Consider the following 111,161-nt stretch of genomic DNA (forward strand, 5'->3'; position numbering starts at 1 on the left):
GTGCAAACGAGTTTGCTATGATCACTATTCGTGGAGAAGGGCATAAGGGCATTCAGCAGCGCCGGGCGCTAACTGATCATCGAGCACTATTGCAGTGTCGCCGGCTGCGCGAAGTGGGAAAGCTTCGGCTTTTCCCAATCGAGGACGGTCGAAACGCGCTGTCATTTCTGTCAATCGGAGCTAGAGCTTTTCCGGGTTAGATTGAAGCATTCTGCCGGAGCAGGTTTTCGTCAGGGCGAAGGCGATTGGCGACGGGCATACCCCAGGTACGTCCGAGCCGATCGCCTTTGATCCTGGCGGAAGCATGCCCGGCCCGCCGGCCGCACCGCTTCGCCGTGGGCGAAGCGACAAGTGCGTCCGGCGATTCCAAGGTCTTGCAGATTTGCCAGGCAAATCTGCGGGAGGGTTGGCTGAAACGGGCCGGCTGATCGACCGGCCGGCTTGGCCGTAGAACTGGGCTACGACGCGCGCCGGCCGGTCGACCATCCGACTCCGTTTGAGCAACAGAATGCTTCAATCTAACCCGGAAAAGCTCTAGTTCGTTGATTCCAGAAAGCTGTCGCTTATCACAACAGAGCGATGCCAGCTTCGCGCTACCGGCGCTGTTTGTGGCCCGACAGCCCCCGCGGCGAGGCAGGTTTTCCCCTTATGGGGCTTATGCCGCACTTGGCCTTGGCAGCTTGCCACGCGCGTTGGAAGAAACGAATTTCCGTGGCGATGGTTTCGCGGAACGGATCGGTTTGGTTGAAGTAGTCGCGGTCCAGACCGAGCTTTGCACCGTCTGCATCGCCCTCGTAATAGGTGCCGAACAAATGATCCCAGATCGGGAAATAATTGGCGAAATTCTTGTCGTGATGTTCCGGCACTCGGGAGTGATGGATGAAGTGGTCGCGTGGTGACTGGATCACGTATTTGCCAAACCAGCCATGCCACGGAATGGCACTGTGCTTGACCAGACCAATGGCGCCAAAGGTGATGGTCACGAAGGCGAATTCGGCCGTTGGCAGGCCGATAAGCAGCGCCGGAACGACCATAATGGCCATGTTTATGGCCTTCTCCAGCGGATGCTCCCGCGACGAAGTCAGCGCGTTGAACTCTTCGGCTGCGTGGTGAAATTCGTGCAGCCGCCATAGTACGGGCAGCCGGTGCATCAACCGATGCTGCCAATAGCTCAAGAAGTCTGACAGCACTAGGAACAAGAGAACATGTGCCAAGCCAGGCAGCCTCCGGGCAAGGCCCAGGTGGGGGGCATCCTGAGCCGCGTGGGTGATGGCATAGGACAGACCAAATGATGCGAGGGCCGCGAATAACGTAATCATTCCCGTCGCCTGAAGGACGAAATAGACGATGTCGGTGATTGTGGATTTGCTGCGTTCGAAGAAAACCCGACGGAACCCGGAACTGCCGAACCCCACATAGGTGAGCTCCACCGCGAAAACCGTCAGAACCAGGCCGATGGAAATGGCGAAACTGAGCGCCATTGCCTTACCATTCAGATAATAAGTGTTGTAAAAAAAGCTTCCAAGCTTGTGCAGGCAGTATTCGACCAGCACCATGGCACTGCTCCAAACACGAACCCTTACAGCTTGGTCCTGACGATGCGCTTTTGCCACATTGCTCAAAGGACGATCGGGGCGTCCTTTTGATGTATTACCGGCGGTGGAAGTGCAGTGCCGGGAGGCATGCAGGAGGGTCGAGGAGCACTCCGAAAAACTGCTGGAATTACATGGTCGGCCGACAGGCTCATGAAAAGAACTTAGGACGGGAACAATAATAGGCAGCGCTGTCGTAGGACCTTAGGCCGTGGTGAGATTTGTTCCACAGCAGCCTCTCGACACTTCGATGTGCGGCCCAGCGCAACCCATAACTGGCCCCGCCCTACCGAAGGCGGGGTTTTTTGGCATTGGAGTTTTGGCCGAAATGGTCCATTGATCCGGCATCGACTTTCCAGGAGGTTGGATGAGCGACAGCGGCAAGCCGGCGCTGACCAATTCGCCCCAGATGGCGACCACATGGAATGAATTGAGGAAACGGAGCTCCTCGAGATGATTGCTGGGCTGATCATCTGCGCCTCTCTGACGGCGGTCGACTGCGACACCGTGAAATGGGATGGGCAGAACATGAGACTGCTGGGGAAGGAGTTCCGTTCGTCTCCGGCATCGAGAGGCCGGAGATCGGGAGCCATGCCGAATGCATGAAGGAATGGAAGCTGGCCCTGATCGCCAAGGGCAGGTTAAAAGAGCTTTTGGCTGAAAAGGGTCTGAGGGTGGTGTTCAGCGGCTCGGTCGACAAGACGCCATCGCATCGGCCGCTCATCAACATCTACCGTACGAATGGTGAAGAAATCGGCAAGAAGCTGCTTCGGAAGGTTTCGCCAGGACGTGGAGCCCGAAGCAGCGAAATGATTGGTGCGACTGACGTCGGCTGCTGATTTGACGCCCGCCAAAAGGATGAGCCTCGGGAACCTTCATCGCGGCCCTACGTTAGTCCTGAGCGTGCGCTAGGCGCCCTCAACCGCCTTGCCATGCACGCTCACTGGCCCCGCGAGCCGCGCGGGGCTTTTTTTAAACGCGGGGTTCATCAGTTAATCTTGAGCCAATGCCGCAGCCAGGCTACAGCCCCGTCGCTCATCCACACAAGACAAATCCGAATCTGCATCGCCGTCAGTTAGATCACGGAACCGCCACCTCGCCGGAGCGTTTCTTGCTCACATCGGACCCTGCCAGATCCCGCTGGCATTCCCGAACTGGAGGTATTCATGAAAACGCTGATCGTCTCCATGGGCCTGTTGGCTGCGACTGTCTTTTCGGCTTTTGCAGCGGAACCGGCCAAAATGGTCGACACGAAGATGGGTAAGATCCTGGCAAACGCCAAAGGTATGACACTCTATACGTTCGACAAAGACGCCATGGGCAAATCAAACTGCGACGAGGCCTGCTTGAAGAAATGGCCGGCCTTCCACGCCGCCGCCAAGGCCAAGGCCGAAGGCGAATGGTCACTTGTCAAGGCGGCCGACGGCAAGGAGATGTGGGCTTACCAAGGAAAGCCGCTTTACACCTTCGCCGGAGACAAGAAGCCTGGCGATACGACCGGCGATGGCGTCGGCGGAGTTTGGCATGTCGCCAAGTAGTCCGGCGCACTGGAACCTTCAGGGCCGCTCAGCCCAAGCAGGTCCAGATAAGCCTTTTGGATAGATATTCGCCATGCTCTAACGCGGCTACAATCCTCGCGCGAAATGACGGGGATGCGGCATGCGTCAGGAGTATCGCGTTCCGCAGAAGAAATCGGTGCTGTTCAGGGCGCCGGGTTTGGTCATCGGCGCGGTCGCGTTTGGTGCAGCCGGCGGCTGGACCGCAAGCGACATGCTGGCCTCCTGGGGCGCTTCTGGCGGCTCCGGTCTATCGTGCAGGATCAAGGGCAACATCTCCATCGAGACTGGCGAGCGCATCTTCCATGTGCCGGGACAGCGATACGACGAGCAGACGAAGATCAGCCCCACGTATGGAGAACGATGGTTCTGCTCGGAATTTAAGCTTGGGCCGCCGGCTGGCGGAAAGCGAAATCGTAATGAGCGGAGATGGCCTGAATTGGAAAGGCCGCTTGCGTGGCGACCCTGTCGGTCACCTGCCGGCGCTCGGCATTCATGGCCGATATCACTGGTCAATGATGAGATGTGGACGTCGGCGCGTTGACCTGCAGCGAATGACTGCTATCAAACTTCATGATCAGCAGCGTGACCAGCTCCTCGCGCGTCTTATGTCCTTCATTAAATAGGTCGACTGCCGAGCTGCAAAGAAGCTGCATTGATTGTTCCGTCGGCGCGGCGTGATTGTGCCGGAACCAAGTACGAACAGCATCCGAAATCACGTTCACGTCTTCCAGCTGAAGTAAGAGATTGAAGTCCGCCATATCATCCTCCCTAAGCGTCGCAACAGTTCGCTCGGAGCGCGATAAGAAAACCGTAGTGCATCAGCCTTCTAAGACCAACCGTCAGTGCGGTTTCGCACATTTATGCATTCGACCCTAAGTCAAAGTGATAAAGTCGTACTTATTGCAGTAAAGAAAACATCGTTGAGAATAGTTGTGCAGCGCCTAGGTGCGCAAAGCCAAAAAAAACCCCAATCTGCTAATCCCCGCTGAGCTGCGGGGCTTTTTTTGCGTCATGCTTGAACCGCACTACAAAACCACGGCGCCCAATGCCCGACTTAAGTCCGTCTTTTTCTTGGTAAGAGTCGAGCTAGATTTTATTCATCCTTGTCAAGAGGACGCCAGGGAGGTTTAGCAATGTTGCTGTATCCAGTCAGAACCTCCCTGGCGAGACAAATAACGCCTTCTTCAAGTGCTCAATGAGAAGATGAAGCTGCGTTCTACTATGTCCAACACCGTATCGGAACATAGCCAGTCCCTCTTTCGTTGAAGCAACAGGAAAGCACGGGTGTTCCTCCTGTGCGATCCGTGTTGTCAAGACTTGCCCCGTTACGGCGGGGCTTTTTTGTCGGCATCCTACCGAAGCCGCTCTACGCCCGATCATCTCGCCGCTGATTGAGGAAGCGATCGACAAGCTGATCGATCTTGACGAGACTGCCCGAGCCCACTTCCAGGAGAATTCGAAAGAAATCGCCGAGTGATGTTCAGTCGAGCTCATCCTCGGATCGTATCAAGGTGAGGGGTTCTAACACCCGCGGCCTTATGGCGCCGCCCACCTCCCTCCGTGCACTTCGGCTCCGCAAACTTCGTTGTTCGCGGAGCCGCCCCATCGCCGTCGATCCTGCTGAACTACTTCCAAACGAGAGCCTCACGCGACTTCGCCATGCTGACGTAGCGATAGTAGACCGTCGCGGGCACCACCAATTTGGTGCCAGTCGTGCAACACAGGTAGTTGCCGAAAAGAAAGTAATTTAGCTTATCGCATGAAAAACAGGTAACGCCGTGATAGTCCACGACCTGCTTCCCATCCAGAAACATCATGAAGCGTCCGTCGCCTTCCCTGGTCCATCGAACAAGGAGTTCGAAACGGTGCCAAGCGCCCGCCAGTTCGCTGATGGGCGCGACGCGCATGTCAAAAAGGTCAATACAGTCACCGCCGAACTGGGTCATCTGCTTCCCGCTTGGCTTTTCCATACTCCATGAAAGGAATTGGTCGTTGCTATGGGGATTGGTGGTCAGGGCCACGAGTTGGCATTGGTCCTGATCCTTGAATTCGACGAATATCTCGTGACCTCTGACCTGCTTCGAACCAATCGGAAAGTCGGGCACGAAATACATGTCCCAACCATACCATGCCTCCTTGGGTTGCTTGGCCTTGCGTCCCTGCTGAACCGTCGCGCGAGCCGACTGTTGCTCGCAGTCGTCCCGTACGCACGAACCTGGGTTGATCGAAAATTTGAACACCTTGGCCGCGTTGTACTGATCCAGCGGGTCTTTCACCATTGTAAAGCCGCCCGGCTGATTGCGCTCCGTCGTAACTCTAAACGGGTGGGTGAAGCCAGGAAGTTTAAATGTCCTTTCCGCACCGAATGAAAGATTTGCTGAAAGAACTGGCAGAAGTACTGCTACCAGGATTTTGCGGAGGAAGTTCAATATCCCAATATTCTTGAACCCTGAGCTTGACCGATTAGCTCTCGGCGGCATCGCCAGCCTCCCTCATTGTCTCGGCATCGCCTGTTACGCGTTCAATACTGCATAAGGGGGCTGCCGATGTGCTACGGCTCAAGTCGGTGCCAACAGGTTCCCGCCGGTCGGCACATTGGGGTCTGCCCAGCGACGGATGGTGCCGGTGCCCAAATCAGCACCGTAAAGCCAGCCGTCCGGTCCCTTCGCGATGTCTACCAGGTAGGGGACGCCGGTGTCGAAGACCTGTACGTTCGTGATCTGCCTGCTTGCGTTCATTGTTGCGGTGTACACATTTCCATTGACAAGATCCGCAAACATCAGGGTATCGTTGTTGTAGAAATCCCCGACCGTGATCGCGGAGGCGCCGTCAGGCGCGCCGTGGCTTCTCGATAGCAGCGGAAAAACAGCAGCCTGATCGGAAGGACTGTTTCGGTTCCCATTGTTGTAGAAGCTGATCGCCTGAGGGAGATCCTGGTAGCCGCCCGTTCGGCCGGGACCTTCCAGATACGGCCAACCGAAATTCGATCCGGCGGGACCGGTATTTATTTCCTCCCAACTGTTCCAGCCGACATCTCCGAGCACGGGCAGGTTGGTCACCGGATCGAAGGTGAAGCGATAGGCGTTGCGCACGCCGGAATAGAAGACCTTGGACTGATTGCTGTTGGGATCTGCGGGGTCATAGAAGGGGTTCCCCGGAACGCCCGCGCCGGTCATCGGATCTATCCTCAGGACTTTGCCGGACAGATTGTGAACGTCTTGAGCGCGAACCGTGCGAGGGTCCATGAAATTGTAAGACGTGCCGTCTCCGTTGCTGAAGTACAGCATGCCGTCAGGCCCGAAATGGAGAGCTCCATTGGAATGGGAGTCACTGTCCGTCGCCAGATAGTCCCGAATATTCTGGTTCTGGATTCCGGCGCGATCTGGATCGTTGTCCTGCGTTCCCACCTCGATCTGGCTTGCAGGGGCGGTAATGGTGGTGCCGTTAACGATGCCCGATGGCGGTATGTTCACAGCGCCGGTACTGTCGAGATCCGGACGGCTGGTGTATGCCCAGGTGCTATTGGTACCGGCCAGCACGACCATGCTGGCCGGATCGGCGATCATCGTGTTGGGGTTGACCGTAAGCCGAACGAGACGCGAAGGACGGTTCCCTTTGGTATCAGGTCCCGCCAGGCCGGTTCCATTCGCAGTTTCCGGCGGGTCGTAAGTGTAGAGCAGATAGACGTATGGATTTGCCGCGAAGTTCGGATGAATTGCCACCCCCAGCATCCCCCGATCTCCGGGCGTATAGTTGACCTGGCTGGACAAATCGACAAGCGGCGTCGATCTCAACGTGCCGTTGTCCACCACCCGCACAACGCCATTCTGTTGCGCGACAACCATATAGCGGCCATCGGGCGTCCAATCCAGGGTCGTTGGCTCGGTCAAGCCGGACACCACGGTCTGGCGGACCAGATTGCCGAGGTTGCTGTCGTCGTCCAGGATGTTGACGGTCGCGGTCGTTTGGCTCCCCAGGACAGCGCCTGTCGGGTTGCTCAAGGTTACAGTGAAGCTTTCGTTGCTCTCGGCCGTCGTGTTGTTGAGCAGCGGAACAGAAATGGTCTGGATCGCCTGCCCGGCGGCAAATGTGAGCACGCCCGTTGTTGTCGTATAATCGGAGCCCGCGATCGCGCTGCCATTGCTCGTAGCATATGCAACGGTGGCCGTGGCATCGATGTTTCCACTGCGCTGAACCGTGATCGTGGCGGCGACCGCCGCCTCCGACAAGGTGATGACCGGATTGCTCACGGAGATGGTGGGTGCGGAGTCGTCGTCGACGATCGAGACCAGAACAGTCCGCGGCGCTGCCAGCGAGCCACCAGGCCCGGGATTCTGGATGCCGACGGAAAATGTCTCGGTCCCTTCGGCATCGGGGTCATTGACGATCGGGATTGCAAACGTCTTGCTGCTCTCGCCGTCCGCGAAAACAACTTGCCCGGTATTGGCTCGGCCATTGAAGGTCGGCGGCGTATAGTCCGCTCCAGCCTGTGCCGCTCCGGCTCCGCCGATCTCGTTGGTCGTGTACTCCAGTGTCAGCTGCCCGCTCGTGCTGCCTGTGCGAACGACGGTGATTGTTGCAGCGCCCGCTGTTTCACTGACGAAGATGGTGTTATTGTCCCGCAAGGCAACGCTTGATCCAGCAGAAAACACGACATCGCGGAAGTAGTTTTCATTCTGGTAGACCAGGGTCGGAAACGTGCCGATGGTATCGTTGTAGACGCCGGCGCCGACCGGGGCGGTCAATCCGCCATTGCTGATCGGGTTGGCGAAGCCGTTCGAGGTCAGCGAATAGTAGCTGTTGGCATTGACCGAGACGACATAGGTGGTGCCCGCATTGATGACCAGCGGGCTTGCCAAAGTCTGCTGCTGCCATCCTGAGGCGGTCTCGTTGGTGAAGGTGACGCTTGCCAGCTGCTGCCCGGTAGCCGACCAGATGCGGCCGACATGCGTGCCGGTCTCGCTGGGGGCCTTGTAATAGCGGACCGCCTGGATCGAACCGGTATTGCTGCTGACGAAGCGCATCCCGACTTCCCAGTCCACTCCAGGCCCGTCGGTGAAGTTGGGTTGGGCCGGTGTCTGGGTGGTGAAGAGGCTGACGGGGCTGGAACTTACGGATGTAATCGGGGCAGTCGCCGCGCTCACGACGGTCTCGCCAGTGCCAAGCAGGTCGGTATAAGTGGCATTGACCCGCACGCGCTTGCCGACGAGACTGCTGCCCAGTGTCAGGCTTTGCCCGCCCGCGACGTCACTCCACGTCGTGCCGTTGTCGCTGCTCTGCCACAGATAGCTGACGCTTGCCGGCAGGCCATCGATGTCACTGAGGCTGGCGGTCAAGGTCTGGCCTTGGCTCGCTATGCCAGTGATCGAGATCACGCCGGGATCATTGACATTGGCGACTGCCGAGGGCGTCGCCGGGCTGGTGACATTCTCGCTGTTGCCCAGGTTGTCGATGTAACTGGCCGTTGCCCGCACGAAATTGCCGACCTGGGCCTGCTGCAGGGTCAGCGTCTTGGCAGTCGCTCCACCGATATTGCTCCAGGTGGTGCCGTTGCTGCTCTGCTGCCACTGATAGGTCACGGATCCCGGCACACCGTCCGCGTCGGTGACAGCGGCCGTCAACACCTGACCTTGCGTCGCGGTGCCGCTGATGCCAAGCACACCCGGGTGGTTGTCGGGATTCGCCGCCGCGGCAGAAAACACGACATCGCGGAAGTAGTTTTCATTCTGGTAGACCAGGGTCGGAAACGTGCCGATGGTATCGTTGTAGACGCCGGCGCCGACCGGGGCGGTCAATCCGCCATTGCTGATCGGGTTGGCGAAGCCGTTCGAGGTCAGCGAATAGTAGCTGTTGGCATTGACCGAGACGACATAGGTGGTGCCCGCATTGATGACCAGCGGGCTTGCCAAAGTCTGCTGCTGCCATCCTGAGGCGGTCTCGTTGGTGAAGGTGACGCTTGCCAGTTGCTGCCCGGTAGCCGACCAGATGCGGCCGACATGCGTGTCGGTCTCGCTGGGGGCCTTGTAATAGCGGACCGCCTGGATCGAACCGGTATTGCTGCTGACGAAGCGCATCCCGACTTCCCAGTCCACTCCAGGCCCGTCGGTGAAGTTGGGTTGGGCCGGTGTCTGGGTGGTGAAGAGGCTGACGGGGCTGGAACTTACGGATGTAATCGGGGCAGTCGCCGCGCTCACGACGGTCTCGCCAGTGCCAAGCAGGTCGGTATAAGTGGCATTGACCCGCACGCGCTTGCCGACGAGACTGCTGCCCAGTGTCAGGCTTTGCCCGCCCGCGACGTCACTCCACGTCGTGCCGTTGTCGCTGCTCTGCCACAGATAGCTGACGCTTGCCGGCAGGCCATCGATGTCACTGAGGCTGGCGGTCAAGGTCTGGCCTTGGCTCGCTATGCCAGTGATCGAGATCACGCCGGGATCATTGACATTGGCGACTGCCGAGGGCGTCGCCGGGCTGGTGACATTCTCGCTGTTGCCCAGGTTGTCGATGTAACTGGCCGTTGCCCGCACGAAATTGCCGACCTGGGCCTGCTGCAGGGTCAGCGTCTTGGCAGTCGCTCCACCGATATTGCTCCAGGTGGTGCCGTTGCTGCTCTGCTGCCACTGATAGGTCACCGATCCCGGCACACCGTCCGCGTCGGTGACAGCGGCCGTCAACACCTGACCTTGCGTCGCGGTGCCGCTGATGCCAAGCACACCCGGGTGGTTGTTGGCACTGACAATGGCTGCGGTCGGCGTGCTCGCCCGGTTGGCTTCGACACCACCCAGCTGATCGGTGTAAGTGGTCCTGACACGAACTTGCCTGCCCACCTGCGCCGCCTGGAGTGTCCAGTTCGGACCGGTGGCTCCGGCGATATCGGTCCAGGTCGTCCCGATCAACTGCTGCCAGCGATAGGTGATCGACACGTTGGCGAGCCCATCGAGGTCGGTAACGGCCGCAGTCAGGGCTTGTCCTTGAACGGGCGTACCGGTGATCGTCGCCACGCCTGCGTCGTTCAAGTTGGCGACTGCCGTCGTCGGACCGCTGGCGACCGTCTCGTTGTTGCCAAGGGCATCGGTGTACGTGGCGGTCGCTCGAACCTGCTCCCCAACCAGTGCTTGCTGCAGGCTGAGTGTTTTCGCAGTGGCGCCGGCAATGTTGCTCCACGTGCCGCCGCCATTGCTGCTTTGCTGCCATTGGTAGGCGACGATGGTCCCGGCCGGGAGCCCGTCAACATCGGTAACACCAGCCGCGATCGTCCGATTTTGAGTTGCGGCCCCGATGATGGAGACGATGCCAATGTCGTTGCCGGCAGGATTACTCGCGACGATCGGGGATGTGGCCAGGCTGGTTCGATTGTTTTCGGTTCCTCCCGACTGATCGGTATAGGTTACCTGGACGCGGACCTGCCTGCCGACCTGCGCTGCCTGAAGCGTCCACGTTGAACCGTTGGCGTTCGCGATGTTGCTCCAGGTGGTTCCGATCAGTTGCTGCCAACGATAGGTGATCGCCACGTTGGCGAGCCCATCCAGATCCGAGATCGCGGCGGCCAGGGCCTGGCCTTGTACGGGTGTACCGGTGATCGCGACTACGCCTATGTCGCTCACGTTGGCGACAGCGGTATTGGTGGTGCTGGCAACCAGTTCCTGGTTGCCCAAAGCATCGGTGTAAGCAGCGGTTGCCCGCACCCGCTTTCCGACCTGAGCCTGCTGCAAGGTCAGGGCGGCTGTGGCTGCACCTGTTATGTTGCTCCAGGTGGCACCGTTATCGCTGCTCTGCTGCCACTGATAGGTAATGACCGTCCCTGACGGTAACCCGTCAACATCGGTGACATTTGCCGCCAAAGTCTGATTCTGAGTCAGAGTCCCGCTGAGAGAAACGACGCCCTGCGCCATCACGCTACCTCCGCATCAACCTGTCAATGTTGCCTGCTAAGTCGTCGAGGCGTGGCCGCAGGAGTCCTGTGTCCCGCTTTTCCCACGCGCGCTGAACCCCACTGGGCGGACTATGCTCCGATCCTTTGGACTTTCCAATTAGCTCTTTCTTGGTAGAACTCTGTCAATCATCACACGCCTTGGATGCGCTGGAGCTCAGTTGCAGGTTGGCAAATGGATGCTGACGACGCGGCTTCTGCCGCTCCATGCGCCGATGAAGTCGAGGCTTTCGTGGCTCTGCGGCGTGGCCGGCAAGCGCCATGTCGATCCGATACGCAGGGCAGGGCGGCGCCTTTCGTTGTCGTTCGCCCAGGATCCGCGGCGCGTGATGGGCCAAGGCCATGGATTCCAGGCTCAAGGCCTGGAATGACGGAGAGCGGGGGTGCATTCCCACTCAACTCGCCGCCGGCGCAGCGTATCGCGCCGCTGGACCGGCGTCAGAGCACTTCGTTTCGGCGCGCCTTCGTTTGCTGGCGAGGCCTTCCGAGTGTCGCAGATCATTCCAATGGCGGGATATCGCGCCACGCTGAGGACTTGGCGCGGGAGATTTCCGCGTTACCTAAGCCGGCGGCATGGAGGTAGACAATGAAGATGCAGAAATTCGCGATCGCCGACGCTTCGCTGAAGCGTTCCCCGGGGCAGGAGGCAGACATTCTCGTCGGCAATCTCGTCGATGAGCGGCATGGCGGGCCGATCACCATCGGTTACGGACGCTACGCCCCTGGCCAGAGCCTGACCGAAACCATGGCGGTCGACGACGTGATGATCGTTCTGGAAGGGCGGCTTTCGATTTCGGCAGAGGCGGGAACGGTCAGCGCCGGGCCGGGCGAGATCGTCTACATGCCGAAGGGCGAGACCGTGACGATCCGCTCGCATGAGGAGGGCGCCGTCACCGCCTATGTCACCTATCCCCACTGGCGTCCGGCGCATGCGTAAGTCCCACGGCAACGAGATGCTTTTCCGCGGCCGCCTCGATTGATTTCCACGGCAGCTTGGGGTCGGGGACGGCGAAGGGGGCTGACGTAGCCTGTGCCGGTATTGGGTTGCGAATTGACCGCACGACGGATGGTTGCAAAGATGTCCACTCGTCGCAACGAGGTTTTGGCATGTCTATCGCGACCTTACCTGCACCGCCCTATTACGTCGTCTGCTTCTCGTCGCAACGAACGGAGGTCGAGGACGGCTACGGTGACGTCGGCGCTGCGATGGTGGAACTGGCAAAGCAGCAGCCCGGATTTCTGGGTTTCGAAAGCGCCCGCCGTGCTGATGGGTTCGGCATCATCAACTCTTATTGGAGGGACGAAGAAAGCATCCGGGCCTGGAAAGCGGTCGTCGATCACGTCGAAGCGCAACGCCGGGGCCGGGCAGACTGGTATACGCGTTATGAAATCCGTGTGGCGCTCGTTGAAAGAGCTTATGGATTCGAAGCCGAACCACCGCGATGATCTTCGCCCTCAGACCGGGTCTCGCCGAGAACCGGCTCCCGTTCGTGACGGGATCCAGGACCGTTTCCTTTCAGCGCTTCCACGAAACGGATGACGTCACCGACCAGGCCATCGCTGAAGATATCGTTGTGACCCGCGCGGTCATAGATCAGCATCCGCTTGGGCTCGGGTGCGATCTCGTACAGCGCCTGCCCTGAAGACAGCGGGATGCTGTCATCAAGCCGGCCGTGGAGGAACAACTTCGGTTGTCTGACCTTGCCTATGTTGAGGTCCGATCGAAACGGATCCTTGAGAAGAATTTCAGCCGGGAGGTACGGATAGCGCGCCTGCGCAACCGACAGAACCGACAGGTACGGAGACACGAGGATGACGCCCCCGGCCGGCCTGTTCGCGGCCGTGTTCACAGCAACGCCGGTGCCAAGTGACCGGCCGAGCACAACAATCTCGCTTCCGGCATGTGCTGAAAGCCAGTCGAACGCGGCGATGCCGTCCGTCAGCAGGCCCTGCTCGCTGGGTGAGCCGGTCGAGCCGGGATAGCCGCGATAGGAAATCGCCAGCAATCCAATCCTGCGTGCAGCCAGCGCCTGTGCGAGAAACGCGTAATTGTCGACGCGGTCGCCGTTGCCGAAAAAGAGGAGCACGCAGGGCTTGTCGCTGTCGCCCTGGCTGTACAGTCCCTGAAGCTTCTCCCCGTCGGGCGTTCTAATGTTGACCGACTCGCCCCAACGCGCATCCTCGGCACCAGATGCGGCGCCGGCTCCGGGATAAAGCAGGCTTCGCTGCGAAAAATAGACCAGAGCCACGATCGCCATGTAGGCCACGACCGCCATCAGCGGCAAGATCAGCAAGTATCTTGTGGTGCTCACGACAGAATCCACCCGCCGGTTTGGCAATTCCCAGGACGCCTTGCGGCGACCGCGGCCGGTTGCGGCGTGACGTTCTCGGCGAAGGGTCAATATATGCACAAAGCGTTGTTGAAGAGAAGATGTCGAAATACGAAGATAATCTTCAATATTACCTCTGCGGTAACGCCTCTCAGGCTCGCAATAACCCTTCGCTCGCGCTTCTCAGGCTGGAAAAGGGTTTTGCCACGCATCCAGTTCTTCAAGCCGTCCGTACCATTTTTGCATATGCCGGAATTCGGCGAGCGGGATGTCGGCAGCGGTTGCATAAGGAAGTGCAGCTGCCAGTGCGAAATCCGCCACGGTCAGTGTCTTCCCGACGGCGACGCTGTTGGCGGCCAGATGATCGTCGAGCACCCGGCCATGGAGCCGAAAGTTCGTCTTCGCATCCTCGATCAGGGCGAGGTCAGGCTTCCCGCCGAACAACGGCTTGATCAAGCTTTCAAACCACAGCGTTGCCCCGTGCCGGGTGAAATGGCTGGCATCCCAGCTCAACCAGCGCAGCACGTCGGTCTGCCGATGGTCATGCGGCCAGAAATCCGACGCGACTGCGTCAGACAACCGGCACATGATGGCGTTCGCTTCCCATAAGGTTCCGGCATCATCCTGCAGCACCGGGACCTTTCCGTTCGGGTTCAGCGCCAGGAATTCCGCGGTGCGCTGCTCTCCGCTGGCCAGGTCAACCCTGACGAACTCGACGTCGGCTTGAAGAAAACGCGCGGCGGCGCAGGCCTTCCGCGGATTGAGCGTCTCGCAATAGTAGAGCTTCATCGTCGCCTTACCCATGATTTTGCCCTTCGGCGGTTCCCAGAAAAGAGTTCAATCGCTCGAAACTTTGCGACCAACCGGATTCATGACCCTCAAGTGAGGATGCGCTTGCAAATCCGCTCTGCCGAAAAGTCATTTCCGTGCCTCCATCGCTTTCCCTGAAGGTGATGGTGACGATGGTTTCGGGGCTGGTTTCGCCGGTTCCGGTCTCCCAGGCATGTGTGAACACAAGCCTGTGCGGCGGCTCGACCTCCAGATATTTTCCGCCGACCCAATGCTCCTCTCCATCCGGGGCAATCAGACAGGCGCGGTGTTTGCCGCCGGGCCAGGCTTCCAGCCTGTCGCCCACTGCCTTGAAACCGTGAGGCCCACACCATTGCGCCAAGGCTTTCGGGTCGGTCCATGCCCTGAAAACGAGATCGCAGGGCGCATCGAACTTTCGCACGAGAACCAGGTCATGGCTGTTGTCTGTTGCGGTCTCTGGATTGGTCATTTTTCGTTTCCTTGTACCTTGGACAGATAGTCATCGAGACGATCAAAGCTTTCATCCCAGAAGCGCCTGTAATCGGCGATCCAATCTGCAATTGTCTTCAAGGCTGCCGGCTCGAGAATGCGGGGACGCGAATTCGCTTCCCGGCCGGAGCGGATCAACCCGGCCTGTTCCAGGACCTTGAGGTGCTTCGAGATGGCGGGCTGAGACAGTTCGAACGGATCGGCAAGCTCGGCCACCGTCGCCTTGCCGTTGGCAAGCCGCGCCAGAATTGCTCTCCGTGTGGGGTCGGAGAGGGCGGAAAAAATCTCATCAAGCCTGTCATCCATGAATCACCAATTAGCTATATAGCCAGATGGTTATATTCGATGTGACGAAATGTCAAAGGCAATTTATGCTGGATTGGCAACGACAGGAAAAAACTCGACCTCGGTGGGCAAGCGACGATGTCGTGAGCGGGACCTTCCCCGCTCGCGACCGAGCACCCGAGAGACCATTTGCGGGCGCTGCGCCAGCCTCACATCGGCGGCATCTTTTCGAATTTCGCCACATCAGGGTCGACCCGATCCCAGGCGAGGCCGCGCACGGTGTAGGTTGCCATTTGCGGCTGATATCGCTCCGGCTCGTCGAGGCTGGCGGCGTGGATGGTGAAGAAATCGGGCATGTAGGAGAAGGTCAGATAAACAGGCGCGCCGCAGGCCGGGCAGAAGCCGCGGGTTTTGACATTGCCGTTGTCGGCGACCATCTGCCAGTGGCTGGCCTCTCCTTCAAGCTTCACAGCCTGCCGGCGTGGGAAGGTCAGATAGGATCCGTGGCCGGTGCCGCTCGTCCGCTGGCAGTCGCGGCACTGGCAGTCGTTCATCGCAATCGGCTCGGCCGAGATCTCGTAATGGATGGCGCCGCAGGCGCAGCCGCCGGTATAAGGCTTGCTCATTGCTTTCTCCTGAACAAATTTGTGATGTGGCTGGTGCCGGATCAGTCCTCGCTGCCGGCGAGGGCGCCGATATTCTTCACGACCTTCTTCCAGCCTTCGCCCATTTTCCGGTAGGCGGTGTCATTCTCAGGCAGCACGAAGCCGGAATGAACGAGACGCAGCCGTGTGCCGTTTTCCGTCCTGGAGAGAAGGAAGGTGACGACGGTATCGAGCGGCGAGCCGTAGCCGGCATTCTCGGCATGTCCGCCTTTCCAGGCATAGGAGAGACGCTCATTCGGCTTCACCTCCAGCACCTCACAGTGAATGGTGCCGTCCCAGGCGCCGGCCGGCGTCGTCTGGTAGGTGAAGCGCTTGCCTTCGACCGGCTCGAAGCCCGCCGGCATCATCAGCCAGCGGCCCATCAACTCGGCTGACGTCAGCGTTTTCCAGATTGTTTCCGGCGCGTGCGGGAACACTTCGTCGACGACAATCTCCTGCGTGTCGGGCTTCAATGCGGTGTCGGTCATGGATCGATTTCCTTCAGCAAGGTTCTGAGATCGGCAAAACGCTCGCGCCAGAAGGTGCCGTAATGGCTCATCCAGTCCACAAGCGGCGCAAGGCCTTCGGGCTCGGCGCGGTAATAGACATTGCGGCCCTCGGGGCGCTCGGCCACCAGGCCCGCCTGCTTCAGCGCCTTGAGGTGCTGCGAGACGGCGCCCTGAGTGACGGTGCTCGCCCGTGTCAGTTCGACGACGGTGATCTCCTTGGAGAGGACGATCTGCTCGAACACGGCCCGCCGAGTGGGATCGGCAAGGGCGCGCATGACGCTCGTAATTGGGGTGGTCTCGATCATGCAAACACAATAGCCGTGACTAATTGATGAGTCAAGACTAATTGGTATCTGTCTTCGGGATCTGAAAAGGGATGCTTGATCAGCCCTGTGACTGCACATTGCGTCTGGGCTCGCCACCGCGGCCGGAGCACCTTGCACGACGGCGACCACCGCCTGCTGCCGCTTTCCTTGTTGTCCGACGGATATCGGCGATTTCGGCGCGGAGCCGACACCATGACATCGCACCAGATTTAGAGCCGGGCTGGAACCTCGTCAGACCTGCGAAGTTTGCGAGACGAGGAGAATTCCACATGCATTTGATTCAGTTGTTTATTCCGGCAGCGCCGCAAGCGACGGTCGACATCGGAGACATTATCGCGACAATTCAGCGCGAGATGACGGAGCGCCATGGCGGTGTGACGGCCTATCTCAATTCCCCCGCAAAAGGGCTTTGGTCCAATGACGAGGGCACTGAAGAAGATACCGTCATCGTGATCGAAGTCATGGTGGGCAGTCTCGATCGGGCGTGGTGGCGCCAATACCGTCGCGAACTCGAACGGCTGCTCGGCCAGGATGAACTGCTCGTGCGCGCACTTCCAGTCGAGACCCTATGACAGCGGAAGCCTCCATGGACATGCAATTCCGCCATATTGAAATCTACAGGAGACAGGGCGAGTTCGCAGCCTGGCCGGCAAATTATGGTTTCTGGTCCTGGGGTGAGGAAATCGTTGTCGTCTTCGCGCGCGGCAAACTCGGAGCGAAGGGGGAATTGCACGAACTGGACCGTGATTATCCATTCGTCCCCTGGCAGGCACGCAGCCTGGACGGCGGACTGACATGGATGGACGAGCCGTTCTGCGGCCGGGTGCCCGGTGGGCTCTCGCTTTCGGCCGATGAGCACCTGAACGCCGATCTCAAGATCCGTCCGCATCTGTCGGTTGGTGATGACCTCGGCCGTCTGGATGAACCCATAGACTTTCTCGATCCCGAGACGATCGTCATGTGCGCCAGAACCGATGTAGAGGGCGACGCGGTCAGCTGGTTCTATGTCAGCCGGGATCGATGCCTGACATGGCAGGGTCCGTATCGTTTCACCGGTTTGCACCTTCCGATCTCGGCGCGCACCGATATCGTGCCTCTTGGCAGGGAACATGCGCTCTTCATGCTCAGCACCTCCAAAGAGGACGGTTCGGAAGGCAGGGTGTTCTGCGCGCGCACTGCGGACGGCGGGCGCAGCTTCGTCCTGCAAGGATTTGTCGGCCCGGAACCTGAGGGCTATTCGATCATGCCGGCATCCGCGGCACTTTCCGGTGGCGCCATACTGACCTTGACGCGCTGCATGGGGAGGGGCGGTGGCAAGGGTTGGATAGAAGCCTTCACCTCCGACGACGAAGGGAAGACCTGGACACGGAAAGGCTGCATTGTCGGCGACACCGGCAGCAATGGCAACCCGCCAGCGCTCGGACGCATCGAAGGCATGCTGCTGCTCGTCTACGGCTATCGTGATCCGCCATTTGGTATCCGGATGCGCATGAGTTTCGATGACGGCGAGACATGGGGCGCCGAGAAGGTCATCCGCAGCGACGGCGGCACGGCTGATCTCGGTTATCCCAGAATGGTAAAACGCGGGGAGGGATCCCTGCTCGCCGTCTACTACTTCAACGATGGCGACAGGGAGGAGCGTTACGTCGCAGCGTCCATTGTCACGCCTGCCAAAGATCAAGAAGGAGCCGAGGACGGCGCGGCTTCATTGCAGTCGCAGATCTGAGCCATGCCGAAGCGGAACGTTTGGCATTCGCGGAACAAAGCGGGGCACCCGTGGTTCGGGGCTGCGGCAGTCGCCGCCACGACATGGGAGGTTAGACATGCAAAACGATTTCACAGATCCGGCAGGAAGAAGCGCAACGGCGCAGACACCGTCCTCATCCCCAGCTTTTGGTTCTTCGCCGGGAATGCGCACGTCCGTTTCCGATCTGGAAGCGAAGGTGAGCGAAGACATTTCCACCGCCAAGGAAGCGATCAAGGAAGGCGCCGACACGGCCGTCGAGAAAGCCAAGGACGTCATTTCCGAACGCACCAGCTTCGCTGCTCGCCAGGTTGGCGGCGTTGCAACGGCACTTGAGAAAGCTGGCGCCGAAATGGAAAGCTCCGGTCAGGCTGAGGTCGGGCGATACGCCAGGCAAATCGGGCGGAGCGTGCAGACCGTCGCTCGGCGGATGGAAGGCAAGGACATCGGCGAAATCGCCACCATGGCCGAGGATTTCGGGCGCAAGCAACCGCTCGCCTTTCTCGGGATCGCCGCACTTGCGGGCCTGGCGGCAAGCCGCTTCCTGACGGCCTCCGCGAAAAGGCAAACAGTTGCCGCGCCGCGCGAACCGTCGATTGGCCTGCGCCCCGGCGCCGCGACGACCGGAGGCGAGAACAATGGCTAAAACTTCAGAGAACACACCCCTCTCCGAGCTCGTCAGTGGCCTCGTGGGTGATGTCACGGGCCTGCTCCGCAAGGAAATCGACCTTGCCAAGACGGAAGCCTCGGAAAAACTTTCGCAGGCGCTCAGCGGCGTGGAGGTTCTCCTATTCGGATTGGTCCTGGCGATCGGGGCAGTCGGCGTCCTGCTGAGTGCGCTTGTCGGCGGTCTCGCGGCCTTCCTCGTGACACAGGGTTTTACCCAAACCACTGCAGGTGCGCTCGCCTCTCTAATCGTCGGCATCATCATAGCCGGGATCGCTTGGGGTTTGGTCTCCCGGGGCCTCGCCGCGCTTCGCGCCAACAACATGAAACTGGATCGTACTGCGACTTCGCTTCGCCGCGACGTTGATGTTGTGAAGGACAAAATCTGATGGAAAATTCAACGGAAAAATCATCGGCCGAGCTTCAGTGGGAGATCGACCAAGACCGCCGCCGCATAGGAGATCGGATTGACGCGATTCAGGAACGGATGTCGCCGGGCCAGCTCATCGATGAGGTCATCGCATATGCCAAGGGAAGCGGCGGCGCAGAGTATGTCAGCAATCTTGGCCACGCCCTCAAGGCGAACCCTTTGCCGGTCGCGCTGATGGGCGTGAGCCTGGCCTGGCTCATGGCAAAAGGCAGTCCTTCATCAGGCGACACGGCGACCTGGAGCAAGGATCCTGAATACCCGCTTTACCCGGCGACTGGACGGGTTCGCCGGATTGGTCCGCCGGCAATGGAAAACGGAGCCCGTTACAGCCATTTTGCCGATGAATCCGGCAAGAGGTTGAAAGCGTTGACAGACGAAACAGGAGGTCGTGCCGGCCATTTCATGGACGAGGCGGGCAAGACCTATCGCGGCTTCGCCGACGCTAGCGGAAAACAGATCAATCAGATAACCGACGAGACTGGTGCAATGCTCGACGCGGCAACCGGCTGGGCGGCGGAGAAATGGGAGCAGGCGAAAAGCGCCGCGAGCGACCTCAGCGCCCGTGCGTCTGACGCGGCGAGCTCGCTGTCGAGCCGGTCCTCTTCGGCGGCGACCAGTCTTCAAGAGCAAACGAGCAAACTCAACGAGGCGATCCTCACCCATTTCCGCGACCAGCCGCTCGTCGGCGGTGCCCTGGCTTTCGCGGTCGGTGCGGCGATCGGCGCGGCGCTGCCCCACACCGACACCGAGGATGAGTTGGTCGGCGAAGCCGCAGATAGCACGAGAGATAGCCTCAGCCATCAGGCCCAGGACGTCCTCGCGCAGGGTAAAGAGGTAGCGTCGGAAGTCTATCACAAGGCCGTGGACGTTGCGTCCGATGCTCATGATGCCATCAAGGAACGCGTGGTGGATGAAGCCGAAGCTTTCATAGATCGCAAGGATGGCCCAGGGGGCACCGATCGGCGGTAGAGGATCCACCAGGTTCATGTCCTTGGAAGCGGTGCACCATACGGAAGCCCGCCGCGGGCGCGGAGGCACGAGGCGCGTGAGCGGCAGCAGGGTATTGCGAGCGATGGTGCCCTGAGTCCGCCCGGGAGCATTGACTCCGGGTCGTGTCCTGCTGATCGTTGGCCGATGACCGCTCCGCACTTTCACACCCGTCTCTCGCTCAGCCAGGATCTGGAAAAGCTCGGACTTCGCGCCGGCGACATGGTCATGGTGCATGCCGCCATGAGCAGACTGGGGCGGTTGCTCAACGGTCCCGACATGTTCATCGATGCGCTGCGCGATGTCGTCGGCCCGTCGGGCACCATCGTCGCCTATGCGGACTGGAACGGCGCCTATGACGAACTGCTCGACGAGAACGGCCGCGTTCCTTTCGAATGGCGCGACCATATTGCGCCTTTCGATCCCACGACCTCCCGGGCGATCCGCGATAACGGCATCTTCCCGGAATTCCTTCGAACCACGCCAGGGGCGCGGCGCAGCGGCAATCCGGGCGCCTCGGTCGCGGCGATCGGCGCCAGGGCCGACTGGCTCACTGCCGATCATCCGCTCGATTACGGCTATGGCGATGGCTCGCCGCTCGCCAAACTCGTGGCGGCCGGCGGCAAGGTCCTCATGGCCGGAGCCCCGCTCGACACGATGACCCTTCTCCACCATGCCGAGCACCTGGCTGAAATCCCGAACAAGCGCCGAGCACCTGGCTGAAATCCCGAACAAGCGCCTGCGCCGCTACGAGGTGCCCTTTGCCACGCCGGCCGGCGTGGTGTGGCGCATGCTCGAGGAATTCGACACCGGCGATCCCGTCGTGGCCGGCTTCGAAAGCGATTACTTCGCCGGGATCGTCAGTGCCTTTCTTGCCGGCGGGCAGGGCGCGCAGGGCCTGGTTGGAGACGCGCCATCGGTGCTGGTCGATGCGGCTTCAATCTGCAGCTTCGCTGTCGCCTGGCTGGAGCATCAAGCCTGATCACGATGAGCGGCTCCGCGCTGCCGTGCAGGCTCTTGCTTCTCCCCTGGGCCCGCTCCTCCAACCTTACGGAACAAAATCCCGACGGCGATGTTGGTATGGCGATAAGCAATAAAGGCCATGGGAGGAATCCATGCATAAGTCTCTTCAGTTCGTGTTGATTGGCCTGGCCTCGATGACCGGCCTGACGATCGCACCGACGATTGCCGCCGCCCAGGATATGGAACTGCGCATCGGTCCCGGCGGCGTCGGCGTCTATGACCGGAATCGCGATTACGACCGCTACGACCGTTACGACCGTCGGGGCCCGCGCCGCTGCGATCCCGACGATGCGCTTGACATCGCCCGCAGCGAAGGCCTGCGCCGGGCCCACATCGTCCGCATCTCGTCTCGCAGCATCGTCGTCGAGGGGATGACGCGCCGCGGGCCGGACCGGATGATCTTCGCCAACCAGCGCGGCTGCCCGGAACTCTGAGCCGGCCTTGAGACAGTCGTGAATGCCGCCGGCACGGGGCCTTGCGCCCGCCGGCGGGAGCTTTCCACGATAGTGAACATTGCGCCCATTCAGCGCTCCGGCTGGCGTGAACCCACGGAGCACCACAGGAGGATTTCATCATGATGAGCGGTCAAATGAAGGCGCTTCTCGCCGTTCTTGCCGTTGCCGGTTACCAGAACAGGGACAAGATCCGGGAGCTCCTGCGGGGCTTCCAGAACCCGCAGCAGGCCGGCGCCGGAGGCCAGCCATCAGGCGGCCTCGGCGGCATCCTCGGCGGACTGGCCGGCTCCGGCGGTCTCGGTGGTCTTCTCGGCGGCTTGACCTCCGGCAGCATCGTCAGCGGCGGCCTCGGCGACCTCCTGAAAACCTTTCAGCAGAACGGCCAGGGCGACAAGATGGAATCCTGGGTGCGCCGCGGGCAGAATGCCGACATCAATGACGGCGAACTTGCCACAGCCCTCGGCCCGGATGTCCTGGACGAGATCGCCAGGAATACCGGCCTCTCGCATCAGGAGATCCTCGGCCGGCTGAGCCGCGATCTTCCCAAGGCCGTCGACGATCTGACGCCGGAGGGGAAAGTGCCGAGCGCCGAGGAGGCGTTCATGTCCTCGGCGAGCCAGGCGACGTCAGGGCGGCCGAGCGACATTTAGGCTGCGATGTGGAGGGGCGCCCGGCCGGCAGACAGCTGGCGCATGTTTGCTGGAACGATCGGGAGGCGCCCTGTCCTCATTCCGGAGACGTCGCCGGATTTCCCATGGAACTCAACCCACGCTCCGTCCTCCTCGGGCTTGACCCGAGAATCCACCACGCGGACATCGACCGGCGGCGGCCGTGGATTCCAGGCTCAAGGCCTGGAATGACAGAGATTGGGGGTGTGCGTTGGCGCCAAACTCGGGCTAGCGGATGAGCAGAGGCAGATCGCCAGTCAACCTCTACTCGGAGAGGTACTTGCGAAGAAAGGCGTAGACGCTGCGCATGGACTTCGCCGCGGCGTCGGGGTCGTATTTTTCGATATGACCCAGCACCCTCTTGCCCATTGTGAACTCCGGGGCGTCGAAATCGTGATAAGCGCCTTTGTAGACGTTGAGCTCAACGGATGGGCCATCGTCGCCAAGGCGGGCAAGGCTCTTCTGGCATCGGTCGGCCCGGCTCCAATTGTCCCGTTCGCCAATCAGGATCAAGGTCGGTGCTGACGGAGCGCCCCGATTTGCGTCGCAGGCGGGATAATAGGCGACTGCCGTCTTGAACTTGTGCTCCATAAGCTGCTCGTTTCCCTGGGTTTTTGTCGCGTCGAGCGTCGCGGTGGCGCCCGTCGAAAAGCCCATCAAGGCGACGCGGCTGATATCGACGGAGCTCGATTTCGACAAGAAATCCAGAGCGCCATAGGCATCGAAGACCCGCTCGGGAAGAGCGATTCGACAGTCATCGTCGAGCTTGCGGGTGGTGAAGCTGTCGACGACAAGCACGACATAGCCCCATTTGACCAGCCGTTTCGGCCAAAGCTCCTTGACGCTCAAACGCAGGTGATCGCAACCATGCAGAAGGACCACCGCCGGGAAGGGGCCGTCGCCGGGAGGGCGGGACAAATAGCCGAGCAGCGGCGTGCCCGGCGATTGGGAGAGAATTTCTCCCTGTTCGAGGGCCTTGCGGATGCGAAACGGGCTGAGCTTCACCGGCGCGCTTTCGAACCACACCACTTCCTCGGCATCGGCCGGGGCCGCACAGAAGGGAACGCCGAGAAAAGTGACGAGGCAAAGAAGAAGTCCTGCAGTTTTCACCGACGCCTCCATCGGGTGATCGACAGGCTGCTATTTGTACGCCGAAGCTGACACTTGGCAAAGCGGGGGCGGTCTGCTGCTATCAATTGGTGGGGGAGGCGTGATTTTCAAAAGTGGCCTGCACCACCTACGGAGGGTGGAGGGACGTTTTCGCCAAACGCTTGACGAATTCGGAACCGGCGTCGAAGTGAATTTCTACGCTTGAAAGTCCTTGATCACCCCCCGGCGGATCGTTTAGTCCTACCGTAAATCCAAGCTGCGGGATTTGAATGCAAAGGTGATCCGACGGTGAAGGCCGGCGACGCTTCGATTGCATGTGTCATTCGCCAGGGCTTTCCGGCCAGCGGCATCGAATATCACCGTGGGTTTTGCACAGCGCTCACCTCTTGCTCCGTCCTCCTCGGGCTTGACCCGAGGATCCACGCTGGTCTCCACCAGTCGCGGCCATGGATCCCAGGGTCAAGCCTGGTCAAGCCCTGGGATGACGGAGAGTCGAGGGACGTTCGGCCCAACGTTTGACCAATTTTTCTCCGCCAAATCCGAGCCGGCGTCGAAGGCAATTTCTGCGCTGCAAAGTCCTTGATCACCTCCCAGCGGATCATTTAATCCTACCGTAAATCCAAGCTGCGAGATTTGAATTCAGAGGTGACGCCGGCGGTGAAGGCCGGCGACGCTTCGATGGCGTGCGTCATTCGGCGGGGCTTTCCGGCCGGCGTCATCGACCACGCGGCTTGGCACAGCGCTCACTCCTTGCTCCGTCCTCCTCGGGCTTGACCCGAGGATCGGGCTTGCCCCTGGTATCCACGGCTGGGCTCCACCAGCGGCGGGCATGGATCCCCGGGTCAAGCCCTCGGATGACGGAGGGTGGGGGAGCGCGCTTGGCCATATCGAGCGTAGCAGCGCCCGACGCGGCCGTGTTGGCAGGACATCCACCTCTCATAAGGAGACTTACAATGGACCCCTCGATTGCTCCGGCCTCGCGGGCCGCCGTGGTGACGCCGAACGATACCGCGATTGTCGGCGCCCGGGCGCTTTATATCGGCACGGCCGGTGATGTGGCGATTGCGCCGCGGCGGGATGTGGATCCGGTCGTCTTCAAGAGCGTGCCGGCCGGGACGATCCTGCCGGTTCATGCGGCGATCGTGGCGCTGACCGGGACCACGGCCTCCAACATTATCGCCTTGTTCTGAGCGTCAGACACGGATCGATGGGCAGACCGAGCAAGTTCAGCCAGGCGCTGGCGGAAAAAATCTGCGCGCGCATCGCCGACCGGGAAAGCCTGCGCTCCATCTGCCGGGACGAGGACATGCCGGCGAAATCGACGGTGCTCTCCTGGCTGGCGGACGAGGACAAGGCGGCGTTCCGGGCGCGCTATGCGCTGGCCCGCGAGATCATGGCCGACAGCTTTGTCGACGAGATGGTCGAAATCGCCGACAACAGCAGCGACGACTGGATCGAAAAGAAGAATGCGGCCGGCGAGATCACCGGCTGGCAGGAGAACGGCGAGGCGATCCGGCGTTCGCAGCTGCGCATCGCCACCCGTCAGTGGGTGGCCGAGAAGCTCAGACCGAAGAAATACGGCGCCAAGATGGAGCCTGAACAGGGCGCAACGAGCGAGGTCTCGCAATTGCTGGAGGCGGTCAATGGCAGGACGCGCGGACTTCCAGGCGGCGGTTGACCAGTTTTCCGACTGGCGCTGGCGGCTGAACAATCTCTACTGGATCACCGACAAGGCGGGCCGCCGCGTCAGGTTCGAAATGAACATGATGCAGACGAGCCTTTTCGAGGAGATGCATTATCTCAACGTGCTCCTGAAGGCCCGCCAGCTGGGGCTGACCACCTTCATCCAGATCTTCATGCTCGATGCCTGCGTCTTCAACCGGGATATAAGAGCCGGCACCATCGCCCATACGCTCGGCGACGTGCAGACGATCTTCCGGGACAAGATCAAATATCCCTATGACAATCTGCCCGAAGGCATCCGCAACGCCGTGCCTGTTATCAGGACCAACCAGAGCGAATTGCTGCTCGCCAACAATTCGAGCATCCGCGTCGGCACGTCGCTGCGCTCGGGCACGCTGCAATATCTGCATATTTCCGAATATGGAAAGCTCTGCGCCAAATATCCCGACAAGGCGCGGGAAGTCCGGACCGGCGCCTTGAACACCGTGCAGGCCGGCCAGATGGTCTTCGTCGAAAGCACGGCGGAAGGTCAGGAGGGGCATTTCTATTCACTCTGCGAGGATGCCCAGGTCAAGCAGCGCCAGGCGCTTGAGCTGACCGAGCTCGACTTCAAGTTCCACTTCTTTCCATGGTGGAAGGAACCGCAATATTCGATCGCCCCTGAGGGTGTCATCATCAGCGACGTTTTCGTCAAATATTTTCGTCAGCTTGCCGAGCAGGGGATCACGCTGACGGCGGGGCAGAAGGCCTGGTACGTCAAGAAGGCCGAGATCCAGCTCGGCGATATGAAGCGCGAATATCCCTCGACGCCTGATGAAGCTTTCGAGGCGAGCGTCGAAGGCGCCTATTATGCCGACCAGATGGCGATCGCCGACGCCGAGGAGCGTATCGGTGTCTTCCCGCATGTGGAAGGTTATCCCGTCCACACAATCTCCGACATCGGCATGGACGACACCAACAGCGTTTGGCTGTTCCAGGTACTGCCCGGCCGCGTCAGGATGATCGGCTATTTCGAGCATACCGGCACCGGCATGGACGGCATGCTCGACGAGCTGGAGCGGCGCGCCGCCGAACAGGACTATGTTTACGGCGTCCACAACATGCCGCATGACATCAAGGTCAGGGAATGGACGCGCGGCGGCATGACCCGCATCGAGATCATGCTGAAAGAGGTCAGGGCGCGCGGCCTCGGCACGGTGCGCAAGGTCGAGCGCGCCTATGTCCACGACCGCATCAACGGCACCCGGCGCATCCTGGCGAAAGTCGAATTCGACCAGGCCGGCTGCGCCCAAGGCATCAAATGCCTGCGCAACTATCGCAAGGACTGGGACGAGGATCTCGGCGTCTTCCGCGACGAGCCGCTGCACAACTGGGCTTCACATGGGGCGGATGCTTTCGGCGGTCTCGCCATCATCTTCACTGGCCTGGCGCCCGAACCGCTGAAGCCCGAGCGTAAGCCGCTGCCGACATTCCAGACCATGACATTCAACGAATTTGCCGATTCCACTCCGAGACAGAGCGAGCGTGTTTGATGGAAGACGAGACGACGGTTTTGGAAGGCGGGCAGCACTGGGATCCGGCAAAGGTCGGCGCCCATTGGCAGCAGGAGCTCGAACGCGCCCAGCGCTATTTCAAGTCCTGGCACGACCGCTGCGTCAAGATCGAGAAGATCTATCTCGACCAGCAGGCGGACCAGACGAGCGCCGCCAAGCGCCGCTTCCCGATGCTCTGGGCCAATACCGCGGTGCTGCAGCCGGCCGTCTATGCCCGCGTGCCGCAGCCGGTCGTCGAGCGCCGCTTCAAGGACGCCGACCCCGTCGCGCGCATCGCCTCGGAAATCGTCGAGCGCAATCTCGCCTATGCTGGCGACGAGGCCGATCTCGACTCCATCATGCGGGCGGTGCGCGACGATTTCCTGCTCTGCGCCCGCGGTACGGTGTGGCTGCGTTATGAGGCCGATTTCGAGCCGCTCGACATGGGCGTCGCGCCCTCGGACCCGGCGGCGGAAAACGGCTTGCCCGGCGGATTGGGCGCAACCCTCGAAACGATTGCCGACGAGCGCGTCTGCATCGACTATGTCCACTGGTCGGATTTCCTGCATTCGCCGGCCCGCCGCTGGAAGGATGTCACCTGGGTGGCGCGGCGCGTGCCGATGAGCGGCGAGGAGATGGAAAAGCGCTTCGGCCGTGAGGCGATGGCGTCAGGCGCGGCCCAGGCTGCCGGCGCCCGCAAGGGCGAAAGCCAGGCCGAGCGCGCCGAAAACGAAGGCAGGACCCATGTCTGGGAGATCTGGTGCAAGAGCGAGAACTATACCATCTGGATCGCTGACGGTTCGCCCGTCGCGCTCGAAGTTTCCGAGCCGCCGCTGGAGCTGACGCATTTCTGGCCTTGCCCGCGCCCGGCCTATGGCACGATGTCGACGAGCTCGCTGATCCCGGTTCCCGACTATGTTTATTATCAGCAGCAATGCGATGAAATCGATCTTCTGACCCGGCGCATCAACAAGCTGACCGATCAGCTGCGGCTGAAAGTCTTCTATCCCTCCGGCGACGGCGCCATCTCGCCGGCGATCGAGAAGGCGATGCGGCCCGACAACGACATGGTGATGGTGCCGATCCCGGAATGGGCTGCCTTCACCGACAAGGGCGGCTCGAAAGCTGTCGTGACGCTGCCGATCGACGAGGTGCAGAAGGTGATCGTCGCCTGCATGGCGGCGCGCAAGCAGCTGATCGAGGACGTCTACCAGATCACCGGCATATCGGACATCGTGCGCGGCGACACCCAAGCCTCGGAGACTGCGACGGCGCAGCGCATCAAGAGCCAGTGGGGCTCGATCCGCATTCGCGACCGCCAGGCCGAGCTCGCCCGCTTTGCCCGCGACATTATCCGCCTTGCCGGCGAAATCATCTGCGACCAGTTCCAGCCGGAAACGCTGATGCTGGTCAGCGGCATCAAGCTGCCGAGCATGGCGGAGAAACAGCAGGTGCAGATGCAGCTGCAGCAGATGCAGATGGCGGCCGGGCAGGCGGCCATGCGGGCGCAGCAGATGGGTCAGCCGGCGCAGGCGCCCCCCGCAATGACGCCGCCGGAACTGCCGCCGCAGCTGCAACGGATGATGGGCCAGCCGACGATCGACGAGGTGGTGCAGCTCTTGCGCAACGACAGCATTCGCGGCTTCCAGATCGACATCGAGACGGATTCGACGATCGAGCCCGACGAGGACGCCGAAAAGCAGCGGCGCATGGAATTCGTCCAGATGGTCGGCGGCTTCATCCAGCAGGCGGGCGCGATGGCGCAGCAGAACCCGATGCTCGTCCCCGTCATGGTCGAGACGCTGCTCTTTGCCGCCCGCGGCTTCCGGGCCGGCCGTCAGCTGGAAAGCACGCTGGAGCAGGTGGGCGCCCAGCTTTCCCAGGCTGCGACCGCGCCGAAACCGGAACCGCAGCCGCAGCCTTCGCCCGCCGAGATGCTCAAGCTGAAGACGGCTGAGGTGAAGGCCGGTGCCGAACAGCGGAAAGCCGAGCTTGGCGTGGCGCAAGCCGAGATCGAGCATCGCGCCATGCTGGAACAGGCGCGCGGCGAGGCGGCGGCGCAGGCGATCGACCAGATGCGCGCGAGCTATCAATAAGCCCGGGAGCAACAGCATGAGAGAACGTTATTGCCGCGTCTGCGGCGGCTGGCACGCGCTCGACGCCTGGCCGCACAATTGCATGCCGGTGAAAAACCTCGCGCGGTCGGACCTGCCCGCGCCGCATTTCGTCAGCGACAACATCGAGATCCAGTCGATGCATGACGGCCGGCATTACACTTCGAAAGCCAAGCTGCGCTCCGCCTATCAGGCGGCCGGCGTCGTCGAGATCGGCAATGAGAAGCCGCAGCCGATCGAAAAGCCGAAGACGGACCGAAAGGCGATCCGCAACGAATTGCGGCGGGTCTACGCCGAATACAACGCCTGAACCTGAACGGGCATCAATCCCCGAAATAGGAAATCCCAAGATGGATATGGAAGACCTGAACGAGGCCGGCAACGGCAGCGAAGATTTTGGCTCGGAAAAGCCGGTCAGCGTCCGCGACAGCCTGAAGGCTGCGATCGACACTGTCGAAGGTGGGCCGGGCGATCTGCCGGGCCAGCCGCGCGACGGCGAAAATGGCCGCTTCCTGCCCAAGGGGCAGGAGCAGGCCGCTGCTGCCCGGACAGGGCAGGCGGCCCCGGGGGCTCATGGCCCACAGCAGACAGGCGAGATTGACAGTCGCCAGCAGTCCGCCGTCCCCGGTAACCGGGTGCCGCCCGGCTGGTCGGCGGAGGCCAAAGCGCAGTTTTCAAGCCTGCCCGGCGAAGTGCAGGCGGCGATCGCCAAACGCGAGCAGGAGGTCGATCGCGGCTTCCGCGTCCTCCAGGATTACAAGGGGCTCGAGGAGTTCACCCCGATCGTGCGCCAGGCCGGCATGACCCATGCCGATGTTATGCGCCGGGCGATCGAGTGGGAAAACGCGCTGATCCGCGATCCCGTCAACACCGTGCTTCACGTCGCCAAGGTGGCCGGCGTCAATCTTCACGCCCTGGTCAACGGCCGGGCAGGGGAGGCGATGCAACGCCATGAGCAGGGCCAGACCGGGCCGATCAATGTCGAGGCCACGGTCGAACATGTTTTGAGGAAGAGGGACACCGAAACTCAGGTCGATGCCTTTCTTTCCGATCCGGCAAATGCCCATGCCGAAGACGTTCTCGACGACATGGTCGCCCTCATCAATTCGGGGCGAGCATCGACACTTCAGGACGCCTACGACGCCGCATGCTGGATGCGTCCGGACATCCGCCAGCAGTTGATCAGCCAGACTGCGCCGGCTTTCGTCCACCAGCAGCAAGCCCAGAGGGCCGCAGCGGCAGATCAAGCCCGCCGGGCCTCGCGATCCATCTCTGGATCTTCCGCTCCGGGCCCGACCCGCGATGCGGCAAGAGGCCAGCCCACGTCAATCCGAGACTCGCTTCGCGACGCCATGCGTTCCGCGCGCGGTCAAGTCTGATCAAAGGAATGATCAATGCCCATTTCGCCCAACCTCTCTGAAATCGTCACCACGACGCTGCGCAACCGCAGCGGCACGGTCGCCGACGACGTGACCAAGAACAACGGTCTTCTCACCCGTCTCAACAGCCGCGGCCGCAAGAAGCCCGTCTCCGGCGGTCGCACCATCGTCCAGGAGCTGCAGTATCAGGAAAACAGCACCTTCAAGCGCTATTCCGGCTACGACATCCTCAACGTCCAGCCCTCCGACGTCATCACCGCCGCCGAATACGACCTGAAGCAGGCCGCGGTTGCCGTCTCCATGTCCGGCCTCGAACAGCTGCAGAACTCCGGCGAGGATGCGATCCTCGATCTGCTCGAGCAGCGCATCGAGAATGCCGAGACGACGCTGAAGAACAATATCGCGCTCGACTGCTATTCCGACGGCACGGCCGATGGCGGTCGGCAGATCGGCGGCCTGCAGCTCCTGATCTCGACCTCGCCGACCTCCGGCACGGTCGGCGGCATCTCGCGCGCCACCTGGGTTTTCTGGCGCAACCAGAAATTCTCCGCCTCCGCCGATGGTGGTGCGGCCGCCACCAATGCCAACATCCAGAGCTACATGAACCGGCTCTACATGTCCTGCGTGCGCGGCTCCGACGCGCCCGATCTCGTCGTTGCCGACAACAACTTCTTCCGCCTCTACTGGGAATCGCTGCAGGCGATCCAGCGCATCACCTCGGCCGACAAGGGCATGGCCGGCTTCCAGTCGCTGCAATATATGGGCGCCGACGTGATCTTCGACGGCGGCTTCGGCGGCGGTGCGCCTCTCAACCAGATGTTCTTCCTCAACACCAAATACCTGTTCTACCGGCCGCACCGCGACCGCGACATGGCGCCGATCGGTGACGAACGCATGAACACCAACCAGGATGCCTTCGTGCAGCTGATGGGCTTTGCCGGCAACCTCACCATGAACAACGCCTTCCTGCAGGGCGTGCTGTTCGCCTGATCGAACGAAAGGATCAACATCCATGACCATCGCAACTTCTCAGACCGATCGTCTTGGCGCGAACCCGTTCGTCGTCGAAGGCCCGATCGTCGCCGGCTCCGGCATTCCGGGACCGAACTTCGCCCTCGGCGCGATCGCCGGCGGCGACCGTGAATCCGAATGGGTCTATTGCCAGCTGGTGCTGGCCTCTCAGACGACCCTGCAGCCCGGCCAATGGTTTCAGTGGAGCCGGGACTATGTCGCCGCGCTGCTGACCACGGCCGCCGCCGTCGTCGGCCAGCGCTGCGGCGTTTTCTCCGGTGCGGCCCAGCCGCCGACGCTGACGGGCGGGCCGGTTGGCGCCGTGACGCTTCAGCCCGGCACCTATTATGTCTGGCTGCAGCGCAACGGCCAGGCGCCGGCCCAGGTGGCGAGTGCAACGGCGGCCCTCGTCGTTGCCGAAACGACCACCACGGCGGGCCAGGCAAGCGCGCCTGCCTCGGCGACCGTCGGCACCAAGGCGATTGCCAACGTCAACTTTGCTGCCGCCAACCAGACGTTTGCGGCAACGACGGTCAACGGTTCTCCCGTGCTGACGAATCTCTCCGGCCTCAATGCCGGGTCCGGTCCGTTCATCGGCGCGGCCGTTGCCGGCACCGGAATTCCGGGCGGCACGACGATTGCGGGCATCACCTACGGCCCGAACGGCGTCGTCCAGAGCATCACGCTCTCGGCCAACGCCACCGCCAACGGCACCGGCATCACCATCACGGCGACCGGCGTGCTGGAGGCGACGCTGATGCGGCCGTTCCTGTCGAAGGTGAACTAAACCACGTCAGTCAATGGGCGCTTCGGCGCCTGTTGAGACTGCTGCTCCGACCTCTCTTTCGTCATGCTCGGGCTTGTCCCGAGCATCTGCAGCAGATCCTCGGCACAAGGCCGAGGATGACGAGGAGGGGCGCTCCCACCGTCCATCCAAATCTCCCCGCCATCAACAGCGAGCAAGCACCATGCCCGACAGCCATACCGGAATTTATGCCTCCTTCAGCCTCGAGCCGGTCGAGCAGACCTTTCTGACCGAGAAGGAGGGCCGGCCGATCTTTGCCGACAAGGAATTCGTCCGCATCTTCATCGCAGGCGACAAGCACACCGAGGTCTATCGCGAGGTCACCGACAATGACAAACAGCGTTTTGCCGACGCCTATAAGCGCTTCAAGGACGGCGCCGCCGCTCGCGAGCAGCTGACCGGCACACCGCTTGCGCAATGGCCCTATCTGAAGCCGAGCCAGATCAAGGAGCTGGAGGCGATCAACATCTACACCGTCGAGCAGCTCGCCGCCCTCTCCGACACGGCCAAACAGAAGGTCGGCATGGGCGCCAACGAGCTGACCGCGGCTGCTCGCGCCTATCTTGCAACGGCCGAGAACTCCAGCGCCGCTTCCGCCTTTGCCGCCGAAAACGAAAGGTTGAAGGGCGAGGTCGGCCGGCTGCAGGAGCAGATGAAGGAAATGGCCTTGCGCTTCGAGGCGCTCGACAGGGAAGGCGAGGGCAAGGGCCGCAGCCGCGCCGCCTGAACCAGCATTCGAAACCTCAACCGGAGATCGCCCGCATGTCGCTGCTGACCATCATTCAGAACGTCTGCGCGGAGATCGACCTCGATCCGCCGACGGCCGTCATGTCGTCGGCGGATCCGCAGATCATGCAGCTGCGCATCCTCTCCACCCGCGCCGGCCGCGACCTGATGCGGGCCCATGACTGGTCGGCGCTGATGGTGCGGCGGCAATTCCAAGCGACCGGTACCGTCCCCGAGCCGGCCGAGCCCCCTTCCGACTGGGATCGCTTCGCCGCCAATGCGCGGATCTGGAACGTCTCTCGCCTCTCAGCGCTGAACGGCCCGGTGGAGCCGCAGACCTGGCAGCGCCAGACCATCCTCAATGCCAACCCGGTGCCGCAGATCTGGCGCATGGCGGCGGGCAGGCTCGACATCTACCCGAATGTTGCGGGTGAGACGATCGAATATGCCTATGTCTCCGGCTTCTGGGTGGCGGTGAACGGCGGCGCGGCCACTGCCGCCAACTGGGCTAACGACACCGACACGGCGCTCTTTCCCGAAGAGCTGCTCGAACTCTCGCTGATCTGGCGCTGGAAGCGGGCGAAGGGCCTCGATTACGGCGAGGAGCTTGCCTCTTTCGAACGAGCCAAGGAAGCCGCCATCGGCGCCGATCGTGCCGCAGGCCCTGTCGACCTTTCGCTGCCGGCGAGGGGACAGGCATTCGAGAATTATTGGCCCGGCACGATCACGGTGACGCCATGACCCGCAGACCTGTCCCTCCGAACGGCCGCACCCGCCGCGTTTCGCCAGGCAAAGACTGGATCGCGCCGATCGGCGGCTGGCGAACCGATGTCGAGATGGCCGATATGCCCGAAGACGCAGCCTTCCAGCTCGACAATTTCTTTCCCGAGGCCAACCGCGTCCGCGCCCGCTACGGCTTCCTCGCCTTCGCCACCGGCCTTGGCGCCGACGTGCAGACGGTCATTCCCTATTCCGGCGTGAGCAACAGGCTCTTTGCCGCCGCCGGCGACAAGATCTTCGACGTCACGGCAGGCGGTGCGGCCGGCGCGCCTGTCGTCTCCGGCCTCGCAAGCGCCCATTGGTCGGTGCAGCAATATACCAACCCGGCCGGCCAGGAATTCCTGCGTCTCGTCAACGGCCTCGACACGCCGCTGATCTTCAACGGCACCTCCTGGACCAACAATTTCCTGGTCGGCACGGCGGCACTCGCCACCCAGAATGTCGCCGTGCGCAACACCGCCTATACGCTGAGCTTCTTCGGCACCGGCTCGGTGACCCTCTCCGGCGCTTTCGCCGGCACGCTGAGCGGAACCGGCGCCGGCAACCGGGTGTCGCTCACCTTTACGCCGGCGGCCGGCACGCTCACCGTCACCGTCACCGGAACGGTGACCAATGCTCAGCTGGAAAAGGGCGTGGCCGCCACGGCCTATGTCGCCTCGACGATGATCACGGGCATATCGGACGCCTCGCTGCTTTGCGCCGTCACCGCCTATCGCTCGCGACTGTGGTTCATCGAAAAGAACTCGACCAATGTCTGGTACCTCGCCACCGACGCCGTCAGCGGCGCGGCGACGGCGCTGCCGGTCGGCGGCAACATGAAATATGGCGGCACGCTTGTTGCGATCAACGTCTGGACGATCCCGGTGTCGACGGGCCTGCAGCAATGCCTGGTGCTGATCTCCTCGGAAGGCGAGGTGATCGTCTTCCAGGGCTCCGATCCTTCCAGTGCTGCCAATTGGGGCCTGATCGGCACCTTCAAGCTCGGCCGGCCACTCGGCACCGATCGGTGCCTGCTGTCGGTCGGCGCCGATCTCGCGATCATGACCACCGATGGCATCGTGCCGATCACCAAGGCGGTGCAGCTCGATCGCGGCGCCGCCAGCCTCGGCGCCATTACCGCCAGGATCGGCCCGACATGGCGCGCGACCGTCGCGGCGACCGGTACGACCTCGCAGGAATGGCAGCTTTCGAGCTTTCCGGCGCGGCAAATGGCGATCGTCAACCTGCCGTCTTCCTTCGGCCCCTATCAATATGTGATGAACACCGAGACCGGTGCCTGGTGCCGCTTCGTCGGCATGCCCGCTTCCTGCTGGGCGAGCTGGCAGGACCGGCTGTTCTTCGGCGCCGCCGACGGCACGCTTTACGAGGCCGAAGTCGGCGCCAACGACAATGGCGCGGCGATCGACGCGCTGATGGTCGGCGCCTGGAGCCGCTTCGGCGACGGGCTCTCGACCAAGCTTTCGAAGCTGATCGGGGTGACGGCCGAGATCGGCGTGTCCACTCTGATGTATGGCGGCATCTCGGTCGACTATCAGACGAAAGTGCCGACAGCGCTTCTGTCGTCGGTCGAGAACAATGCAGCGGCGAAATGGGGAACGGCAATCTGGGGTATTTCGAAATTCCCTGGCCTTTCGCTGGTGCGCAAATTCGCCTCCGCCGGCGGCGCCGGTTCGGCGCTTGCGCCCACCATCCGGGCGCTGATCTCGGGCTCGTCAGGCTCGGTCTCGGAAGCCGCTGTCGTCGGCGGCTCGCTGCTTTACGAGAGGGGCGCGCCGATTTGATCGTCTGCGAACCCAGTGCCGAGATCGCCGCCTGGGTCGGCGCCAGGATCGGTGTCACCTTCCACCCGCCCTACACCACGCTTGCCCATGTCGAGCGCGGCCGGATCATCGCCGGCTTCGTCTTCAACGTCTGGACCGAGCACGATATCGAGATCTCGCTCGCCGCCGACCGGCTGTCGCTGACGCTGATGCGCGCCGTCTTCGACTATGTCTTCAACCAGCTGGGCTGCCGCCGCGCCACCTGCCGCACCCGCGCCGACAACATCAGCGCCCAGAGGCTGCTCGCCAGAGTGGGCGCTGAGCCGGAAGGCCGCCAGCGCGGCTATTTCGGCGATTGCGACGGCCTGCTTTACGCCATCATGAAGGAGGATTTTCCCCATGGTCTCCACGCCAAAGGCCCCCAAGGCGCCTGATCCGACCCAGACCGCCGCGGCGCAGACGGCCACCAACGTCGACACCGCCATCGCCAATGCGGGCCTCAGCCACACCAACCAGTACACGCCCGACGGCTCGCTGGAATACAGGGTCAGCGGCTATCAGACGATGACCGACCAGAACGGCAAGACCTACAGGCTGCCGACCTATTCCGCCTATCAGACCTATTCGCCCGAGAACCAGGCGATCTACGACCAGACTCAGCAGACGCAGCTCGGCCTTGCCAGGCTCGCCAACGACCAGACCGCCAAGGTCTCCGGCATCCTCGGCACCAATGTCGACCTCAGCGCCGGCAATGTCGACAAATATGTCAACGATCACTGGCGCTCCGGCTTCGACGACCAATGGAACCGCGACCAGGCGAGCCTCGAGCAGAGCCTCGCCGACAAGGGCATCGCGATGGGCTCGGCGGCTTACGACAACGCCATGCGCGATTTCTCCACCCGCAAGCAGGCCGCCTCCGACCAATATCTCGGCGACATGTATTCCAATGCGCAGAATTCGATCCTGACCGAGCGCAACCAGCCGCTGAACGAGATCTCGGCGCTGATGTCCGGCTCGCAGGTGCACCAGCCGAGCTACGTCAACACGCCGGCCACCCAGCTGCCGACGGTCGACCAGGCCGGCCTGATCAACGAAAACTTCAATCAGAAGATGGGCCTCTACAACCAGCAGCTCGCCCAATCGAACGCCGCCATGGGCGGCCTCTTCGGCCTCGGCGGCTCGCTGCTCGGCGGCTGGGCGAAATCCGACCGGCGGCTAAAGGAAGACATCCGCCGCGTCGGCACGCTGGACAACGGCCTGCCGGTCTACGCCTTCCGCTACAAAGAGGGCGGTCCGATGCAGATCGGCCTGATGTCAGACGATGTGCGCGAGATTCACCCCGACGCAGTGTTCGAACATGCAGACGGCTTCGACCGTGTCAACTACGAAAGGGCAGTGGCATGAGGGGTTTCCTCTTTGGTGGCGATACCAGCAAGAAGCAAAATGAGATCAGCGACGAGCGCAAGCGGCTGGCCCATGCCATGCTGCAGCAGGGCATGGATGCGAGCCCGGTGCAATCTCCGTGGCAGGGCGCGGCGCGCCTTGTCCAGGCCCTGATGGGAGGGCTGGCGATGCGCCGGCAAGAGCAGGAGATGGGGGCTGATGAACCCGGCAACGACAATTTCGCACCGCTGCCCGGCAACCCGCCTGTTCCCGGTGATAGACCCCTCTATGCCCCGCTTCCGGCGGCGAGCAATGGCCGTCAGCAGCCCGCGGCGGCGCCTGCTCGGCCCGATGCCGGTCTCTTCGCGCCGCTGCCCGACAACGGACCCATTCCGACGCCGAGACCCTATCGCGACCCAATGGTCACGACCGACTATCGCCCGGCGCCGCAGATGGCGGCCGATCAGCCCGGCGACGATGCCATCGCTCTGCCGCGTGAACCCATTCCTTCGCCGAAACCCGGCTATCGCGACCCAGAGATGACAACCGACGAGCGCCGCCAACAGCCCGCGGCGCCGTCTGCTGGCGGTGGCGGTGCCGGATCCGCAAATGACCGGGCAGAGCTTCAAACCATTCTAACCGATCCCGTTCGTCGCACCGAGCTGCCAGCCGGCATGCGCAACAATAATCCCGCCAATCTCAAATACGTCGGCCAGCACAGGCCAGGTATCATCGGCCCTTCCGAGAACACTGACCAGGGCGATCCGCAGGTCGTCTATGCCACGCCGGAAGCAGGCATGGAGCACAATTTCTGGCAGGTCATGAGGAAGTATCGAAAAGGCATGCTGACGCCAAATCAGATCATCGCTGGAAACGCCGGTTGGACGCCTAACTCCTTTACGGCGGCGGCCAACATCGCGCGATCCATGGGCATCGGCCCTGACGACGATTTGCGCCTGACCGACCCGGTAATGGCAAAGAAGTTTATGCGTGCCCTGATCACTCAGGAGCAGGGACCATCGGGCGATCTTTATCCCGACAGCATGATTGAAGCGGCAATCGCGGCACAGCCCAAGGAGGCCGCCGCCTTCGCTACCGTACCGGCCAACGGGCCTGTTCCCACGCCGAGGCCGGATTATCTCGATTCGCAGCTGACGACGGACGAGCGCCGCCAGCAGCCGGCAGCGGCGCCGACCCAAGCTGTCGGCGATCCCTTCGCTCCGCCCGGCAAGGTGCCCGTTCCCACGTCAAGACCCGGCCACCGCGACCGGCGCGCTGCAATGGGCAATCATCGCCAGCAAGCCGCCGACGCCGATGTCTTCAACGGCTTCATGGACACTGTGAAGAACGGTTATAAGCAGCGGGATGGATCGATCATCAAGGTGACCAACCCTTATGGTCTGGCGGCGGTTGCCTCGACCGGCCAGTCCGAAAGCAGCTTCTCGACCGAGAGAGCCAACGGCTCCTGGTCCGACCCGAGCCAGAGCGGAAAACAGGGCACATCAGGCGGCATCATGTCGTGGCGAAACGCCCGCCTGCAAGCGCTCTATGACTTTGCCGCCCAGAAAGGCGAAAAGCCAGGTGAGATCAGCCCGCAGACGCAGGCCGAATTCTTCCTGCAGGAGGATCCTCGTCTGATCGCCAGACTGAACGCCGCCAAATCGCTCGAGGAAGGGCAACGCCTGATGAACAGAGCCTGGGCTTTTAAAGGCTACGATGAGCCGGGGAACGAGGAGGTCGCCCACCGGCTCACCAGAGCCCGGAGCTTCATGCCACAGTTTCAGACGCAAGGCGCGGCCGATCCCTTCGCTCTGCCCGACACCCCGCCCATTCCGACGCCCCGGCCGGCTTCCGGCAATCCGCGGGAGACGATGAACAGAGGCCGCGAAGGGGCAGGGGCCGCGCTCGTGAATGCGCTCCTGGCGCGGCTGTAAAATGGCCGGTGACAGGCGCGATTCAGGCTTTCAAGGGCAGCAACTCGTGAAAGCTCGCTCGGCGCCGGGAGCAGCCACCATGGCGCCGCCGGCAATTTGACTACTGCACAACTTTGGGCCTCGTAATCTCGGGGCCTCTTCCTTTCGGAGCAAGGTAAAATGCCCAGAAACCCATCAACCGGCGTCTATTCGAAACCCGCCGGCACGACACCCTCCGTCGGCCAGGTCATCGATCCCGCGCCATGGAACGCGTTGACCGTCGACCTTGGCAACGAAGTTACCAACTCGCTGCCGCGCGACGGCTCGGCGCCGATGACAGCGCCACTCAAGGCGGCAAGCGGCACGGTTTCGGCGCCCGGCATCGGCTTCGCCACCAACCCGCAAACCGGCCTTTATCTGAAGGGTGGCGGGCTCTTAGGGTTCACGCAGAACGGCGTCGACGTCGGCTTCGACAAGGCGTTGGTCTATGCGGCGAAGTCGGGCGATTACACGGCGGTGGCCTCCGACGACAATGCGGTCCATCGCTTTACCCAAGCCGTGACGCTCACCCTCAACGCAGCGGCAACGCTCGGCGCAAACTGGCGCTATTGCGTCATTGCCGATGGCGGCGACGTGACGATTGATCCCTCCGGCTCGGAGACAATCGATGGTGCGGCAACGCTTGTTCTCAAGAACGGCTATAGCGTCAACATCACAAGTTCGGGTGCCGCCTTTTTCACCGATAAGCTTTCCACCAGGATCGGGAGTAAAGCCGATAGTTCGGCTGTAGGGGATTTCGTCGTCGGCCTCATCCCTTCCAACAACGGTAGCAGCCCGAACACCCATATCGACTTCACCCCCGGCTCGGCCAGGTCGGGGTCGAGTTTCGTTTCCAGCGCGGCGTCGTTCACCAAAAGGGTGACGGGAACATTTGCGGCAGGAACGGGCGCGGGCGGCCTCGATGCCGGCGCCGTCGCAGCAAATGCGACATACTTCGCCTATGCCTTGCGCAAGGACGCCGACCTGTCTTTCGACGTGGTTTTCTCGACCTCAGCGACGATCGGCGGCATCACCACGACACTGCTCACCGGCTATACCATCGTCAAATGCATCGGCGTCGTGCTGACCGATGGAAGTTCGAACATTCGGCCGTTTGTCCTGTATCCACGTGACGAATATACGTTCGTGATGCCGGTCAAGGATGCGATCGGTGCTGCTATCTCTACGACTTCGGCACTCCTGGCGCTGACAGTGCCAAATGGGGTTAAGGTCAAGGCGAAGCTGCGCTTCGAGTTCACATCGTCGGCAACGACCAACGCGGCTCTGCTATCAGACCCTGCACAAGGTGCCCTTGTAGCCGGCGCTGGCAGTGACGGCGCCAACGTCGGCTCTATCCAGGTAGCGAGCGGTTTTGCAGTGGGATCGCAGGAGATATGGACAAATACGAGTCGGCAAATTCGTATGACGTTGGGCGGGTCAACCGGTAGCATCTGGATCTGGACCGATGGCTTTCATCTCCCTTGCGGAAGGAGCTCTTGAATAAGCTCCACGCCTGTGTTTGACATGCTGCTATCACGCCGGGAGTAGAAATGGCACAGGTCGACAAGGCATCGTATCGCAATCGAGGCGGCATAATCCAACGGCTCGTTACTGCTTATAAGCGCTTCCGCTATTTCACCGCGGCCGGCGAGAATCTCGTGGTGAAGCCCAGCGCTGAGTTTCGCCTAGTCGGTCATGCCATCTTCAAAGTTGGCGATAACGTCACGATCCAAGACCAGTCGTTCTTTCAACTTACAATGCCAGAGCCCAAAGTCTTTATCGGCAACAACACCGTAATCGGCCGGCGCAACATCATTACGGCGAAAAACCGGATATCAATCGGCAATGATGTCCTAATCGGCTCTGATGTCCAGATCATCGATCACGGCCACGGCATGAGGCGCGATACGCCAATCAGGCTTCAGAAGGCCGAAATCGGTTTTGTCGAAATTGGTAACGATGTTTGGATTGGCGCTGGCGCCAAAATATTGATGAACGTTACGATAGGGACTGGAGCGGTAATCGGGGCAAATTCCGTGGTAACTACGGACATCCCGGACTATGCAATTGCAGTTGGTTCACCGGCGAAGGTCATTAAATACCGCAGCTAAATCGGTCCGGCCAATAACAAAGAGCGGTAGTGAGGAAATGCCGGCGTCTCGGCGTCTCACACACCGCTATACTGTCAAAGTGCTCGCAGCGTCACATTTACCAAGCCACTTAAGTGGGCTTTCAACTCGCTAGATTTGATAAAGCGAAAATATAGATACTCGTATGCGAGAGATGCGTTATCCCACGAGATTTTTTTGGATGATATTTCAAGCTCAGCTTGCGGTCCACTCAGATCGATATCTTTTGCGCTGGCCCAGGCGTCGCAGAAAAAAGCGATACGAGCGGGGTTCGTCGAATGAACTGGCTTTACGCCTGGCGCCGAGTCGATGCCGAAGAACTCTATGTGATGAGGCGTAAATGCCATCCTGGTCTGTCCGCCCCAAATGATGTGAAATTTCGAGGTATAATCAGCAAACCCATATTCCGAGGCCTCGCCCGGCATCGGAAACTTGTCGGTGATCCAATAGTTCGAAAAAGTCGACCATTGTGGATTATCAATAAGATATTGCGAGACCGCCAAGTCTTTTGCCGCTCGTGCCTGCCAAGCTGCGTAACTTCCCCACCACCGATTTGTAAATAATGTAAGAACGACCAGAAGTAACACGAACGAAGCTCTCTTGCCCTGCAAGCTAGGCGTTTTTCGCTCCAGAAATCGCAAAACACCGACCGCGATCACGGCCAGGGGAAGGGGCATCAGAATCCCATTTCTCATCAACACCCCAAGCTCCGGACTCTTTCCGACAAGGATATAGGGAAGAGTTCCGCAAAGAAGTGAGAAGAGCCCAAAGCTTACTATCTTAAGGCCGCCGTCTGGTCTCCGATTGTCGATATCCGGATTCCCGGCGGGTGGCGTTCTCAGGAGGAAAAATAAAGTGACAAAGAACATCGAATATATGAAAACAGCAAAAAATACATAAAAATTAAACTCAAACCAAATTGCAATAGGTCTAAACGCAACAGGCTTTACAATTCCGTTAACCACGAATCGGTAAGCATTATATGCGATGCTCGGGAGATTTATATCAAAGCTGTTATAATTCTTGTAAAGACCAGTTTTCTCATAATAAAATCCCTTATACGCCCAATATGCGATAGGAAGAGCTGCAAAATCTAGTTTTGATCTGCAGAATGAAAAAAATGTGGATATGAACCCTCGTAAGCCAACCCGCCGGGCCGCGTCGTTACTGTGGACGAGGTATGCAAGGAGGAAAGCAGCGGCGTAAAGTACAAGCAAAGAATTAAGTGTAAATGACGCAAAGTAAATAAGGAGGGATGCCCCTCTGGAGAGGTAGTGAAGGCCTCCACGAATCCGTTCAACTGAGATAAATAGGTACGTCGCCACCAAGAATAACGCATAGGCGTTGAAGTAAGTTGAGTATGTGATTATTACTGTAACGGTAGTTATTGGTAGCAGGTTCGAAAAAAGCGCAATATAAAAAGATTCTCGTTCATTGAGAAACCCGCTTCTTAAGGCGATAAGGTAAGAAAAAATAACAGCGACGTATACGCCGAAAATTACTACAGATTTAAGAAGAAAAACATTTGGAATATAAGATAGAGGCCAAACGTAATATGTGAACATTGGCACAGCTGCGGACGAATACATGTTCATGATTGCGTTCCAGTCTCTAAAAAATAGTGACGAGAACAGGCCGGCGTCTTCCGCAAATATCCCTTCATTCAAGAAGGCCATCCAGTGCGTGCACAAAACTGAAATAGTCAGCAGAACCAAGCTGCTGATCCTGGGCACGCGTTGAATGTAGTCGCTCATGATGTCTCCTGAGATTCCAAATTCCCCAAAAAGTGGCTGCGGAAATGCTTTACGCGGTATCAATCTCTAGTGGCGAGCACGTTCAATCCTCCGCCTGTGGGGATGACCGATCTAACAAAGTCCGGGTTTCGCGGTAGTTTTCGATTTCTGGCAACATCGGATATCTCATATCCCATGCTCCAGAGTGAATTCAGAATCGCGTCAAATTTTTCTGGCTGCGATTTGTATACGTACGGCGCAAGCTCCAATAGAATTTTAGGCTGGTACTTTTCTATTGTTGCCTTGGAGCCAAGCAACACATCGCTTTCGTTTCCGTCAACGTCCAACTTAACGAAATCAATGCGATCGATCCCGTTTGCTGCAACAAATTCATCAAGTGTACTCATAGCCGCGCCAACTGTACCCATCAGGCGGCCGTGATGTTCAACATGCAGATCGCCTGTAGTTTCTAGCGGCCAACTCGAATACACCGCGTCAGGCAATTTAGTGTCAGTTGTTGCCATGAGCATCATCTGATGGGCGCTGATACGCGGCGATAACATTGGATTGAGTGCGATATTCGCCTTCTGCTTTCGGAATGCAAAAGCGGTCGGTTCAAAGGAAAACACCTTGCCGCGTGCTCCGACAAGTTGTGCCAACGGCAAGGTATGTGCTCCGATGTTTGCGCCGATATCGAGAACGACATCGCCTTCGTTCACTAGCCGCGCATAGAGCTTCAGAGTTTGCACCTCAAAACCACCCAGGACGTAGATTGCCAGATCTATCCCTTCCTTGAGGTCGATAGACCAAGTCACTCCCCTCCGCACGGCGATAAGCTCTGACGGAAGGTGAAAAAGACCGCGCCCCCAAAGAATTGCCGTCGAAATAGAGCGCGCAATCCTGATTTTGTTGCTGGTCGATAGCATGTGTTTTCGTCCTAAGTTGTTGGTGGCCTCACGGACGCGAGCGTTTGCTGAGGATCAGATTGCAGTATTGGCTGGCGTCCTGCGGGTCAAACTGAGCGCCGTCAAAATTATGCAAAGCAGCACCGCGGATCATTTGTATTTCCAGATCAAGTCGATCGATAAAGGTGAGGAGAGCTGCCGCATCCACGCCGGCCTTTGAGAGGCCGTAAGGCCAATACTCCATCAAAATCTTGATATTCACGTTTTCCTGCAGCACGCGCTCAGCGCCCCGCAACACGCTGAGTTCGTAGCCTTGGACATCGATTTTAATCAGATCTACGCGCGTTCCGCTTGGGAAATACTGATCGAGGCTCATGACTGGGACACTGATTGCCTGTCGACCGTCACCGCTGTCAAAGGTACGATGATCGACATTTAACTCGTCAGATATGAAGAGTTTGATAGCTCCGCTTCGCTCCCCAACCGCAGCATGATTAAATCGAACATTGCCCAGGTTCCGCAAATTTTCTCTTAGTCTATGATAGTTCGCGGGGGCGGGCTCAAAGGCATGCACAATCCCACGGCTGCCGACAAGGCCTGACAGAAAGCGAGTGTAAACCCCGATATTTGCACCCACATCCACAATCGTCATGTCAGGCCCAACAAGCTCTCGTAGTAGCGCTCGCTCAGTCCGATCTGAATAGCTCTTCCATACGCGATAGATTGGGTGGTAGAGCGGAAAACAATACCTATACAGCAGATTGGCGATGGAGATGATCGTTGTGTTCATCGTTGTTACTTTGCGATCAAGTGCGCGCTAAAGAACGACGCGAACAGTCTGGGAAACGTACGGGCAAGCCGCCTATCAAGCGGGAGATAGAGCCGATAAAGCCAGTGTGGTACCGGAAATACTCTGGATATGCCTCCAGTCGCCATGTAGGCGATACTCGTAAAATAACCTAGTTTGGTCGCCTTTAAATCGTATTGATTTGACAATGGTGCTAGCCAATCGTGACGCGAAAAGAACATCATATAGGGCATTGCCTGGTTTGAAGACGATAGGGGACCTTCAATCGTGTCTAGAACGGGTTGCGAAACTTGGAAATTAACCGGTTCATGATGGAAGAACTTAAGCAAGGGAAAGGAAACGGCAGAGAAAAAAGGTTCAACGAGTACCAGCTGCCCCCCTTTCTTAAGCTTTCGGCTTGCGCCGCTTAGAAAGAAAATAGGATCACGCAGGTGATGTAGTACATTTGTCATGGTGATCACATCAATACTGCGGTCCGGGATATCCTGTAAGTCTGCGATGTTATGACAATCAAAAACGATGTCTAAATATTCGAGATTGAGGACGTCTGTAGTTGTTACATGCGGCTGGAATATTTTCAGTGGTGATGTGCCGCTACCTATCTCTAGTACCTTTTTCTGAGAAAAGTTTGGGATATCGTCGAACAACTGTGAGTACAGTTCGCGATACCAAAGCATTAGATTGCGATTGCTTTGAAGTCGGTTACGATTCTCCAAAGTCGTTGCTAGGTCATGATCGTAAAGTTCTGTATTCTCGATCTTCATCTCAGATGAACTTTATTCGCCGAGCAGAAAAGGCGAGCATCGCCAATAGGATAACGCCGTGGCGCCAACGAGAAATATTTGTTTCTCCATAAAGCCTTTGGCGATAGCAGATTGGAACCTCAACTATCTTGAGGCCCATTCTTGCCGCGCCGAAAATTAGATCGAAATCTCCAAATGGATCGAAATCGCCGAAGTAGGAACGATTTCTGGCGAGCTTCAGATAATTGGACCTACTGATAACCTTTGTTCCGCAGAGGGTGTCTTTGAACCGTTGGCCGAGAACAAACGAGAAGGCCATAGCAAAAAACTTGTTCCCTAGTAGGTTGAAGAAGCGCATCGCTTTCTTCTCCATTGGATACACAAGCCGGGTTCCGTTGATGAATTCGCCCTTGTTGTCCTTAATCGCAGCGTAGAATTTTGGAAGATCCTCGGGTGGAACGGTCATATCTGCATCAAGAATCATAAGGATTTCATTCGAAGCAAGGCGGAATCCCTTTCGAACAGCGTCCCCTTTTCCCTTTCCTTCTTGCTGGTCAATTAGAATTCTACGCTCTGATCCATAGCGGGCTTGTGCGGCCTGGATCGCACTCCAGGTCTCATCCGTTGAATTGCCCTCGACGAAGATAATTTCGTCTTTGGGCCCCATGGGTGGAATGCGCCTGACAATTGCGTCGATATTGCCGGCCTCATTTCGAGCGGGCACGATGATTGAGACGGATGGCGCGTCGACTTCTTTCATCGCTATAGGTCTTGCGACGGCGATGTTCAAAAGACAAAGATTTCTGAATACTGGCAGAGGGGCGATGTAACGGTTGATAAAGTTGCTGACGAGCGGAATATACAGCGGGACTAGGACTTTTTGATCTAAGCTGATCAACTCGAAATTTTCGAGTTCCAGCAGGTTACGAACGTCCTCATGCGCTAACCAGTTTGCCTCAGGTAAGTTGCCTCGCCAGCCCAGGGCCGACGCGAGATTAACCAAAGGTCGCCATAGGGCGCTATAATAGGTAAGAACGAGGCGGGTTTCCGGATGGCACGCCTTATGCAGATCGGCGAATAGCTTTTGAATGTCGCGTTCATAGTGGATAAGTCCACCGATCACTAAGTATTCGGCGCAGGTTTGCTTAAGCTGTTGATAAGGAAGCACTGCATTTTCTCGAAAGCTCTCAGCGGAGGGGCTTTCGCTAGACTCTGGACGGAACGCGACTCGACCTTGGGGCATCGCACCTATTAGAAGTGACGAAGCAGGATCGATTTCTACGACGGAATTTTGAGGAAGTATAAAAAGCTCCAGGTACTTCCGGAGAAGGGAATAGAAATATTCTCTCATTAGTTCTAACTTTGCAAGACGCGCGCCAAGCGCCACCGGCCGTAAAGGATCGCTGCCGGCAGGACATAAGCTGTGAAAAATAGGAGATGGATAGCTGTCGCTACAAGAAAGCCTTCAGCGGATGAGCGCCCCAGGAGAATGAATGCAGAAACTACTGAAGCATGAAAAGTTCCGATACCAGAGGGTGCAGCAGGAAGCATCAGGCCTAGAGCCCCTGCGAACAACACGACGAGCGCCTCTTCGTAGCTGAGTGCCACTCCCACAAATTGTGCGGCAAACACATACGAGAGAGCGTACGCTGACAACCACATTAACAATGTAAGAATGCTGGGAGAGAACAGGTTGTTGAGCGTCATTTGCTCACCCACGCTGCGTATTAGCACTGCGACATGTCTATTAAAGAAGGATTCATGCCCGAAATAAGTGAATACCGCGCGGGCCCATCTCAGGAGAAGCGCGTTAAAGTATTTCACTAGCACAATTGCACCGAATGCAAGTCCGAGAGCCGAAGATATTGAAACAAATAGTATGTCAGTGTGGGCGGAATCCATCGATAGTGTTAGGATTACAGCAGCTAATACGCCGACGGCAGCGATCGTAATCAGATCGATTACCTTTTCAACCATTAGACTGCCAAATACCTCGGCTTGAGCTATTCGGCCTACGACATGGCTGTAGTGGACTCGCAACAGATCTCCACCTCTTGCAGGGAGAAACATATTGCCGCCGAGGCAGAGAATGGAGGCTATAAGAGAGGTGCTCTTGTTAAGTTTTCCACCTATCAGCAGCTGCCAACGGCAACCGTATATCACGGCAATCAAGAGAGCCGTAATCGAAAATGGCCACAGAGATGCTGGGTGAACGCCTTCCTTAAGTATACGAATAGTATCTTGCCAGCTGATCGAGCTAACCAGGAACGCAAGCAGTGCGAGGCTCACAAGATAAGCGAAAAAAGTGCGAGCACTTATTTTTGAACGAGCTTGTGCGGCCATCTAATTCGATCTTCGAAACCTGAGAGTCTTGAAGGCTAGACAGGCCGTGACTCCTGCCACTGGCCCCGGCAAATCTGGGAACACGACATACAGAGCGGCACCGCTTTAGCCGTATTCCGGCCCTCGACTACCCTTAAGAGAAAACTTTAGCAATAGACAACGATTATTGTACTGAGCGGTACCTTTATTGGGTCGCCGCGGAGCCACAGTTCAACACTCGTCTCCGTTCGGGAGGCGGGTTTATCCACAGCCCTCCGGAGTTCCCGATGCTCGTCCACAACTGGCGCGCCGTGGTCAGGCACGCCTGGTCCGTCCGTCTGATGGCGCTGGCGCTGCTCTTCATAGTCCTTGAGCCCGTGATCAATTTCGTCGCCGCAACTTGGGTGTCGCGCAACCTCTACATCCAGATTGGCATGTCTACGGCATCGGGGCTCTTCGCTGCGGCGGCGATCGTCGCCCGCGTCTTCGTCCAGCAGAAAATCTCAGGAGAACTGAATGGCAAACCGCCTGCAGAAAGGTAGCGCCGCAGCCGCGATGGCAGTTGCATTGGTCGGAAGCTTCGAAGGGCTCCGGCAGCACGCCTATCCGGACCCGGCCACTCAAGGCCAGCCGTGGACGATCTGCTACGGCAGCACCAACGGTGTGAAGCCGGGCGAGCAAGCGCGCCAACTGGGCCATCGTGACACCCCGCAAACAATAAACTCTGACGCGAGTAACCTTTGGGGGCGCTTCCAATCCCGGCATGATTGCGCTATTCCCGCCGAGAGACGGAGGGATTGGACGTTGGATGCTCTTGCACATCGGGAGTCGGAGATACAAGCGCGCGGTCGCATACGTGGATTGGATGGGCTTAGAGCAATATCATTGCTTTTGGTGCTGATGGCTCATTGGTCACCAATCCCTTATCTCAACAAAGTCGCCGAATGGGGGCGGGGCGGCCTATTAATATTCTTCGTGATCAGCGGGTTTTTGATCACGAGAATACTCATAGGCCTGGCTCGCCGAAGACCTCGGATTGAGGGGGTACAGCTTCTCAAAGGCTTCTATGGTCGGCGATTCTTCCGAATCCAGCCTATCTATTATCTGGCGCTCGCATTTGTCATTTGCATGGGATTGAATGGTGCTGTGCGGGAGGATGCGATTTATCACGTCTTCTTCGTGCAAAATCTTTCAAATGTGGTGCTCCGGAATGATATCGGAACTTACGGACCAGCCGCTCCGTGGTGGTCGCTTGCAGTTGAAGAGCAGTTTTACGTTTTCTGGGCCCCGATCGTTATCTTCTTCCGGCCGAATGCTTGGAAGCTTTCGCTATTCGGGGCATTTGCGGTCGCGATCGGCTGGCGTACTTTCGCCTGGTACGCCGATCTTGGCCAGGCGAACGTTCTGGTCACGCTCGGAAATCTGGATTCACTTGCTGCCGGCGCAGCGGTCGCCATCATCACCTCGACAGTTCGGATTACCCCAGCGGTGTCGCGCAGCTTCTCGGCGATGATGGTGGTTGGCATCGCGGCACTCTGCCTGCTGTCATATACAGAGATGAGCCAAGGAATATTCGCGTTTCGGAGTAGCCTTGTTGGAAAAGCGCTTGCCGATGTGCCGGTTTATATGATCGCCTCATCGCTTATATTTTTCTTCGCTGTTGGCGGCGCGAAAACCGCAGCGACGGTGATGGAAAATCCCGTCCTAGTGTTCATAGGCAAGCGTAGCTACGGTGCCTATGTCTATCATCAGGTCGTGAACTACACGTTCTTTTTCGTCATTACACCGCTTTGGCTGGAGCCAAATTTTGGCATCCAACGTCAGTTGCATGGTTTCACTGAGTTTTGGGCTTTCACGTCGATCACGCTGCTGTTGGCGGCCTTGTCCTACAAATACATCGAGCAGCCGATATTCAGGGTTCGTGATCGGATCTATCCGACTACTTGATAGCGTTCATTGAACGTGTCGACCTTACTGAATGGCGAAAAACAGGTCGCCCGTCTCCTTTCGAGACGGGTGCTTTGCCGTATTCAAAATCTGGAGCCTCCCATGCTCTCGCCGACTGGCGGGCGGTGATCAAGCACGCCTGGTCCGTCCGTCTGATGGCGCTGGCGCTGCTCTTCATCGTCCTCGAGCCCGTCATCAATTTCGTCGCCGCAACCTGGGTGTCGCGCAACCTCTACATCCAGATCGCCCTTTCCACGGCATCGGGGCTCTTCGCTGCGGCGGCGATCGTCGCCCGCGTTTTCGTCCAGCAGAAAATCTCCGGAGAACTGAATGACAAACAGTCTACGGAAAGGTAACGCCGCGACCGCGTCGACCGTCACCGAGGACTGAGGGTCCGACGCGGCGGCGCGGTTCCCCTTATCCAATGGTCGTGGCGCGTTTGCCGCGCATGGGCAAAAACGGAATCACCCTGGGGACGCGCGAGGCATACGACCGGTAGTCTGGGAATGCCGCCCGGAGCACCGTCTCTTCGTTACTCATTCGGCGAAGTTGCAGACACCAATGCACGATTCCGAGAAATACCGTCCACGGAGAAAAGCTGAACAGGATCATTCCGATAATGAATATCTCCTCGGTCAGATAGAGCGGGTGCCGGACGATGGAATATGGCCCCGTTGTGACCAGAGCTCTTGCGCCAGGTGCTATGCTGAAACTGCGGCCGAGGATCGCAAGCATATATGCCGATGAAAGGAAGCCGACGATCATCAGAACCATTGCGGCAAGGCGCACAGCATCTGGCAACGCCATTGGCGGAGGCAGGAAGGCGATCAGCAGGAAGAGGAAGGTGCCTCCCATCGCCGTCAGGTATGGTTCAACGCCGCGCGCAGACCGCACCTGGGGCATTCTCGTCAGGGTCACGACACACATCATGCCGATAAATAAGATCGCAGCGATCTCAGCTATCAGGAATACGACGCCTTGGGACGGATAGTCGCCGGTCGTCATCGTCCGAGCGATCTTGGTCCACACAACAAGTATTGAATAGGAGCAGATGCCAATCCTGCCGATGACATCTGCAATAATCAAGTGTCGATTGTTCATTGGTGCCCCCGCGTTGTTTGGACGCATCTTCGCACGGTTGCGGAAAATGGCAATCGCAACCGTTTAAATTGGTGAATACCAACTATTGGGGATATGACTTACACGGACGCGCCGCCGGCGGTGTCCGTCAATGCAATGACACGCGATGCGCCAGCAGCCGGTCGATGCCGGCCCGGATGCGAATGCGGCGGATGATCTCGACGTGCGTGAAAACGCAGGCGAGCGCGGCCACGACGATCAACGCGGTTCCGATCAGCGCTGTCGGCAACGGCAGTGACCAGTCGATATAGCCATCGGGGAGTGACGCCCCACTGCGACCTGCTTCGGCTGTGCTTGCGGCGGCATTGGCAAGCACCAGCCCGAGCAGCGCAACATGCGCATGAACGAAGCGCGCCCTAAGAAACCGTTTCGGATGAAAAGCAAGATAGATGCCGAAAATCGTCATCGATGCAAACGCAGCGAGAAGTTCCCACGGTCCCATCCCTGCCGCGCTGAGTAACATGAGAGGCAGGCGCAGCACCGGCAGCAGCGTCAGGTAAAGCTCCCAAGCAAACGGGCGTGATGGATACATGGCCAGCAGTAGCATGCTGGCGGCAAATACCGCACCGATGGCATAGACCAAAGCAGGTCCGAGACGAACAAAAGTCAAAACCAAGATTCGCATTCGCTTTCCTCCTTCGGCAAGCTCTGGTTCCAGGCAGAATATTCGCAAATGCTTGAGCAAGGCTTATCGCTCGATCGGCGCGGCATGAATGACTCCGGCTGCGGCGATTTGCAACCTTCCACAAAACTTATCCACCTTAACGAGGCGATTTCATGAACATCGGTGGCGCGAGGTGCTGAAACACGCCTGGTTGGTGCGGCTGATGGCCCTTTCGCTGCCGCTCTGCATCGTCTTCAGGCCACACTACACCTCGTCGCCGCAACCTGGTGTTGCGCAACCTCCACATCGAGCTCGCCATATCGGCCACGTCGGGTCTTTTCACCGCGGCGGCGATCGTCGCCCGCATCGTCTTCCAGCAGAAAATTTCAGGAGAACTGAATGGCAAACCGCCTGCAGAAAGGTAGCGCCGCGGCCGCGATGGCCGTTGCTTTGGTCGGAAGCTTCGAAGGGCTCCGGCAGCATGCCTATCCGGACCCTGCCACCCAGGGCCAGCCGTGGACGATCTGCTACGGCAGCACCAATGGCGTGAAGCCGGGCGACCATAAGACGGTGGGAGAGTGCAGGGCGCTGCTTTCGCTCGAGCTGCAGCGGTACGCCAATGGCATAGAGCAGTGCGTCACCGTCCCGCTTCCGGATGCCCGCTTCGTGGCGCTGACCTCGTTCGCCTACAATGTCGGCATCAGGGCGGCCTGCGGCTCGAGCGCGGTCAAGCTCATCAACCAGGGCAGGACGGCCGAGGGCTGCGAGGCGCTCCTCAAATGGAACCGCGCCGCCGGTATCACCTTTCCCGGCCTGACGCGCCGCCGGCAGAAGGAGCGCGCCTTCTGCCTGGAGGGCATCTGATGTTCGGCCTTCTCGACGCGCTGAAGATGGGCGCCGGCATCGCCGCCGGCCTTGCCATCTATCACCTCTATGCGGTCTCGATCGGCTACCCCTCTGCGGCGCGCCAGGCGCGCGCCGGTTACGTCCTCATGTCCGAAAAGACCGCGGCAGATGCACGGGCGGCCGAGATGGAACGCCAGCGCAACGCCGCGTCGCTCGCCAGCGAAGAACACCGCAAGCGCCTTATGGCCGCGGAGGCCGCCGAGCAGGCCGCCAGTGACACACTCGAAACCGAGATCCAATCCTATGAACGTCAGCTTTCGCAAAAGAACCGTGCTTGCGCTGTCACTGCTGCTGATCGTGACTGGCTGCTCCGCCACTGAGCGCCTGAACAAGGCGGCGGTCGCGAGCGGGCAGGCCGCGGCCGGCATCGTGCTGCCGCCGCTGCCCGACGATCTCAGAAAGCAGGAAGCGCATGCGCCCGTGCGTGAAGGCGAGCCGCTGATTGCGATCCTCGCCCGCGAGCGCCAGGCGCTCGACCGCGCGAACGCCCGCCAGGAGCGCAGCGTCAAATTCTATGATGACCTCACCAGCCGATACGGAACACGCCGATGATGAATGCCATTTCGCTCGCCCTTGCCAATCCGATGCTGAACGGCGCGGGCGGGAGCGCCGGAGACCCCGACCGCTACATGTTCTTCGCCACCCGCAACCGCATGCCGTCGGGCGCGATCGTCACCGCCGCCTCCGGCACGAACTATGTCTGCACCAAGATCGTCGTCAACACGCCGCAATATAAGACGCGGACCTTCCGCTTTCATCTCTCCGGCTTCGCCTCGACGGAAGGCGGAAATTCGCCGCAGGAAACCGTCGTCACCGGCACGATCGGCACGCCGGGCAATTCCGTGGTCGCCGACGCCATGTTCGTCCGCGTCGCCGGCATCTTCTACCCGTGCACCTTTGCCGGGGCGAACACGGTGACCGTTGCCGACCAGACGAACGGCGCCTGGACGGACGAGCTCACCATTCCCGACGTCGCGCCGGAAAGCGAAATCGAAATCTGGCTGTTTTATCACACCGCCGTCGGCGAGAAGATCTGGCCGGTCTATCGCATCCAGAAGCATCGCGGCGAACGCGTCTGGGGCGCCGGCGATCTCGCCACCCTTCTTGCCTTCAAGGACAGCCCGCTCGCCGACAGCACCGCCGCGCTCGATACCGGCTACGGCACCCAAGCGCAGCCGCAATATTGGGGAGCCGATTTCATGGTCGCCAAGGGCGATTGGGATGGTAGGCCCGTCGCGCTGGCTTTCGTCGACAGCATCGGCGAGGCGCGCCAGGAATATTCGTCCGCAGCCGATGCGCGCGGCAATCTCGGCTGGTTGCGCCGGTGGCTCGACAGGGACGGCGGCCCGGGCCGCATTCCCCATTGCCTGATCGGCATGCCGGGCGCCGGCTCCGTCCGCGAATATACCGGCAGCGGCTCCTCGATCGCCACCAGGCGCCGAGACATCATTCGCGAAATCATCGCCTTCAACGGCAATAAATGGCCGTTCACGGTCATAGCAAACCAGATGGGGCAGAACGACACGGCCTCGACCTATACGCAGTTCTTCACGACCAACTACCGCTCGCTGGTCACCCGCCTGCGCGGCGAATATGCCGGCGTCAGAATCGTCGCCTTCCCGCCGCTCGGGCGGACGACGATCACACGCACCGTCACGCTGACCTCGGTCGGCACGGTTGCCACGGCGACCGTCGCAAGCGGCCTCAACGGACTTGCGACAGGCCAGACCGTCAGTATTTCGGGCGCGACGCCCACGGCCTATAATGGCAGCTATGTGATATCGGTCCTCGACGCCAACACCTTCACCTACAATTTCGCCGGCGGCACCTCGCCGGCGACCGGGACCATCACCTGCAACGATCTCGGTCTCAGGGCCGAGTATCAGGTCTATGGAACCAACAACAGCTGGCCGTCGGACGGAACGGACGCTTCGGGCAAATGGCGGCTTCGCGATGATATCCTTGCGCAGACATCGGCTTGCTGCGACGCGGCAATCGATACCTACGCAGCCTGGGTCTCCCCCTCCAGAGGCGGTGTCTGGCCCGGCATGCTCGAGCTTGCGAGCACGACATTGACCACCCAGGCCGGAACTGACGGCGTTACCACCTATAACCAGATCGTCGTCGCGGATGCGAGCATCTTCAGGCCCGAGCAGACGATGCACATCTATTCCGGTCCGGACGGCCTGGCTCGCCTGAGCACGCAGGTCGTCGCCAGCATCGCCGGCAACGTCATCACCTATCAAGGCGTGAGCGCGGTGGTCATGCCTGTAGGGTCGGTGGTGCGTCCGGCGCCGTCTGTCGGGGAGCTTTCGCCGATATCCTTCATCCACCCGCAGCCGATCATGATCGACCGGATTTCGAGCGGCATTGCACAGTCCGAAAAGCTGAAATTCAATTTCTGAGGTGGCCTCGCCATGACATCCAATGACGATATCCTGCGCGCTCTGGGGCGCGTCGAGGGCAGGCTGACCGGCATCGAGGAAAACGTCGCGCTGCTCCGCCAGGAGATGAGCGACGAAAAGGCCAATGCCCATGAGGGCCGCGCCGTGATCCACAAGCGGCTCGACGACCAGGCAAGGCAGATCGCCCATCTCGATACCAGGGTGGCGATGACAGGCGGAGCCAACGCGCAGATCCGCGCCGAGATCAGGGCGCTCAAGGAAACCGTCGAGAAGAACCAGGAGATGGTCGGCCCGGCGCTCGACGAGTGGAAACGGATGAAATCGATCGGCTATGGCATCTCAGGGCTGATCGCCTTCGCCGGGCTGACGACGGGCGGGGTCATCGCCTATGCCAGCGATGGCGCGGTGGCGGCACTCAGGCATTGGCTGAAGATCAGTTGAGCGGGCGCCAACTTTGCGCTGTTGGCGCCTGGCGACTGACGGCGAATGCCGGCAAGTCAAACGCAGCAAAACGGCGTCAGCTCGGCTGATATAGTGCCGTATTTCTCCCCTTGCTAAAATTAGACTTTGCTAACGAACCAAAATGCCTTTTGTTTGTTATCCTCTTCAAGGAGGAAACGGACATGAAGAGCATGAGCAACCGCCAAGTTCGCGTTCCCGGGCCCCGGGAGCATGACGTTGCCGAGCATTGCCGCAAGTTTGGGATTGGCCCGGCGGAGGAGAAGAAGCTGAAAAAGCTGCTCGGGTCTCACGCGCCGCTGCATGAGATCCGGGCCAATGCGCCGCCGCCCCAGCCGAAATGGCGATAGCGCCGGAGCCGGAACTTCCGGCAACTATCCGGCGTTTGGATCGCCGGGCCGCGCGGCTGGTCTCGTCTCCTGTACCCCTGCTACCCCGGCAGGCGCCGCGCGGTCCACTGATTCCCTTGTTCCCGGCGTGTCGGCGTGCGGATCTGTCCGCGCACGCCGAGCCGTCAATGCCGCAGCTCGCGCGATAGCATCAGGATATAGTCGTCGGCGATATCGGCGACCACCATGGCCGCTTCGGCCGGCCGATAGCCCCTGCCGACAGCCTCGGCGACAATCTTCATCACCTGCGGTTCAAGCGCTTCCCGACAGTCGGCCAGGCTTTTGTCGTCCGGGCATTTGGCACGAAATTCCAAGATGTTATTCATGGCATACCCCTCCGTTTGATGTTGCGCGCTGCTTGATGCATGAAGCCGGTCCCTTTCGGGAAAAGCGGGTCACCATTCCGGTGCGCCGTGCCGGAACAAATTAGCGATCATGAAAATACGATGTCACAGGGCGGGATGTATTCAAGTCGATGCTGATATTAAGGTAAGCCAGTAGGGTTAATTGGTAAAGCGGCAGTTGACTGGCCGTCGGCGGACCTGTCAGGTAATGGCGCAACACCTTGGTTCCGTGTCGCTTTTCGGAACGAAAAACCGGTGGTCTGTTGCTTTTTCGAGGGGAAATGCCGCCATTTACCAAATGCTGCGAGGGCCGGCGGCCGCAGCTCTGTGCCGCAGCCGGCAGCCGCAAATCGCGACGTCATTGCAGGCCTTGTGCCACGGCTGTCCTCAGGCGGCAAGTGGCACAGCAATGAAGGTCTTACTGCCGTCGCGTTCGACGAGCAGCAGCACGGATTTGCGGCCGGCCTTGCCGGCTTCGGCGATAGCGGCCTTGACGTCGCGGGCATTGTGCACCGGCCGGTCGTTGACCGCGACGATGACATCGCCCGACTGAATGCCGGCGGCAGCGGCCGATTTGTCCGGATTGACGCTGGCGACCAGCGCGCCGCTGACCGAGCGCGGCAGGTTGAGCTGCTGGCGCACATCGGGCGTCAGCCCGGCAAGGCCGATGCCGAGGCTCGGCTGGCCGGAGGCCTGGCCCTGCGCTTCCGGGCTTGCCGCCGAGGCCTGCTTCTGGCCGTCGGCATTGGCGCCGACGGTGACGTTGAGATCGATGGTCTTGCCGTCGCGCCAGACGCCGAGCGATTTCCGCGTGCCCGGCGAAAGATCGGCGACGAGGCGCGACAGGTCCTTCGGCGTCTTGACGGTCTCGCCGCCGACCGAGGTGACGATGTCGCCGGGCTTCAGGCCGGCATGGGCGGCCGGCGTATCGGCGGAGACGGCGGCCACCAGCGCGCCGCCGGTCTTGTCGAGGCCGACGGCATCGGCAACGTCTTTCGTCACCGGCTGGATCTGCACGCCGAGATAGCCGTGATTGATCGAACCGTCCTTCTCGAGCTTGGCGACGATCTCCTTGGCCTCGTCCGAGGGAATGGCGAAGCCGACGCCGACGCTGCCGCCGTTCGGCGAATAGATGGCGGTGTTGATGCCGACGACCTTGCCCTCACGATCGACGAGCGGACCGCCCGAATTGCCGTGGTTGATCGGCGCATCGATCTGGATGAAATCGTCATAGGGCCCGCTATGCAGGTCGCGGCCGCGGGCCGAGACGATGCCCGCCGTCACCGTGGTGCCGATGCCGAAGGGGTTGCCGATCGCCAGGATCTGGTCGCCGAGCTTCAGCCCGTCGGAATCACCCCAGGCGACGGTCTGCAGCGGCTTGCCCGCCTCGACCCTCAACACGGCCACATCGGATTTCGGATCGGTGCCGATCAGCTTGGCCGGAAGTTCCGTGCCGTCGTCGAGCGTCACCTTGATGTCGAGCGCATTGTCGATGACATGGTTGTTGGTGACGATCACGCCGTCGGCGCTGATGATGAAGCCGGAGCCGAGCGCCATCGCATGTTCCGAACCTCGATGCTGCGGCGCCGGGCGAGGCAGCGGAATGCCCTGATCCTCGAAGAACTGGCGGAACTGCTCGTCCATCGGCGATTGCTGATCGGCGCTGACATCCGTCGTCTTCATCGTCGTGGTGATGGTGACGACGGCAGGTTTGTCGGCGTCGACGACGGAAGCGAAGGAGCCGCTCGCGGCGAGAACGCCGCCCGTATCGGAAGGCGCGGCAAAGGCGTTGGACGAATTGACGGTGAAGGGGAGGCTGGCGGCGCCGGCGATGACGGCGGCCCCGACAAGCGCTGCGGCGTAATGTTTGCGGTGGATGCGTGACATGGGGAGGGTCCCTTGCGAGAGCGTTGGATTGCGATGGCGTCGTGGTTCCGTGTCTTGGACCTGGCGTCGGGTGAGGTCGCGCCAATTCCTCCGTTCGCCGGCGCCGATCGCCGGGGAGGCGACGATCGGGGAGGGGAAGAAGAATTCGCGCTCGGCATAAATATGAGCGCGGCAGATGGCTTTACAAATTAAATATTGATCATGTTTATGTTGCCGATTTGTAAGAAATTACATGCGTTTAATCTTCGCTGCCAAGGCTTGGCGTCAATCGCTGCTCCCGCCCGGATCACAAGGGTTTCTGACCTGCATCGCCTGGGCATTTGGCCAGGCAAAGGCCGCCTCCGCCGCAAGGATTAATGAGCTATTTCAGGGCGGTGCAGTGATCCGAGCGTCGCTTCAACGCCCATCGCAAAGCAAGCCATCTCGCGCTTTCCATCGAAAATCGTATCTCAGGAACCGGCTGTAAACATAAAAGTTAGTAGACTCTAAATTATTTCTTGGTCAGGAAGTAATGACCGGGGAATCGGCCGCGGGCGAGTCTCGTCGGCGGCATCTGAGGGGCGATGAAGAATTCGGTTGAGCGGAGACGGAAAGCCGGGCGCGGGATGCAGGTGAAGCTGAGCGATGTGGCGAAGAAGGTGGGCGTCAGCCCGATCACCATTTCGCGCGCCTTGCGCAATCCGGAAATCGTCTCGGAGGATCTGCGCGAGGAGATTCTGCGCACGGTCGAGGAGATGGGCTATATTCCCAATCTTGCCGCCCGGGCGCTGGCCGGCCGCCACAACGGCACCATCGGCGTCATCACGCCCGCCCTGCATCAGTACGGTTTCGCCGGCCTGATGATCGGTATCGAGGATCGCTTCCGCGGCACGGAGTTCACCGTGCAATATTCCAGCACGCTGCACCATGGCGAGGGCGAAGCCGGGCTGCTGAAATCCATCCTGACGCAGAAGCCGGCCGGCGTCATCATCGCCGGCGCCGAATCCTATCGCGATCTTCTGCCGCTGATGGCGAGCGCCGCCTGTCCCATCGCCCATATCACCGATCTCAGCCAGGAGCCGCAAAGGCTGGTCGTCGGCCTTGATCACCATGCGGCCGGCGCCGAGCCCACCCGCTTTCTGCTGTCGAGGGGCTATAGTCGGATCGCCTTCATCGGCCGCGGCGCCGATGTCCGCTCGCGCCGGCGCATCGAGGGTTATGAGGCGGTGATGCGGGAAGCCGGCCGGTTCGACGACGATCTCATCATCGGCGGGGATGCGCCGAGCCGCATCGGCCTTGGCAGAGAGCTGTTTTCCCGCCTGCTCGAGCGCGTGCCCGATGTCGATGCCGCCTTTGCCCAGAGCGACGAACTGGCCTTCGGCGTGCTGATCGAATGCAAGGCGCGCGGCATCCGCGTGCCGGAGGATGTCGGCATCTGCGGCTTCAACGATCTGGAATTTTCGCCCTTCATCGAGCCGTCGCTGACGACGGTGCATATCCCGCGCTACGACATCGGCAACCGCGTCGCCGACATGCTGCTGCGCGTCATCCACGACGAGCCGCCCGACGAAGACAGGGTCAATTGCGGCTTTTCGATCGTGCCGCGCGGTTCGACGCGATAATCTGGCACGTGCCGCCATAATGGAAGTGGAGTTGGACCTTGATGCCTGGGCACAGCAAGGATTATTCCGTATATGGAGCGGATGGCGATCACTGTGCTGAAAAATGGATAAGACGGAATTGTCCTTCGACAGGATGCGCACCTTTGTTCGGGTCGCCGAGCGCGGTAACCTGTCAATGGTCGCAAGGGAGCTCGGCGTCGGCCAATCCACCGTGACGCGGCACCTCAATGAACTCGAGGAGGCTGTCGGCGTGCCGCTTCTCAGCCGCACCACCCGTCGCGTCACCCTGACGGAGGAGGGCAGTCGCTATTATACCAACTGCCTGCAGATCTTGCGCCTGGTCGAACAGGCTGCCGAGGAAGCCAGAGATGCCCGTCAGGCTCCGGCGGGCGCTGTTCGGCTTTCCTGTACGGCAGCGCTCGGTGTGATGCATGTCACGCGAATGATCTTCGATTTCCAGGACAGGCATCCGGACATCCGCATCGACCTCAACTTGACGGACGAGCGCATCGACCTCGTTCGTGAAGGCGTTGACGTGGCGCTTCGCCTTGGACCTCTCGCCGACAGCTCAATGAAACTCCATGCGGTCGGGGAGAGCCAGCGGCTGCTGGTCGGCGCTCCGGCCTATTTGTCCGCCCGGGGACGGCCGGAGCGCCCGGCCGATCTGTCACGCTACGAAACCATCGTGATGTCGAACGTGGCAGGCAGCAATCAACTCCTTCTTTCCTCTCCCGATGGCGCCAGCCTGATCATCCCGGTCGGCGGTCGGTTGCGTGTCGATCATGGGCTTGCGGCGCGCGAGGCTCTTGCTGCCGGACGCGGCATCGGTCCGACACATCTCTGGCTGATTCAAGATCTTCTGGACGACGGCCAGCTCGAGGTGGTGCTTGGAGACTACAGGCCTTTGCCGGTTCCGGTGAGCTTGCTGATTGTTCCGGAGCGTGCAGCCATTGCCCGCGTTCGGCTCCTCGTCGACTTTCTTGCCGCGGAGATTGCCAAGCTGCCGGGAATCCGGCCGTCGTAAGTCTTTGCTTCAAACATGCCGTTGCCACGGAACCGCCGCCCCGCTTTTGCGAAACAGGCTTCAACCTCCGAAAGACCGCTTGTCGCCGCGCCATCCCGTCTTGCGCAGAAACTGCTCCCAGTTGAGCGTCTCGGGATTGAGCCGGCGGCTCCATTCGAGATCGTGTTCCTTGCCGAAATAGCCATATTCGACCGCATATTCGACCATCCCGAGAATCTCTCGAACGAGAAATTCGTTGGCGGCGAGTTCCGGAAAATAGCGGAGCAGGCCATCCCTGGTGAAAGCATCTCGATACTCGGCCTTGAGGCCGGTGACGCGCTGGAAGGTTTCGACCATCTCCCGCGGGGAGATGACATCGCCGACGATCGGCAGCGTTTTGCCGTTGTAGCGCTCGGGGTGCGAGAAGATCTCGAGGACAACGGGCCCGGTCGCCGTCAGCGGATCGACGAAGGGCGCGCTGAAATCTTCCGGAAGATAAATCGGCAAGAGCAGGGTGTCGCCTTCCATGCGCGGCGCATAATACTCGATGAGGTTTGTGTAGAAGAATGCCAGCATGACGAAGGAATGAGAGATCGGCAGGCCGCGTATGTAATCTGCAACGCGCGCCTTGTCGGTAAAATGCGGCGCATATTTCGTTCCACCGGTGATCTTGTCGACATTCTCCAGCGTGCTGAAAACAATGTGCCCGACGCCGGCCTCCACGGCCGCATCCGCCAGTTGCCGGCCGAGGGGAGCTTCGGTCGTCTCCGGCGGGGCGATCGGCGGCGTCATCAGAAACGCCCCATCCGCGCCCCTGAATGCCGCGACGAACTCCTTCTGAAGACCGAGTTCGAGGGGCACGGCGGCGATTTCAGCGCCGAGTTTCTCAAGACGCAAGGCTTCGGGCGAATCCTTTCTTCGGGTGAGCGCACGGACACGGAAACGTCGGCTTTCAAGAAGCGTGGCAACGACGCTGCGTCCCTGTTTGCTCGTTGCACCCGTGACTGCGATAAGTGGCTTGTTGTCTGTAGACATGTCTTCATCCTTTCCCGTCACTCGACGCGGCCGGACAGGCCGGCGTCTTTGCGAGGCAGGGGGGCGCGTGCCCCGTTGCCGATTGCCCACCTCGATGGCGGCACTCTACCGAAGCACGTTTTGTCGCTGTAGACGGGCGGAATGAATAAGATAATGCCATTTTTCGGATAGATCGCGGGGCGCATGCCGGCGTTCTTTCCCGAATGAATCACGGGATCAGCAGGATACTGCCCGCCGCGCGCCCGGATCCCATCTCTTCGTGCGCCGTCGCAACGTCGGCCAAACGGTATTCGGCACCGATCTGCGAAACGATGCCTGTTTCCATCGCCCCGATGGCAGCCAGAGCAGCCTCGCGATACTGTCCGACGTCAGCGCACCAGGCCATGATGCTCGGATGGCAGAGGGCCTTGCCCGGGCGAAGTTCCTCGACAGGCACCGGTGGAATGGCGCCGGCGGCCTGACCGATGGTGACAGCCATGCCGAATGGGCGGACGGAACGTATGCTCTTGAGAAGCGTCTCGCCGCCGATCCCGTCATAGGCGACGTCGACGCCGAGCCCGTTCGTCAGCCGCTTCACTTCAGCGACGATATCGGCGCCGCGTCCGACGATCAGATGATCGGCTCCACAGGATACGGCGAGGGCTGCTTTTTCGGAGGAGCCGACCGTGCCGATCACGGTGGCTTCGAGCGATTTGGCCCAGCGAACGAGGATGCTGCCGAGCCCGCCCGCGGCCGCATGGATCAGAACGTGGTTTCCGGCACGCACATTATAGATCTTCTTCAACAACATGTAGGCGGTCATGCCTTTGAGGAGCGAACTCGCCGCCGTTTTTGTCGAAACGGTATTCGGCAGCTTGATCGCCCTTTCAGCGGCAATGTTGCGCGCGGAACGATAGGCGCCGACCGGAGGCCCGGCATAGGCGACGCGATCACCTCTCTCGAACATTGAGACGTCCGGACCGACGGCCTCGACGATTCCAGCCGCTTCGGCGCCGATCACCGCGGGGTAGGACGGCAGCGGATAGATGCCTTTCCGGTGATAAATGTCGAGAAAGTTTGTTCCGATCGCCTCATGACGGATTCTGATCTCGCCATAGCCGGGACCGTCACACTGGTGCTGCTCGACATGGAACTGGGTGATCTCACCGGGGGTGTTCAGCCAAATGATCTGGTCAGTCATCGCTCGTGCTCTCCTTGTTTCGGACAAATTAAGCGATGGCGAAATGGGTGAAAATTCCCTATTGCTGCACAATGATTGGGAGAGATTTCACAAAACTCGATTGGGATGACCTTCGGCATTTCCTGGCGCTCGCGCAGTCGGGAACCTTGCTTGGCGCCGCAAGACAACTCGGCGTCGAACATGCCACTATCAGTCGGCGCGTTTCGTCGCTTGAAGCCGGTCTCGGACGTAAACTCGTGGACCGCCGCGGACGCCGCATCATCCTGACTTCGGACGGAGAGCAGGTCGCCAGGCACGCGGCTCTCGTCGCCGTCCAGACAGCGGCCATCGAGCAGCTTGGTCGCAGCAGCGCCACGGAATTGCGCGGCCATGTCAGGATCAGCGCACCTCCAGCGCTCTCAAGCATGCGGCTTGCAAAACCGATCGCAGCCGTCAGGCGAGACCATCCCGGCGTTGAGATCACGCTCGTCGGAGAAAAGCGGCTCGCCTCGCTCAACCGGCGGGAGGCGGATGTCGCCGTGCGAATGTCCCGTCCGGAGGACGGAGATTACGCGATCGCCAAGCTCGGCGAGACGAGCTTCCATCTCTACGCATCGAAGGCCTATCTCGAAACGGTTCCACCGTCGGACTGGACCTTCATCGGTTACGACGAAACCATGAATGCCTCACCGCAGCAGTTGCGGCTGCTCGAACTGGCCGCCGGCCGGCCGATCGCTGTGAGGTCGTCCGTTCTGGAGTTTCAGGCCGCAGCTGCAAGCCTTGGTGCAGGTGTCGTCATGCTCCCCGATTTCGCCGTCGCGGAGTCGAGCGGTCTTCAGCGCATCGTGACCGAACGGCCGTTGACGAGAGAGGTCTGGCTGGTGGTCCATGCTGATATCAAGGACGTTCCCTCCGTCCGCGTCGTCGTCGATGCGCTGAAAAACGCTCTGGGCAGGTAGTCCCCGCGGTTGAATCTCTGCCGAAACACATCACTTTTCGCAGAGCCGTCGGCCGCCGGAATAGGGCTGATAGGTACAATCGGACGGGCGAAAGGAGCGGTAGCTGCGCGAGCAGGCCGTGATGTTACAAGACTGCGGTGCGCCCTGACCATCGACGACTGCTTCGGTCGATCGCACGCCGTTCAGGCTCGGTTCGGTCGTCGCCTCGCGGATGAAGTCCCGCCAGATATGGGCCGGCAGGGCGCCGCCCGTCACCCCCTTCATCGGCGCATCATCATCATTGCCAACCCAGACGCCGACGACGAGGGCGTCCGTGAAGCCGACGAACCAGGCATCACGATTGTTCTGGCTGGTGCCGGTCTTGCCGGCCGCAAACGTGCCGGGGTCTGCTCCACGTCCGGTGCCGCGCTCGACCACCAACTGCAGCAGTCCGAGGAGATCGGACTGGTAAGGCGAAAGATCGACGCCCGGCTTGGATTGTGCGCCAACGCGAAAGGCCTTGGGCTGCCCTGCGGCTTGGAAGTCGATGATACCCCAGGGCTTGACGGGGGCCTTGCCGAGTTGGACGGACGCATAGGCGCTGGTGAGATTGAGCAGATTGACTTCGGAGGTACCGAGCGCCAAGGACGGCGTGTCGGCCAGTGGCGCATCAATGCCGAGTTCGCGCGCCGCGGCAATCACATTGTCCAGACCGACTTCTTGGGCAAGCGCCACCGACGCGGCATTGAGCGATCGCGCGAACGCCTCGGCGAGCGTCACCCACCCACTATAATTGCCGCCGGAATTTTCCGGCGACCAGCCGTCGATTTCGATTGGCGCGTCCAGAATCTGGTCAGACAAGGTGAGCCCAGCCTTCAATGCTGCGTAGTAGACGAATAGCTTGAAGGTGGAGCCCGGCTGGCGCATCGCAGTGACGGCGCGATTGAACTGGCTTGCCTTGTAGTCACGCCCGCCGACCATGGCGACGACCGCGCCGTCCGGCGTCATCGCAACCAACGCGGCCTGCGATGCTCCCACGGTTTTTCCTTCACCGTCCAAGGACCTCTTCACGATCCTTTCGGCGATCTGTTGCAACTGCGGCACCAGCGTGGTGCGCACTGTCGTCGACCCTGGCGAGGAGCCGGCGATTTCGCTCGCCTGCGGCGAAATCCAGTCGGCAAACCAGCTTCCCGAGCGCGGCGTCGGCGTCGTTGGGTGCAGCTTGGCAAAGCTCCCCTTGGCCTCCGCCGCCTCCTGCGCGGTGATCTTGCCATTGGCCGTCATCGCGTCGAGAACGACCATGGTGCGCTGCCGGGCGCCTTCGAAATTGTCGATCGGGTTCCATTGGCTGGGCGCCCGCAGCAACCCCGCCAGCATCGCCGACTCCGGCAGGTCAAGGTCGCCGATATCCTTGTTGAAATAGATCCGCGCGGCGGCTGGCATGCCGGTGGCGCCGGCGCCAAGATAGACGCTGTTGAGATAGCGCGTCAGGATTTCCCGCTTGCCGAGCTTCCACTCCAGCCAGAATGCGATGACGACTTCCTGTATCTTTCGTTTTATCGTTCGATCGCTGTCGAGATATTGGAGCTTGATGAGTTGCTGGGTGATCGTGCTGCCACCCTCCACCACCGAGCCAGCCTCCAGGTTGCGCAGAAACGCCCTGCCGATGCCCCTGGGATCGACGCCGAAATGGTCCATGAACCGGCGGTCCTCGATCGACAGGACGGCATCGATCAGACGGGGTGGAAACTGGTCGTATCGGGCATATGGTCCTTGATAAGGCCCCTGTCTCACCAATGGCGCGCCGTCGGCGGTTTCCAGCACCACGACCGGCTTCAAGGTTCCATCCCGGATTTCGCTCCAGGGCACGTCTTTCAGTGCCCACACCAGCACACTGGTTACGAGGAGGCAGACAAGCAACGCCGACCCCATAGCGAATTTCCACCAGCCCGCCAGAAGCGGCCGGCGATGGCTGTTTTCAACCGGATTGGCACGTCGATTGCGAATTCGGCGCCGGGCTTTGGCTAGAGCAGCGGTCATCCACATGATTGGCGCTGATGCGGCTACCAGGCCCATCGACCTCCTCAGCTTCCGCCTCAAAACCGAAGCGGCCGTCCTGCTCTTCGCCAACGCAGAACTTGCCTGCAAATCGTGACGCAGCGCACGGAATAGATTGCTCGCGGCCCGTCTGGTTTGGCCGAAGGATCCACGGGGCGGTTGCTGAGCGTCGACTTCAGTGCTCACCGGTGAATCCGAGGCAGCCGTTTGCGCCGCCGGATCTGCTGTCTGATTGCGACCCGAGCTCGTGCTGCTAACGCTTTCACCTGAGGAATCGGGAGAATTGGGCATCGGTTACCGCTAGAAGGCTAATGCAGCATGTTCTTTATAGCGGGGTGATGGTGCGTGTTCCACCGCAAAAGGGCCAACACTTCCAGACCCCCCTGAGCGCCACCCGGGCGGTGGGCGTCGATCCCGTGGAGCAGGTGCTTCTCTGGAGCGGTTCAGCTTTTCACGGAAGCGCAGAACCGCTCTAACCTTATGGATTCACGCAATTTCCGGCAAAAGCGCTTCTCGCTTTGCCTGGAATTGTTCTGGCCGCGTCAGGCCGACGCAGTCTTGTGCCTGGCCGATAATGGAAGGCCGCTTCCAGCGAAGACGAACGGAGCGGTGGCCCTTACTTTACCGTGATGGCGATACCGCTGAGATCGGCGTTGACTTGCAGGCCTACCTGCTTGCCCGAGAGTTCGAGTTGGGCGCCCTTGTCATTGGTCATGACGATCACCTGGGCCCCTTTGCCGACCGCGCCGCCGCCACCCGCCGCACCGTAGACCCCCGTCACATCTTGAGCGCGGCGGATATGGCGAACGGTACCATGAAAATTGGTCTTAGAAGCCCCGAAGGCGAGGCCGCCCGAGATGCCGCCGACAGAGATGGGATAGCGGCGACCATGGAAGGTCAGTGTGCCTTCGCCTCCGGAACCACCCACAAAGAAGGCAGCCTTGTAGACTGAGAAACTGATCGTACCGCTGTCGGCATGCGCGGAGCCGGCAAAGATGATTCCTGCTGCAGCGATAACCGCAACCGCGACTGAACGAATTCTGGATGAAAACTTCATGATGCAAGTCTCCTCAAAATCGAGGCTTACCCAGCCAGGAGGGCGTGTCAGCGTCATGCCAAAGTCACAGCTGAAACAGTCTCGCCTGTCATTGGTTCCCAAGCACGCGGCCAGAATCCGACTGGGAGAAAGCTGCCATAAAACGAAGCCGATGGCAAACCTGGTCTCGGTGGGAGTGGGAGCGGACCGTCATGCACAATGAGGGCGCAGGACAGTCGCTGCGCCTTCAAAATCGATCTACCGAACGGACTGAGTCTAATCGCAATTCGCGCTGAGTGACCGTTTGTCTCCTCAGCGGGGCTTCACGTTGGCGTGCTCGTTGGCGGCCTCCGTGTCAGTGGCCGGCGTCTGGGTGTCGTGTCCGGTGAACGGACTTCCCTGGCCGGGCGCCAATGTACCACTGTGACTGGCTCTGTTGGTCGTAAATGCGTGCGTCGTGGAAGCTGCCGTGCTGCCGGACTTCAATCCATGCTGTTCCGCCTGGAAAAGGTGGTCGTCCGCCTGGGCAACGCCGCAGGTGGAAATCAGCAAGAACGCCGCGGTAATCAAGGGATGGATATTCATCGCAAGAACTCCTTCGTTTTCTGCCCTGGACGACAACACCCTGGCCACCGCCGATATTCGCGGATTTTTCATCACATCCTCGTGAGCCACCGCCTGAAGAGCAATCACATCGCTTCCAAGGGCACCCGTCACCATGCCGCCGGCGACCGTGTTTTCTGCTCGTAAGGATCGAAGATCGCCGCTTCGCAGAAGGCAAGGCGCACCTTGCCGATCGCATTCATGCAGAGCCGCCGGGCGGGGTTCCAGGTGCCGGTCTTCGGTTCGAGCTGGCTCAACGGATGCAGCTGAACGCGCGGTGCGAACCGCTCTTCAGCCGTCGATCGAGACGATCATGTCGCCGCGCGCCCATGTCGACCTGGCTGTCGAGCACCAGTGTGATCGCGTCGCTGGCAACCGCGGCGTTGCGCACCAGATCGAAGGTGACGATCTTGGAGACGTTGGCGACCATGCCCGACCGCCGGATCATGACGCTGTCGCCGGGCTTGACCGAGCCGCCGCCTGTCGGACATTGCCAGCCATGCAGAAAAGATTACTTTAGATGCAGGGGCTTTACCTGTTGACCGGAAGATCCCGGCTGTGGGGCTTCCATAGTGTCGAATCGTTAGCGTGCTGCAAGGAGGGGCCGGCACCTATGTTGCTGGAAGATTTGTATCGCCTGATGAAGACCGGGCATGTTCAGGCCCAGGGCATTGTCGACACGATGACCCAACCCGTTGTCGTGCTGGATCAGAATTTCTGTGTGACGACCGCAAACAATGCGTTCATCAAGGCTTTCGAAGTCGCGCGGGACGACATCCTCTCCCAGAACTTCTTCGGGCTTGGCAACGGGCAGTGGGATATTCCGGAACTTCGGCGGCTCATATCCTCGGTCATCCCACGGGCGGCCGCCGTCATCGGCTATGAAGTGAAGCATGATTTCCCGACAATCGGCCAACGTACCTTTCTTGTCGACGCCCGTCGCCTCGTTCACCCCGATGATAACAGTCCCAACATTCTGGTGATCTTCGATGACGTGACGGAGCGCCAGCGCCACGATGCCGAGATGGACTTCGTCGTCGCCGAGATGCGGCACCGGCTGAAGAACCTCTCGGCCATCGTTCAGTCGATCGTGAACAACACCAGGACCGAAGATCCGGCTGTGGCAAGCTTCAAGGAAGCGCTGCTTGGGAGGCTGAATACCACCTTTCAAGCTCAGGAAATTGCCGCTGGCGGGGCGGTAGATTTCGAAGCATTGTTGAGAGGCGCGGTCGGCACGATGGTCTCGGAACGGCTCGAATGCTCTGGACCTTCCGTGGAAATTCGAGGTTCAAATATTCTTGCGGTCAGCATGATCTTGCACGAACTCGGCACCAACGCGTTGAAACACGGAGCTGTCTCGGTGCCCGGCGGAAAGATACGGGTGACGTGGGAATTGGAAGTCGGGCCGCGGGATCGGACGCTGCTCGTATGCCGGTGGCGCGAGGAAGCCGGGCCGCCTATTCATGAGCCTGTACGCAAGGGCTATGGGACCGAACTGATCGAAGGCCTCGCCGCCCATATGGGTGGAAGCGTGGAACTCAACTATCCTCCCAGTGGTTTTACTGCGACAATCAAAATCCCGATGTGAGGTCATGTGAGCGAAATTGTCGACACGAGGGCAGGCGCGACCAAGGTCCTCGTCGTCGAGGACGAGTTCTTCATCGCCGATGAACTCCGACGCAAACTGACCGCTGCCGGGCTGCGGGTGCTTGGCCCGGTATCATCGAACGAGCACGCTCTCGATCTTTTGGAGCAGGAGCGACCGGACGTCGCCGTGCTTGACGTTCATCTCGGCGGGGCAAGAGCGACCCCGGTAGCCGCGAAGCTACGGCAGTTGAATATTCCGTTCGTCCTCGCGACAGCAAGTCCTGCCCATGAACTTGCATCCCCGGTCCTCGCGGACGCGGTCATCCTGGAAAAGCCAACTGATTTCGGTCTTCTCATCGAAACCGTCCGCAGGGTGGTCAAGTGACGGTTCACAGGACCGCCCGCTCTCGGCGTCGTCTGCGTCGGGAATCCGCCACCCCGCAATGGACGGATCCGGGCTTGGATAAGAGGCCGGTCTGGTCGGCCCCTTGATCCCGATCAGATATCGCTGGCGGCGCTCGACCACAGCTCGGCCGCCTCGGCCGCCGTCATCCGGCGCACCTCTGCCTCGTGGCTGCGGCTGGCGAAGAGTTCGCTGGCCATGATCTGCTCGGCAAGATCGGCCGGCAGCGAGAGGATGACGCGGGCATCGCCATTGTGCAGGCCGCCGAGTTCGGTGCGCTTGCCCGTCACCATGCCGCCGGCGACCGTGTTGTTGGTCTCCGGATCGATCAGGATGAAGGAGCCGGACTGCCGGTTCTGTTCGTAAGGGTCGAAGATCGCCGCCTCGTCGAAGGCGAGGCGCACCTTGCCGATCGCGTTCATGTAGAGCCGCTGGGCGGGGTTCCAGGTGCCGGTCTTCAGTTCGAGCTGGCTCAAGGGCTGCACCTGGACGCGCTGGCGGCGCGAACCGCTCTTCAGCCAGTAGCGCTTGCCGGGCTCGATGCCCTCGGGCTGCAGGGCGACGATCTGCGCATCGAAGGCAAGGCCGACCTGCGGCTGGGCGTCGATCGAGACGATCATGTCGCCGCGCGCGACGTCGACCTGGCGGTCAAGCACCAGCGTGATCGCGTCGCCGGCAACGGCGGCGTTGCGCACGAGATCGAAGGTGACGATCTTGGAGACGTTGGCGACCATGCCCGACGGCAGGATCATGACGCTGTCGCCCGGTTTGACCGAGCCGCCGCCAACCGTGCCCTGATAGCCGCGGAAGCTTTCGCCCGGACGCGACACACGCTGCACCGACAGGCGGAAGCCGACGGTCTGCGACGAGCGCACGGTGGCAAGCTCCAGCGTCTCCACCAGCGTCGGGCCAGTGTACCAGGGCATGGCGCCCTGGCCGGAATAGACGACGTTCTCGCCCTTCAGCGCCGACATCGGAATGGCGGTGATCTGCTTGACGCCGAGCGACAGGGCGAATTCGCGGAATTCGTGGCTGATCTTCTCGAAGCCGGCGCGGTCATAGCCCGTCAGGTCGATCTTGTTGACGGCAAGCACGAACTGCCTGATGCCGAGCAGCGAGGCGATCGTAGCGTGGCGGCGCGTCTGTTCGAGGATGCCGAGACGGGCGTCGACGAGCAGGATGGCGAGATCGGCCGTCGAGGCGCCGGTCGCCATGTTGCGGGTATATTGCTCGTGACCGGGCGTGTCAGCGACGATGAAGGAGCGCTTGTCGGTCGAGAAATAGCGATAGGCGACATCGATGGTGATGCCCTGCTCGCGTTCGGCCTGCAGGCCGTCGAGCAAGAGCGCGAAGTCGGGCAGGCCGAGGTCGTTCTGCTTGCCGGTGGAATCGCGCTGCAGCGTGGCGGCCTGGTCTTCCTTGACGGCCTTGGTGTCCCACAGCAGGCGGCCGATCAGGGTCGACTTGCCGTCATCGACACTGCCGCAGGTAATCAGGCGCAGCGGGCGCGAGTCGCGTTGAGCCTTCTGCGGCTCGGCGGCGGGCAGGCTGGCGACGGTTGCGGCCGAGACGGCGGTTTGGACTGCGGTCATCTCAGAAATATCCTTCACGCTTCTTCTTTTCCATGGAGCCGGACTGGTCGCGGTCGATGGCGCGGCCCTGGCGTTCGGACACCGTTGCGATTTCGAGTTCGGCAATCACCTCTTCCAGCGTGGTCGCCTCAGAGCGGATGGCGCCGGTCAGCGGGAAGTCGCCGAGCGTGCGGAAGCGGATCATGCCCTCCTGGCGCACTTCGCCGGGCAGCAGTTCCAGGCGCGGATCCTCGGCCAGGATCATCATGCCGTCGCGCTCCACGAACTTGCGTTTGCGGGCGTAGTAGAGCGGCACGAGCGGAATGTCCTCGGCCTGGATGTAGCGCCAGATATCGACCTCGGTCCAGTTCGACAGCGGGAAGGCGCGCACGCTCTCGCCCTTGCGGATCATGCCGTTATAGATGTTCCAGAGCTCCGGCCGCTGGTTGCGCGGATCCCAGCGGTGATCCGGCGTGCGGAAGGAATAGATGCGTTCCTTGGCGCGGCTTGCCTCCTCGTCGCGCCGGGCGCCGCCGAAAGCGGCGTCGAACTGGCCGGCATCGAGCGCCTGGCGCAGGCTTTCGGTCTTCATGATGTCGGTGAAGGCCGCCGAGCCATGGGTGAAGGGCGTGATGTTTTCGGCCGCGCCGCGTGGGTTGATGTGCTCGATGAGATCGAGATCGTACTTCTTCGCCGTCTCGTCTCGGAAGGCGATCATCTCGCGGAACTTCCAGCCGGTGTTCACATGCAGGAGCGGGAAGGGCACGCGGCCGGGATAGAAGGCCTTGCGCGCCAGGTGCAGCAGCACCGAGGAATCCTTGCCGATCGAATAGAGCATCACGGGACGCTCGAATTCGGCCGCGACCTCACGAAAGATGTGGATGGATTCGTTTTCCAGCGCCTTCAGATGCGGGTCGAGCGGCGCCTTGGCGCTCTGCGGATTGCTGAGTTCCGTATCCGGACGGCTATCGGGCATGTCTTACTCCAGACTGTCGGTCCTTGCGGCTGCCCGCAAGCTTTTGTCGATTGTGGCTCTCCCCGGGGAAGCTCGCTTCCCCCAAGGCTGCGGCGACCGCCGCGCCCTGATCCGGTAAGCTGGGAAGGTGATTATTGTGCGACGATCGCTGAGGCCTCTTCGGCGACATGCAGGCCGCATTCGCGTGTCTCGTCCTGCTCCCACCACCAGCGGCCGGCGCGTTCCGGCTCGCCGGGCTTGATCGCCCTTGTGCAGGGCTCGCAGCCGATCGAGGGGTAGCCGCGGGCATGCAGCGGATTGACCGGCACGCCGTTTTCGGAAACGAAGGCCTTGATCGCCTCGATGTCCCAGTCGGCGAGCGGATTGACCTTCAGCAGGTGCCGTTCGGCGTCATATTCGGCAAAGGGCGTTTCGGCGCGGTTGGCCGACTGGCCGCGCCGCAGGCCGGTGATCCAGATCGTCGCCCCTTCGAGCGCACGCGCAAGCGGCTTCAGCTTGCGCACGCCGCAACAGGCATGCCTGGCTTCGACGCTCTCGTAGAAACCATTGAGGCCGTATTGCGCGGCATAGGCGTCGATATCGGCCTTCTCGGGCGAAAAGCGCTGGATATGGATGTCGTACTGGGCTTCCGTTTCGTCGATCAGCGCCAGCGTCTCGGCAAACAGGCGGCCGGTTTCCAGCGTCGCGATGTCGATCGGCAGGCGGTGCGTGCCGATTTCGGCGGTGATCACCTGGTCTTCGATGCCGAGCGAGGTGGTGAACACCACGCGGCCGCCAAGGCCTGCCACCAGCGACAGACGTCCGGCGAGGTCGAGGCCTGCCAGCTTGTCGTTCAGCGCCTCGGCTTCTGCATTCGGATTGATAACAGTCATGAGAATCCTGTCCTTAGTTGACCGGAGTATCGCAGTTCAAGCCTGGATCGGACAGAAAAAGGGATTTCGAAAGCTGCGGCCACAGGAGCAAATATCTCTCCGAAGCTGCCGCAATGCAGAAAAGCAGCCGCCCGCGGGGAAAAACCCGCGCCGACAGCCTCAATGTCTATAAAATTAGTAGGCTTACACGCAGCCTGTCAATCGGAAATCTGAAGTGATGCTGAAAATGGTGCGGAAGGCGCTGATTTGGCGTAGTTTGCAAGGGCTTGGCCAGCGTGAAGAACAAGGCCAAAAATACTTGTCCCTCAAGGCTTTCAGCCGGCGCGTTCAAATTCCGTTCATGCTGGTTGTGCCATAGAGGCGAATATACGTGTGAAGCGGCGCGAAAATGCGCGCCGCCTGTGTGTCGACGGTCTGAGATGATTACGCAAAAGGCGAAATATGCGCTGCGGGCGCTGACGGTTCTGGCGGATGCCGATGCCGACGAACCGGTGATGATTTCCGACATCGCGGCGCAGCAGAAGATCCCGAAGAAATTCCTCGAACAGATCCTGCTCGATCTCAAACATCACGGCATCGTCGTCAGCCGCCGCGGCAAGCAGGGCGGTTATCTCCTGCTCAAGCCCGCCCACACCATCACTTTCGGCGAAATCCTGCGCATCATCGATGGCCCGATCGCACCCTTGCCGTGCCTGTCGATCACCGCCTACCGCAAATGTGACGATTGCGACGGCGAACAGACGTGCGAAATCCGCCACGTCTTCGCCAAGGTCGCCGACGCCACCCGCAAGGTGCTGTTCTCGACGACCATCGCCGATGCCGTCGGCCCGGGGCATGGCGCCGAAGTCACCCGCCTGCTCGCCTGATCAGCTCTCAGCCGTTTCCCTGGCGCGCCGGGCCCGGATCGCCGCGGCGATGAAGACGCGCGACAGGCCGTGATAGAGCGGCTCGCGCGACAGGATCCGCGAGGTGATGTAGCCGATCATCGATACCGCCATAATCGGAATGATGGCCTGATGGTCGCCGGTCATTTCGAGGATGATGACAAAGGCGGTCATCGGCGCCTGCACCACGCCGGAGAAATATCCCGCCATCCCGAGAATGGCCGCAAGCGCGATGCTGCTGCCCATAATCTGGCCGATGGTGCTGCCGAAGCCGGCGCCGACGGAGAGCGACGGCGCGAAGATGCCGCCCGGAATGCCCGACATCATCGACAGAAAGCCGGCAAGAAGTTTTTCCAGGAAGAACAGCAGGGGCAGGGGATTGCCCTCGACGGCGCCTTTCGCCTGGTCGTAGCCCGTTCCGAAGGTCATGCCGCCCGAGAGGATGCCGATCGCCGCGACGGCAAGGCCGCAGGCTGCTGCCAGCGTTACCATCCGCCGCAGCGGCTGCGGATGCGCCCACCTGCGAACGTGCTGACCGAGATGGAGCGCAAGCCCGCTGAAAGCCGCACCCAGTGCGCCGCCGCCGATGCCGCAGACCAGCACCAGTTCCCAGTCGCGCACCGAGGCGGGCGCGACCGCGGTGGAGCCGAAATAATTGTAGCTGCCGGCAAGTCCGAGCGCTGCAAGGCCCGAAAGGATGACGGCCGTCAGCACCAGGCCGTTCGCACGGGACTCATAGGTCCGGCTCATTTCCTCGATGGCGAAGACGATGCCGGCGAGCGGTGTGTTGAAGGCCGCGGCGATGCCGGCCGCAGAGCCGGCGAGGATCAGGCCGCGCGCCTGCGCCATGCCGCCGAAGCGGGCGACGGCCAGCATGATCGATGCGCCCACCTGCACGGTCGGTCCCTCGCGGCCGATCGACGCGCCGCTCGCGAGCCCCAGCACGGTCAGCAGGATCTTGCCGAAGACGAGCCGCAGCGACAGCAGCCGCGCGCGGTCCTCCGGATCACGCAAATGCCGCGCGGCAATCGCCTGCGGAATGCCGCTGCCCTGCGCGTTCGGGAAGAATGTAGCGGCGAGATAGGCCGACAGCATGAAGCCGAGCGGGGTGATGAGAAGCGGCAGCAGAAAGCTCCATTGCCCCGAGGCGATCACGCCGGCAAAGCCGCGCTGCGCCAGATCGGCCAGCCTGGCGAAGCCGACGCTGATGATGCCGATCGCAAAGGCGCCGAACCAGAAGATCAGCCGCGGACGCCAGAGGGAGAAGGAGCCCCACAGGACACGCGATCTGCGAAGAAGTCTGGACTTGCGATGGAACACGGGCAGCCGAGGAACATTGGAGATGAGCTCTTCCTAAACCGGTTTGCAGGGAAGGGGCCACCTCTTTCTTCCGAAAATTGCTACTGTGATTGCGGCCTGACAGCTTTCGCCACTCATCACCGATCGCTGACCGCCGCCCTCGGATTGACCCAGGGCTCCTGGTTCGAGCGCGCCAGCGGCTGCTTGCCGAGGATGTGGTCGGCGGCCTTCTCGCCGGTCATGATCGAGGGGCCGTTCAGGTTGCCGTAGGTGACGTGCGGGAAGATCGAGCTGTCGGCGACGCGCAGTCCATCGACGCCGATCACCCGCGTCTGCGGATCGACCACCGCCATCGGATCGTCCTTGGCGCCCATCTTGCAGGTCCCGCAGGGGTGATAGGCGCTTTCCAGATGTTCGCGCAGGAAGGCGTCGATCTCTTCGTCGCTTTGTACGCCTTCACCCGGCTGGATCTCCGGGCCGCGATAGGCGTCGAAGGCCGCCTGCCCGAAGATCTCGCGGGTCAGTCGCACGCAGTGGCGGAATTTCTCCCAATCCTCGGGATGGCTCATATAGTTGAAGCGCAGCACCGGCTCGGCCTTGGGGTCGGGCGAGCGCAGCGTCACGTTGCCGCGCGATTTCGACAGGTTGTAGCCGACATGCACCTGGAAACCGTGGCTTTTCGCCGCCGCCTTGCCGTCATAGCTGATCGCCACCGGCAGGAAATGATATTGAATGTCCGGCTGCTTCAGCCCGGGTGCCGAGCGCAGGAAGGCGCAGGCTTCGAACTGGTTGGAAGCGCCGAGCCCGCCCTTCGACAAGAGCCATTGCGCGCCCGCCACCCCCTGCCAGAACCAGGGCAGCCAGGAATAGAGCGACACCGGCTTGGTGCTGACCTGCTGGAAATAGAATTCCATATGGTCCTGCAGGTTGGCGCCGACACCAGGGCGGTCGGCCTTCACCTCGATGCCCACTTCCTTCAGATGCTCGCCCGGGCCGATGCCGGACAGCATCAGGAGCTTCGGCGAATTGAAAGAGGAGGCCGAGACGATCACCTCGCGGTTCGCCTTCACCACCTCTGTCCTGCCGCCGCGTTCGATTTCGACGCCGGTCGCGCGCCCGTTCTCGATGACGATCCGGCGCGCCATACCGTAGACGATCCCGACATTGTCGCGCTTCAGCGCCGGTTTCAGATAGGCATTGGCGGCAGACCAGCGGCGCCCGGCAAAGATGGTCTGCTCCATCAGTCCGAAGCCTTCCTGCTTGCTGCCGTTGTAATCCTCGGTCGTCTCGAAGCCCGCCTGCTTGCCGGCCTCGACGAAGGCCCGGAACAGCGGATTGGTGAAGCCGCCGCGCTGCACATGCAGCGGCCCGTTGGTGCCGCGCCAGCCCTCTTCGCCGCCATGCGAATGTTCCATCCGCTTGAAATAGGGGAGAACGTCGGCATAGGCCCAGCCGCTAGCACCGAGCTCTTCCCAGCGGTTGAAGTCCTCGGCATGGCCGCGCACATAGACCATGCCGTTGATCGATGACGAGCCGCCGATCACCTTGCCGCGCGGCGCCGTGATGCGGCGGTTGTTGAGGTTCGGCTCCGGCTCGGAGAGATAGCCCCAATTATAGCGCTTCATGCTCATCGGCCAGGCAAGCGCTGCCGGCATCTGAATGAACGGCCCGAAATCGCTGCCGCCCGCCTCGATGACGAGGACGCTGTTCTTGCCGTCTTCGGAGAGGCGATAGGCCAGCGCCGAGCCGGCCGAGCCGGAGCCGATGATGACGAAATCTGCTTGTTGCATCTTCTTGTTTTCCTTGAGCTGCCGTGATCTGGCTGCTTCTTGTTTTCTCAGAGCCGGCCCCTCATCCGCCTGCCGGCACCTTCTCCCCGTAAACGGGGCGAAGGGGATATGCCGCACTGGCTTCCCCTATCTTCGACGTTGCTTTGGGCACGTCGCCTCTCCCCGCGTGCGGGGAGAGGGTTAGGTGAGGGGCAAGGGCAAGGGCGTGGACAGATGTCTTCAATAAGGCGCCGCCACCGGCCCCATGCCGACGTAAACCGTCTTCAGCTCGGAATAATGCTCCAGCGCCGCCAGCGAATTCTCGCGGCCGAAGCCCGATTGTTTCGAGCCGCCGAAGGGGATCTCGACCGGGCAGAGATTATAGGTGTTGATCCACAGCGTGCCGGCCTCCAGCCGGTCGACGACGCGGTGGGCGCGGGTGAGGTCGGCGGTGAAGACGCCGCCGGAGAGGCCGAATTCGCTGGCATTGGCGCGGCCGATCACCTCGTCCTCATCGTCGAAATCGAGCACCGACATGACAGGCCCGAAGATCTCCTCGCGGGCGATCGTCATGTCGTCGGTGACATCGGCAAAGACCGTCGGCTGCACGTAATAACCTTCGCCCGAGACATTGTTCGGAATGCCGCCGCCGGCAATCAGGCTTGCGCCTTCGGCCTTGCCCTTTTCGATATAGGCGATCACTTTCTCGCGCTGCGCCCAGGAAACCATCGGGCCGATCTGCGTCGCCTCATCCATCGGGTCGCCGATCATCATCGCCTCGGTGCGCGCCTTCAGCCGCTTCAGGAACTCCGTCTTGATCCCCTTCTGCACGAAGACGCGGGTGCCGTTCGAGCAGACCTGGCCGGTCGAATAGAAATTGCCGAGCATGGCGCCGCCGACCGCCGAGTCGAGATCGGCGTCGTCGAAAACGATGAGCGGCGACTTGCCGCCGAGTTCCATGGTCACATGCTTGAGGCTGCCGGCCGCAGCCGCTGCCACCCGGCGCCCTGTTGGCACCGATCCGGTCAGCGACACCTTGGCGACGTCGGTATGGTTGACGAGCAGCGGCCCGGTCTCGCGGTCGCCTTGGATGACGTTGAAGAGCCCCTTCGGCAGCCCCGCCTCGTGCAGGATCTCGGCGATCTTCAGGGCGCCGAGCGGCGTGTTTTCCGACGGCTTGAATACCATGGCATTGCCTGAGATCAGCGCCGGGGCCGCTTTCCAGCAGGCGATCTGCTGCGGATAGTTCCAGGCGCCGATGCCGACGCAGACGCCGAGGGGGACACGCTTGGTATAGGCAAAATCCTGGCCGAGCGGGATATGAGAGCCGTTGAGCCCGGCCGGCGCGACGCCGCCGAAGAATTCGAAGGCGTCTGCGCCCGACGTCGGGTCGGCGACGATCGTCTCCTGGATCGGCTTGCCGGTATCGAGCGTTTCCAGTTCAGAAAGCTCGCGGTTGCGCTCGCGCATGATCTCGGCGGCGCGCTTCAGGATGCGGCCACGCGCCATCGGGCTCATTGCCGCCCATTCCGGCTGGGCGCGTTTGGCCGCCGCGATAGCCTGTTCGACGATCGCAGGCGTTGCCGCATGCAGCCGGGCGATCACCTCGCCGGTGGCAGGATAAAGGCTCTCGATGACAGTGCCATCGCTATCCTCGACATATTCGCCATCGATGAAGTGCGAGGCTTTTGGCTGGGCTTTCATGTCATTTGTCCTTGGATGGTGCGAGGTAGTTTTTCCTTCCCCCGTTAAAAGGGGAGGCGCTGGCCAGAAGGGCGTTTACATAATCCTCCGTCAGCGCGATCGAGGCTTCGATGCCGATCGGCGCCGATTTCAGACTTTGCCTGATATAGAGCCCGTCGATCATCGCCGCAGCGCCCTCGGCGATGCGTTCTGCGGCGTCGGCTGGCAGCAGCGCCTTGAGATCGGCGAGCAGGTTGGAGCGCAGCCTGCGGGCATAGATCACCAGGAAGCGGCGCGTCTCCTCCGAACGCTGCGCTTCGGCGTAAAAGGCAAGCCAGGCGGCAATTGTATCGGGCGCGAACTGGTCGGCATGGAAGCTGACGCGGATGACGGCCGAAAGCCGCTCACGCGGCGTGCGCGCCTCCTTCAGCGCCGCCACCGTATCGCGGCGCAGCTGCCGCAGCAGCGAGCGGATCGTCTCGATCAGCAATTGCTCCTTGCTGCCGAAATAATGATGGGCAAGCGCCGGCGAGACGCCGGCCTGGCGGGCGATATCGGACATGGTCACGGCGAGCGAGCCGTGATCGCCGATCACCCGCAGCGCCGCATCGACAAGCGCCTTGCGGCGCACCGGCTCCATCCCGACCTTGGGCACGCCCGCTACCTCCTGAAAACGAGGCCCATCTTATTTTTGATTGACTGATCAATCAACAAAAATCTTAAGCGAATTGATTTGGCTCACATCTTTTCCGGAAGAACTGGGGCAACATATTCAAATGATCAGGAGGTGTGCTATGACCAGCGTCTTCAATGATATGCCCGAATCCTCGCTGCGATCGAAATGGGCATGGTTCCTCGGCCTCGGGGTCCTGCTTCTTATCTGCGGCCTCATCGCTCTCAGCAATCTGTTGATGGCGACCGTTGCTTCGGTCTTTTACGTCGGCATGCTCATGCTGGCCGGCGGCGTCATCTATCTCGTCCACGCTTTTCAGCTGCGCCGCTGGGATCAGGTGCTCTTCTGGGCTTTGAGCGGCGTGCTTTACGTGCTTGCCGGCATCTGCGCCTTCGTCAATCCCATTTTCACCTCGGCGGCCTTGACCCTGTTTCTTTCCATTGCGCTGCTCGTGGCCGGCCTATTCCGTCTCTGGGTCGGGATGCGCATGCGACCGCTCAAGGGTTGGCGCTGGATCGCTATCAGCGGTGTCATAACGGCGCTTGCCGGGTTTGTCATCGCGCTGGGCTGGCCGGTGAACAGCCTCTGGGTCCTTGGCCTCTTCCTGGCCGTCGACCTGATCGTCCAGGGATGGACGATGATCGCCTTCGGCCTTGGCCTGCGCAGTTGAACGGCGATGGGCCTTTTCTTTTTTGACAAGGGAATGGCGGGGGATTAGACTTTAGGGATTAGAGCCGTCCGGCATCTCCGGATGCTTCCGGTGCGAATGCACCAATGGCACCGGCGCAAGCGCCTGGAATGCCGAAAATGGTCATGCGTCCCCCAAAGGCAGGGTACTGCCTGAAGAAAAAAGGGAGGAAGTCCATGCCGATGGTCACCGTTTCCATCTCTCCGCAACAGGCAGCGGGCATCCGTGCCGCCGTCGACACGGGTGGTTACGCCTCGAGCAGTGAGGTCGTCCGCGAGGCGCTGCGCCTCTGGGATACCGCCCGCAAGCTCGGCGAAATCAAGGCAGATCTCCTCAACGACGAGAGCGTCGCCTCCGGCGGCAGATGCGTCGCCGACATGTTTGCCGATCATGAGGCGCAGCGCAGTCGCTCCGCCTGAATAAGCCAATGCTTGTAATGGGGAATTCGAATTCACGCGCAACGCGTGCCGGCGAGCCGCGTCTTTCACAAAACTTTCATATTGGCGAAAGGGTTCGTTGATCCTTCTGCGGCAGGTTCCTGACCAAGAAGAACAAGTCGCAGTGGAGATCGGCCCACAATGAACACTGCAATATCTTTGGCTGGCGCCGTCGAGCCTGGCGTGCTGCGTCGTTATGCGAGCGATCAGATTGTAACCCTTGCCAAGCTCGTGGTCGAAAACGCCTTCCAGCCGATCGTCGAAGCCGGCACCGGTACGGTGTTCGGTTACGAGTCCCTCATGCGCGGCCAGGAACGCATCGGCTACGACAAGCCGGCCGATATTCTCGACGAGGCGCATCGGACCTGTCAGCTGCTGCAGCTCGAACAGATGGTTGCCAGCCGCGCGCTCGCCAAGTTCGCGACGCTGTCGAATTTCTCCACCTCGACGCTGTTCCTCAATCTTGACGTCCGGCTGATCCCCGATGGCGAGCGCCTGGTGGAGAGCCTGCTGCAACATTTGCGAACGGCGAATATTCCGCCGTCCTCCATCTGTTTCGAATTCTCCGAGCGCTTCGACAATACCAGCGTGCCCGAATTCGCCGCCCTGGTTTCAAAGTTGCGGCGGGCCGGCTTCAAGCTGGCGATCGACGATTTCGGCGTCGGTCACGGCGAGATGAAACTGCTTTGCGATTATGCCGTCGACTATCTGAAGATCGACCGCCATTTCGTCGCCGAGATCGACCGCAGCGCCCGCAAGCGTCATCTGCTGAAGAGCATCGTCAACATCGCCCATGTGCTTGGCACGCGCGTCGTGGCCGAAGGCATCGAGACCGAGGCCGAATTCATCGCCTGCCGCGAATATGGCGTCGATCTCGTCCAAGGATGGTTCATTTCCCGGCCGACCACGCACATGTCGGAGCTGGCGCCGTCCTTCCCGCATCTGCAGGAACTCGGTAAGAGCAAGCGGGCGAGCCAGTCGCTCGACGAAATCCTCATCCGCAAGCAGATCGAGCTCTTGCCGACGGTCTACGAAAACGACAGCATCGACAGCGTCTTCGAGCTCTTCCGCCGCAATCCGCGCCAGGCCTTTTTTCCCGTCCTCAACGCCAATAGCGAACCGCGCGGCATCATCCACGAGCAGCACCTCAAAGAGTATATTTATCAGCCCTTTGGCCGTGACCTCCTGAAGAACAAGATGTATGAGCGCAGCATCTCGCATTTCGTCGAGATGGCGCCGATCGTTGGCCTCGACAGCGATGCCGAGCAGCTGATGGCGATCTTCGCCAATATGGAGGGCAGCAACTGCCTGATCCTGACCGACAATATGCGTTATGCCGGCGTTGTTTCCGCCGCTTCACTGATCAAGGTCATCAACGAGAAACAGCTGAAGACCGCCCAGGACCAGAACCCTCTGACCGGCCTCCCGGGCAATCGCGCCATCCGCGACTTCATGCGCCAGTCCGGCCGCGACGGCGATGAGGTCCGCCACTTCTGCTATTGCGACTTCGACAACTTCAAGCCGTTCAACGATGCCTACGGCTTCCATCTCGGCGATCATGCGATCTCGCTCTTTGCCGCGCTGATGCGCCGCTATTTCTTCGCCGAGCGCCATTTCCTCGGCCATGTCGGCGGCGATGATTTTTTCATCGGCGTCGTCGGCTGGACGAAGGAGGAGCTGACCGAGATCCTCGACCGGCTGATCAGCGATTTCCACGACGACGTGCTCGATCTTTATTCCGGCGAGCACCGCGCCGCCGGCCGCATCCTCGGCCACGACCGCACCGGCACCGAGGCCCTGTTCCCGCTGATGCGCTGCTCGATCGGCGTTCTCGAACTGCCGGAAGGCCTCGTCATCGACGATATCAACCGCGTCAGCGCCGAGATCGCCGTCATCAAGTCGGCCGCCAAGGAGAGCGATGAGGGCCTTGCCTTCCATTTCCTGGGCGAGGCGAATTGACGCCCTTGCCGCTTGCAGCCTTCCCAAGCCGGCCGGGCTGATCTATTCCGAACCTTCGGGATCAGGAGGGTAGCGCCATGTCATTGCCTCAGGAAATGCGTTTCGTTGATCTCAAGTCCTTCGGCGGACCGGATGTGATGGTGATCGGCAAGCGTCCGCTGCCGGTCGCCGGTGAAGGCGAGGTCCTCGTGCGCGCAGAGGCGATCGGCGTCAACCGTCCCGATATTGCCCAGCGTCAGGGCAGCTATCCCCCGCCCCAGGATGCGAGCCCGATTCTCGGGCTGGAACTCTCCGGTGAAATCGTCGAGGTCGGGCCTGGCGTCAGCGGCTATGCCGTCGGCGACAAGGTCTGCGGCCTCGCCAATGGCGGCGCCTATGCCGAATATTGCCTCCTGCCATCAGGCCAGATCCTGCCTTTTCCCAAGGGATACGATGCTGTAAGAGCCGCGGCGCTTCCCGAAACCTTCTTCACCGTCTGGGCCAATCTCTTCCAGATGGCCGGACTGACGGAAGGCGAGAGCGTGCTGATCCATGGCGGCACGAGCGGTATCGGCACAACTGCGATCCAGCTCGCCCGCGCCTTCGGCGCCGAGGTCTATGCCACGGCCGGCTCGATGGAAAAATGCGAGGCCTGCGAAAAGCTCGGCGCCAAACGAGGGATCAATTATAGGAGCGAGGATTTCGCCGCGGTGATCAAGGCCGAAACCGGCGAGGGCGTCGATATCATCCTCGATATGATCGGTGCCGCCTATTTCGATCGCAACATCGCCTCGCTTGCTAAGGACGGCTGCCTGTCGATCATCGCCTTCCTCGGCGGGGCCGTCGCCGAAAAGGTCAATCTCTCTCCGATCATGGTCAAGCGCCTGACGGTCACCGGCTCCACCATGCGCCCGCGCACGGCCGAGGAGAAACGTGCCATCCGCGATGATCTACTCTCCGAGGTCTGGCCGCTGCTTGAGGCCGGCACGGTCGCCCCAGTCATCCACAAGGTCTTCGCCTTTGAGGACGTCGTCGAGGCGCACCGGCTGCTGGAGGGCGGCAGCCATGTCGGCAAGGTCATGCTCACCGTTTGAGGTCAGCTTCGGACCAGCATTCGTGCGCAAGGTGAAGTTGATCCTGGCTGTCTGTGAGTCTCCGGGGTCGTTGAACAGTCGTCTGATCGAAACTTGGCCCCGAAACTGCGCATCCCGATGTGGCGTTGCTTGCGCGTTGTAAGGTCCCTACGAGGAATACAATGGCTCTATTCCACGCCTGCCCCATCTGCCGCAGCAGAATTCCGCATTTCGTACCGCTTCCGCGCTACTACATCGACAAGGCGGTCGAACATGGCTTTCCCTATCGCATCGATGAATTCGAGACGATCAACCATCAGGCCTATAGCTGCCCCAATTGTCATTCGACCGATCGCGACAGGCTTTACGCGCTGTTCCTGACGCCGGTGTTCCAGCGGCTCGACCAGGCAAAGGCCGTGCGCTTCCTGGACATTGCGCCGGGCCGGGCCTTGAGCTTCTGGCTCAAAAGCCACCCGCACGTCTTTTACCGCAGCTGCGACATGCATATGCCGGAGGCAGACGACAAGGCTGATATCCATAACCTGCCCTATGCCGATGAGAGCTTCGACTTCGTGCTTTGCTCTCATGTGCTCGAACATGTCGACGATCCGGTGCGTGCCACCGCAGAAATCCGGCGTGTTCTCAAGCAGGACAGCGTCGCCATCCTGATGGCGCCCATCTGCCTGTCGATCGAAGACACCTATGAAAATCCCGAGGTGACGACGCCGGAAGGCCGCTGGGCGCATTTCGGCCAGGATGACCATGTGCGCATCTTCTCGAGGTCCGGCTTCATCGACGTGATCCGGCGCGCCGGTTTGGCGGTCCAGCAGATTCCGGTCACCGACTTCCTGACGCCCGACGTTTGCGATACCTATGGCATCGGCCGCGGCTCCGTCCTCTATCTCGGCGTGAAGCAGGAGGTTGTCCAGCAGGAGCCGGAACCGGAGCGCAACGTCGCCTGAGAGCACGGAAATCATTCAGTCGTGAAAAGGCGCCCCGAAACCGAGGCGCCTTTTCAATTCACCTGTCTCTCAGGGTTATCGCCGTCGCGATCGCGATGATGCCCGGCAGCGCCATCAGCAGATAAAGCCAATGCGCCGCCAACAGTGCTCCTGGCACGCCGCCCGGTTCGACGAATGCCCCGCCGAGCGAGCTCATCGTCGGGATTGCCGCCGAGGCCTTGTCCTGTTCGTTGCTGGCGACGAGCTTCAGCACCATGGCGACGAAATGCGCCCAGCCGAGACCGATGCCGAAGCCCATCATGAACATGGCGGCCGCCGCCGGCATGATGAGCGGCAAATCCCCCTGCGGATTGTCCTTGGCGAGAAACAGGGCCAGCGAACCCGTCGCCGCCGTCTCGATCAGCGCGCCGGCGACGATCGCCAGATAGGCTTGTCGGCCCCTGAACGAGCTGCCGAGGGCCGTTCTCCTCGGCACCCTCGTCGACCAGCTTGGGGCGGGAGCGCTCGACGCCGTCATCTCCGCCCGCGAAACCGAGACGCTGCAGCGCTATCGCCACGAGCTCGAAAACGCCGGCGAGCTTGCCGCTCGTGCCGAGGGCCTGGCTGCGATCCGCACCCGTGAGGGTTACATGGCCGACAGTTGGCGGGAGGCGGACGGCTCCTTCATGCTGGTTGAAAATCACTGTCCGATCTGCGCGGCGGTCACCGCCTGCGCGGCTTCTGCCGCTCCGAACTCGAAACCCTCCGCGCCGCCCTCGGCACCGACGTCGAGCGCAGCGAAGATAACCTTGCCGGCGCCCGCCGCTGCGCCCACCGCATCATGGCGCGTTAGATTGAGGCGCGGCGATTGAACCGGTCGTGTGCCCAGCGCCGCCTGCAATCAGGCCGGCTGCCGCGCCTGCCGCCTGCTGCTTTCCAGATGGAGCAACGCCCCAATCGCCGCCAGACCCGCGCCGGCACCGACGAAGGCGGTGCCGGAATAATCGGTGAGCGATGTTCCGAAGGCGAAGAGCCCGGCGGCGATGCCGGTGCCGATGAAGGTGTTGAGCGAGAGCAGCGAGGTTCCGAGCCCCGGCCGGTCGGCGATCAGGTCCTGCAGATAGGTGATCGGCACGCTGAGGATTGCCGCCGCGCCGCAGGCGTTGACGAGCAGCAGCGCATAGATGTGCCAGGGCGCGGACGCAAATCCGAGCAGCAGCAGATAGGCGCAGTAGATCAGCGCGCCGAGGGCGAGCACATGCGCGGTGCGGAAGCGCCGCTGCGCCACGCCCCACATCATCATGAACGGCATTTCGAGAAGCGCCGTCAGCCCGGCGATGAAACCGACGTCGGCGACGTTTCCGCCCGCCGCACGGGTGATGATCAGCGGCAGAAGCATGCCGTTCAGCCGCTGCAGCGCGAACAGCAGCGCCATGATGAAGACGCGGATCAGCACGTTGGGCATGAAGATTCGCTTCAGCGAAGCGAGGAAACCGACCGGATCCGGGGGAGGGCCGGCGCTGCCGTTGCCGGGGGCGAAGAAGAAATACAGGCAGAAGCAGGTGCAGCTGGCGACCGCCGCGATGCCATAGGCAGGCGTCATCGATGGCGAGTTGACGAGATAAAGGCCGATCAGCCCCGGCGCCAGCGCCCAGGAGCCGGAAAACAGCGCCCGCACCGTTGCCGTCACCGCAGCGCCCTCGCCACGCTCCATCTGGTTGGTCCTGGCGCGCAGGCTGGCGAAGAGCAGCGAATAGGTGGAGCCGCTCATCGGCACCAGCAGCAGCGTCGAAAAGATGAAGATTGCCGGGCTGTGGATGATCGCGATCGATCCGAAGCCGAGCATGCCGGCCACAGAAAGCGAGAGCACCAGCGGCCGGCGCTCCTTCAGCCTGTCCGACCAGATGCCGAGCGTCAGACTCGTCGCCACGTTGACGATCGCCGAAAAGAACACCAGCGCCGAATAGGCGCCGTTGCTCAAGCCGAGTTCGTTGATCCCGATGATCGACTGGTAAGGCACGGTCGAAGCATAGGTAAAGGCAAGCGCGACGAGCGTCACGGCGGGAATGCGGATCCTGTTGTCGCGCAGGATGAGGGAAAAGCTGGATGACATGGGGGCGGTTCCTGACGCACCACTCTTAGCTGCATCCCACACATCAGGAAAACGATAGTTTTCGATCGCATGCGTCAGTTTCTGTGATGAGTATTGCGATGAGGCGATCGCCGTCCGACGGAGTTGCTTGGTCGAGCCCCGGGGGTGGATTCCAGGCTCAAGGCCTGGAATGACGGAGGGTAGGGGCTCGACCGGCAGAAGGCGCGACTGTCCGGACGGAGAATTGGCGCAGCCACTTGCTACTCCGCCGTACGTCACGTACTTGCCGCGCGAAACAGGCCGCCCCAACCCCGTTGGCTTTCGCGCCCTGACGCGTTATGCCTGCCCATCCCGCCAGCATCCGGATGAGAGCCCATGACCAATCCTGTAACCATTGAAGTCACCCGTGGCCTGCTCGTGGAAAGTCGTCATCGCGGCGCGGTGGCGGTCGTCGATGGCGACGGCAGGCTTGTCTTTTCGCTGGGCGACATCGACGCCGCGGTTTTCCCGCGCTCGGCCTGCAAGGCGATGCAGGCGCTGCCGCTGGTGGAGAGCGGTGCGGCCGATGCCTATGGCTTCGGCGACAAGGAGCTGGCGCTCGCCTGCGCCTCCCATAATGGCGAGGACGAACATGTGGCGCTTGCCGCCTCGATGCTGTCGCGTGCCGGCCGGAATGTCGAAGCGCTGGAATGCGGCGCCCACTGGTCGATGAACCAGAAAGTCCTGATCCATCAGGCCCGCACGCTCGACGCACCGACGGCGCTGCACAACAATTGTTCCGGAAAACATGCCGGCTTCATCTGCGCCTGCTGTCACCGGGATATCGACCCGAAGGGTTATGTCGGCTACGAGCACCCGCTGCAGGTCGAGATCCGCGCCGCGATGGCAAGCCTGACCGGCGCCGTGCTCGGCGCCGAGAGCTGCGGCACCGACGGCTGCTCCATTCCGACCTATGCCGTGCCTTTGCGCAGCCTGGCGCAAGGCTTTGCCAGGATGGCGACCGGCACCGGGCTGGAGCCGGTGCGCGCCAAAGCATCCCGCCGCCTGATCGAGGCTTGCATGGCCGAGCCCTTCTATGTCGCCGGCTCCGGCCGCGCCTGCACGAAACTGATGCAGATCGCCCCCGGACGCATCTTCGTCAAGACAGGCGCCGAGGGTGTCTTCTGCGCTGCGATCCCGGAAAAGGGCATCGCCATGGCGCTGAAATGTGAGGATGGCGCCACCCGCGCCGCCGAAGCCATGGTGGCGGCCGCGCTCGCCCGCTTCTTCGAGACGGAAGAGACGGTGCATGCCGCTCTGATGGCCTTTGCCGCAGCCGCGATGCGCAACTGGAACGGCATCCATGTCGGCGATATCAGAGCGACCTCCGTCTTCTCGGCATGATGCCGAAATCGGTTCGCGGTTTTCGCACGACATCCTGCCCTGACTTTTTAGCGAATGATTAGGCTGCAGTGATTGTACCGTTGAGATCGCGATAAGGCTTCAGCCGCTCGGCCGTCATCTCCGTCGGTACGATCAGTCCTGCCACCTCGGCAATGCCGAGCACTGGGCAGGGCGAGACGAGGTCGAACTTCTCCTCCGTCAGCAGCACATGCGTTTCGGCCGAGCAGCGAGCGATGTGCCGCTTGATCGCCGCTTCCTCGAAATCGCCGGTGGAAAGCCCGTGCACGGGGTGGGCGGCGGTGACGCCGAGGAAGAACAGATCGGGGCGAAGCTGCGAAATCGCCGCCATCGCCGCAGCGCCCGTTGCCACCATCGAATGTTTGTAGAGCCGCCCGCCGGCCAGGATCACCTCCGCCGTCGGATGGTGCTCCAGCTCGGCGGCGATCGTCGGACTGTGAGTGGCAACTGTCAGCGCCATATCGCGCGGCAAATGCCGGGCAATCTCGGCGGTCGTCGTGCCGCCGTCGAGGAAGACCATCTGCCCCGGCTTGACCATCGCAGCCGCCTTAGCCCCGAGCCGCGCCTTGTTCTCGGACGAGACGCTGGCCCGCGCGGTAAAATCGGGCAGATCGGGCGCAAGCGGCATCGCGCCGCCATGCACGCGTTTCAAGAGCCCCTCCGCCGCCATTTCCCGCAGGTCACGCCGGATCGTGTCTTCTGAAAGCGAAAAATCCTCGGCGACACGCTTGGCGATCACCTGGCCGTCGCGGCGCAAGATGTCGAGGATCAGGGTCTTGCGCTGCGTCGTCAGCATTGTCTCTCCGCACGAAAATTCACGAGATGGCATGATATTGCATGAAATGACTCGACATTCAAGAAATATCGTGCATTTTCAGGAAATCCCGTGCATGAGGCCGGGAGTGCTCGCGCAGAAGCGGAGCGATGGAGTTGATCATGTTGATTTTGATTGCGGGGCCTTATCGGTCCGGAACGGGCGACGACCCGGAGAAGATGGCCGCCAACCTCAAGCGGCTTGAGGAACCATCTTATGCCTTGTTCAAGGCCGGCCATGTGCCGATGATCGGCGAATGGGTGGCGCTGCCGATCTGGCACGCCGCCGGCGGCAGATCGGTCGGCGACGCCCTCTACGAGGAAATCTTCCATCCGGTCGCCGGCCGGTTGCTGCAGCTCTGCGAGGGCGTGCTGCGCCTGCCGGGCGATTCCAAAGGCGCCGACAACGACGTGCGCATCGCCAGGGAACGCGGCATCCCGGTCTGGCACCGGCTGGAGGATGTACCGGGCTGCGGGTGAGAGCGGGGGTGTTGCCTCTCACCCTGACCTTCTCCCCGTTTTGACGGGGAGAAGGGACGTGCCAAACGCAACCTCGAGATAGAGGAAGCGGGTGCCCCACACCCCTTCTCCCCGTCAGAACGGGGAGAAGGGGTGGCGGCAGCCGGATGAGGGGCGGCAGCAAGGCACGCCGGCAATCGCCCGCAAACCATCGATCTCCCCGGTTCCGGCGCACCAATCCCCGCGCTATAAGACGTGCCGAAAGGGAGTGGACAACCATGCTGACATTATATTACGCGTCCGGAACCTGCGCGCTCGCAAGCCTTATTGCCCTGGAAGAATCCGACCTTGCCTTCGAGACTAAGAAGCTCAGTTTCCGCGATGGCGAGCAGCGTTCGCCGGACTATCTGAAGATCAATCCGAAGGGACGGGTGCCGGCGCTCGTCACCGATCGCGGCGTGCTGACGGAAACGCCGGCGATCCTCGGCTTCATCGCGGAAAGCGCCCCGGCCGCCAAACTCGCGCCGCTCGGCGATGTCTTCGAAATGGCGCGGCTGCAATCCTTCAACAACTATCTCTGCTCGACCGTGCATGTGAACCACGCCCATCGCCCGCGCGGCTCGCGCTGGGCCGACGATCCGGCGGCACTCGAGGCGATGAAGGCCAAGGTGCCGCAGAATATGGCCGATTGTTTCGCGCTGATCGAAGAGACGATGTTCAAAGGCCCGTGGGTGATGGGCGAGACCTATTCGCTGGCCGATCCCTACCTCTTCGTCATGACCGATTGGCTGCCGGCCGACGGCGTCGATCCCGCCCGCTTTGCAAAGGCAAGCGACCATCACGCTCGCATGCTGCAGCGCCCCGCCGTCCAGCGGGCGCTAGCCTTCGACCGGGGCTGAGGGGCCGGCATATAGAGCTCGTCCAGTTGCGCAGGTTCGGTCCTTGCCGTCCCGGTCGGCCAAAGACATCAGGAGATCGGCGTCGGCTTGGATTCTTGGCCCTCGCTTCGGCCGCATCGGTAAGGTTGTTGTCCCAGACGGGGCCGCCGAGCAGATCGTCGATGAGTGTCGGGTGAGCCGGCGCGCAGGGTGTCGTAATCGTGGGCCGACAGCACGACGGCCACGCGTTCGCCGCCCAGTGTGACGAATTGCGGCCCGTCGTCGCGCCTTGCGCACCACTTCCGATAGTCGGTTTCTCGCGTCCGGCAATCGCCATTCCATCATCCGCCCCCCAGTTGTGCGAGTATTCATGCTACGCCGGTCGGGGCGCCATCTCCAGCCCGATTACCCGCCAGCCCCTTGGTATCTGCGGGTGGCGTAGCGCCAGTGGGCGATGGCGAGCAGCACCCAGATGGGGCCGGCGGCGAGCGCCACCGGCCCGGCCCAGTCGCCGAGGATCGGGATTGGTTTGCCGAGCAGGGCGCCGACGGGAACCGAGCTGGTCAGCGCCAGCGGAACGGCGGTGATGAGGATGATCTGGATGCTGCCGGGGAAGATGTTGAGCGGGTAGCGCGTCAGCTCCCAGAAACCGAAGAAGATCGAGAACAGGTGGTTCGACCGCACCCACATCAGCGCCGTCGCGCCGATCATGGTGATCATCGCAGCGGTGAGCAGTGTCGCGCTGACGATCGCGACCAGCAGGAACGCCACGGACGGGGCCGTCCAGATGAAGTCGACCGACAGGACGGCCCAGCAGAGCAGCGGCACCGCCAGGATGATGTGGCCGGCATAGCCGACATTGAGGCCGGAGAAGACGAGATAGGCCCAAGGGCTGAACGGCTTGACCAGGAGTGTGTCGTAGGTGCCGAGCCGCACCAGCTCCTCGAGGTCGCGCAATTGCACGAAGCTCATTGCCGCACCGAGAGAGTAGGCGAGCAGCTGGAAGCTGAAGAGCAGCGCCAGCTCCGGCCAGGTCCAGCCGCCGAGCGTCTGGAAGCGGGCCAGCAGGATGCCGATGGTGGCGAAGACGCTGCCATAGGAGAGGATCTGCGCAAGCCGGTCGAGCCAGAAGGCGCCGCGATATTCCATTTGTGAGCGCACATGCATGCGCACCAGCAGCGGAATGACGCGCAGGTGATGGATGAGCACGATCAGCCTCCCTGCACGGTGATGCGGCGCGAGGCCAGGCGCCACAGCCAGAGCACGCCCAAAAGGAACAGACCGGCCCAGCCGAGGCCGAGGCCGAGATGCAGCAAGGTGTCGGCCACTGAGAGCCTGCCGAGATAGACGGCATTGGGATAATAGACGACCCAGGCGAAGGGCAAGTGGCGGGCGATCGTCGCCAAGGGCTCGGGGAAGAACCAGAAGGGCACCAGCAGGCCGGAGAAGAGATGCAGCAAGGCGCCGAGGATCCAGTCCAGCGAGAAGCTCGTCATCAGCCAGAAGGCGATCAGGCCGAAAAGCGCCGACATCAGGAAGATCAGCGCGAAGGACAGCGCCCAGAAGGCGATAAACATCAGGCCGTGAAACAGGCTTGCCGGCGCCAGCATGCCGTAGAATAGGGCCGTGAAGGTGATGGTCGGGATTACCTGCGTCGCCAGTCGGTAGAAAAAGCTGCCGCATTCATTGGCGAAGAGATAGAGCGGATAGGAGAGCGGCTTCAGCAGCCAGACGGCGATATCGCCTGTTTTGAGCGAGCGGCCGATCTCGCCGATGACCCTTTCCGGGCGGGTGGCGCCCATGACAGCGCCGCCGAGCAGGGCGTAGGTCACCATCTGCTGCAGCGAAACGCCGTCGACGACGGTCGCGCCGACGCCGGCATAGACGGCGAGCCAGATGGCGACGCGAGCGACGACCTGTACAAGCTTGCCGAAGATGTTGGCCCAGACCTCGTTGCGGTAGGCGAGCTGCGCGTGAAAGGAGCTGCGGGTGAAGGCGAGATAGGCGCTCATGAGGCCCTGGCCCTGGCGTTGCGACCCTGGTAGAAGGTGCGGATGACTTCTTCGATGTCAGGCTCGTGCAGCGCCACATCCTTGAGATCGCGGTCGCTGCCGACCTCCGAAAGAATTTTGACCAGCGACACGTCTTCGCGCTCGATCAGATATTCCTTACGCAGGCCCTCGTCGTTGACGAGCGACGCCGTGCTGAGCCGCAAGGGGCCGGGGTCGCTGGCAAATTCCAGCGTCAGCCGCCGGGCCGAGCCGAGGGCGGCGCGCAGGCTGCGCAATTCGCCATCGAAGATCAGCCTGGAGTGATCGACCATGATCAGCCGCGGGCAGATCGTCTCGATGTCCTGCAGGTCATGGGTGGTGAGAATGATGGTGACGCCGCGTTCGCGGTTGATCTCGGCGAGGAACCGACGCACGGCATCCTTGGCGACCACGTCGAGCCCGATCGTCGGTTCGTCGAGGAAGAGGATCTTCGGATCGTGCAGCAGCGACATGACGATCTCGGCGCGCATGCGCTGGCCGAGGCTGAGCTGGCGCACCGCCCGGTCGAGGAAGGGCGAGAGATCGAGCAGCTCGCTGAAGTGACGCAGATTGTCCGCATAGCGGGAAGCCCGGATATCATAGATGCGCTGGTGCAGGGTAAAACTGTCGATCAGCGGCAGGTCCCACCACAGCTGGCTGCGCTGTCCGAAGACGACGCCGATCTCGCGCGCATTGTCCATGCGGGAGAGATGCGGCGTGCGGCTGAGCACCGAAAGCGTGCCCTCGCTCGGCACCAGAATGCCGGTCATCATCTTGATCATCGTCGATTTGCCGGCGCCGTTCGGGCCGAGATAGCCGACGGCCTCGCCGGCCGTAATATCGAAGCCGATATCGGAAACGGCCTGAACCTCGGTATATTCGCTCGTCACCAGCGTCTTGAAGGCGCCGAGCAGGCCCGGAAATCTCTTGTGCTGCCGGAAGCGCTTGCTGACGCCCCGTGCTTCGATCAAAGCCGGCATGTCTATTCCCTCGGATGTGATGCGAGCCGACTCGGGCGGCGATGGGGCTTGCGACACAGGCTAGCGCGAAGTGAGATTCGTGCAAAGACAAGTTGAGTTTCGACCGATCGCTTCGGCCTTGTGTCGCCACCACCTTTGACCGATCCCCGCCTGCGCTACATTGAAGGCATGGAAATAATCTGCGCCTTGCTCATCGTCGCTGCAGCCATCGCGATCATCGTCCTTGCCGGCCGATGGAACACCTCGGATGCCGATCACTATATGGGCTTCGGCAATCTTCGTTCGCGCCGCAGGCGGCAGCCCGGCGACGATGACACGAAAGAGGAATGAGGCGCCGTTTCGAAGGCCGTCTTCGGTCGGGCGCCTCCGCAACGGCGGTCAGTGTGCCTGGCGCTGCGAACACTGACGCAGGATCGTCGCCGCATTGTTCGGCATCGGCCGTTCGACGCGCCGGTAGACGCTGCCGTCGCGCGTCCGGCGCATCAGGCCGAGGTCACAAAGTTCCCGACGCAGCAAAGCGTGATCTCCAAACAGGTGCCTGTCGCGAAGAAGAGCATTGACTTCTTTTTCGGACATATCCCTCGCTGAGGGAATATACGACCAGAGAATCCAAAGCGCCGTGATCTGATCCATGCGCCGCGAGGGCCAGCGTATCAGGCGAAGCTCTTGGTCGAACCTGCGTTGAACACGGTCGATATGCTTTCGGTCGACCGCGGGGTCGGCGACAGGCGCCGCTGTCGGGGGGAGGGCCTCGCTGTCAACGAGATCAGTTTGCGCCCGCAGGCTCTGGAAATTGCCGTAACCGGCAGCCCGTGCCAGCATGTTCAAGAACTGGAGGTGAGAGGGAAGCCCCTCATGGGCGGAGAGCTGCAGGCGAAGCGACTTGGCAAATGCGGAGGCATCGCTCACCTGGAGCGGGATGAGTTTTCTGGACATGACCTATCCTTTGGTCGTGCCGTTCCGGATGGATTATCGGTGATCGCCCTTCCGACATGGCACGGGATCGGTGTCCATATCTCAGTCATTGTCAGGTTTAGCGTGTTCCGGAGAACGGCGATGCCTGGGTGAACTGCAGACCCGATGCAGGAATTATCACCGCGCCCTCGATATTTCAACGGTCTTCACGCTCGGTGGCTCCGGCCGGGCGATAGCCTTTTGCGGGGCGGGGTCCATTCGCACGGGCCAAGCACGCAGGTCTCTTCTCCACAGCTACGGGTTTCAGCTTGTCGGCCATGACCGGAACAAAGCAGGCGGTCTGGATGTTTGACGCATGCTCTGCGGCATCTGACGAATTGTGCGACATGGCCAAATCTGCTCGGGGAGATCACGTCACCTGGAATTCGGAGGCCGGGCAGGTCTCCGGCCACATCATTGCGATCCACACCCGGGATTTTGACTACAAAGGTCATCGCCGCCGCGCCACCGAGGCCTCACCCCAATACGAGATCAAGAGCGACAAGAGCGACCATATCGCTGCCTATAGGGAAGATGCATTGCGGAAGGTCAAAGGAGGATAGGATGAACCCGAAAAGCACGTTGAGCATTGCCGGTCATCCGATCCACCCGATGTTGATCCCGTTCCCCGTCGCCGCCTTCGTCGGCACGCTTGTTGTCGACATCGTCTACGCCAGATCGGGCGATCCGGCCTGGGCAGTTGCGACCAACTGGATGCTCGGCGCCGGCCTTGTCATGGCGGCGTTGGCGGCAGTTGCCGGCTTGATCGACTCTTTCGGCGACAGCCGCATTCGCGACCTGCGCGACGCCTGGTTTCACATGATCGGAAACGTCATTCTCGTCCTGATCGAGGCCTTCAACCTCGGGCGGCGGCTGGCCGAAGGCGGGGACTTCATCGTCCCGACCGGATTGGTGCTGTCTTTGATCGCTACCGCCCTTCTTCTATTCAACGGCTGGAAAGGCTGGGAAATGGTCTATCGCCACCGCGTCGGCGTCAGCGAGGATCCGGCCAATCCGACGAGATAATGAACGGCATCCCATCCAACGCCAGCATGTCCGCCCCATCCTTCGAGGCCCCCGCAGGGGCACCTCAGAGACTCTCTTGACTACCGGCGCTTGCTGCTCTGAAAATCATCATTGCGGCCGAGGCGAACGGCGAGACACCGCTCGAATTGATCGAGGGCTGGTCTCGCTCCATCGCTCGGCTTGACGCGTCAAAACCGGCGCATGCGCAATGTCGAGAAGAATATGATCATCGAATTGACGGCCCATGATTTCAACGCATTGCTGAAAGGTTTCGCGCCTGTAAATACCAGCCTGGTTTCCGATAGCGCCATCGCGCCTCCTGAGGTCCTGGAGATGCTGGCCAGGATTGCAGCAGAGATCGCCGCCCAATTCATCCCGTCGGCCTGGATGATTGTGGAGGCGACCGAAATCGTCGGGCTGTGCTCCATCATTCGCGCACCTCAGAACGGCGAAATCCACATCGGCTATGGGATCGCGCCCAGCCGCCAAGGACGTGGATCCGTCACGCGCGCCATAGGAGAATTGCTGGAATGGGCGCGGCAGGATCCGCGCGTAACCCTCGTTTCGGCCGATACGGCCATGGAAAACATCGCTTCGCAGCGTGTCCTCGAACGAAATGGCTTTATCCGCACCGGCGAGCGCATCGATCCTGAGGACGGTCCGGTGATTTGCTGGCAGGCATCTGCCGTTTAACGGACGCCGGCATAAGGCAAATTAGCAAATGCGCGGGAGCGGTGCTCACACGCATTTTGCCAGCGGCGACCTGCCCTCGGCATGCAAACCGCTCTCCGCTCCCAGCGGCAGATCGGCGATTTCGCGCAGCGACATGCGTTGGACCTCGGGATGCCGAAGCGGGTCGTTCTTCCAGGCCGGGTAGATTTGCGCGCCCGCCGCAACGGCGGGCTTCAAGAAAAACTTCAGCCACGACATGGCAAGCCTCGCATTCTCCAGCGACGCGGAAAGGTGACCACCCGGCCGCTGGTGCCAAATAACCCTCTCCCTCTCACCGCGTCGTCGCCGGTCGAGTGGGATCCTCTATGCTTATAATGTCTGCCTGCACCGGTGCTTTTTCAATTGAGATTACCGCGGCGGCGTTATAGGAAAACTATATGAAGAACCTGAATAGCGTCCATCTCAACGGCCTCAGGGCACTGGAGGCCGTCGGTCGTCTTGGCTCGCTGCAGGCGGCCGCCGACGAGCTCGGCGTTTCGGTCGGCGCGGTCAGCCAGCAGGTGATCAAGGCCGAGGCGCAATTGGGGCAAGTGATCTTCGAGCGCACCGCCCGGGGCATGATCGCCACCGAAGCCGCCCGTCCGGTGCTCACAGCGCTCGACGAGGGCTTTGCCCGCCTTTCGGCGGCAGTCTCGATCGCAAGCCGCAAGGACGATACGATCCTGACCATCTCGGTGGCGCCGGTTTTCGCCGCCCGCTGGCTCGTCCATCGGCTTCATCGCTTCGCCAAACGTTACCCCGACATCAAGCTGCGGCTGGATGCGACGACCAATCTCGTCAATCCCGCGATCTCAGACGTCGACATCGGCATCCGCGTCGGCGCCGGCAAATGGCCCGATGTGAAGGCCGAGTTGCTGCTGGAGCAGGAGGTCTTTCCTGTTTGTTCGCCCGAGATGGCGGCCAACCTGAAACAGCCTGCCGACATCCTCGCTTTGCCTGCCATTATCGATGGCCCGGCCATGTTCAGCTGGGAAGTCTGGATGAGCGAGGCCGGACTGTCGGGCGCGACGCTTGCGACGCGCCACGTCTTCAACGACGCCTCGCTCTGCCTCGACGCGGCGATCGCTGGCCAGGGCGTCATGCTCGCCTGGCAGACGCTTGCCGCCTTTGCGCTGGCCGAAGGCCGGCTGGCAGCGCCGTTCGGCATTCGCGCGAAAACCGGCTTCGGCCATTATTTCGTGACGGCCGAAGGCACACGCGAGCCGAAGAAGGTCAAGGATTTCAAGGCCTGGATCCGCGAGGAAATGGCCGGCACGCTGGCGCTTTTTCGGTAGCGTTAAACCTCGATCGGCTCCTTGCTGCGGGCCGCCTGCATCGCCTTGTAGGCCGGGCGGGACTGGCAGCGTTCGATCCAGGCCTTGATGTTCGGATGCGCGTCGAAAAGATCCGCCTCGCTCTGGGCATAACGCAACACCTCGGCGATGTTGAGATCGGCGACGGTGAAGCGATCGCCGACGATCCACTGCCCGCCAGCGAGGTGACCTTCGAGCGCCGCAAGCGGCCGGCGCAGCCCGTAGCAGGCGGCGGCGATCGTCTGCTTGCCGTCGTCGCTGTTCTCAAGCCCGTTATCATAGGTCAGGACGATCCGCACCGAATGCGGCTCGACCTGCGAGGCCGCCCAGATCGTCCACATCGTCAGCAATCCGTCCTCCTCGACGGTTTGGCCGGAAAGCTGCCCGCCATGCTTGCGCGCGAGGTAGAGATTGATCGCCAGCGACTCGTGCATGATGAGGTCGCCGTCGCGAATGCTGGGGATCTGCGCCATCGGGTTGAGGGCGGTGAACTCGGGCGAATGCGTGTTGAGCGGCGCCTCTTCGGCGAGCGGGTCGGCAAGCCGCCTGGCCTGCAGCACGGGCACGGAGCGGAATTCGAGCCCGAGCTCCTCCGCAATCCAGTAGACGCGCGAAGCGCGCGATCGATAGACCCCATAGATTGTCAGCATGACGATATTCCCTCGCTGTGTCGCAGGAACCGTAGACGCCGGATCACCCTCGGAAAAGTCCTCGCCGCTGATGGGACGATGAAAGCTTTTGATGCGGCCGGGACCTTCCCGACCGGATCGAGCACAATTGGGAACAATGAGAGAGCCGGCGGGTTGGACCCTGAGATTGGCGCCCTCGCGGCGCCGAAAAGCGATGAGCCGCGTGCGCAGCGCAGGCCAGGCAAAGGAGGAACTCATGACGGGCAAGAAGACGCATGAACAACAGCTTCGTGTCATCGAGAAACGCGAGAAAACCGCAAATGCCGGCGAGGATTTCGACGCCGGGGCGGATCTGCAACGCAATGAGCAGGCGAAGGAAGCCTATCGCAAAGGCAATGATCTGAAGGCCGATCCGGACCTCCGCAACGACGACCGGGCCATGACGCGCGGCCGCAATCAGGAGAGCGATCATAAAAAGGGAAGCGGTCGTCCCTGACGATGACGGAGCCCCGAACATCAAGGAGCCCCTTAGAAAGGAGAATGTCATGACTTTGACATTGATCAGCAAGGCTTTTGCCCAGGATCAGCCGATCCCGAAGAAATATGCGCGCGCCGGCGAGAACCTCTTTCCGCCCCTTACCTGGAGCGGCGCCCCCGAGGAGACCAGGAGCTTTGCTCTGGTGGTTGAGGATCCGGATGCTCCGCATGGCACGTTCCGCCATTGCGGCATTGCCAATATTCCCGCTGAGTGGAGCGCCCTGGCCGAAAGCGTCGATACGGCGCCGGAGCAGGCGCCGCGCTTCTACAAGAACGATTTTGGCAATGCCCGTTACGATGGCCCGCAGCCGCCGGCAGGCGATCGCCCGCATCACTACATCTTCCGCCTCGCGGCCCTCGACGTGCCGAAGCTTTCTACGCCGGATGCCGCCGGTATCAGCGCGATGTGGGCGGAGGCAAGGAAACACGCATTGGCGGAAGCGACCGTCACCGGCACCTATCAGACGCACTGAGCAAAGGCGGAGCCGCGTGTCAGGACACGCGGTTTCGCTCAACGGTCAACTGCGCATAGGGTGCGCCGCCGCCCGCCATTTCAGCGGAGACTTGTCTGTCCCACTCAAAACCGAGGACCGCCCCTTCGCCAACCTCCTGGAAGATGTTGTCGGTGATGACGGCCGTGCCTGCCCCCTCGGCGACCGAGACGGCGCATCCCACAGGCGCCTTGCGCACCACATTGCCGCTGACGACGACATTTCTGAGATAAGGCCCCCATCCGATCTGCAGGCCCCAGCGTGGCGCGCCCTCGATCACATTGCCGGACACCAGCGTATCGGCTTCCGCCGCAATGCCGATGCCGAAGCCGACCTCGTGCTTGTAGGGGCCTTTCAGCGTCAGGTTGCGCACGACATTGCCGGTGACGCTCGCGAGCCGTCCGCCCTCGTCGAAATTGGCGATCGAGATGCCGTTTGCCGCGCCGTCAACCATATTGGCGGAGACGACGGCGCCTTCGAAGGCGAATTCGACATAGATTGCCGTCTCGCCGGAGCGCCGGCACTGGTTGCTGCTGATCTGGATATTCGAGGCCGAATTGGCGCGGATGGCGGTAAAGGCGCAGTCGGAAATCTGGTTGTTCACCACCATCACCCCGTCGGCGCGAAAGACATTGATGCCGTTGCCGTTCTGGCCGGTGCCGCCGTCGTTGGCGCGGATGTTGAAAATCCGGTTGCCGGAAACGACCGTGCCGTCCTCCGCCTTCTTCCAGCGATGCACGAGGATGCCGCCATTGCCGCAATTCGAGACCGTATTGCCCGTGATCGACAGATTGGCGGAATCGACGGCGTAGAGCCCTGATTGGGCGGCGCCCGAAATGCGGCTGCGTTCGATCCGACCGCCGCAGCGCTCCAGTTGCAGGCCGTGTTTGCGGCTGCCGCCGATCTCGCAATTGTCGATCAGCACCTCGTCGACGCCGGTAAATTGCAGGAGCCCGCCGGCGTAATCGCCGAGCCAGCGGTTGCCGCCGTCGATGACGAGATTGGAAAGCTCGATGCGCCTGATGTTCTCGGCCGCAAACAGATGGCCGTCGCCGGTATAGACGATCCGCGAGGCGCCGGGCACGCCTGATATGCGCGTATTGTCGGGCAGGGTGAGGTTGGAGATCTTATAGGTGCCGGGCGGCAGGAAGACCGGCACGTTCTCGGCCGCCGCCTGCCTGATCATCTGCTCCAGGTTGCGGGTCTTGCGGTCGCCGCTTTCGGGAGCGGCGCGATATTCCACTGCGTCGATCGCGCCGCGCAGATCGGGCTGGCTGGCAGCCGTCAGCGGTGAGGCAAGCGCGCGCGATGTCCCTCCCGCAAATGCGGAGGCGGCGAGAAAGAGAAGCATGTCGCGGCGAAAGGGCATTCCGGGCTCTCCTGTCATGACGCGCCCGTAGCAGAAAACGTGCCAACCCGCCTGTCTTCTTTTGGCACAGGCCCTTCACAGCCGTTCAAAATTCTTGTTGCGGCGGAGGCCGATTGCAGGATCTCGCCGCTTATATTGGGGTGTTGTTCACCCTTTCATTTAAGCAACCCGAAGGGAATGCGGACTACTTTGAAGGGAAAATAAATGGATGTTGCGGGATAGGCCTTCAGCCACTGGGGAGAATGGCGTCATGCACGAACCGAGTGCCAGGCGACGGGAATCCGTCGATGCCCTGACGGCCGAAACACGGCGTTTCGTTGCCGCGAGCGAGGCGATGATGGCATCGACCGCCCATCACCTCGCGGAAGGCGTTGAGAACCTGCGCCTGAAGGCGATTATCCACGAACTTCCGGACTTCCTCTACGTCAAGGACCGTGACAGCCGCTTTGTCTTCGCCAACGCTGTCACGGCGGCCAGCCTCGGCCTCAGCGCCGAAGAGATTGCCGGCAAGCGTGATTTCGACCTGTTCGATTTCGAGGCGGCGCGCCGCCATTTCGATATCGAGCAGCAGATCATGGCGACCGGCGAAGCCCGCATCGACATGGAGGAAACGGTCGTCCTTCCCGGCGCCGTCAAGCCGATATGCCGGCTGACCTCGAAGATACCGCTGCGCAACGATCGCGGCGAGGTCGTCGGCCTGATCGGCGTTTCCCGCGATATCACCGAACGCAAGCTGCAGGAGGAGCTCCATCGCGGCCAGGCGAAACTGCTCGAGATGATCGCCCGCAATGAACCGCTGCCGATGATCCTCGAGGCGCTGGTGCTGATGATCGAAGCCCAGCTGACGGGGATCGACGGCTCGGTTCTCCTGCTCGATGGCGAGGGCACCAGGCTCTATCACGGTGCGGCTCCCAATCTTCCCGGAGGCTACAGCCGGCTCATCGACGGTGTCACGATCGGCCCCAAGGTCGGCTCCTGCGGCACCGCCGCCTGGCGTGGCCAGCCCGTTATCGTCGAGGACGTCCTGAGCGATCCGCTGTGGGAGGATTTCCGCGCGCTGGTTGCCCCTTTCGGCTTTCGCTCCTGCTGGTCGACGCCGATCGCTACCTCTGAGAATAACGTGCTCGGCACCTTCGCGCTCTATTCCATGGAGGTACGCCGTCCGACGGAGCATGAAACGAGGCTGGTGGCGCTCGCCACCCATATCGCCGGCATCGCCATCGAACGCAAGCGCGTCGACGACCGCATCCATTTCATGGCACCAGGCGATCACCGGCGATCAGCTGTTCCTGGAATATCAGCCGCAGGTGGATGTCGCCAGCGGCCGTATCACCGGCATTGAGGCGCTGGTCCGCTGGAACCATCCGGCAAAGGGTAGGGTGCCGCCCTTCAATTTCATTCCGCTCGCCGAAGAGACCGGCCTCATCGTTCCACTCGGCCTCTGGGTGCTGAACGAGGCGTGCCGCCAGGCGCGCAGCTGGCAGGATATGGGCCTGACGCCGCTGACGATCGCCGTCAATGTATCGGCCAAGCAGTTCGCCGATCCGGATTTTGCAAGCCATGTCGCCGAGGCGCTGGAGCGCAACCACCTGCAATCCCGCTGGCTGGAGCTCGAGGTCACCGAAAGCGTGGTGATGCAGGATGCCGAGCGGGCGCTCGCCATGATGGAGCAGCTGAGGGCGCTCGGCGTACGCCTGTCGATCGACGATTTCGGTTCCGGCTATTCCAGCCTTGCGGCACTGAAGACCTTCCCCTTCGACCGGCTGAAGATGGACCGTTCGCTGGTCGAGGCCCTGCCGGGCGACAAAACAGCCGTCGCCATCGCCTCGGCCGTCATTTCGCTGGCGCAGACGCTGAAGCTGTCGGTTCTCGCAGAAGGCGTCGAGACCGATGCCCAGATGGCTTTCCTGCGCCAGGCGCATTGCGAGGAGGCGCAGGGCTACCGCTTCTCGAAGCCCGTCTCGCCGGAGGAGATTCCGGCATTGCTGCAGGCGCAGCTTCTCTGAACTTTTCCTCAGCTTGCTCGTCGCGAACGGATCGCTCGCTTAGACCCGAATGATGTTGAGACGCAGAGCGCTGACCACTGCCTGCGTTCTCGTCGTGCATCCCAGCTTCCTGATCACGCTGCCGATCTGATTGTTGACCGCGTTTTCCGAGAGATCGAGAAGCTTCGCGATCTCGCTGCTCTTCCTGCCTCCGGCCGTTAGCCTCAGGCAGTCCAGCTCGCTCCGCGTAAAGGCAACCGGCTTGTGTTTCTCGTTCAGTGTCAGCTGTGACAGCCGATCATAAATCAACGTGGCGATAAACAGGATCTTGGCCATTTCCACCATGCTGAAATTTCGGGGTCCCGAAATCGAAAGGGCGCCGCGTCCAGCCGCGGCATCGTGCACGGGAAAATAGGCGCCCTTTTCCATGCCATAGCGCCTGAACAACTCGATGACGGTGGACTTCTTGGCTGCTCCGCGATCGGTATTGATCGCCTCGACATCATAGTTGAAGGGGCTGGTCGACCTCAGCATCCGCCGGATGACCGGACTGTCGACCAACAGGTTATGGGCGTCGTAATAGTCGACCATCTCCGCCGGCCAGTTGGTGATGATCTTTGTCGCGCCTATTTCGACGACGTCGACCGTAGGGAGCGTCATGATCAGGAAAGCCGTCATGCCCAGGTCCTGGGTAAGACGCTTCATATATTTGAAGACTTCGTAATGCGTGTTGAAGCCTGCAGCGACTTCTTCAATTCGGTTGAACTCGCCCTCGAGCGGCATGTCTTTCTCCGATCGCTTTCGCGGCGCCTGGCGGCTGAGGTGTCCACTTATCCGCTCGTACCGGAAGTTGATTCTGCATGCTCCAAGCACGGTGGAATATGCATCTGCCGAGAAAAAACGGAAAGGCCCTTAGCTGCCGGCAACAGACGGACGGCCGTTGCTTAACAAAGAGTTTACGGATCTTCGAACTATTCGAAGCGGCCGAGGCGAAAAAATCAGTGGCTTCGCGTTCGCCAACTTCCCAGAAAATCAGCTTCCGACGCGGAAATCGTGTTTCAAGCCAATGATTCTGTTTTCTTATTTGTCCGTACGGCTCGACCATTGGCCATCCGGTTTCGCAACGTCTCGGTTAAAGGAAGCTTAAAGAATATATCGGATTTTATTTCAGGGGTGCCCGTCCAGCGCAAATCCGTGATGGGTGGCGGCAGTCATTCGCTCGATGTGAGCAAGGGGGAAGAGCATGAAGACAATAGGATTCGGCTTCGGTTCGGATGCCAAGGCCGTACTGGCGGCGATGAGCAGGTCGCAGGCCATCATCGAATTCGACCTTACCGGCAAGATTCTCACGGCCAATGCCAATTTCTGTGCTGCCCTCGGTTATCAACTGTCTGAGATTGTTGGCCAGCATCACCGGATGTTCGTCGAACCCGCGGAAGCCTCGTCGGCCGGCTATCGCGAATTCTGGGCGAAGCTCGGCAGAGGCGAGTTCGACCAGCGCCAATACAAGCGGATCGGCAAGGGCGGCAAGGAAATCTGGATCGAAGCCTCCTATAATCCGGTCTTCAGTGGCGGCAAGCCCTACAAAGTGGTGAAATTCGCGACCGATATCACCAGGCAGAAGCTGCAAAGCGCCGAGGATGCCGGCAAGATAAGCGCGCTGTCGCGCGCCCAGGCGGTGATCGAATTCACGCCGAAGGGCGAGATCTTGACGGCCAACGAGAATTTCCTGTCGGCGCTCGGTTATCAGCTTGCCGAGATCCAGGGGCGCCATCATTCGATGTTTTGCGACAGCGCTTACGTCAACAGTGACGATTACCGGCGGTTCTGGGCGCGCCTGTCAGGTGGCGAATTCGTGGCGGATGAGTTTCTGCGCATCGGCAAGGGCGGCAGAAAGGTCTATATCCAGGCGTCCTACAACCCGATCTTCGACATGAACGGTAAGGTGTTCAAGGTCGTCAAGTTCGCGACCGACGTCACTGCCCGCGTCAATAATGTCGATCAGTTGGCGGCATCCTTGATGGCGCTCTCCGGCGGCGATTTAACCCAGGAAGTCGCAACCCCGTTCATTCCGACCCTGGAAAAACTCCGAACCGACTTCAATGCCGCTGTCGGCAAGCTGCGCGCAGCGATGCAGGCCGTGGCCGAAAACGCAACCGGCATCGCCGCCGGAGCTCAGCAAGTTCGCTCCGCCTCGGACGATTTGTCGAAGCGCACGGAACAGCAGGCGGCCTCCGTCGAGGAAACCGCCGCCGCCCTGGAAGAGATCACCACAACGGTCTCCGATTCCAGCAACCGCGCTCAGGAGGCCGGCCAACTGGTGAGAAGGACGCGCGAGAATGCCGAGCGTTCCGGCGCGGTGGTCCGCAGCGCCGTCGATGCGATGGGCAAGATCGAGACATCATCGGCGGAGATCGGCAATATCATCGGCGTAATCGACGAAATCGCCTTCCAGACCAACCTGTTGGCGCTGAACGCGGGCGTCGAGGCGGCGCGCGCGGGCGATGCCGGCAAGGGTTTTGCGGTGGTCGCGCAGGAAGTTCGCGAGCTTGCTCAGAGATCGGCCAAAGCGGCGAAAGAGATCAAGGAGCTCATCAGCGCCTCCAACGAGCATGTGAAGAGCGGGGTGACCCTGGTCGGCGAAACCGGCAGGGCGCTCGAAGAGATCGTCGCACAGGTTCAGCAGGTCAACGGCAATGTTCTCGCGATCGTCGAAAGTTCCAAGGAGCAGGCGACGGGACTGAAGGAAATCAACACCGCGGTTAACACCATGGACCAAGGCACGCAGCAGAATGCGGCCATGGTCGAGGAATCGACGGCTGCCGCCCACAGCCTCGCCAAGGAGGCGGACGCACTATTTCAACTGCTGGCACAGTTCAACATCGGCGGTCCCGCCGCACGCCAGCACCGCCCCGCCGTGGCGACCGCCGCTTCCAGACCGGTCGCATCGGCGCCGCGGGCAATGGCCGCGAAGGTGAGCGCGGCCTTCCGTGGCAATGCCGCCGTCGCCGGCGGCGATTGGGAGGAGTTCTGAGGCGCAGGGCGGCTCCGCCTCATTCCATCAGCTTGCCGATTGCCTCGATCTCATTCGTCCATAGGCCTGCCGCATAGTTATGCGGCAGCCGCGCCAGTTGCGCGGCATCGTCGATGCCGGTGGAAAAATCGCCGCCGCGATAGGGCCCGAGCACGAAAACCTCAGTGCCGGCATCGTCCATCCGGTTGAGAAAGCGGTCCGGCCAGCCCCAGAGCCAGGGCGCGATGTTGATCGGCACCAGCATCATCCGATGTTTGCAGGCATCAGGCAGGAGGCCGGTCCAGCCATAGCCGATATAGCCGAAAAGGCAGCCTTTCAGGCTCTTGCGCGATGCAGTTCTGATATCTGGCGCGAGCCGGCCGAGCACGTCGATCGGCTCATCGCCGCCATAGACGATGATGCCGGCCCGCCGAGCGGCCGTTAGTCCGTTCAGCACGGCTGCGAGCTTTTCCGCCTCGGACGGATCGCGGCTTTTGATGTTGATGAGGAAGCGCCGATCCGGAAAGGTCGAAAGCACTTGCGCCAGCGTCGGCATCATGCCGATACCCCGGCCGCGAAAAGGAAAGCTCCTGCCGCCATCGGCCGTATAGCCGTAGCCGATGTCGAGCCTCCTCATCTCCGCCATCGAATGCTCGCGCGTCACGCCGTGCCCATCGGTGCGGCAGTCGAGCATCCAGTCGTGAAAGACGGCGAATTCGCCGTCCGTCGTCGGATGCACGTCGATCTCGACGATATCGGCCCCGGCTGCGAAGCCCGCCTGAATCGAGGGGATGGTGTTTTCCAGATAGTCGTGTTTCGGCGGCAGCATGCGGCTTGCCGTGCAGGTGTCGTTCTTCAGATCGGTCTCGTCGAACCGCTGGGCGATGCCGCGATGGGCGAGCAGCACCGGCTTTCCCGGCCGATGCTCGGCAATGAGGCTGGTATTGTTGAGATAGATGCCGGCGGCTGCGAGCGCGATGGCCGCCGCGCAATGGAAAAGCTTCCTGCCCATCTTTCCGCTCCTCCTGATTGCATCGATAGAGGAAGCAGCTAGAAAGCGATTCTGGTTGTTCTTGGGCTGTTTTCCGGCTTTTCTATGCGCGGGGTTATTCGCCGGAAAGGATTGGCATCGCGATGGAACGACAGGACGACGAACTCATCCATTTCGAAGCGCAGGGGGCCGCGCCGTTGCCGCCGGCTTCTGTCGAAGGCCATGTCGGGCGCGCCGGCGCCCGCATCTGGTATGCGAGCTACGGCACAGGCCCTGCCGTCATTCTGCTGCATGGCGGCCTAGGCCATAGCGGCAACTGGGGCTACCAGGTCCCGGCGCTGCTCGCCAGCGGCCGCCGCGTCGTGCTGATCGACAGCCGCGGCCATGGTCGAAGCACTCGCGATACCCGCCCCTACAGCTATGAGCTGATGGCCGCTGACGTGCTTGCGGTGATGGACGAACTGCGGCTGGAGACGGCGGCATTCGTCGGCTGGAGCGACGGCGCCTGCGTCGCGCTGATCCTCGCCATGACGGCGCCGTCGCGTGTCGAGGGCGTCTTTTTCTTCGCCTGCAACATGGATCCGAGCGGCACGCTGGAATTCGTTCCGACTCCGGTCATCGACCGATGCTTCAGCCGCCACGCCAAGGACTATGCGGCATTGTCCGCCACGCCGGACGATTTCAATTCCTTCGTCGAGGCGGTCAGCCTGATGATGCGCACCGAGCCGAATTATGGGGCGGAGGACCTCGGCCGCATCGGCGTTCCGGTCGCGATCGTGCTCGGTCAACATGACGAATTCATAAAAGCCGAGCATGCCGAATATCTTGCCGCAAGCATCCCGGACGCTCAGATGATCTACCTGCCCGGCGTCAGCCATTTCGCGCCGCTGCAGCGGCCGGCGGAGTTCAACGCCGCGATTTTATCCTTTCTCGACGGGATCAGATGATGACGATCGCCTCCTCTGGCCCCGCGCCCATTTCCCGCTATCTTTTGGTCCATGAGAGCTGATGCGCTGCTTTATCCCGCCCCGGAAGGGCTCTATTGCCCGGAAGGCGGATTCTATGTCGATCCGGTGCGGCCGGTCGAGCGGGCGCTCGTCACCCACGGCCATTCCGATCACGCCCGGCCCGGCCATGTGAACGTGCTTGCCACCCGTCAGACGCTCGACATCATGCGCCTGCGTTATGGCGAGGGCTTCTGTGCCAGTGAGCAGGCAGTCGGTTTTAACGAGGAACTGCTGGTCAACGGCGTCAAGGTGAGCTTTCATCCCGCCGGCCATGTGCTTGGCTCCGCGCAGATCGCTATCGAGAAGGACGGCACGCGCATCGTCGTCTCCGGCGATTACAAGCGCCGCCCCGATCCGACCTGCGCCCCTTATGTGCCGGTCGCCTGCGATGTCTTCATCACCGAGGCGACCTTCGGCCTGCCGGTCTTCCATCATCCCGATCCGATGGATGAGACCGGCAAGCTGCTGGCTTCGCTCCGCCAATTTCCCGAGCGTACCCATCTGGTCGGTGCCTATGCGCTCGGCAAGGCCCAGCGCGTCATCCGGCTGCTGCGCGACGCCGGTTATGCCGAGCCGATCTATATCCACGGCGCCATGGAAAAGCTCTGCGACTATTACGTTGGCCAAGGCGTCGATCTCGGCGAGCTGCAACCCGCCACGATCGAGAGCCGAGACAAGTCCGCCTTCAAGGGCGCCGTCGTCATCGGCCCGTCATCGGCCTTTGCCGACCGCTGGGCGCGCCGCTTCAACGAGCCGCTGCCTGCCTTCGCCTCCGGTTGGATGATGGTGCGTCAGCGCGCCAAACAGCTCGGCGTCGAACTGCCGCTCGTCATCTCCGACCATTGCGACTGGCCGGAACTGACCGAAACCATCCGGGAGCTGCACCCGGCCGAGGTCTGGGTGACGCATGGCCGCGAGGAGGCCCTGGTGCGCTGGTGCCAGTTGCAGGGCATCAAGGCGAAGCCGCTGCATCTGGTGGGCTATGAGGATGAGGCGGATTGAGATGAGCTGCGTATTGGCCCTAAACCTGTCTACAGCCGACCCTGTTGCCTCTACCGCCACTCTGGATGTGGCGGCGACGTCTGCCTCACACTCCCTCATTCGCGTGCTCGTCACAGGAATCCAGCCACCGCGCGTCGGCGCGGGGAGTAACTCTTGCGACCCTGAAGAGTCTCCCGCGCCCAAGGACTTTGGCGCGCTGGATTCCTGTGACGAGCACGGGAATGAGGGAGTTCCTGTGGAGCTTCGTCATGCCAGAAGGAGGGCCTCATGAAAGCCTTCGCCGACCTCCTCGATCGCCTGGTTCTGACCCCCAGCCGTAACGGCAAACTGAAGCTGCTGACCGATTATTTCCGCGACACCCCCGATCCGGACCGCGGCTACGGCCTTGCGGCGATCGCCGGCACGCTGGAGGTGCGCAACGTCAAGCCGGCGATGCTGCGCGACCTGGTGCTGGAGCGCATCGACGAGGTGCTGTTCCATTATTCCTATGATTATGTCGGCGATCTCGCCGAGACCATCTCGCTCGTCTGGGACAATGAGCGGGATATCGACCGCTCGGCCCTGGCTCAGCCGCGCCTGGGTGAGGTCGTCACCCGCATGAACGGCCTCGGCCGCACCGAAGTGCGCGGCTATGTCCGAGATCTGCTTGACCGGCTGGATTCGTCAGGCCGGTTCGCCTTCATCAAGCTTGCGACCGGCGCGCTGCGCATCGGCGTTTCCGCCCGTCTTGCCAAGCAGGCGTTGGCCGATCTCGGCGGCAAGGACGTCACCGAGATCGAGACCCTCTGGCACGGCCTGCAGCCGCCTTACGAGACGCTGTTTCAGTGGTTGGCGGGCGGCGGCGAGAAACCGGCGCTGGCGACACCGGCGATCTTCCATTCCGTCATGCTCGCCAATGCGGTCGAGGAGGGGGACTTGGCGAGTCTCGAGCCGGCCGATTATGCCGCCGAGTGGAAATGGGACGGCATCCGCGTCCAGCTGTCGCGCTCCGGCGACAGGCGCAAGATCTATTCGCGCTCGGGCGACGACATATCGGGCGCCTTTCCGGATGTTCTCGACGCGATCAATTTTTCCGGCGTTGTCGACGGCGAGCTGCTGGTCGGCGGCACTGCCCGCTCCAACAGTCCGACGCGCACCTTCTCCGACCTGCAGCAGCGCCTGAACCGCAAGACGGTGACGGCGAAGATGCTCGACGACTACCCCGCCTTTATCCGTGCCTACGACCTGCTCTTTGCCGGCGACGAGGATATTCGCGGCCGCGCCTATGTCGACCGCCGCGCGCATCTGGCCGAGATTATCGAGCGCGCCCCCCATGACCGGTTCGACCTCTCGCCACTCGTGCCTTTCTCCTCATGGGAGGAGCTCGACGCTCTGCGTGCCGCGCCGCCCGATCCGGTGATCGAGGGCGTGATGATCAAGCGGCGCGACAGCATCTACCAGGCGGGCCGCATGAAGGGCCCCTGGTTCAAGTGGAAGCGCAATCCTTATAATGTCGATGCGGTGCTGATGTATGCGCAGCGCGGCCACGGCAAGCGCTCCAGCTACTATTCCGATTTCACCTTCGGCGTCTGGGCCGATGACGAGGACGGCGAACAGCTTGTGCCCGTGGGAAAGGCCTATTTCGGTTTCACCGATGCCGAGCTCGAGCTGCTCGACAAGTTCGTGCGCAACAACACCACCGAACGTTTCGGCCCGGTACGGGCCGTGCGGGCCGACAGGGATTTCGGCTTCGTCGTCGAGGTGGCCTTCGAAGGCATCAACCGCTCGACGCGGCACAAATCGGGGGTCGCCATGCGCTTCCCCCGCATCGCCCGCCTTCGCCCCGACAAACCCTCCTACGAGGCCGACCGGCTGCGCACGCTGATCGCGATGATCGACGCAAAGCCTGGCTGAGCTTTGCGCTCCTGCGCAACAATGACGCAGGACAATATTTTCAACATCATGTGTATTGGCGGCACCGGTTTTCCGATGCAAATCTCGCGTGCCGGGGGAAATGATTTGGGTGCTGCGCCATGAGCTCGTATGAACAAAATTCCTTTTTCCGCCAACGCCGCGCCGTGCTGGCGGGGCTTGCCGGCGCGCTCATCCTGCCGCGCATGGCGGCCGCTTTCGATGTGCCGGACGAGCCGCGCCTTGCCAAGTACGACTATGCCACGGTCCGCCGGCGGTTCCGCACGAAGCTCCTGCAGAAGGGGCCGGCGCCGGACAAATACGAACCGCTGACCGCGCCTGCCGACGCCGAGAAGATATTCTATCGTTCCGGCTATGGCGGCGAACTGGAACTGGCGGCCTGGGTCTCCAGATACAAGCGCGAGCGCAAGCCCATGCCGGCCGTGCTGTTCCTGCATGGCGGTAACGCCATGGGCGTCGGCCACTGGCAGCTGATGAAACCCTATATGGATGCCGGTTATGTCGTGATGATGCCGTCGCTGCGCGGCGAAAACGGCCAGAGGGGCAATTTCTCCGGCTTCTACGATGAGGTCGACGATGTGCTTGCCGCCACCGAGCGCCTGGCGCATCTGCCGGGCGTCGATCCCGGCCGCCTGTTCATCGCCGGCCATAGCATCGGCGGCACGCTCACCATGCTGACGGCGATGAGCACCCATAAATTCCGCGCCGCCGCGCCGATTTCGGGCAACCCGAACGCCTTCCGTTTCTTCAGCCGCTATCCGCAGGACATCCGCTTCGACGACAGCAATGCGCATGAATTCGAGGTGCGTTCGGCGCTCTGTTACGCCCACAGCTTCAAATGCCCCATCCGGGTGGTTCACGGCACGGAAGAGTCGCATTTCAACGACCGCGCCGATCTGCTCGCCCGCCGTGCCCGCGCCGCCGGCATCCATATCGAGACCGACACCGTCGCCGGCAACCACACCTCAGCGCTGCCGGCCGAGATCGAACAGAGCATCCGCTTCTTCCACGGGGTGGCGGCGTAAGCTCTGCCGTCGGCGAAACAGCATTGTCCTGTATCGCGACGAACGCCAGCCTCGCGCCAGCCGCGGATGTCATCCTGACGGCAGATATCGCTATCTCGCCGATCGTTGATAAGGGTGGTCCCATGAATTTTCTGCGCCGGGTTTTGCCGATTGCCGGGCTTACGATTGCTGTCGCGCCGCTCGGCGGCTGCAACATTCTGATCCCCGATGTCGCTGCCGATTCGCCGGCCCGCTTCGTTCAGGAAACCTCGCCGGTCTTCTACCAGCCGCCGGGCGTCGATCCGCGCCGGGTGCGGCCGATCCCCGATCAGCCGGTGCCCCAGACGCGCGAACTCTACAAGACCCAGTTCCACCAGACTTACGGCCTGCCGCTCACCAATCCCGTGCATATGGCAATGTATGGCGAGCAGCGCGCCGAGGATTTCACCCTGCCGGCGATCCCGATCAGCCGTGTGCAGCCGCAGTTCCTGCGCCAGGAGGTCGACTACCAGACGACCGAGCGCCCCGGCACTGTCCTCGTCGATACCAAGGCGCGTTTCCTCTATTTGATCGAGGCTAACGGCAAGGCGATGCGCTACGGTGTCGGCCTCGGTCGCGATGGCTACGCCTGGACGGGCCGCGGCGTCATCCAGTGGAAGCAGAAATGGCCGCGCTGGACGCCGTCGGTCGAAATGGTCTCGCGCCAACCGGAAGTTCGCGCCTTCTCCGCGGAAAATGGCGGCATGAATCCCGGGCTTCAGAACCCGCTCGGCGCGCGCGCCATGTATATTTTCAAGGACGGGCAGGACACCCTTTACCGCATCCATGGCACGCCGGACTGGCAGTCGATCGGCAAGGCAACGTCGTCGGGCTGCGTGCGCATGCTGAACCAGGATGTCGTCGATCTCTACGACCGGCTTCCCGCCAAGGCCGAGATC

General features: G+C 61.2%; 113 protein-coding genes and 8 pseudogenes (2 of these 121 running past the window's edge). 73 read left to right on the forward strand and 48 right to left on the reverse strand.

Translation table 11 applies throughout. From position 1 onward, the window contains the following. Window positions 1–21 carry the 3' portion of an SOS response-associated peptidase gene (locus tag HJC04_RS18375; RefSeq protein ID WP_221146789.1) on the forward strand. 750 nt of this gene lie to the left of the window's left edge, so only the last 21 of its 771 coding nucleotides appear in the window; the start codon falls outside the window, past its left edge; its stop codon occupies window positions 19–21. 572 nt (window positions 22–593) lie between these two features. Here the strand turns inward: HJC04_RS18375 and HJC04_RS18380 are convergent. Further along, entirely contained in the window at window positions 594–1,556 is a 963-nt protein-coding gene (locus HJC04_RS18380; RefSeq protein WP_210628776.1) for a sterol desaturase family protein, read from the reverse strand. Between the two features lie 638 nt (window positions 1,557–2,194). Between HJC04_RS18380 and HJC04_RS32245 the strand changes: the two genes are divergently transcribed. The 3 genes and pseudogenes from HJC04_RS32245 to HJC04_RS31800 all read left to right on the forward strand — a co-directional run bounded on the left by HJC04_RS32245 (window position 2,195) and on the right by HJC04_RS31800 (window position 3,568). Then, entirely contained in the window at window positions 2,195–2,431 is a 237-nt protein-coding gene (locus tag HJC04_RS32245) for a hypothetical protein (RefSeq protein ID WP_405048791.1), read from the forward strand. Window positions 2,432–2,758: 327 nt separating this feature from the next. After that, a complete protein-coding gene (locus tag HJC04_RS18390) occupies window positions 2,759–3,130 on the forward strand; it encodes a hypothetical protein (RefSeq protein WP_221146790.1) in 372 nt (123 codons plus the stop codon). A 121-nt stretch (window positions 3,131–3,251) separates the two neighbouring features. Next, window positions 3,252–3,568 (forward strand): annotated as a pseudogene (locus HJC04_RS31800) (succinoglycan biosynthesis protein exoi). A gap of 92 nt (window positions 3,569–3,660) precedes the next feature. On the opposite strand, the gene HJC04_RS18395 reads toward HJC04_RS31800, so the two are convergent. From HJC04_RS18395 to HJC04_RS18405, 3 genes are all read right to left on the reverse strand, one after another. Then, entirely contained in the window at window positions 3,661–3,909 is a 249-nt protein-coding gene (locus HJC04_RS18395; protein WP_210628774.1) for a hypothetical protein, read from the reverse strand. A gap of 867 nt (window positions 3,910–4,776) precedes the next feature. Next, on the reverse strand, window positions 4,777–5,580 hold the full coding sequence (locus tag HJC04_RS18400; protein ID WP_221146791.1) for a heparin lyase I family protein: 804 nt from the start codon (window positions 5,578–5,580) through the stop codon (window positions 4,777–4,779). Between the two features lie 129 nt (window positions 5,581–5,709). Further along, the gene (locus HJC04_RS18405) at window positions 5,710–11,040 is read right to left on the reverse strand and encodes a DUF4082 domain-containing protein (protein ID WP_221146792.1); all 5,331 of its coding nucleotides are present in this window, start codon (window positions 11,038–11,040) and stop codon (window positions 5,710–5,712) included. A 217-nt stretch (window positions 11,041–11,257) separates the two neighbouring features. On the opposite strand from HJC04_RS18405, the gene HJC04_RS18410 reads away from it, so the two are divergent. The 3 genes from HJC04_RS18410 to HJC04_RS18420 all read left to right on the forward strand — a co-directional run bounded on the left by HJC04_RS18410 (window position 11,258) and on the right by HJC04_RS18420 (window position 12,524). Next, window positions 11,258–11,449, forward strand: coding sequence for a hypothetical protein (locus HJC04_RS18410; RefSeq protein ID WP_210628771.1), 192 nt, complete (start codon window positions 11,258–11,260; stop codon window positions 11,447–11,449). 215 nt (window positions 11,450–11,664) lie between these two features. Beyond that, window positions 11,665–12,015, forward strand: coding sequence for an ethanolamine utilization protein (locus HJC04_RS18415; protein ID WP_221146793.1), 351 nt, complete (start codon window positions 11,665–11,667; stop codon window positions 12,013–12,015). A gap of 170 nt (window positions 12,016–12,185) precedes the next feature. Continuing rightward, window positions 12,186–12,524: an antibiotic biosynthesis monooxygenase gene (locus HJC04_RS18420; RefSeq protein ID WP_221146794.1), complete on the forward strand. Its 339-nt coding sequence runs from the start codon at window positions 12,186–12,188 to the stop codon at window positions 12,522–12,524. Here the strand turns inward: HJC04_RS18420 and HJC04_RS18425 are convergent. The 7 genes from HJC04_RS18425 to HJC04_RS18455 all read right to left on the reverse strand — a co-directional run bounded on the left by HJC04_RS18425 (window position 12,494) and on the right by HJC04_RS18455 (window position 16,450). Continuing rightward, window positions 12,494–13,390, reverse strand: a complete 897-nt coding sequence (locus HJC04_RS18425; protein ID WP_210628769.1) for an alpha/beta hydrolase — start codon at window positions 13,388–13,390, stop codon at window positions 12,494–12,496. The genes HJC04_RS18420 and HJC04_RS18425 overlap by 31 nt on opposite strands. Before the next feature lie 201 nt (window positions 13,391–13,591). Beyond that, on the reverse strand, window positions 13,592–14,212 hold the full coding sequence (locus HJC04_RS18430) for a glutathione S-transferase family protein (RefSeq protein WP_210628768.1): 621 nt from the start codon (window positions 14,210–14,212) through the stop codon (window positions 13,592–13,594). Next, window positions 14,205–14,687 carry an SRPBCC domain-containing protein gene (locus HJC04_RS18435; RefSeq protein ID WP_210628767.1) on the reverse strand — a complete coding sequence of 161 codons (483 nt, stop codon included), beginning with the start codon at window positions 14,685–14,687 and terminating at the stop codon, window positions 14,205–14,207. Before HJC04_RS18435 ends, HJC04_RS18430 begins: the two co-directional genes overlap by 8 nt. Beyond that, window positions 14,684–15,013, reverse strand: a complete 330-nt coding sequence (locus tag HJC04_RS18440; protein WP_221146795.1) for a helix-turn-helix transcriptional regulator — start codon at window positions 15,011–15,013, stop codon at window positions 14,684–14,686. The genes HJC04_RS18435 and HJC04_RS18440 overlap by 4 nt, the downstream gene beginning before the upstream one ends. Before the next feature lie 188 nt (window positions 15,014–15,201). Continuing rightward, window positions 15,202–15,618, reverse strand: coding sequence for a GFA family protein (locus tag HJC04_RS18445; RefSeq protein ID WP_221146796.1), 417 nt, complete (start codon window positions 15,616–15,618; stop codon window positions 15,202–15,204). 41 nt (window positions 15,619–15,659) lie between these two features. Further along, window positions 15,660–16,124: an SRPBCC domain-containing protein gene (locus HJC04_RS18450; RefSeq protein WP_221146797.1), complete on the reverse strand. Its 465-nt coding sequence runs from the start codon at window positions 16,122–16,124 to the stop codon at window positions 15,660–15,662. Beyond that, entirely contained in the window at window positions 16,121–16,450 is a 330-nt protein-coding gene (locus tag HJC04_RS18455; protein ID WP_210628764.1) for a helix-turn-helix transcriptional regulator, read from the reverse strand. Before HJC04_RS18455 ends, HJC04_RS18450 begins: the two co-directional genes overlap by 4 nt. 290 nt (window positions 16,451–16,740) lie before the next feature. On the opposite strand from HJC04_RS18455, the gene HJC04_RS18460 reads away from it, so the two are divergent. From HJC04_RS18460 to HJC04_RS18495, 9 genes are all read left to right on the forward strand, one after another. Further along, window positions 16,741–17,043, forward strand: coding sequence for a hypothetical protein (locus HJC04_RS18460; RefSeq protein ID WP_210628763.1), 303 nt, complete (start codon window positions 16,741–16,743; stop codon window positions 17,041–17,043). 14 nt (window positions 17,044–17,057) lie between these two features. Next, window positions 17,058–18,197, forward strand: a complete 1,140-nt coding sequence (locus HJC04_RS18465) for a sialidase family protein (protein WP_210628762.1) — start codon at window positions 17,058–17,060, stop codon at window positions 18,195–18,197. A 97-nt stretch (window positions 18,198–18,294) separates the two neighbouring features. Next, window positions 18,295–18,861: a nutrient deprivation-induced protein gene (locus HJC04_RS18470; protein WP_221146798.1), complete on the forward strand. Its 567-nt coding sequence runs from the start codon at window positions 18,295–18,297 to the stop codon at window positions 18,859–18,861. Beyond that, entirely contained in the window at window positions 18,854–19,270 is a 417-nt protein-coding gene (locus HJC04_RS18475) for a phage holin family protein (protein WP_085777337.1), read from the forward strand. The genes HJC04_RS18470 and HJC04_RS18475 overlap by 8 nt, the downstream gene beginning before the upstream one ends. After that, window positions 19,270–20,280: a YtxH domain-containing protein gene (locus HJC04_RS18480; RefSeq protein WP_221146799.1), complete on the forward strand. Its 1,011-nt coding sequence runs from the start codon at window positions 19,270–19,272 to the stop codon at window positions 20,278–20,280. The genes HJC04_RS18475 and HJC04_RS18480 overlap by 1 nt, the downstream gene beginning before the upstream one ends. 165 nt (window positions 20,281–20,445) lie before the next feature. Continuing rightward, window positions 20,446–21,021: an aminoglycoside 3-N-acetyltransferase gene (aac(3), locus tag HJC04_RS18485; RefSeq protein WP_259668893.1), complete on the forward strand. Its 576-nt coding sequence runs from the start codon at window positions 20,446–20,448 to the stop codon at window positions 21,019–21,021. Further along, the gene (locus tag HJC04_RS32250; protein ID WP_259668894.1) at window positions 20,972–21,280 is read left to right on the forward strand and encodes an AAC(3) family N-acetyltransferase; all 309 of its coding nucleotides are present in this window, start codon (window positions 20,972–20,974) and stop codon (window positions 21,278–21,280) included. The genes aac(3) and HJC04_RS32250 overlap by 50 nt, the downstream gene beginning before the upstream one ends. 133 nt (window positions 21,281–21,413) lie before the next feature. Beyond that, on the forward strand, window positions 21,414–21,755 hold the full coding sequence (locus HJC04_RS18490) for a hypothetical protein (protein WP_168302381.1): 342 nt from the start codon (window positions 21,414–21,416) through the stop codon (window positions 21,753–21,755). 140 nt (window positions 21,756–21,895) lie between these two features. Beyond that, the gene (locus HJC04_RS18495) at window positions 21,896–22,426 is read left to right on the forward strand and encodes a YidB family protein (protein WP_221146800.1); all 531 of its coding nucleotides are present in this window, start codon (window positions 21,896–21,898) and stop codon (window positions 22,424–22,426) included. Between the two features lie 282 nt (window positions 22,427–22,708). Here the strand turns inward: HJC04_RS18495 and HJC04_RS18500 are convergent, their stop codons facing one another. Continuing rightward, entirely contained in the window at window positions 22,709–23,554 is an 846-nt protein-coding gene (locus HJC04_RS18500) for a dienelactone hydrolase family protein (protein WP_409078117.1), read from the reverse strand. Window positions 23,555–24,507: 953 nt separating this feature from the next. Here HJC04_RS18500 and HJC04_RS18505 point away from each other — a divergent pair. The 16 genes from HJC04_RS18505 to HJC04_RS18580 all read left to right on the forward strand — a co-directional run bounded on the left by HJC04_RS18505 (window position 24,508) and on the right by HJC04_RS18580 (window position 40,790). Then, window positions 24,508–24,744, forward strand: coding sequence for a hypothetical protein (locus HJC04_RS18505; RefSeq protein ID WP_210628754.1), 237 nt, complete (start codon window positions 24,508–24,510; stop codon window positions 24,742–24,744). A gap of 17 nt (window positions 24,745–24,761) precedes the next feature. Next, window positions 24,762–25,232 carry a terminase small subunit protein gene (locus tag HJC04_RS18510; RefSeq protein WP_210628753.1) on the forward strand — a complete coding sequence of 157 codons (471 nt, stop codon included), beginning with the start codon at window positions 24,762–24,764 and terminating at the stop codon, window positions 25,230–25,232. Further along, window positions 25,198–26,769: a terminase gene (locus HJC04_RS18515; protein WP_221146802.1), complete on the forward strand. Its 1,572-nt coding sequence runs from the start codon at window positions 25,198–25,200 to the stop codon at window positions 26,767–26,769. Before HJC04_RS18510 ends, HJC04_RS18515 begins: the two co-directional genes overlap by 35 nt. After that, window positions 26,769–28,865 (forward strand): hypothetical protein, encoded by a 2,097-nt coding sequence (locus HJC04_RS18520; protein WP_221146803.1) that lies wholly within the window; start codon window positions 26,769–26,771, stop codon window positions 28,863–28,865. The genes HJC04_RS18515 and HJC04_RS18520 overlap by 1 nt, the downstream gene beginning before the upstream one ends. 16 nt (window positions 28,866–28,881) lie before the next feature. Next, window positions 28,882–29,193, forward strand: coding sequence for a hypothetical protein (locus HJC04_RS18525; RefSeq protein ID WP_210628750.1), 312 nt, complete (start codon window positions 28,882–28,884; stop codon window positions 29,191–29,193). 40 nt (window positions 29,194–29,233) lie between these two features. Then, window positions 29,234–30,262 carry a hypothetical protein gene (locus tag HJC04_RS18530; RefSeq protein WP_221146804.1) on the forward strand — a complete coding sequence of 343 codons (1,029 nt, stop codon included), beginning with the start codon at window positions 29,234–29,236 and terminating at the stop codon, window positions 30,260–30,262. 15 nt (window positions 30,263–30,277) lie between these two features. Further along, on the forward strand, window positions 30,278–31,252 hold the full coding sequence (locus HJC04_RS18535) for a phage major capsid protein (protein WP_221146805.1): 975 nt from the start codon (window positions 30,278–30,280) through the stop codon (window positions 31,250–31,252). Between the two features lie 22 nt (window positions 31,253–31,274). Further along, complete coding sequence (locus HJC04_RS18540) at window positions 31,275–32,060, forward strand: hypothetical protein (RefSeq protein ID WP_221124254.1); 786 nt, start codon at window positions 31,275–31,277, stop codon at window positions 32,058–32,060. A 181-nt stretch (window positions 32,061–32,241) separates the two neighbouring features. Next, window positions 32,242–32,805, forward strand: coding sequence for a hypothetical protein (locus HJC04_RS18545; protein ID WP_221124253.1), 564 nt, complete (start codon window positions 32,242–32,244; stop codon window positions 32,803–32,805). Window positions 32,806–32,840: 35 nt separating this feature from the next. After that, on the forward strand, window positions 32,841–33,545 hold the full coding sequence (locus HJC04_RS18550; protein ID WP_221124252.1) for a hypothetical protein: 705 nt from the start codon (window positions 32,841–32,843) through the stop codon (window positions 33,543–33,545). Then, a complete protein-coding gene (locus HJC04_RS18555) occupies window positions 33,542–35,365 on the forward strand; it encodes a hypothetical protein (RefSeq protein WP_221146806.1) in 1,824 nt (607 codons plus the stop codon). Before HJC04_RS18550 ends, HJC04_RS18555 begins: the two co-directional genes overlap by 4 nt. Further along, window positions 35,362–35,778: a GNAT family N-acetyltransferase gene (locus HJC04_RS18560; RefSeq protein ID WP_210628743.1), complete on the forward strand. Its 417-nt coding sequence runs from the start codon at window positions 35,362–35,364 to the stop codon at window positions 35,776–35,778. Before HJC04_RS18555 ends, HJC04_RS18560 begins: the two co-directional genes overlap by 4 nt. Continuing rightward, on the forward strand, window positions 35,744–36,748 hold the full coding sequence (locus HJC04_RS18565; protein ID WP_210628742.1) for a tail fiber domain-containing protein: 1,005 nt from the start codon (window positions 35,744–35,746) through the stop codon (window positions 36,746–36,748). Before HJC04_RS18560 ends, HJC04_RS18565 begins: the two co-directional genes overlap by 35 nt. After that, the gene (locus tag HJC04_RS31810; RefSeq protein ID WP_259668895.1) at window positions 36,745–38,661 is read left to right on the forward strand and encodes a hypothetical protein; all 1,917 of its coding nucleotides are present in this window, start codon (window positions 36,745–36,747) and stop codon (window positions 38,659–38,661) included. The genes HJC04_RS18565 and HJC04_RS31810 overlap by 4 nt, the downstream gene beginning before the upstream one ends. Window positions 38,662–38,820: 159 nt before the next feature. Continuing rightward, complete coding sequence (locus tag HJC04_RS18575; protein WP_221122609.1) at window positions 38,821–40,179, forward strand: hypothetical protein; 1,359 nt, start codon at window positions 38,821–38,823, stop codon at window positions 40,177–40,179. A gap of 50 nt (window positions 40,180–40,229) precedes the next feature. Beyond that, entirely contained in the window at window positions 40,230–40,790 is a 561-nt protein-coding gene (locus HJC04_RS18580; protein WP_221122610.1) for a DapH/DapD/GlmU-related protein, read from the forward strand. 74 nt (window positions 40,791–40,864) lie between these two features. Here HJC04_RS18580 and HJC04_RS18585 read toward each other — a convergent pair whose 3' ends face one another. From HJC04_RS18585 to HJC04_RS18610, 6 genes are read right to left on the reverse strand one after another with little or no spacing between them, the layout of a single operon-like run. Then, on the reverse strand, window positions 40,865–42,562 hold the full coding sequence (locus HJC04_RS18585; protein WP_221122611.1) for a hypothetical protein: 1,698 nt from the start codon (window positions 42,560–42,562) through the stop codon (window positions 40,865–40,867). A 59-nt stretch (window positions 42,563–42,621) separates the two neighbouring features. Next, a complete protein-coding gene (locus HJC04_RS18590) occupies window positions 42,622–43,467 on the reverse strand; it encodes an FkbM family methyltransferase (protein WP_221122612.1) in 846 nt (281 codons plus the stop codon). Window positions 43,468–43,495: 28 nt separating this feature from the next. Then, window positions 43,496–44,236 (reverse strand): FkbM family methyltransferase, encoded by a 741-nt coding sequence (locus HJC04_RS18595; protein ID WP_221122613.1) that lies wholly within the window; start codon window positions 44,234–44,236, stop codon window positions 43,496–43,498. A gap of 5 nt (window positions 44,237–44,241) precedes the next feature. Further along, a complete protein-coding gene (locus tag HJC04_RS18600; protein ID WP_221146807.1) occupies window positions 44,242–45,018 on the reverse strand; it encodes a bifunctional 2-polyprenyl-6-hydroxyphenol methylase/3-demethylubiquinol 3-O-methyltransferase UbiG in 777 nt (258 codons plus the stop codon). A gap of 1 nt (window position 45,019) precedes the next feature. Then, window positions 45,020–46,348 (reverse strand): glycosyltransferase family 2 protein, encoded by a 1,329-nt coding sequence (locus tag HJC04_RS18605; RefSeq protein WP_221122615.1) that lies wholly within the window; start codon window positions 46,346–46,348, stop codon window positions 45,020–45,022. Window positions 46,349–46,353: 5 nt separating this feature from the next. Continuing rightward, window positions 46,354–47,340: a lysylphosphatidylglycerol synthase transmembrane domain-containing protein gene (locus tag HJC04_RS18610; protein WP_221122616.1), complete on the reverse strand. Its 987-nt coding sequence runs from the start codon at window positions 47,338–47,340 to the stop codon at window positions 46,354–46,356. A 266-nt stretch (window positions 47,341–47,606) separates the two neighbouring features. Between HJC04_RS18610 and HJC04_RS18615 the strand changes: the two genes are divergently transcribed. The 4 genes and pseudogenes from HJC04_RS18615 (at window position 47,607) to HJC04_RS18630 (ending at window position 49,622) form a co-directional block, all read left to right on the forward strand. Continuing rightward, window positions 47,607–47,861, forward strand: coding sequence for a hypothetical protein (locus HJC04_RS18615; protein ID WP_221122617.1), 255 nt, complete (start codon window positions 47,607–47,609; stop codon window positions 47,859–47,861). Beyond that, window positions 47,836–47,997, forward strand: a pseudogene (locus HJC04_RS18620) (glycoside hydrolase family protein); the annotation flags it as partial. The gene HJC04_RS18615 and the pseudogene HJC04_RS18620, both read left to right, overlap by 26 nt. Continuing rightward, the gene (locus HJC04_RS18625; RefSeq protein ID WP_311043572.1) at window positions 47,983–49,266 is read left to right on the forward strand and encodes an acyltransferase; all 1,284 of its coding nucleotides are present in this window, start codon (window positions 47,983–47,985) and stop codon (window positions 49,264–49,266) included. The pseudogene HJC04_RS18620 and the gene HJC04_RS18625, both read left to right, overlap by 15 nt. A 155-nt stretch (window positions 49,267–49,421) precedes the next feature. Further along, on the forward strand, window positions 49,422–49,622 hold the full coding sequence (locus HJC04_RS18630; protein WP_221146885.1) for a hypothetical protein: 201 nt from the start codon (window positions 49,422–49,424) through the stop codon (window positions 49,620–49,622). Window positions 49,623–49,683: 61 nt separating this feature from the next. On the opposite strand, the gene HJC04_RS18635 is transcribed toward HJC04_RS18630, so the two are convergent. Both HJC04_RS18635 and HJC04_RS18640 read right to left on the reverse strand, forming a co-directional pair. Further along, entirely contained in the window at window positions 49,684–50,367 is a 684-nt protein-coding gene (locus tag HJC04_RS18635; protein WP_210628730.1) for an isoprenylcysteine carboxylmethyltransferase family protein, read from the reverse strand. A gap of 127 nt (window positions 50,368–50,494) precedes the next feature. Continuing rightward, window positions 50,495–51,031 carry a hypothetical protein gene (locus HJC04_RS18640; protein WP_210628729.1) on the reverse strand — a complete coding sequence of 179 codons (537 nt, stop codon included), beginning with the start codon at window positions 51,029–51,031 and terminating at the stop codon, window positions 50,495–50,497. Window positions 51,032–51,233: 202 nt separating this feature from the next. On the opposite strand from HJC04_RS18640, the pseudogene HJC04_RS32255 reads away from it, so the two are divergent. The 7 genes and pseudogenes from HJC04_RS32255 to HJC04_RS18670 all read left to right on the forward strand — a co-directional run bounded on the left by HJC04_RS32255 (window position 51,234) and on the right by HJC04_RS18670 (window position 55,130). Next, a pseudogene (locus HJC04_RS32255) lies at window positions 51,234–51,435 on the forward strand (hypothetical protein). Beyond that, the gene (locus HJC04_RS18645; protein ID WP_221146808.1) at window positions 51,410–51,874 is read left to right on the forward strand and encodes a lysozyme; all 465 of its coding nucleotides are present in this window, start codon (window positions 51,410–51,412) and stop codon (window positions 51,872–51,874) included. The pseudogene HJC04_RS32255 and the gene HJC04_RS18645 overlap by 26 nt, the downstream one beginning before the upstream one ends. After that, window positions 51,874–52,236, forward strand: a complete 363-nt coding sequence (locus tag HJC04_RS18650; protein ID WP_210628727.1) for a hypothetical protein — start codon at window positions 51,874–51,876, stop codon at window positions 52,234–52,236. The genes HJC04_RS18645 and HJC04_RS18650 overlap by 1 nt, the downstream gene beginning before the upstream one ends. Before the next feature lie 4 nt (window positions 52,237–52,240). Continuing rightward, entirely contained in the window at window positions 52,241–52,468 is a 228-nt protein-coding gene (locus HJC04_RS18655) for a hypothetical protein (protein ID WP_210631674.1), read from the forward strand. Continuing rightward, the gene (locus HJC04_RS18660) at window positions 52,465–54,321 is read left to right on the forward strand and encodes a hypothetical protein (RefSeq protein WP_221146809.1); all 1,857 of its coding nucleotides are present in this window, start codon (window positions 52,465–52,467) and stop codon (window positions 54,319–54,321) included. Before HJC04_RS18655 ends, HJC04_RS18660 begins: the two co-directional genes overlap by 4 nt. 12 nt (window positions 54,322–54,333) lie before the next feature. Continuing rightward, window positions 54,334–54,762, forward strand: coding sequence for a DUF1515 domain-containing protein (locus HJC04_RS18665; RefSeq protein WP_221146810.1), 429 nt, complete (start codon window positions 54,334–54,336; stop codon window positions 54,760–54,762). A 182-nt stretch (window positions 54,763–54,944) separates the two neighbouring features. Next, window positions 54,945–55,130, forward strand: a complete 186-nt coding sequence (locus HJC04_RS18670) for a hypothetical protein (RefSeq protein WP_082240273.1) — start codon at window positions 54,945–54,947, stop codon at window positions 55,128–55,130. Window positions 55,131–55,294: 164 nt separating this feature from the next. Here the strand turns inward: HJC04_RS18670 and HJC04_RS18675 are convergent, their stop codons facing one another. Together HJC04_RS18675 and HJC04_RS18680 are read right to left on the reverse strand one after the other, a co-directional pair. Beyond that, window positions 55,295–55,495 carry a hypothetical protein gene (locus HJC04_RS18675; RefSeq protein WP_210628724.1) on the reverse strand — a complete coding sequence of 67 codons (201 nt, stop codon included), beginning with the start codon at window positions 55,493–55,495 and terminating at the stop codon, window positions 55,295–55,297. A 405-nt stretch (window positions 55,496–55,900) separates the two neighbouring features. Then, complete coding sequence (locus HJC04_RS18680; RefSeq protein ID WP_221146811.1) at window positions 55,901–57,400, reverse strand: DegQ family serine endoprotease; 1,500 nt, start codon at window positions 57,398–57,400, stop codon at window positions 55,901–55,903. A 563-nt stretch (window positions 57,401–57,963) separates the two neighbouring features. Between HJC04_RS18680 and HJC04_RS18685 the strand changes: the two genes are divergently transcribed. Together HJC04_RS18685 and HJC04_RS18690 are read left to right on the forward strand one after the other, a co-directional pair. Next, window positions 57,964–59,001, forward strand: coding sequence for a LacI family DNA-binding transcriptional regulator (locus tag HJC04_RS18685; protein ID WP_221146812.1), 1,038 nt, complete (start codon window positions 57,964–57,966; stop codon window positions 58,999–59,001). Between the two features lie 103 nt (window positions 59,002–59,104). Then, a complete protein-coding gene (locus tag HJC04_RS18690; protein ID WP_221122623.1) occupies window positions 59,105–60,025 on the forward strand; it encodes a LysR family transcriptional regulator in 921 nt (306 codons plus the stop codon). Between the two features lie 60 nt (window positions 60,026–60,085). Here HJC04_RS18690 and HJC04_RS18695 read toward each other — a convergent pair whose 3' ends face one another. Together HJC04_RS18695 and HJC04_RS18700 are read right to left on the reverse strand one after the other, a co-directional pair. After that, window positions 60,086–61,039: an NmrA/HSCARG family protein gene (locus HJC04_RS18695; protein WP_210628720.1), complete on the reverse strand. Its 954-nt coding sequence runs from the start codon at window positions 61,037–61,039 to the stop codon at window positions 60,086–60,088. 208 nt (window positions 61,040–61,247) lie between these two features. Continuing rightward, window positions 61,248–62,219: a quinone oxidoreductase gene (locus HJC04_RS18700; protein WP_221146813.1), complete on the reverse strand. Its 972-nt coding sequence runs from the start codon at window positions 62,217–62,219 to the stop codon at window positions 61,248–61,250. Window positions 62,220–62,290: 71 nt separating this feature from the next. On the opposite strand from HJC04_RS18700, the gene HJC04_RS18705 reads away from it, so the two are divergent. Further along, window positions 62,291–63,157 (forward strand): LysR family transcriptional regulator, encoded by an 867-nt coding sequence (locus tag HJC04_RS18705; protein WP_221146886.1) that lies wholly within the window; start codon window positions 62,291–62,293, stop codon window positions 63,155–63,157. Between the two features lie 30 nt (window positions 63,158–63,187). Here HJC04_RS18705 and HJC04_RS18710 read toward each other — a convergent pair whose 3' ends face one another. The 4 genes and pseudogenes from HJC04_RS18710 to HJC04_RS18725 all read right to left on the reverse strand — a co-directional run. Further along, complete coding sequence (locus tag HJC04_RS18710; RefSeq protein WP_221146814.1) at window positions 63,188–65,485, reverse strand: PBP1A family penicillin-binding protein; 2,298 nt, start codon at window positions 65,483–65,485, stop codon at window positions 63,188–63,190. A 325-nt stretch (window positions 65,486–65,810) separates the two neighbouring features. After that, the gene (locus tag HJC04_RS18715) at window positions 65,811–66,251 is read right to left on the reverse strand and encodes a hypothetical protein (protein WP_210631673.1); all 441 of its coding nucleotides are present in this window, start codon (window positions 66,249–66,251) and stop codon (window positions 65,811–65,813) included. Between the two features lie 291 nt (window positions 66,252–66,542). Next, window positions 66,543–66,923 (reverse strand): hypothetical protein, encoded by a 381-nt coding sequence (locus HJC04_RS18720; protein WP_247241760.1) that lies wholly within the window; start codon window positions 66,921–66,923, stop codon window positions 66,543–66,545. A gap of 15 nt (window positions 66,924–66,938) precedes the next feature. Beyond that, window positions 66,939–67,332: pseudogene (locus HJC04_RS18725) on the reverse strand (sulfate adenylyltransferase subunit CysN); the annotation flags it as partial. A 114-nt stretch (window positions 67,333–67,446) separates the two neighbouring features. Between HJC04_RS18725 and HJC04_RS18730 the strand changes: the two are divergent. Together HJC04_RS18730 and HJC04_RS18735 are read left to right on the forward strand one after the other, a co-directional pair. Then, on the forward strand, window positions 67,447–68,421 hold the full coding sequence (locus tag HJC04_RS18730) for a sensor histidine kinase (RefSeq protein WP_221146815.1): 975 nt from the start codon (window positions 67,447–67,449) through the stop codon (window positions 68,419–68,421). A gap of 6 nt (window positions 68,422–68,427) precedes the next feature. After that, window positions 68,428–68,805: a response regulator gene (locus tag HJC04_RS18735; protein WP_221146816.1), complete on the forward strand. Its 378-nt coding sequence runs from the start codon at window positions 68,428–68,430 to the stop codon at window positions 68,803–68,805. 113 nt (window positions 68,806–68,918) lie between these two features. Here the strand turns inward: HJC04_RS18735 and cysN are convergent, their stop codons facing one another. From cysN to HJC04_RS18750, 3 genes are all read right to left on the reverse strand, one after another. Then, the gene (gene cysN / locus HJC04_RS18740) at window positions 68,919–70,415 is read right to left on the reverse strand and encodes a sulfate adenylyltransferase subunit CysN (RefSeq protein WP_210628714.1); all 1,497 of its coding nucleotides are present in this window, start codon (window positions 70,413–70,415) and stop codon (window positions 68,919–68,921) included. Between the two features lies 1 nt (window position 70,416). Further along, window positions 70,417–71,370 (reverse strand): sulfate adenylyltransferase subunit CysD, encoded by a 954-nt coding sequence (cysD, locus tag HJC04_RS18745; protein ID WP_210628713.1) that lies wholly within the window; start codon window positions 71,368–71,370, stop codon window positions 70,417–70,419. A 131-nt stretch (window positions 71,371–71,501) separates the two neighbouring features. Then, the gene (locus HJC04_RS18750; RefSeq protein ID WP_210628712.1) at window positions 71,502–72,242 is read right to left on the reverse strand and encodes a phosphoadenylyl-sulfate reductase; all 741 of its coding nucleotides are present in this window, start codon (window positions 72,240–72,242) and stop codon (window positions 71,502–71,504) included. Window positions 72,243–72,456: 214 nt separating this feature from the next. On the opposite strand from HJC04_RS18750, the gene HJC04_RS18755 reads away from it, so the two are divergent. Then, complete coding sequence (locus tag HJC04_RS18755; RefSeq protein WP_221102613.1) at window positions 72,457–72,600, forward strand: hypothetical protein; 144 nt, start codon at window positions 72,457–72,459, stop codon at window positions 72,598–72,600. A gap of 61 nt (window positions 72,601–72,661) precedes the next feature. Beyond that, window positions 72,662–73,108 carry an Rrf2 family transcriptional regulator gene (locus HJC04_RS18760; RefSeq protein ID WP_210628710.1) on the forward strand — a complete coding sequence of 149 codons (447 nt, stop codon included), beginning with the start codon at window positions 72,662–72,664 and terminating at the stop codon, window positions 73,106–73,108. Here HJC04_RS18760 and HJC04_RS18765 read toward each other — a convergent pair whose 3' ends face one another. The 4 genes from HJC04_RS18765 to betI all read right to left on the reverse strand — a co-directional run bounded on the left by HJC04_RS18765 (window position 73,109) and on the right by betI (window position 78,532). Beyond that, entirely contained in the window at window positions 73,109–74,452 is a 1,344-nt protein-coding gene (locus HJC04_RS18765) for a chloride channel protein (protein WP_210631671.1), read from the reverse strand. Window positions 74,453–74,562: 110 nt separating this feature from the next. Further along, window positions 74,563–76,215, reverse strand: coding sequence for a choline dehydrogenase (gene betA, locus HJC04_RS18770; RefSeq protein ID WP_221146817.1), 1,653 nt, complete (start codon window positions 76,213–76,215; stop codon window positions 74,563–74,565). 219 nt (window positions 76,216–76,434) lie between these two features. Then, complete coding sequence (gene betB, locus HJC04_RS18775; protein ID WP_210628708.1) at window positions 76,435–77,898, reverse strand: betaine-aldehyde dehydrogenase; 1,464 nt, start codon at window positions 77,896–77,898, stop codon at window positions 76,435–76,437. Between the two features lies 1 nt (window position 77,899). Further along, window positions 77,900–78,532, reverse strand: a complete 633-nt coding sequence (gene betI, locus HJC04_RS18780) for a transcriptional regulator BetI (protein ID WP_210628707.1) — start codon at window positions 78,530–78,532, stop codon at window positions 77,900–77,902. A gap of 139 nt (window positions 78,533–78,671) precedes the next feature. On the opposite strand from betI, the gene HJC04_RS18785 reads away from it, so the two are divergent. The 5 genes from HJC04_RS18785 (at window position 78,672) to HJC04_RS18805 (ending at window position 83,648) form a co-directional block, all read left to right on the forward strand. After that, window positions 78,672–79,220 carry an HdeD family acid-resistance protein gene (locus HJC04_RS18785; protein WP_210628706.1) on the forward strand — a complete coding sequence of 183 codons (549 nt, stop codon included), beginning with the start codon at window positions 78,672–78,674 and terminating at the stop codon, window positions 79,218–79,220. A gap of 194 nt (window positions 79,221–79,414) precedes the next feature. Beyond that, window positions 79,415–79,657, forward strand: a complete 243-nt coding sequence (locus HJC04_RS18790) for a type II toxin-antitoxin system ParD family antitoxin (protein ID WP_221146818.1) — start codon at window positions 79,415–79,417, stop codon at window positions 79,655–79,657. A gap of 159 nt (window positions 79,658–79,816) precedes the next feature. Further along, on the forward strand, window positions 79,817–81,634 hold the full coding sequence (locus HJC04_RS18795) for a GGDEF domain-containing protein (protein ID WP_221146819.1): 1,818 nt from the start codon (window positions 79,817–79,819) through the stop codon (window positions 81,632–81,634). A 77-nt stretch (window positions 81,635–81,711) separates the two neighbouring features. Continuing rightward, window positions 81,712–82,707, forward strand: a complete 996-nt coding sequence (locus tag HJC04_RS18800) for an NAD(P)H-quinone oxidoreductase (protein ID WP_221146820.1) — start codon at window positions 81,712–81,714, stop codon at window positions 82,705–82,707. A gap of 161 nt (window positions 82,708–82,868) precedes the next feature. Continuing rightward, window positions 82,869–83,648, forward strand: a complete 780-nt coding sequence (locus HJC04_RS18805) for a class I SAM-dependent methyltransferase (RefSeq protein ID WP_210628702.1) — start codon at window positions 82,869–82,871, stop codon at window positions 83,646–83,648. Window positions 83,649–83,706: 58 nt separating this feature from the next. Here HJC04_RS18805 and HJC04_RS18810 read toward each other — a convergent pair. Beyond that, window positions 83,707–84,105: pseudogene (locus HJC04_RS18810) on the reverse strand (MFS transporter); the annotation flags it as partial. A 1-nt stretch (window position 84,106) separates the two neighbouring features. On the opposite strand from HJC04_RS18810, the pseudogene HJC04_RS31815 reads away from it, so the two are divergent. Continuing rightward, window positions 84,107–84,480 (forward strand): annotated as a pseudogene (locus HJC04_RS31815) (helix-turn-helix transcriptional regulator); the annotation flags it as partial. Window positions 84,481–84,528: 48 nt separating this feature from the next. On the opposite strand, the gene HJC04_RS18820 reads toward HJC04_RS31815, so the two are convergent. Beyond that, window positions 84,529–85,740: an MFS transporter gene (locus HJC04_RS18820; RefSeq protein ID WP_221146822.1), complete on the reverse strand. Its 1,212-nt coding sequence runs from the start codon at window positions 85,738–85,740 to the stop codon at window positions 84,529–84,531. 354 nt (window positions 85,741–86,094) lie between these two features. Between HJC04_RS18820 and HJC04_RS18825 the strand changes: the two genes are divergently transcribed. Then, window positions 86,095–87,102, forward strand: a complete 1,008-nt coding sequence (locus HJC04_RS18825; protein ID WP_210628700.1) for an asparaginase — start codon at window positions 86,095–86,097, stop codon at window positions 87,100–87,102. Between the two features lie 58 nt (window positions 87,103–87,160). Here HJC04_RS18825 and HJC04_RS18830 read toward each other — a convergent pair whose 3' ends face one another. Continuing rightward, entirely contained in the window at window positions 87,161–87,916 is a 756-nt protein-coding gene (locus HJC04_RS18830) for a DeoR/GlpR family DNA-binding transcription regulator (RefSeq protein ID WP_210628699.1), read from the reverse strand. 140 nt (window positions 87,917–88,056) lie between these two features. On the opposite strand from HJC04_RS18830, the gene HJC04_RS18835 reads away from it, so the two are divergent. Next, window positions 88,057–88,413, forward strand: a complete 357-nt coding sequence (locus tag HJC04_RS18835) for a hypothetical protein (RefSeq protein WP_064692660.1) — start codon at window positions 88,057–88,059, stop codon at window positions 88,411–88,413. Window positions 88,414–88,670: 257 nt separating this feature from the next. After that, window positions 88,671–89,291 (forward strand): glutathione S-transferase family protein, encoded by a 621-nt coding sequence (locus tag HJC04_RS18840; RefSeq protein ID WP_221146823.1) that lies wholly within the window; start codon window positions 88,671–88,673, stop codon window positions 89,289–89,291. An 82-nt stretch (window positions 89,292–89,373) separates the two neighbouring features. Here the strand turns inward: HJC04_RS18840 and HJC04_RS31820 are convergent. The 4 genes and pseudogenes from HJC04_RS31820 to HJC04_RS18855 all read right to left on the reverse strand — a co-directional run. Beyond that, window positions 89,374–89,612: pseudogene (locus HJC04_RS31820) on the reverse strand (type II toxin-antitoxin system Phd/YefM family antitoxin); the annotation flags it as partial. Between the two features lie 63 nt (window positions 89,613–89,675). After that, window positions 89,676–90,479: an ABC transporter permease gene (locus tag HJC04_RS18845; RefSeq protein ID WP_210628697.1), complete on the reverse strand. Its 804-nt coding sequence runs from the start codon at window positions 90,477–90,479 to the stop codon at window positions 89,676–89,678. Between the two features lie 2 nt (window positions 90,480–90,481). Next, complete coding sequence (locus HJC04_RS18850) at window positions 90,482–91,282, reverse strand: ABC-2 family transporter protein (protein ID WP_221146824.1); 801 nt, start codon at window positions 91,280–91,282, stop codon at window positions 90,482–90,484. Continuing rightward, complete coding sequence (locus HJC04_RS18855) at window positions 91,279–92,280, reverse strand: ATP-binding cassette domain-containing protein (protein WP_221146825.1); 1,002 nt, start codon at window positions 92,278–92,280, stop codon at window positions 91,279–91,281. Before HJC04_RS18855 ends, HJC04_RS18850 begins: the two co-directional genes overlap by 4 nt. A gap of 186 nt (window positions 92,281–92,466) precedes the next feature. Between HJC04_RS18855 and HJC04_RS18860 the strand changes: the two genes are divergently transcribed. Further along, entirely contained in the window at window positions 92,467–92,610 is a 144-nt protein-coding gene (locus HJC04_RS18860; protein WP_210628694.1) for a hypothetical protein, read from the forward strand. Window positions 92,611–92,658: 48 nt separating this feature from the next. On the opposite strand, the gene HJC04_RS18865 is transcribed toward HJC04_RS18860, so the two are convergent. Further along, the gene (locus HJC04_RS18865; RefSeq protein WP_210628693.1) at window positions 92,659–93,216 is read right to left on the reverse strand and encodes a DUF2087 domain-containing protein; all 558 of its coding nucleotides are present in this window, start codon (window positions 93,214–93,216) and stop codon (window positions 92,659–92,661) included. A 365-nt stretch (window positions 93,217–93,581) separates the two neighbouring features. Between HJC04_RS18865 and HJC04_RS18870 the strand changes: the two genes are divergently transcribed. The 3 genes from HJC04_RS18870 to HJC04_RS18880 all read left to right on the forward strand — a co-directional run bounded on the left by HJC04_RS18870 (window position 93,582) and on the right by HJC04_RS18880 (window position 94,953). After that, entirely contained in the window at window positions 93,582–93,797 is a 216-nt protein-coding gene (locus tag HJC04_RS18870) for a DUF2945 domain-containing protein (RefSeq protein ID WP_210631670.1), read from the forward strand. Window position 93,798: 1 nt separating this feature from the next. Beyond that, window positions 93,799–94,260 (forward strand): DUF2231 domain-containing protein, encoded by a 462-nt coding sequence (locus HJC04_RS18875; protein ID WP_221146826.1) that lies wholly within the window; start codon window positions 93,799–93,801, stop codon window positions 94,258–94,260. A 201-nt stretch (window positions 94,261–94,461) separates the two neighbouring features. Further along, window positions 94,462–94,953, forward strand: a complete 492-nt coding sequence (locus HJC04_RS18880) for a GNAT family N-acetyltransferase (RefSeq protein ID WP_210628692.1) — start codon at window positions 94,462–94,464, stop codon at window positions 94,951–94,953. 45 nt (window positions 94,954–94,998) lie between these two features. Here the strand turns inward: HJC04_RS18880 and HJC04_RS18885 are convergent, their stop codons facing one another. After that, on the reverse strand, window positions 94,999–95,190 hold the full coding sequence (locus HJC04_RS18885) for a hypothetical protein (RefSeq protein WP_221146827.1): 192 nt from the start codon (window positions 95,188–95,190) through the stop codon (window positions 94,999–95,001). A gap of 179 nt (window positions 95,191–95,369) precedes the next feature. Here HJC04_RS18885 and HJC04_RS18890 point away from each other — a divergent pair, with 179 nt between their 5' ends. Continuing rightward, the gene (locus tag HJC04_RS18890; RefSeq protein WP_221146828.1) at window positions 95,370–96,266 is read left to right on the forward strand and encodes a LysR substrate-binding domain-containing protein; all 897 of its coding nucleotides are present in this window, start codon (window positions 95,370–95,372) and stop codon (window positions 96,264–96,266) included. 2 nt (window positions 96,267–96,268) lie between these two features. On the opposite strand, the gene HJC04_RS18895 is transcribed toward HJC04_RS18890, so the two are convergent. Further along, on the reverse strand, window positions 96,269–96,934 hold the full coding sequence (locus tag HJC04_RS18895; RefSeq protein WP_210628689.1) for a glutathione S-transferase family protein: 666 nt from the start codon (window positions 96,932–96,934) through the stop codon (window positions 96,269–96,271). A 235-nt stretch (window positions 96,935–97,169) separates the two neighbouring features. Here HJC04_RS18895 and HJC04_RS18900 point away from each other — a divergent pair, with 235 nt between their 5' ends. Then, on the forward strand, window positions 97,170–97,409 hold the full coding sequence (locus HJC04_RS18900; RefSeq protein WP_221146829.1) for a hypothetical protein: 240 nt from the start codon (window positions 97,170–97,172) through the stop codon (window positions 97,407–97,409). A 49-nt stretch (window positions 97,410–97,458) separates the two neighbouring features. Beyond that, complete coding sequence (locus tag HJC04_RS18905) at window positions 97,459–97,923, forward strand: YbhB/YbcL family Raf kinase inhibitor-like protein (RefSeq protein ID WP_221146830.1); 465 nt, start codon at window positions 97,459–97,461, stop codon at window positions 97,921–97,923. Window positions 97,924–97,942: 19 nt separating this feature from the next. Here HJC04_RS18905 and HJC04_RS18910 read toward each other — a convergent pair whose 3' ends face one another. Then, window positions 97,943–99,310, reverse strand: a complete 1,368-nt coding sequence (locus tag HJC04_RS18910) for a TIGR03808 family TAT-translocated repetitive protein (protein WP_221146831.1) — start codon at window positions 99,308–99,310, stop codon at window positions 97,943–97,945. Between the two features lie 250 nt (window positions 99,311–99,560). On the opposite strand from HJC04_RS18910, the pseudogene HJC04_RS18915 reads away from it, so the two are divergent. Then, a pseudogene (locus tag HJC04_RS18915) lies at window positions 99,561–101,316 on the forward strand (EAL domain-containing protein). A 39-nt stretch (window positions 101,317–101,355) separates the two neighbouring features. Here HJC04_RS18915 and HJC04_RS18920 read toward each other — a convergent pair. After that, entirely contained in the window at window positions 101,356–102,078 is a 723-nt protein-coding gene (locus tag HJC04_RS18920) for a LuxR family transcriptional regulator (protein WP_210628685.1), read from the reverse strand. Window positions 102,079–102,538: 460 nt separating this feature from the next. Between HJC04_RS18920 and HJC04_RS18925 the strand changes: the two genes are divergently transcribed. After that, the gene (locus HJC04_RS18925) at window positions 102,539–104,329 is read left to right on the forward strand and encodes a PAS domain-containing methyl-accepting chemotaxis protein (protein WP_210628684.1); all 1,791 of its coding nucleotides are present in this window, start codon (window positions 102,539–102,541) and stop codon (window positions 104,327–104,329) included. A gap of 19 nt (window positions 104,330–104,348) precedes the next feature. On the opposite strand, the gene HJC04_RS18930 is transcribed toward HJC04_RS18925, so the two are convergent. After that, window positions 104,349–105,320 carry a glycerophosphodiester phosphodiesterase family protein gene (locus HJC04_RS18930; RefSeq protein ID WP_210628683.1) on the reverse strand — a complete coding sequence of 324 codons (972 nt, stop codon included), beginning with the start codon at window positions 105,318–105,320 and terminating at the stop codon, window positions 104,349–104,351. Window positions 105,321–105,442: 122 nt separating this feature from the next. Between HJC04_RS18930 and HJC04_RS18935 the strand changes: the two genes are divergently transcribed. The 5 genes from HJC04_RS18935 to HJC04_RS18955 all read left to right on the forward strand — a co-directional run. Further along, window positions 105,443–106,246: an alpha/beta fold hydrolase gene (locus HJC04_RS18935; RefSeq protein WP_221146832.1), complete on the forward strand. Its 804-nt coding sequence runs from the start codon at window positions 105,443–105,445 to the stop codon at window positions 106,244–106,246. A gap of 51 nt (window positions 106,247–106,297) precedes the next feature. After that, the gene (locus tag HJC04_RS18940; protein WP_210628681.1) at window positions 106,298–107,308 is read left to right on the forward strand and encodes a ligase-associated DNA damage response exonuclease; all 1,011 of its coding nucleotides are present in this window, start codon (window positions 106,298–106,300) and stop codon (window positions 107,306–107,308) included. A gap of 267 nt (window positions 107,309–107,575) precedes the next feature. Then, window positions 107,576–109,201, forward strand: a complete 1,626-nt coding sequence (locus tag HJC04_RS18945) for a cisplatin damage response ATP-dependent DNA ligase (RefSeq protein ID WP_210628680.1) — start codon at window positions 107,576–107,578, stop codon at window positions 109,199–109,201. A 119-nt stretch (window positions 109,202–109,320) separates the two neighbouring features. Further along, complete coding sequence (locus HJC04_RS18950; RefSeq protein ID WP_221146833.1) at window positions 109,321–110,244, forward strand: S9 family peptidase; 924 nt, start codon at window positions 109,321–109,323, stop codon at window positions 110,242–110,244. 122 nt (window positions 110,245–110,366) lie between these two features. Continuing rightward, window positions 110,367–111,161, forward strand: the 5' portion of a protein-coding gene (locus tag HJC04_RS18955) for a L,D-transpeptidase (RefSeq protein ID WP_221146834.1). Its footprint extends 12 nt past the window's final position; only the first 795 of its 807 coding nucleotides appear in the window; it begins with the start codon at window positions 110,367–110,369; its stop codon lies off the right edge, out of view.

This window comes from Rhizobium sp. NLR8a (genome assembly GCF_019685235.1).
Taxonomy (GTDB): Bacteria; Pseudomonadota; Alphaproteobacteria; order Rhizobiales; family Rhizobiaceae; genus Rhizobium.

Bases quoted from the DNA above. Each gene is read 5' to 3' on its own strand.
- HJC04_RS18460 (WP_210628763.1), top strand. From the start codon at position 16,741: ATGCATTTGATTCAGTTGTTTATTCCGGCAGCGCCGCAAGCGACGGTC.
- HJC04_RS18890 (WP_221146828.1), top strand. From the start codon at position 95,370: ATGAAGAACCTGAATAGCGTCCATCTCAACGGCCTCAGGGCACTGGAG.
- HJC04_RS18710 (WP_221146814.1), bottom strand. From the start codon at position 65,485: ATGCCCAATTCTCCCGATTCCTCAGGTGAAAGCGTTAGCAGCACGAGC.
- HJC04_RS18615 (WP_221122617.1), top strand. From the start codon at position 47,607: ATGCTCGTCCACAACTGGCGCGCCGTGGTCAGGCACGCCTGGTCCGTC.
- HJC04_RS18840 (WP_221146823.1), top strand. From the start codon at position 88,671: ATGCTGACATTATATTACGCGTCCGGAACCTGCGCGCTCGCAAGCCTT.
- HJC04_RS18785 (WP_210628706.1), top strand. From the start codon at position 78,672: ATGACCAGCGTCTTCAATGATATGCCCGAATCCTCGCTGCGATCGAAA.
- HJC04_RS18940 (WP_210628681.1), top strand. From the start codon at position 106,298: ATGAGAGCTGATGCGCTGCTTTATCCCGCCCCGGAAGGGCTCTATTGC.
- HJC04_RS18640 (WP_210628729.1), bottom strand. From the start codon at position 51,031: ATGCGAATCTTGGTTTTGACTTTTGTTCGTCTCGGACCTGCTTTGGTC.
- HJC04_RS18930 (WP_210628683.1), bottom strand. From the start codon at position 105,320: ATGGGCAGGAAGCTTTTCCATTGCGCGGCGGCCATCGCGCTCGCAGCC.
- HJC04_RS18595 (WP_221122613.1), bottom strand. From the start codon at position 44,236: ATGAACACAACGATCATCTCCATCGCCAATCTGCTGTATAGGTATTGT.
- HJC04_RS18390 (WP_221146790.1), top strand. From the start codon at position 2,759: ATGAAAACGCTGATCGTCTCCATGGGCCTGTTGGCTGCGACTGTCTTT.
- HJC04_RS18950 (WP_221146833.1), top strand. From the start codon at position 109,321: ATGAGCTCGTATGAACAAAATTCCTTTTTCCGCCAACGCCGCGCCGTG.
- betA (WP_221146817.1), bottom strand. From the start codon at position 76,215: ATGCAACAAGCAGATTTCGTCATCATCGGCTCCGGCTCGGCCGGCTCG.
- HJC04_RS18870 (WP_210631670.1), top strand. From the start codon at position 93,582: ATGGCCAAATCTGCTCGGGGAGATCACGTCACCTGGAATTCGGAGGCC.
- HJC04_RS18715 (WP_210631673.1), bottom strand. From the start codon at position 66,251: ATGAAGTTTTCATCCAGAATTCGTTCAGTCGCGGTTGCGGTTATCGCT.
- HJC04_RS18855 (WP_221146825.1), bottom strand. From the start codon at position 92,280: ATGCCGGCTTTGATCGAAGCACGGGGCGTCAGCAAGCGCTTCCGGCAG.
- HJC04_RS18820 (WP_221146822.1), bottom strand. From the start codon at position 85,740: ATGTCATCCAGCTTTTCCCTCATCCTGCGCGACAACAGGATCCGCATT.
- HJC04_RS18935 (WP_221146832.1), top strand. From the start codon at position 105,443: ATGGAACGACAGGACGACGAACTCATCCATTTCGAAGCGCAGGGGGCC.
- HJC04_RS18670 (WP_082240273.1), top strand. From the start codon at position 54,945: ATGAAGAGCATGAGCAACCGCCAAGTTCGCGTTCCCGGGCCCCGGGAG.
- HJC04_RS18590 (WP_221122612.1), bottom strand. From the start codon at position 43,467: ATGCTATCGACCAGCAACAAAATCAGGATTGCGCGCTCTATTTCGACG.
- HJC04_RS18865 (WP_210628693.1), bottom strand. From the start codon at position 93,216: ATGTCCAGAAAACTCATCCCGCTCCAGGTGAGCGATGCCTCCGCATTT.
- HJC04_RS18520 (WP_221146803.1), top strand. From the start codon at position 26,769: ATGGAAGACGAGACGACGGTTTTGGAAGGCGGGCAGCACTGGGATCCG.
- HJC04_RS18910 (WP_221146831.1), bottom strand. From the start codon at position 99,310: ATGCCCTTTCGCCGCGACATGCTTCTCTTTCTCGCCGCCTCCGCATTT.
- HJC04_RS18790 (WP_221146818.1), top strand. From the start codon at position 79,415: ATGCCGATGGTCACCGTTTCCATCTCTCCGCAACAGGCAGCGGGCATC.
- HJC04_RS18440 (WP_221146795.1), bottom strand. From the start codon at position 15,013: ATGGATGACAGGCTTGATGAGATTTTTTCCGCCCTCTCCGACCCCACA.
- HJC04_RS18650 (WP_210628727.1), top strand. From the start codon at position 51,874: ATGTTCGGCCTTCTCGACGCGCTGAAGATGGGCGCCGGCATCGCCGCC.
- HJC04_RS18505 (WP_210628754.1), top strand. From the start codon at position 24,508: ATGGACCCCTCGATTGCTCCGGCCTCGCGGGCCGCCGTGGTGACGCCG.
- HJC04_RS18925 (WP_210628684.1), top strand. From the start codon at position 102,539: ATGAAGACAATAGGATTCGGCTTCGGTTCGGATGCCAAGGCCGTACTG.
- HJC04_RS18645 (WP_221146808.1), top strand. From the start codon at position 51,410: ATGGCAAACCGCCTGCAGAAAGGTAGCGCCGCGGCCGCGATGGCCGTT.
- HJC04_RS18530 (WP_221146804.1), top strand. From the start codon at position 29,234: ATGGATATGGAAGACCTGAACGAGGCCGGCAACGGCAGCGAAGATTTT.
- HJC04_RS18850 (WP_221146824.1), bottom strand. From the start codon at position 91,282: ATGAGCGCCTATCTCGCCTTCACCCGCAGCTCCTTTCACGCGCAGCTC.
- HJC04_RS18730 (WP_221146815.1), top strand. From the start codon at position 67,447: ATGTTGCTGGAAGATTTGTATCGCCTGATGAAGACCGGGCATGTTCAG.
- betB (WP_210628708.1), bottom strand. From the start codon at position 77,898: ATGAAAGCCCAGCCAAAAGCCTCGCACTTCATCGATGGCGAATATGTC.
- HJC04_RS18445 (WP_221146796.1), bottom strand. From the start codon at position 15,618: ATGAGCAAGCCTTATACCGGCGGCTGCGCCTGCGGCGCCATCCATTAC.
- HJC04_RS18435 (WP_210628767.1), bottom strand. From the start codon at position 14,687: ATGACCAATCCAGAGACCGCAACAGACAACAGCCATGACCTGGTTCTC.
- cysN (WP_210628714.1), bottom strand. From the start codon at position 70,415: ATGACCGCAGTCCAAACCGCCGTCTCGGCCGCAACCGTCGCCAGCCTG.
- HJC04_RS18680 (WP_221146811.1), bottom strand. From the start codon at position 57,400: ATGTCACGCATCCACCGCAAACATTACGCCGCAGCGCTTGTCGGGGCC.
- HJC04_RS18565 (WP_210628742.1), top strand. From the start codon at position 35,744: ATGGTCTCCACGCCAAAGGCCCCCAAGGCGCCTGATCCGACCCAGACC.
- HJC04_RS18470 (WP_221146798.1), top strand. From the start codon at position 18,295: ATGCAAAACGATTTCACAGATCCGGCAGGAAGAAGCGCAACGGCGCAG.
- HJC04_RS18450 (WP_221146797.1), bottom strand. From the start codon at position 16,124: ATGACCGACACCGCATTGAAGCCCGACACGCAGGAGATTGTCGTCGAC.
- HJC04_RS18630 (WP_221146885.1), top strand. From the start codon at position 49,422: ATGGCGCTGGCGCTGCTCTTCATCGTCCTCGAGCCCGTCATCAATTTC.
- HJC04_RS18430 (WP_210628768.1), bottom strand. From the start codon at position 14,212: ATGGGTAAGGCGACGATGAAGCTCTACTATTGCGAGACGCTCAATCCG.
- HJC04_RS18830 (WP_210628699.1), bottom strand. From the start codon at position 87,916: ATGCTGACGACGCAGCGCAAGACCCTGATCCTCGACATCTTGCGCCGC.
- HJC04_RS18895 (WP_210628689.1), bottom strand. From the start codon at position 96,934: ATGCTGACAATCTATGGGGTCTATCGATCGCGCGCTTCGCGCGTCTAC.
- HJC04_RS18550 (WP_221124252.1), top strand. From the start codon at position 32,841: ATGTCGCTGCTGACCATCATTCAGAACGTCTGCGCGGAGATCGACCTC.
- HJC04_RS18825 (WP_210628700.1), top strand. From the start codon at position 86,095: ATGACCAATCCTGTAACCATTGAAGTCACCCGTGGCCTGCTCGTGGAA.
- HJC04_RS18580 (WP_221122610.1), top strand. From the start codon at position 40,230: ATGGCACAGGTCGACAAGGCATCGTATCGCAATCGAGGCGGCATAATC.
- HJC04_RS18750 (WP_210628712.1), bottom strand. From the start codon at position 72,242: ATGACTGTTATCAATCCGAATGCAGAAGCCGAGGCGCTGAACGACAAG.
- HJC04_RS18695 (WP_210628720.1), bottom strand. From the start codon at position 61,039: ATGTCTACAGACAACAAGCCACTTATCGCAGTCACGGGTGCAACGAGC.
- HJC04_RS18405 (WP_221146792.1), bottom strand. From the start codon at position 11,040: ATGGCGCAGGGCGTCGTTTCTCTCAGCGGGACTCTGACTCAGAATCAG.
- HJC04_RS18705 (WP_221146886.1), top strand. From the start codon at position 62,291: ATGATTGGGAGAGATTTCACAAAACTCGATTGGGATGACCTTCGGCAT.
- HJC04_RS31810 (WP_259668895.1), top strand. From the start codon at position 36,745: ATGAGGGGTTTCCTCTTTGGTGGCGATACCAGCAAGAAGCAAAATGAG.
- HJC04_RS18660 (WP_221146809.1), top strand. From the start codon at position 52,465: ATGATGAATGCCATTTCGCTCGCCCTTGCCAATCCGATGCTGAACGGC.
- HJC04_RS18465 (WP_210628762.1), top strand. From the start codon at position 17,058: ATGGACATGCAATTCCGCCATATTGAAATCTACAGGAGACAGGGCGAG.
- HJC04_RS18420 (WP_221146794.1), top strand. From the start codon at position 12,186: ATGTCTATCGCGACCTTACCTGCACCGCCCTATTACGTCGTCTGCTTC.
- HJC04_RS18610 (WP_221122616.1), bottom strand. From the start codon at position 47,340: ATGGCCGCACAAGCTCGTTCAAAAATAAGTGCTCGCACTTTTTTCGCT.
- HJC04_RS32245 (WP_405048791.1), top strand. From the start codon at position 2,195: ATGAAGGAATGGAAGCTGGCCCTGATCGCCAAGGGCAGGTTAAAAGAG.
- HJC04_RS18760 (WP_210628710.1), top strand. From the start codon at position 72,662: ATGATTACGCAAAAGGCGAAATATGCGCTGCGGGCGCTGACGGTTCTG.
- HJC04_RS18495 (WP_221146800.1), top strand. From the start codon at position 21,896: ATGATGAGCGGTCAAATGAAGGCGCTTCTCGCCGTTCTTGCCGTTGCC.
- HJC04_RS18600 (WP_221146807.1), bottom strand. From the start codon at position 45,018: ATGAAGATCGAGAATACAGAACTTTACGATCATGACCTAGCAACGACT.
- HJC04_RS18805 (WP_210628702.1), top strand. From the start codon at position 82,869: ATGGCTCTATTCCACGCCTGCCCCATCTGCCGCAGCAGAATTCCGCAT.
- HJC04_RS18635 (WP_210628730.1), bottom strand. From the start codon at position 50,367: ATGAACAATCGACACTTGATTATTGCAGATGTCATCGGCAGGATTGGC.
- HJC04_RS18685 (WP_221146812.1), top strand. From the start codon at position 57,964: ATGAAGAATTCGGTTGAGCGGAGACGGAAAGCCGGGCGCGGGATGCAG.
- HJC04_RS18415 (WP_221146793.1), top strand. From the start codon at position 11,665: ATGAAGATGCAGAAATTCGCGATCGCCGACGCTTCGCTGAAGCGTTCC.
- HJC04_RS18395 (WP_210628774.1), bottom strand. From the start codon at position 3,909: ATGGCGGACTTCAATCTCTTACTTCAGCTGGAAGACGTGAACGTGATT.
- HJC04_RS18490 (WP_168302381.1), top strand. From the start codon at position 21,414: ATGCATAAGTCTCTTCAGTTCGTGTTGATTGGCCTGGCCTCGATGACC.
- HJC04_RS18555 (WP_221146806.1), top strand. From the start codon at position 33,542: ATGACCCGCAGACCTGTCCCTCCGAACGGCCGCACCCGCCGCGTTTCG.
- HJC04_RS18510 (WP_210628753.1), top strand. From the start codon at position 24,762: ATGGGCAGACCGAGCAAGTTCAGCCAGGCGCTGGCGGAAAAAATCTGC.
- HJC04_RS18875 (WP_221146826.1), top strand. From the start codon at position 93,799: ATGAACCCGAAAAGCACGTTGAGCATTGCCGGTCATCCGATCCACCCG.
- HJC04_RS18690 (WP_221122623.1), top strand. From the start codon at position 59,105: ATGGATAAGACGGAATTGTCCTTCGACAGGATGCGCACCTTTGTTCGG.
- HJC04_RS18945 (WP_210628680.1), top strand. From the start codon at position 107,576: ATGAAAGCCTTCGCCGACCTCCTCGATCGCCTGGTTCTGACCCCCAGC.
- HJC04_RS18665 (WP_221146810.1), top strand. From the start codon at position 54,334: ATGACATCCAATGACGATATCCTGCGCGCTCTGGGGCGCGTCGAGGGC.
- HJC04_RS18535 (WP_221146805.1), top strand. From the start codon at position 30,278: ATGCCCATTTCGCCCAACCTCTCTGAAATCGTCACCACGACGCTGCGC.
- HJC04_RS18835 (WP_064692660.1), top strand. From the start codon at position 88,057: ATGTTGATTTTGATTGCGGGGCCTTATCGGTCCGGAACGGGCGACGAC.
- HJC04_RS18585 (WP_221122611.1), bottom strand. From the start codon at position 42,562: ATGAGCGACTACATTCAACGCGTGCCCAGGATCAGCAGCTTGGTTCTG.
- HJC04_RS18920 (WP_210628685.1), bottom strand. From the start codon at position 102,078: ATGCCGCTCGAGGGCGAGTTCAACCGAATTGAAGAAGTCGCTGCAGGC.
- HJC04_RS32250 (WP_259668894.1), top strand. From the start codon at position 20,972: ATGCCGAGCACCTGGCTGAAATCCCGAACAAGCGCCGAGCACCTGGCT.
- HJC04_RS18475 (WP_085777337.1), top strand. From the start codon at position 18,854: ATGGCTAAAACTTCAGAGAACACACCCCTCTCCGAGCTCGTCAGTGGC.
- HJC04_RS18525 (WP_210628750.1), top strand. From the start codon at position 28,882: ATGAGAGAACGTTATTGCCGCGTCTGCGGCGGCTGGCACGCGCTCGAC.
- HJC04_RS18480 (WP_221146799.1), top strand. From the start codon at position 19,270: ATGGAAAATTCAACGGAAAAATCATCGGCCGAGCTTCAGTGGGAGATC.
- HJC04_RS18380 (WP_210628776.1), bottom strand. From the start codon at position 1,556: ATGGTGCTGGTCGAATACTGCCTGCACAAGCTTGGAAGCTTTTTTTAC.
- HJC04_RS18545 (WP_221124253.1), top strand. From the start codon at position 32,242: ATGCCCGACAGCCATACCGGAATTTATGCCTCCTTCAGCCTCGAGCCG.
- HJC04_RS18410 (WP_210628771.1), top strand. From the start codon at position 11,258: ATGCTGACGACGCGGCTTCTGCCGCTCCATGCGCCGATGAAGTCGAGG.
- HJC04_RS18455 (WP_210628764.1), bottom strand. From the start codon at position 16,450: ATGATCGAGACCACCCCAATTACGAGCGTCATGCGCGCCCTTGCCGAT.
- HJC04_RS18900 (WP_221146829.1), top strand. From the start codon at position 97,170: ATGACGGGCAAGAAGACGCATGAACAACAGCTTCGTGTCATCGAGAAA.
- HJC04_RS18605 (WP_221122615.1), bottom strand. From the start codon at position 46,348: ATGAGAGAATATTTCTATTCCCTTCTCCGGAAGTACCTGGAGCTTTTT.
- HJC04_RS18905 (WP_221146830.1), top strand. From the start codon at position 97,459: ATGACTTTGACATTGATCAGCAAGGCTTTTGCCCAGGATCAGCCGATC.
- HJC04_RS18675 (WP_210628724.1), bottom strand. From the start codon at position 55,495: ATGAATAACATCTTGGAATTTCGTGCCAAATGCCCGGACGACAAAAGC.
- HJC04_RS18880 (WP_210628692.1), top strand. From the start codon at position 94,462: ATGCGCAATGTCGAGAAGAATATGATCATCGAATTGACGGCCCATGAT.
- HJC04_RS18540 (WP_221124254.1), top strand. From the start codon at position 31,275: ATGACCATCGCAACTTCTCAGACCGATCGTCTTGGCGCGAACCCGTTC.
- cysD (WP_210628713.1), bottom strand. From the start codon at position 71,370: ATGCCCGATAGCCGTCCGGATACGGAACTCAGCAATCCGCAGAGCGCC.
- HJC04_RS18515 (WP_221146802.1), top strand. From the start codon at position 25,198: ATGGCAGGACGCGCGGACTTCCAGGCGGCGGTTGACCAGTTTTCCGAC.
- HJC04_RS18885 (WP_221146827.1), bottom strand. From the start codon at position 95,190: ATGTCGTGGCTGAAGTTTTTCTTGAAGCCCGCCGTTGCGGCGGGCGCG.
- HJC04_RS18575 (WP_221122609.1), top strand. From the start codon at position 38,821: ATGCCCAGAAACCCATCAACCGGCGTCTATTCGAAACCCGCCGGCACG.
- HJC04_RS18700 (WP_221146813.1), bottom strand. From the start codon at position 62,219: ATGACTGACCAGATCATTTGGCTGAACACCCCCGGTGAGATCACCCAG.
- HJC04_RS18795 (WP_221146819.1), top strand. From the start codon at position 79,817: ATGAACACTGCAATATCTTTGGCTGGCGCCGTCGAGCCTGGCGTGCTG.
- HJC04_RS18800 (WP_221146820.1), top strand. From the start codon at position 81,712: ATGTCATTGCCTCAGGAAATGCGTTTCGTTGATCTCAAGTCCTTCGGC.